This window comes from Nitrospira sp., from assembly GCA_015709715.1.
In the GTDB taxonomy this organism is placed as follows: Bacteria; Nitrospirota; Nitrospiria; order Nitrospirales; family Nitrospiraceae; genus Nitrospira_A.
Window position 1 is genome coordinate 2,119,656 of the sequence record CP054184.1, and the last position, 113,512, is coordinate 2,233,167.

Below are 113,512 nucleotides of genomic sequence, written 5' to 3' on the forward strand. Positions count from 1 at the left end.
TGACGCTCTTACAAGCCGCCCGGGACCGGGTACTCCAACAGCACGAGGAGGCACGGCACCATCGCAAGTCCCAGCAGGCCCTTACCACGAAACTCGTCGACAGCGAACGCGCGCGCGACGACGTCATGACTATCCTGCAGCAGCTGAACCTCGCCACCCTGCTGATCGACGGGGCTGGCGAGATTCGATTTGTCAGTGCGGCCGCGACACGTCTCCTCCGGTTGCCTGCAGCGGCCTTCCCTCGCCCCGGGCGCTCTTGGCAGCGCCTCCTGCCCGTGACCAAAAGCGATCGACTCGCCTTACAAAACATGCTGCACCGGCACTCGGAGCAACGCGAGCGCCTCTGCTGCCACCTCGATACATCGACCGGCCAGCGCATCTGGCTGGAGTTCGAAATCCATGATGACCCCCGGGACGCGCAGAGTCGTATCATCTTCCTCCATGATGTGACCGATCTGCATCATCTCCGTCGGTTGCTCGATCAGAAGGCCCACTATTACGATCTGATCGGGAAGAGTCGCTGCATGACGCGGGTGTATGAACAGATTCACGACCTCGCCCAAGTTGATACCACCGTGTTGATCGACGGAGAGACCGGCACGGGCAAGGAACTCGTCGCACGCGCCCTGCACCAGGCCAGCCCCCGCCAGAAGGGCCCCTTCATCGCAGCCAACTGTGCCGGACTGACGGATTCGTTGCTGGGCAGTCAATTGTTCGGACACAAGCGAGGGGCCTTTACCGGGGCGATCACCGATCACCAGGGATTTTTCGAGGCGGCGCACGGCGGCGTCGTGTTCCTCGACGAGATCGGGGATATCCCGCCCAACGTCCAAACCAGCCTCCTTCGGGTCTTGCAGGAAAAGGAGATCACGCGGCTGGGTGATTCTCGACCGCGGCAGGTGAATGTGCGCATCGTCGCGGCCACCCATCACGATCTCGGCCGAGACGTCGCGAACGGTGCGTTTCGCGCCGACTTGCTGTATCGAATTCGCGTGGCACGTATTCACCTCCCTGCGCTCAGGGAACGGAAAGAAGATATCCCGTTGCTGGTGGCCTCATTTCTCTCCGAAGGACGCGCCAGCATGGGAAAGGCCGTGAGCGAACTCACTCCGACCGCTTTGGCGGCACTGATGGAATATCACTGGCCGGGCAATGTGCGTGAACTGAAGAGCGCGATCGACTATGCCATCATTCATTGCAAGGATGAGACGATCGACAGCGACGACCTTCCTCCCGAACTCTTGGACACGCCGTCGCCACTATCTTCACGGTTGATAAGCTTTACGCCGACCGGCGACGAGCGCAGCCGGCTCACAACCGCGCTCGAACGCGCACGCGGAAATAGGACCCAGGCGGCGCGGCTGCTGGGAATCAGCCGCGCGACCCTCTACCGCCGGCTGACCGACCTGGGCCTTCTCAACAACTGACCGGTGCCCCCTCCTCTGCCTTCACACCATACGTCTCAACATGAGACGGCGTGAGACACCAATTCTGTCTCACGGGATTGATCCGACTGGGCGGCAGCTTCGCTTCCTCCTCGCTAAAACAGCGCAAACCTCAACAACAGTCAGGCTCGCCACGCTGTCGCAGAATAAGGCATAGGTCTTGATATGCCTCACCGGCAATAGGGTGTTTCCCCTGCTGATGTTTGACGAACCGGCGGCGGCCCACCCCACCAGGACTACAAGGAGAGCGATCATGCACGCGATGCCACAACCGTCATGCCCAGGAGCAGCACCCATGACTGACGAATAGATTGGCCGACGAAGCCGGCCCGATGAACCCACTGCGCGGGAGCGAGAAGTCTTGCATTGCCTGTGGGAGGGCTTGACGAACCACGAAATTTCAGTGCGGCTTAAGATCGCACAAAAAACCGTGGAGGCGCATCGTGCTAATCTGATGCGGAAGTTCCGTGCGGGGAACATTGCGCAGTTGCTGCGAGCCTCTCTGCGGGAAGGCATTCTTCAGGTGGAGTTCCCCCGGAAGGGGTCGCGGCCCTTCTCACCGCCACCCTCCTCGACAACGCGAACGGACGCACAGGAACGGGAAAACCAACCGCCAAGCCTCTGCCCCGACAACACTCCGAGACAGCCTTCATGACGAAAGGAGTCGCGGTGTGCGAATGGACCGGTCACGTAGGTACACGCCCGGTACGTTCTTCGCCTGATGAGTTGATCTCGTACGCACAATCATTTATACATCGTGCAATTTTTTACTCGACTACCGTACATGCACACGCTCGGAAATCATCCAGGAGGACTGCATGACGCGCCGACTCGCCTGTTTCTTCTCCGTTCTGTTCATCGCACTCGTCACGGCTTCACTCGTCGCGGCCGAACCGGCGACCACGCCGGATGCGTCGACGGGGCCGGCGGCCCTGGACAGCGTCACGCTCAAAGACGGCACCGTCATTTACGGGCAGGTACTCGGCATGATCGCGGACGAATTGCACATTAAGACGAACTTCGGCCCAACCGCCGGCTCCGACATCGTCAAGGTCATGTGGCCCAACGTGGCCAAACTGTCCGTCAATCGTCCCATCCCGTTCAGCCTGAAAGAGGGCACAACGGTCGTGGGAACGGCTCAGCCCGGCGAAGCCGGACAGATGATCTTAAGCGCGGCGCCGACCGGCGCACCGATGACGATTCCGCTCGATACCGTCGTAGGGTTGAACCAACCCGCCGTCGTATACACAGGTGCGCTCCAGGCCGGATTCTCCCAAACCACGGGTAATAGCCATTTGCGGAACGCGAGTCTCCTGGGCGAACTCTCCGCTCGAAGCGAGTCTCTGCGGCTCACGATTTTGGGACGGTATGTGTACGGCGACGACCGCAACAACATCATCGTCCGCAACAGCCGCGGCACCATCAAACTCGATTTCTTCCTCACGAAACGGCTGTATTGGTTCGCCTCCGCGTACTTCGAACAGGACACGTTTCAAGACCTGAAACTGCGGACCTCGCTGGCGACCGGCCCCGGCTATCAACTCCTCGACCGGGGTGATCTCAGAGGGATCTTCAAGGACATGACCCTCTGGGCGGAAGCCGGCGCCGCTTATTTCAACGAAGACTTCAAGACCGCCGACGACAAGGCCAGCACCCGTGGACGATGGGCCGTCAAATGGAATTGGCCCCTGTGGGGCGGCGACCAAGTCAACCTCTACCACTTTCAGGAAGGGTTCCAATCGTTGTCGAATGCGAGCGACCTCTACATGACCATGGACACCGGGCTACGATTCAAAGTGTGGGGAGGCTTGGTCAGCGGATTTCAATGGACCATGCGCTACAATAAGAACCCGCCGCGCGGCGTGTCCGATACGGACAATCTGTACCTGATCACCCTGGGCTACAGCTTCGACACGAGTCGGAAGCAGTAACACGAGAGCCGAGTACCGCACTTAATCGTTCGAGCTGGGAGGTGACGCGATGAGCATGCTGAGTGAATTCAAGGAATTTGCCGTGAAGGGCAATGTGCTCGACATGGCCGTCGGAGTCATTATCGGAGGGGCATTCGGAAAAATCGTGTCGTCCATGGTCAGCGACATTCTGATGCCGCCCATCGGGCTGCTGTTGGGGAAGGTGGACTTTTCCAGTCTCTTTATCCCCCTCACGGAAGAAGGCCAGGGTAAATCACTCGCCGCCGCCAAGGCCGCCGGCGCCGCGACCATCAATTACGGCGTATTTCTCCAGACCGTCCTCGATTTCACGATTCTCGCCTTCGTCATTTTTATGGTAATAAAGCAGATGAATCGCTTCAAAAAGGAAACTCCTCCCGGACCACCACCGGCACCGCCCAAGGAGGAAGTCTTGCTCACGGAAATCCGAGACCTCTTGAAAAAGGAGCGTCGCTGACCCGTAGGCGCCTCACCGCTCACACCGTCCGGAGGCCATCGCCGACTTATTTGGACTTGAAGGAGGATTGCATGAAACAGGTTCACATGGTTCCCCTGGCGCTTAGCGCGCTGTTGGTGACGGCTTGCACCACGGCCCCCGCGCCGAACGACACCGCGAGTCGAGCGCTCAACGAAATGAAGGCGGTGGCACGTCCGATCCCGCCGAAACCGGATCCCCGCGACCTGCGCATAGCCGAACTCGAGCGGCAGAAGGCAGAGTTGGAAGCGGAACTGGCGCGGGTTCGCGCCTCACTTGCAGGCGACGTCGATCAGGCCAACAGCCGGGCTCGCGACCTCGAATCGCAGCTGAGGCAACGAGAGGCCGAGCTGGCCTCTCTTCGCAGCGCCTCCGGCGAGCGGGACCGACTGGCTGGCCAGCTATCCGACACCGAGCGCCAATTGACGGCCAAGGACCAGGAAATTTCCTCTCTCCGAGCCGGTGTTGGGGAAAAGGATCGACTGGCCGCGGAATTGGCTACCCTGCAGGGGCAACTCTCGGCCAAGGACCAGGAATTGACCGCCCTCAAAGGTACAACCGGCGACAAGGACCGTCTCGCAACCGAACTGGCTGCATTGCAAGGACAACTCTCAGCCAGAGACCAGGAACTGGCCGCCCTCAAGGGCACAGCCGGCGACCGGGACCGTCTCTCCGCAGAATTGGCGCAGGCGAAACAACACGTAGCCGAGCTTGAACGGCAACTGGGTGCAAAAGATCACGAAATCACCGCCCTCAAGGGGGTTGTCAATGAGCGTGAACGGCTCATCGCAGAGTTGGCTTCGGCCAAACAGCGCACCGCCGATCTTGAAAACGAACTCGCACGCCGTGACCAGGAAATGGCCGGCTTGAAAGGCGCACTCGACCAACAGAAGACGAGCCTCGCTCAAGCGAAGGAAGACCTTTCCAAATTGCTGCAGGCCGAAGTGGCAAAAGGACAAGTCACCATGAAGCAGCTGGGGGACCAGCTCACCCTGGGATTGGCCACCACGCTGCTCTTCGATTCCGGCGAAGCCGCGCTCAAGCCGGGCGGCGCGGACGTGCTGCATCGCATCGGCGGCGTGCTGAAGCAGTACCCCGACCGGTCGATTCAAGTGTCCGGCCACACCGACAACGTGCCGATCAAGGGACGGCTGGCCCAAAAGTTTCCTACGAACCTGGAACTCTCGCAGGCGCGCGCCGAAAGTGCACGGCAAGCGCTGACCGACGGCGGGATGGCCGCCGAGAAGATCGAGACAATGGGACACGCCGACAGTCGGCCGATCGCCAGCAACTCCACTGCGGAGGGCAGGCAGAAGAACCGACGCGTTGAGATTGTCGTCAAACACTGACCGACCGGCGCCAAGGCCACCTTGCATCCACCCCGAGAACGCGTTAGAGTGCCGATGTGTTCTCGGGGCATGCACCATTTCACCGAAAGCCCGCAGGCTCGCGTCGTTCAGAGCGACCGGTCAACATCCGTCAGCGTGGCCCTCACCATCTCTCCCTGTTGACCATGGCGGCTCCTACCAGGCTACGGTCCTGTTCATCCAACCAACCCCCGGCTTTCAGGGAGGGACACCATGAGACGCGTTGCATGGACGATGGCCTTGCTCTGCAGCGTCATCACGGGATGTGAGACTACCGCCTCAGTCGCACCCGCCCCACCGCTTGCTGCTGCGCCGCCTGCCGATGCGAAATGGCTTACCCTTCAGCAGGAGCGGGAACAGCTCCTGACCACGTTGGGAGAATTTCACGACCGCATTCGCGACCTTGAGGCCAAACTGGCGGACCGCGACAACCAGCCGGCTGCGGCATCCTACGACCAGCTGCTGAGCGCCAAGGAAGCCGAACTCGCGGAGCTGCGCCGACTGGGCCCGGAACGGGAGAAATTGGCCGGCCAGTTGGCTTCCGCCACCAGTGAATTAGCGCAAGCCCACCAACGCATCGTAACGCTGGAGCAGCAACTTGCCGCCCGTGACAAAGACCTCGTAGCGCTGCAGACGCATGCCTCGGTCGTCGCCAACCTCGATCAAGCCCGCCACCGGATCCTCGAATTGGAAGGCCAGCTTACCCGACAGGATCATGACCTTCGTGCACTTCGGACCGGTACCGCGGAACGCGACAGTCTTGCGGCCCAGTTACAGACAGCCACCACCACAGTCGATTCGTTGAAGGCGCAGGTCTCCGCCCTCGACCACCAACTGAAGGAGCGGGAGCAGGCGTATGGAACGCTGCGCTCCCGGCTCATCGAGCGGGACAAACTGGTCCCGCAATTAAACGCGATGATTGCGGAAGTCTATCAATCTCGCCACCGCATTGCGGCCCTTGAGCACCAACTGAACGAGAGAAACCCGGGACAGTCTTCCAGACCACGAACCATTCAACCGCCGGCTGAAGCGCCTCGGGGTCAAGCTCCGCGAGAAGCCAAAGCGACCGCCCCCTCGACACAGGACCCCGCGACTGGATTCCCGCGCCGCTCGATTGATGTGGCCAGCCTGAAGGCTGAGCTCTTGAAGGTCATCCCGAGCGAGATGGTCCGGAGCGCACTGACCTTCGCACAGAACGGGGAACAGATCCTCATTTCCTTAGCTGCGAATCGACTCTTTATGAACAACGATGCCGCACTGACTCGTGAAGGGATTACTCTGCTTCAACGAATCGGGGGCGTGGTGGGGCAACTTGCCGGCCGGGTGATCTACGTGGCGGGGCACACCGATAATCAATCAATCGGCAAAGATCTTCAAAAGACCTTCCCCGACAATAAGGCATTTTCATGGGCCCGCGCCGAGAATGCCCGCCGCGTACTCGTCAATGCGGGGGTACCGGCGAATCGGACTAAAGCAGTGGGGTTGGCCGACACCCGCCCGATCGCCTCAAATACTACAGAACAGGGGCGTCAAAAAAATCGCCGGCTGGAATTGGTCATCGCCCCTGGACCGTCCATCGCTTCAGCGCCAGACGCCACGCCCTCTCCGGACTCTCACCTCGCTGCCCTTGACCCATCAAGACCCAAACCGGCCCGCTGACTCTATTCCCTGGGGCCCGCGCCCTCATCAGCCTCGTCGCATAGCCCTGGATCAGAAGCGGTAGGGCGAGGCAGCGGCCGTTGACGCGAACCTGTCTGCCGAAATAGTCGCGAGGATCTTGTAATGACCGAGTCCCAGCTCTTTTCCGTACGCTTCGCCCACGAGCACATCCTGCACATGCTGATGATCGGAAGCCCGAAAATAGGAACGCCCTTCTTTCAAACCGTCGAACTCGTGCCCCTCCAAGGCCTTGATGAGCGCCTGAGCCTCGGTACTGCCCGCTCGCTGAATGGCTTCGAGAATCTGCGTCATAGCCGCATATCCCAGGTAACAGCGGGATGTCGGCGTATGTTGGTACTTGTCAATCACGCCCTGGATGAACCGTCTTGAGCTTTCCGTGTTTACCTTGGGGTCCCAGATCAGGCCCCAGATCCCGGCGTTGTTGGCATACCCCAGCGGTCGCCCGATCTGTTCGCCGGAAACCATCCCCCCAACGCCGACTTTCTCTTCGGCCAACTCCAATCTCGCGTAGGCCTTCAACGCGTGAACAAGATCCCAGCCATAGAGATTCAATACCACCAGTGTCGGCTGCTTCGATTTGGCTCTCTCCAACGCATTCGTAAAGTCGGTCGCGCCGAACGGCACCAGCGTCTCACCCACAAATTCCACGCCCTGAGCCTGGCCGGCAGTCACCATCGCTTGGGCCATCGCTTTTCCGTCGAGAGAGGCGGTCGTCACCATGAACCAGCGGGTGCCATAAACCTTGACCAGATAGGGGGCGACTGCGTGCGCCATCATAGTTGCGTTCGGCATAAAGACAAACGTGTGCGAATCACAAGCGGCGCCGGTCAGTTCAGGTAGATGAGCCCCGGTCACCATAAACAGCTTGTCGTGCTTCTTGGCAAACTCTGACACGACCAGCGCACAGTCGGCGTTAAATGTGCCCATCAAGACATCGACACCGTCTTCCTGCACAAACTTTGTAGCGGCTTTGAGCGCTGTCTCGGGGTTGGATGCATCGTCTGCCTCTAGGATCACCACCTGGCGACCTAGCACCCCGCCTTGGCTATTGAACAAATCCACAGCAACGTTGGCGCCATGTACATCATGGATGGAAGACGTTTTGTAGGGGCTCGACAGGGGATCCAGAATCCCGATCTTGATCGGCCCCGCCGCGTAGGCGAGTCGACGACTCGGCGTGAGGGCAAGAATCTGATTCACGGCCTCTCCGGCCACTAATGCCCCGCCGGCCATCGCCGACAACTGCAAAAACTGTCTTCGCGAGATCCGCGTCATAGTTACCTCCTGATTGCCCTGTCCACTTCGCAGACACCTGGCACCTTTTGACAGCTGGTCTACAAACACTTACTCACTACGTGGCGTCTGGACGAGACTATCTTGGCGGAACACCGGTGAGCGCAACCGAGAAATGAAACGAGGCCAAGCCAGGACTGGAGGATCAGGGGGCGTTAACTGTACTGATCCTCCGTATAGACCTGCTTAATGGACCAAAACACCGCCTCCTTGAGACGTTTAATCTGCGGGTCCGGCGGGTCCTTCCGAATCTTCTGCAACTTCCTATCTAGAGCAAACAGCGGCTCCACCGAACGACGGTCCGGCACCCGCCCCAGCGCCCAAGCAATTTCCGTCTGAACCGTGATGTCGATACCCGGGGCATCGAGCATCTCCAGCAAGGGAGGAACCACGCTTGAATCACTGTGAATATTGCCGAGATCGCCTAGTCCCTTTGCAGCGGCCGCCTGCAACTCCGGCTGTTTCGAATTCTTCAGTATGTCGATGAGCAGGGGGATCCCATCGGTTCCCATGTTGCCCAATGCCACCGCGGCCTGCTTCGCAAGATCTTTGTCTTTCAACGCTTGCTTCAGGCGCGGTAGGGCTTCGTCGGCCACCATCTCGCCCAAGAGGGAGATGATCTGCAATTTTCGAAGCTGGTTGGTCTCGGGAGAGTCGAGGATCTTCAATAACCGATCCGGCTGCCCCCACTCAGCGGTAAGAAACAGAGGAAACTCGTGAGTCGCAAGCACCTCACGAAGCGCAGCCATAGCATAGGGGCCCGGAGCGCCGGCGTGAGCCACGAGGGCAGCCTGAGCGGCGTCCTCAAATCCCGTGCGAACCTCCTTCTGCCATTTAATCTTCATACCTCCCAACGCATAAGTCAGTTGACAGGCCGGCCCCTTCCACAGCCGGTTGGGAGCATCCGGCAAATCGTTATCACCGCCGGCCGATGCAGTGCCCTCCCACGTCTTATGCTGTTCGCACTTCACCTTCACAGACACATCATGGGGCTGAGCCGCATCAGTAACAACGGTATAACCCAACTCATTCATCCGCCGGAGCACCGTGTCTCTGATATCATCCGCACTTGTGGCACCATCATCCGTCAGCGCAATCGCCTCCAGCAACACCGTCTGAATCCGTGCCAACTGCGCTTTTTGATCCTGGGTGAAATAGTCCCGATAGGCCCAGGCGGGAGAGGTCAGAGCAAGCAACACAACCAGAACACCAGTTGAGACGGCGACCCCCTTCCTACTCATGGAATGATCCTCCTTGCTCTCAATGGAACACTCCGGGTGAGCACCTCAGCGAGAACAGTTGTCGTTGCCATTATACGCCTCCGCAAAAGACTCAAACCAGAGGAAGTCGGCAAGCACACTTCCAGAACTCGCCCCGCCTGCGTATGGGTTGACAGGTATGCTCTTCGGACGGTACAAAATGTCATTATTCAAGGGGCTTTCCGCACGCAGACGCATATTGTGCGCATCATCCATGGGTGAAGATGGTGCCCAGCGTCGGGCGAGAGTGGCGGAACTGGCAGACGCGCGAGACTTAGGATCTCGTGGGTAACCGTGGGGGTTCAAGTCCCCCCTCTCGCACCATTTCTAGAGGGCCCTTCATGACAGCAAGACTTTTCCCCACGCGGAGGATGCGAAGAGACCAATGAAAATGGAAATGACTGAGCTCGGCCCAATGAAGCGAGCCCTGAAGATCGAAGTGCCCGCCGAGGAAGTGAATTTGCGCTTTGTGCAGGCCTACACTGAATTGAACCGGCAAGTCCGCATCCCAGGCTTCCGCCCCGGGAAAGCCCCGCGCCACTTGTTGGAGCAGCGTTATGCAAAGACGGTTGAAGAAGATGTGATTCGGAGCCTGGTGCCCGACTATTACGATCGTGCTGTCCGCCAGGCCGGCATTGTCCCAGTTGTCGTGGAGATTCCCCCGCTGGAACGAGTGAAGGTCAAACGCGATACACCTTTCAGCTTCACGGCTACGGTGGAGATCAAACCGACCATCGAGCTGCGAGACTATAAAACCCCCAACCCCATTTCACTCAAGCAGGATCAGCGGACGGTGACGGACGAGCAAGTTCAGAAGGCGCTCGAGGTCTTGCGTGAACAGATGGCGCAGCTCCATCCAGCTCCTCAAGGAACAGCCTTGGCAGAGGGAGACTATGCGGTCATTGACATGGAGGGATCGCTGGATGGAACACCTCTGACCGGAGCTCGAAAAGAGGGGCACCTCTACAAGATGGGATCTCACGCCCCAATCCTCGGAGTGGATATTGAAGCGCATCTTGCGGGAAAGACGGAAGGCGAGACTATTGAAATCCCACAGTCCTATCCTGCGACACACCCTGACAGCCGCGTTGCAGGCAAAACCGTCACGTTCAGGTGCATAGTGAAATCGGTAAAACAAAAGCGGCTGCCGGTCTTGGACGATGAGTTTGCGAAGGATTGCGGCCCCTATCAATCCCTCCAGGAAATTCGAGAGAAGCTTCGCACCGAGATGGAACGTGCGCTCAAGAAAGACATCGAGGATTCCTACAAGGAGGCAATCATCAAGCGGCTGGCGGAAACTCACCACTTCGAATTGCCAGGAACACTGGTTGAACGAGAACTGTCAGCGATGATTCGGCAACAGCTGCAGTCTCGTCAGCGCAGGGCTGACGATAGTTCCGAGCCACCGACTGCGATACCACGAGCCGAAGAGGCCTCCAAACTTCAAGAGGAATTGCGTCCTGAAGCAGAGCGGCGCGTGAGAGTGGGGCTGATCCTCGAAGCCATTGCAGCAAAGGAAGGCCTGGCAGTGACCAACGAGGACCTTGCGCAGGAAGTCAACAGGCTTGCCGCAGAAGTCAAACTCTCCGTTGACGAAATCACTCGAATGATTCAGGCTGGTGGGCAAGACACCCTCAATGACTTGCGATCCAAGATTCTCGCGGACAAGGCGTTGGATTTTGTCTACCGCCACGCTGTGATCCAGGGCTAATCAGGCTGGTGGGTGTGTGGATGTCACCCAGCCATGTCGTGGTGAACGAACCGAATGGTTGGCAGAATGTGTCATCTTGTAAGACCTCTAATGGAAAGGATTGGGCTGAATGCTAGTTCCCATTGTTGTCGAACAAACCAACCGCGGTGAACGCGCTTATGACATCTACTCACGCTTGCTCAAGGACCGCATCATTTTCCTCGGAGCTCCGATCGATGACGTATTCGCAAATCTAATCATCGCCCAACTGTTGTTTCTGGAGGCGGAGGACCCCGAGAAAGATATTAATTTGTACATCAATTCCCCTGGAGGCAGCGTGACGGCGGGCCTCGGGATCTACGACACGATGCAATATGTTAAGCCCCCCATTACCACGATTTGTTTGGGGCAAGCCGCCAGCATGGGTGCGTTTCTGTTAGCGGCAGGAACGAAAGGCAAACGGTATGCGCTACCGAACGCACGGGTGATGATTCATCAACCGATGGGCGGATTTCAGGGCCAGGCGACCGAGATCGACATTCACGCCAGGGAAATCCTCAAAATCCGTGAGCGCCTGAATGAGATCATGGCCAAACATACCGGCCAACCTCTGGATAAAATCGCCCAAGATACGGAGCGAGACTACTTCATGTCCGGTGAGGAGGCAAAACGCTACGGACTGATCGATGAAGTTATCACTCGCCCATTAAAAGGACTCAAGCCCGTGGGGTCAGCAGAGCCTGGCAAGGACGGCGGCAAGAGCTAGTTGACCTTGGTTTACAGGAGGCAGCATGGCCAAGCAAGAAAAGATTGATCGGCACCTACGTTGTTCCTTCTGCGGGAAGAGCCGCGACGAAGTCCGCAAGCTCATTGCCGGTCCAACAGTGTACATTTGTGACGAATGTGTGAACCTCTGCAATGACATCATTGCCGAAGATTGGGAAGAGGCCAAGGAAGAGATCTCCTCCAAACTCAAAAAGCCTGCCGAAATCAAGCACCATCTCGATCAGTATGTCGTGGGCCAGGATCGCGCCAAACGAATCCTCTCCGTTGCCGTGCACAATCACTATAAACGCATCTCCGCGAAGGAGAAGGACGTCGATGACGTCGAACTCCAAAAGGGCAACATCCTCATGATCGGGCCAACCGGGACTGGCAAGACCCTACTAGCCCAGACACTGGCCAAGTTCTTGGATGTACCCTTCACCCTCGCGGATGCCACAACACTCACTGAAGCCGGATATGTGGGAGAAGACGTCGAAAACATCATCCTCAAACTCCTCCAGGCAGCCGATTACGATGTGGAGCGAGCCGAGCGAGGAATCGTGTACATCGACGAAATCGACAAGATCAGTAGAAAGAGCGACAGTCCCTCGATCACCAGAGATGTTTCCGGAGAAGGCGTCCAACAAGCACTCCTGAAACTCGTTGAGGGGACCGTTGCCAACGTTCCTCCGCAGGGAGGACGTAAGCACCCACATCAGGAATTCATTCAAGTCAATACGTCAAACATTCTGTTCATCTGCGGCGGGGCATTCGTAGGCCTTGAACACATCATCGAACAACGGCTCAACAGGAAATCCATGGGATTCGGAGCAGAGGTTCGTGGTCGCAACGATGTGCGCCTGGGAGAATTGCTGCCCCACGTTCAGCCCGAGGACTTGCTGAAGTATGGCCTCATTCCGGAATTCGTCGGACGACTCCCGGTCGTGGCGACGCTGGACGAACTCGACGAAAAGGCATTGGTCCGCATTCTCACCGAACCCAGGAATGCCCTCACGAAGCAATACGAAAAATTGCTGTCTTTTGAAAAAGTGAAATTGAGGTTCACGGAGGGCGCGCTGGGAGCCATTGCACGCAAGGCCTTTACCCAAAAGACCGGTGCGCGCGGCTTACGAGCTATTCTCGAGGAAGCTATGCTGGACGTGATGTATGATGCGCCTTCGCAAAAGCAAATCAAGGAAGTCGTCATCACGGAAGACGCCATCACCGGGAAACATGATCCGATTCGGATTTTTGAGCAGGACAAGGAAGTAAAAAGCGCTTAACTCTCCTCACGCTCTGCAGTTCAACCGTGAATCATCATGAGGGGGGCAGTCGCCCCCCTCACTCGTTTACCCGCTCGCATGCACTGCTCCTCACGGAACCGCTCTTACAAACTTACCTTTTTATCGACAGGACCATTTCGTACGGTATACTTGCACAAAGATGTGATATCGCCGGGGCGGATGTCTCAAAAAGGACAGCACCAGTGAAATTTCCGGTCGTGACCAGCACCAAACATAAGGGTAAAACGCTCGAAGTGGACACGACTCAGGAAGTCATCACTCTAGTCGACCTCAACGGCGAACCGATTGGGAGCGTGGGGTGGGATGCGTTGGTCGATCAAATTCTCATCCACCGAAAACCGCAAACGACACGAGAAGCTCGGGTTGAGCCCCGCATTTCTCTGTCCATCCGCGTCAGGTACAACACCCCGGAAGGAACTCAATTCGAGAGTCGTGCCGGTGGAATCGGTGGAGGAGGACTCTTCATTGAAAGCTTCGCCCCACTAGCGGTGGGCACCAAATTGACGATGGAATTCAGGTTGCCTGAAACGCAGGGCGAATGGCTCAGGGCTAAAGGAGTCGTCGCTTGGATTTGTCCGAGAGCCGATCAGTATACCTTTAGTCCGGGAATGGGCATCCGCTTCACGGACATCGCGCCGGAGACGAGAAACCTGGTACTAAGTCTGGTGCGCTCCGTGAAAGGCATCTCGCAGGACAACGTCGGCTGATACCCAGAACCGATTACCCGAATGAAATTTCCTGTGACAGCCACCCTTGAGCATCAAGGGAAAAGCCTGGATATCGATTGTGCCCAGGAGACGGTCTCGCTATTCGATCGCAAGGGGCATCGTCTAGGGGTAGTGGGTTGGGGTAGCCTTATCGACCATATCCTTTCGACCGATCAGGACACTCACTTCGCTCACTGCAGATCTCACCCACGCGCGTCGCTTGCAATCAAAGTGCATTGCATCACGGAAAACGGCAAACATTTCGACACCCTCACCAGCGGCATCGGGGGAGGTGGCATGTTCATTGAAAGCAGTGCCCCCCTGCCGCCAGGGACGAATCTGAAAGTCGAGTTCTCTCTGCCGGATAAACCCAACGAAAAGCTGGAAGCTGAGGCAACGGTGGCTTGGACGCGAACGAGACCCGAGCGCTACCTCCTATTTCCAGGAATGGGTATTCAATTTACCGGCATCAATCAGGACGCGCGAGAACGACTGATCGACTTGGTCACTTCGTTGAACCGGAACCGTGCGAGTGCCTGATCTGATCCGCTGCCCATCGTGCCCAATCCCGCACGGTTACATTCGAGTCAGATTCCGCTACCGCCGCCACATCGCCCACAACGCGTCCATCGCCTAGTTTCCCAAGCCTAAAAGCCGCCTCGGCACGTACCCCAGGAGCACTGTCCTTCTTCACGAGCGCTAACAACAGCTGTATAACCCGCTCATCCCCAGTCTCACCAAGGGCGGCAGCAACTCCTTGGCGAACGGCGGGTTCCGGACTGCGAAGACCCGCCACCAGATCCGGAGAAAAAGAAACCGTCTCCAGTCCTAACAACGCACGAGCGGCGGCTTCTCGACCAGATGGTGTCCCTTCCCGTAATACCGCAAGGATTTGGGCTTCACGAGTTGAAGAGGCCTCAATTTCACCGAGAGCCAGAGCAGCATTGGCCCGAACGGTCTCGGCAGGATCGGATAAGGCACGAGCGAGTGCGGTCCCGCTCCTGCTCTCACCGAGACGACCCAGCGCAAGAGAAGCTGCAGCTCGTACCCGAGCGTCACCATCGTTGAGCGCACCCAGCAGGCTGGAGCCTGCCTCCCGGTATCCGATCTTTCCCAGAGCCTCAGCCGCCGTTCGACGGACCTCCGGGTCAGGATCGGTCAGCAACCCATCCAACTGAGCCGATATCACATGCGGAGAGGCGGGAGGCGCATCGATGTAACAGCCTGCCGTGGCTGCCCCGATGAGCAAAGAGATCAAGACACCAAGACCAGGTCGCGTCGGCATACCCTTACAACCTAGGAGCGACAGGAAGGAGTCCGCTGCTTGCTATGCAGACTTGGCTGAAGGATCGTCCTCCGGCACAGGCAACTGGCGAGCCGCCTCAATCGACTGCTCCAGTTCCTTCTGTGCCGAATCCATTTCGGTCCGAATCGTGCGTATTTCCGGTTCAACCGAACCCCTGACGTCAGCAACTGCCCGTCTGAATGTTCGCACTGCATCCCCAAGCCCTTCCCCAAGACTCTGAAGGTCCTGAGGAGACATGCCGGACTGTTGAGACTGTGCGGCCTTCGCACGCATTGCAGCCTGCGCAGCCTGCACACGAGCTACAGCATCCTTATTGACAATTGCCGACGGCCGCTTCGCCGCAGGCTTACTTTGAGCCGTCGAGGGAAGCGGGGGGTACTGCGCACGCATGACGGGCGACGGCGAAGCCATACGGTCTTCCATCGTCGGAGGCTGATGCCCAGACGAGGAGGGAGTTGCGGCCGACGCTTGAGCGGTTTGATTCGGCGCCACGCGGGGCTTTACCGGCTGGGCAGCTTGCGGCCCTTGGGGTCCGGCGGAAGCCATCAAGGCTGCCGTGGTACCGGGGGTGAGTTCCGGCCCCGGTGTGTAGGGAGCCGTGGCTTGGGACGCAGCAGGGACGGATGGGGCAACCGCCGGTCGACTTACCTGCGCGACATCCGTCGCCGGCTGCACCGGAACCTGCGCCGGATCAGCCTGTTCCACTGTGGGAGGCGGGATGTCGTTGACCTCCTTCTTAAAACCTCTCAAGGCCTTCCCGACCCCTTCACCGATCTGTGGAAGCTTGCCCGCGCCGAAGATGATCAAGACGATCACCAGAATAATGATGAGCTCGGAAAACCCCATAGTCCCAAACATGTGCGCGTTCCTTCCCCTGAAGAAAAGAGGATGAATAGTGCCGGAAAAACTCCCATCAATTCAGAAGCTTCACGATAGCCCCCTGACGCAGAGAGTGTCAAGAAAGCATGGGTCGCGACTTAGGGAGTGGGAATGGCGATAGAAACGAGTTCCGTCTGCACTGGTTGTCCATACACGACGGCATCTTGCTGAGCGAGAGGAAGATAGACGTCCAGTTCACTACGAATACCGAACTCCTCGGGAAGATAAATGCCTGGCTCGATCGAGAAACAACTTCCCGGCAAGAGCCGACGGGCATCTTGCGTCTCTAGGTTGTCGATGTTGGCCCCATTCCCGTGGACTTCCTCTCCGATGGAATGGCCGGTTCGATGGACAAAAAACTCTCCATATCCGGCAGTGTTGATCACCTGCCTGCAGACATCATCCACTTCCCACCCATAGGGATTGCTCCCTGCCTGCACACGTCGTCGGACGAAGGCCACAGCCTCATCGCGAGCCTGACGTACGACCTGAAACACCTCTTGGTAGCGCGCCGGCACGGAACGCCCAATGAACCCGGTCCACGTAATATCGGCATAGACGGCTCGCGGGATCGGCTGTTTAGCCCACAGATCAATCAGCAGCAAATCGCCAGATCGAATAGGAGCAGATCCTTCAGCAGGAGGGCTATAGTGGGGATTCGCGCTATGACCATTGACGGCGGCAATGGGCGCACTGGACGTCACCAACCCGCGCGCGTCCATGCGTGACAGAATGTATTGCTGTACGCCGTATTCGGAAAGAACGTGACCGGCCGCCAATGAAGCCCCAACCCAGGAGAAGGTCTCATCCACAATCGCTCGCAATCCCTCCGCCGCCACCTTGTGGGATACCAACTGCGCCTCATCCCAGACTGCCTCGAACTGTTGAACCAAGTCGGCAGACGTCACGACTTCAACGCCGAAGCTGCGCACGAGGTCAATTGTCCCGGCATCCACGCGTGAAACATAGGGAATGACATTCATCGGAGAATATTGCATGGCAATGCGTCTGGCCTGGCGAAGGCAGGACGCCAAGGCCGCCTGCTGCTCTTGCCAGGAGACATAAAGGTATCCAGCCCCGGGCAATCCCTGCAACACATGGGGTTCGATCTTGTGTTGAAGTTTCACGGGTGCGCCCTCAGCCGGAATCCAATAATACCAACGGCGCGTCACATGCAGAGACGGGTCTCGCAACAACACGCGGTAGGCAATCGGGTCGAGGTGGCGAAAGTCGTAAAACAGCCAGCCGTCAAGCCCTGGCTGCTTCCGAATGGCTTGCTGAATACGGGCCACCCGCGAATCGAGATCCGATTGTGCGTGCATGGAATGCATCTTAGCGTCATTCGCCGACGGTTACCACTGGCAAGCCCTCTTGCCTTCCCACAGCACGATGATACAATGCAGGCCGATTCCATATGACCAACGCTCCACCATTCGATCCCACACAATACCGTGTGACGTTTTTCTTCGGGCCGGAACCGGTTGACGACTCGCCGGACGCTCTCCGTTGCGTCTTCAACGTCAAGAAACGCAGTTGGAAGGGGGGCTTTCAAGTGGCCGTCGACATGCGCCAAACCCACCTGGCGCGTATCCGTGGATGGATCGCTTTTCAATCGTGGCTCAACCGACTCCTGCAGATTGTCAGCCCCGATGAACGAGAGGATATCAGACAACGCGCCGATGATCTGTTCGTGCAGGCCGTCTGTACCTGTAAATTAACCCTGGCGCTGCAGGACGGACTGGAACAGGCCAACCAGACGATCTCCAGCGAGGCCTTCCAGCAAGAACTGGACGTGACCCTCCAGACACAACCGGAACAGATCCTTGATCCCATCCGACTCGAACTGGATCTGGAAAACGCTTCGCCTCCGAACACATAAGGGGCTCCAGGCAATGCGGGAAGGGGTTTGAAATCGGGGGGGAATTTGTTATAACGACCCACAGAGGTACAGACGCACTCCGAACTCATCGGTCACCATTTTTTCACGAACATCCGATTTTTTGCACGAAGGAGGCATCAACGTGAACGTCTCTGTCAACATGTCTCATCCAAGACGCCGCAGCCTCTGGTCACATGCCTGCATCCTGTCCCTCATCATGCTGTGCTCGGTAAGCCTGCTCCTGACTCCGGTGTTGGCGCAGGAATCCAACGTCCCCGTTTCGACATCCGATTCCACTGCCTCCGGCGTCGGCATGCAAGTAGGCTCCTTCCTCGCCTCCCTGATCTACTCTCCACTCAAGCTGGCCTTTGCCATCGGCGGCGGCGTCGTGGGCGGGTTGGCCTACGGATTTTCCGGCGGCAGCACGCAGACGGCGAAGAACATCTGGATCCCCAGCATGTACGGCACCTATATCATCACCCCCGATCACTTGAGAGGCGACAAGCCCATCCGATTCCTTGGTGTCCCTTCCGAGTCCGACCGGGAGACCACCGAATCCTCTTCTCAGGAGCCGGCACCCCTCCCATTGGAGCCGATCCGGTAATATGAAACCGGTCATCGGAGTCACACCTGACTTCAATGCCGGGGATCGCAAAGAATGGGGCGGGAAAGAACCGACCTACTTTCTCCGTGCGCGGTATATTCGCGCCATTGAAGAGCTCGGTGGCATCCCGGTCATCCTCCCCCTCGTGGCGAGCCGCCCGGCACGCCACCGCCTGCTGGAGGGGCTTGATGGCCTGCTGTTGACGGGGAGCGGCCCGGATTTGGACCCAACTTTATACGGCGAGCGGCAACGCTACAAATTCGCAACCGTCGCGAACCGCCGCGCGCACTTTGAACTGGATCTGGTGCACTCAGCGCTACAGACCGACATCCCGACCCTGGCCATCTGCGGGGGCATGCAAACCATGAATGTGGCCTGCGGAGGAACTCTCTATCAGGATATTCCCTCCCAGGTGGAGGGAGCCTTACCCCACCGCCAAACCACGCCGGCTGTGCGCCTCTCCCACAGCATCTCCATCGTGCCAGGTAGCCTACTGGACCGGATTGTTCGGCAACCGCGCATGCGGGTTAACAGTTCTCACCACCAATCGGTGAAAACCGTCGGACAGACATTGATGGCCAGCGCCACCGCCCCAGACGGCATTGTGGAAGCCATCGAACAACCTGCACATCGGTTTTTCTTGGGGCTGCAATGGCACCCCGAATTCCTGTTTGAGCGGCACCTCCTGCACCGGCGGCTGTTTCAAGCCTTTCTTCGGTCGGCGGCCCGCCGCCCCTAGCTCCATGGAACGCCTGCTACACTTGAACCGACATGCGGCTGCGCCCCTCATCCGGACATATCCATCGATCTGAGCCTGAGGCCTGAGAAAAAGGACCCTTCCGTGGCCAACCCCCTCCTGCGCACTAAATCCATTGAACGAATCCTCGCCGACTCCGATGCTCCGGAGCATCGTTTGAAACGGACATTGACCGCGTGGGACCTGACAGGTCTGGGCATCGGAGCGATCATCGGCACAGGTATCTTCGTGCTGATCGGGACCGCCATCGTCGGCGACGCACATCGTCCCGGCGCCGGGCCGGGGATCGTCCTATCCTTCATCCTGTCCGGCATCACCTGCGCCTTGGCCGCGCTCTGTTATGCGGAGTTCGCTGCCATGATTCCGGTCGCCGGCAGTGCCTACACCTACTCCTATGCCACGCTGGGAGAGTTCTTGGCGTGGCTCACGGGGTGGAATCTCATTCTGGAATACGGCGTGGCTTGTGTGGCGGTCGCCATCGGATGGTCTGGCTACTTCAATAACATCCTCAAGTTGTGCGGCATCGAGCTTCCCTATTGGGCCACCCACGCGCCGGGTTCGGACGGAGGCCTTGTCAATCTCCCAGCTGCGATCATCGTCATGCTGGTCACGGGAATCCTCATTGTAGGCGTGAAGGAAAGCGCCCGAGCGACCTGTACCATCGTTCTCGTCAAGCTGGCGGTCATCGTCTTCTTCATCACCGTCGGTATGTCCTCCGTGGACACGGCCAACTGGTCGCCCTTCATGCCGTTCGGATTCGCAGGCGTCGGTGCGGCAGCCGCGATCGTGTTCTTCGCCTATATCGGATTTGATGCCGTCTCGACCACTGCCGAAGAGGCCAAGAACCCGCAGCGAGACCTGCCGATCGGCATTTTCGCCTCCCTGGGCATCTGTACCCTGTTATACATTTCCGTCGCCGCCGTCCTCACCGGCTTAGTGCCCTATGCGAAGATCGATATTCACGCTCCGGTCGCCGAAGGACTACGGGTGGCAGGATTCCAGTGGGGCGCCGCCGTTGTCGCCACCGGGGCGGTCGCCGGTATCACCAGTGTGCTCGTCGTGATGATGATCGGTCAGATTCGGGTGTTTTTTGCGATGTCACGGGACGGTCTGCTCGGCCCCTGGCTGTCCGGCGTCCACCCAACCTTTCGAACCCCGCATCATGCCACGTACCTGACGGGCGTCGCCGTCGCCATCATGGCTGCACTGATACCGATCGGGGAGGCCGCCGATATGACTAACATCGGCACCCTCTTCGCGTTCGTCCTCGTCTGCATCGGAATCGTGGTGCTACGGTACACCAAACCCAACCACCCGCGTCCCTTCCGCATGCCTTTGATGCCGGTCGTGCCGATCCTGGGCGTACTCGCTTGCCTGGGGCTGATGTATTTCCTCCCCTGGATGACCTGGATTCGGTTCTTCGTGTGGACCGCCATCGGCGTGGCGGTTTATCTCGTGTATGGGATGCGCCACAGCAAACTCGCGGCACTCCCTACCATGAAAGAGAAGAGCATTTCCAAGCAGGCGGAAACGGTCCAGTAAGCAGAAGAGTGAGGGACCCGATGAGGTTAGGAGGATGACTCGGCCGGTGTGACGGGGTCCGCCTTCGCTGCAACCGCAGCCGGTGATGCGGTAGGAGCAGCAGCAGGCGAAGCCGCAGGGGACGAGGCCACCGGTGCGGCGGCTGGTTTCGGCGGCGCAGCGGGCTTGGGGGGTGCCGGCTTTTCCGGCTTGATGCCGCGTTCCCAGGAAGGCCCTGAATACATGTCAGCGGCCAACCCCTTCCCCTTCCACTTTTCTTCGAAATCCGCCGCCGCCTTATTCGGCGTCTCACCGGCCCCCACAACTTCATTCCACGGATACACGCGTGGACCGATCTGACAACCGGTTTCCGTGCGCCGCAAATAGAGGGCAATCGGGTTTCCCCGATAGGGCCCGAGATAGATGTGCACCGACCCGACATATTCGAGCAAAGCGGCCACTCGACCTCCAAAAGGAACTGCATGATGCCATAAGAGGTCGGAAGAGGGCAAGAACGACCTCGCGACCCTTCGCCGAACCGAGCACGATGGGTTAGACGTGGGCTGGAGCCTGCTGGGTAGGACGCTTTCGGAGGAGGTAGACAGCCATGATCAGGACGATAATGACCGTGACATTCAGGCCGACATCCATCAAATACTGCTGAAATAGCTCGTGCCTGGTCTCTTTGGCGACCGCCTCCAGCTGGTGCGACAATTCCGCACTAGCCGTCAGGACCCGGCGGGTACAGGCGATGATCCCGACTGCCAAGTAGGGCTCCAATTCCAAGACCTCTGTCTGTAGAAATCGGACGACCGTCCGGAACAGTTCCAGCAGAATGATGACCAATAGCAGGTCGTTCAAGAGCTTGAGACCAGCTGGAAGCAACGCGACCTGCGTGGGCCTGGCCAAAAAGACATACCAGGCGTGAAAAAAAATCAACATACCCAGGATGAGCAGACTAAACCCTGCCGCCACATACCCGAATCGATCGAGCTGGTCCATGAGTCTAATTAGAGACTGCATGGGTGTGCGGTGGGATTTCTCGAGTTCAGACGGAGGAACCGGTTGCATCACGCATGACCTGCCGGCCCCGTGGGAAGAGGGGCTTCGTCGCGCCGCCGGCCGAATCGGAGATCGTTGACAGCCTCAGCCGTGATGGTATGGCCGCAACAGTCAACCCCCTCGAGTCCGGCGCCTCCATCCAACACTATAAGCCGTAACCCGCAGGAGTTCGGGAACTGCCGTTTCTCCTCCAGCATGGCACCGGGCATGAAGGCCCCTTTCTTCCGTCCCCTGGAGGGAAGCACGTCGGGCACGACATCCTCTTCGGTCAAGATATGGCCGCAGCAGCGGACTTGCTGAAAGCCTTCTCCGCCGCCTGCAATCTTAATTACCAGCCCGCAGGAATCAGGGAAACGTTTCCGCTCGTCGAGAATATCGCCCTTTTTAATAGCCATGATGACTTTTTTCCTTCAGAAGCCAAATCGTCGGTTTGGTAGTGAAGCAGATCCTCCATCGAAAATCCAGCGGGAGCTGTCCTCCCTTGACCGATTCATCACCGATCACACATGGGCTACTGGCGAATCGTGGTCGATCGCAGGCTGATGCGCAGCGACTGCACGAGGCTTCGGGATACGACCATAGGCGTTGCGTATCGAATCAAGGAGGACCTGATGAGTACGACACCCGACGACCAACCGGGCGTCTGAAATCGTCACGGGCTTATAGGGCAGGAGGTACCGTCCCTTCAGGACCGCAATTCGGGCAAGGGATTGCTCCAGCCGCTCCTGCGTGATCCGACCGTCCTCCACTGCCCGTTCCACGGCCTGGATGGCCGTAACGACTCGTTCTTGATCTTTACAAATCAACAACACATCGCAGCCTGCCACAAACGCCCGCACGGCTGCCTCACCGATGCCATCGTGATCGATGATGGCGTGCATCTCCAAATCGTCGGTACACACCACCCCCCCGTAACGAAATTCTTCTCGCAGCAAGCCTTGGATCACGGTCGAGGACAAGGTAGCCGGGGATTCCGGGTCGAGTGACCGATACAAGACATGGGCGGTCATGAGGCTGGCCACCCCTTGTCGAATCGCTTGCAGAAACGGAGGAAACTCGATCTCTCGCAGCCGGTGGAGTCCTGCATCCACGACCGGGAGTTCCTTATGTGAATCCACGGCGGTGTCTCCATGGCCGGGAAAATGCTTGCCGCAGGCAATCACCCTGTTGTCTTGCAACCCGCCGATGGTGGCCAGCCCCATTTCTCCCACCACGCTAGGCCGCGAACCGAACGCCCGATCGCCAATCACCGGATTGTCAGGGTTGGAGTTCACGTCGAGTACCGGCGCCATGTTCATATTGATGCCCACCGCACGCAGTTCTTTGGCAATGGTGGCCGCCGCCGAATAGGCCAGCTCAGAAGAATTACAGCACCCTAGCTGCTCGGAGGGTGGGAAAATCGTAAACTCCGCCGGCAGGCGAGACACCCGCCCACCTTCCTGATCAATTGCGATCAGCAGGGGTGAGGCAGGCGAGAGTTTCTGCAAACCGTTGGTCAGATCGACGATCTGCCCGACCGACTCAAGATTCCGCTTGAACAGAATGACCCCGCCAGGGCGAACGGCTTTGAGAAAGGATGCCAGCTCCGTAGACAGGCTGGTCCCGATAAACCCCACCATGAACAGCTGACCGATCCGTTCGCGCAATGTCATGACATCCCTCTCCGGCACCGCTGAGCAACTGCTCGACCAGCGGCACTCCCGCTCAGGCAACGCATGTTCATCTGATCACGAGGCCGGCAGGGTGCGATTGATCAAGAACTGAATCAGCAAGCGGGTCCCGATCCCCGTGGGTCCCTTCGGGATATAGGCTCGCTCACGCTCGCTCCAGTCGGTGCTGGCGATATCCAGATGGATCCAGGGATAGTCGCCGACAAATTTGCTCAGGAACAGGGCCGCCGTAATCATGCCTCCCCCCCGGCCACCAATGTTCCGCATGTCCGCCACGTCACTGCGCAGCTGCTCGAAATAGTCTTCCCACAAGGGCATCTCCCACACCCGCTCACCGGCGTAAAGACCGGCTTGGCGAATATCGTCCTTGACCTGATCGTGCGTCCCGAACATCCCGATGGCAAATTGACCCAAGGCCACCACGCACGCTCCTGTGAGTGTGGCGATATCGATCAACACCGCCGGCTTGTACCGGGTGGCGTACGCCAGCGCATCGGAGAGAATCAAGCGACCCTCGGCGTCGGTATTCTGCACCTCCACTGTCTTCCCCGACAGTGTCGTGACAATGTCGCCCGGTTTCATGGCGCGGCCGCCCGGCATGTTTTCCGCTACCGGCAAGATACTGACAAGATGGACCGGCAGCTTCAGTCGCGCGGCGGCCCGCATCGTCGCCATGACTTCGGCGCCTCCGGTCATGTCGGCCTTCATGTGCTCCATGTTTTCGGCCGGCTTGAGCGAAATCCCGCCCGTATCGAAAGTAATCGTTTTGCCCACCAAGACTACGGGCTGCTCGCCCCGTTTGGCCTTCGGATTCTTATATTCGAGAATGATGAACTTCGGCGGTTCATGGCTGCCTCGCGCCACGCCGAGCAGGGCTCCCATGCCCAACCGTTCCATATCGCGTTGTTCCAGCACCTTCAGCGTCACACCTGGTTCTTTTGCCACCACCTTCGCCTCATGGACGATTCGGGTGGGCGTCATGACGTTGGAAGGATGGTTGCAGAGGTCGCGCACCAACACAGTGGCTTCCGCTGCGGCGACTCCGCGCCGAACCCCCTCGGTGACCATCGCCAGCCGAGCCTGCTGCGCGGTGTAGATCGTTACGCGTTCGACGGCGACCGACTTGGGCCCGTTATCGCTGCGATATTCCGTAAACTGATAGTTGCCGAGAATGGCTCCCTCCACCATGGCTTGCGCCACCTGAAGGGGAGAGCAATGGTTCGGCAGCACCTCGGGCATGGCGACCGCAAAGGCGCGCACTTTGGCTTGTCGCACACGTTTCACTGCGGCCCCCAAGGCTTGGCGGAACGAGTCGAGCCGCAGATCTTTTTCCTTTCCGAGGCCGACCAGTACGACACGAGTCGCTTTGGCTCTGCCCTGCCCATGAACGAGCAGGGTTTCGCCCAACTTACCGTCGAACTCCGCACTTCGAACCAATGTGGAGAGATGCCCCTCTAACTGCCGATCGACTCCGGCAGCCTCCGGCGCGAGCGCGCGCGCTCCCTCGCACTGAAGCAGGACGAGCGCCTCGAGTGTTTCCTGTTCCACGTGCCCGGTCCGACCATCAACCTTGATCGTCTTCATCAATCCTCCGCATGACGTGCATCTTAAGACTTCCCTCTCGGCCCGATCTCTCGCGCAAGCGATGGACCATCGACCTCGCCTGGTTATACCCCACGCATGTCCGGTGCCCAAATGTATTTGTGCATTTGCAGTTGGAACCGCACCCGCAGCCGATCCCCCAACACCCATTCCGCCAGGCTGCGAGGTTCGAGTTCGCCGAACACCGGACTGAACAAGACGGGACAGGTGGCGGATAGATCCCGCTGACGCACCATCTCACGCGCCCATTCGTAGTCGGCTCGATCCCTGATCACGAACTTCACCTCATCTTGAGACGAGAGCCTGTCGAGGTTAGGCCAATGCATTCGGTCACTCATTCCGCTGCCTGGGCACTTGACGTCGAGGATCACGCGGACCCGCCGATCGACTACGGCCGTGTTGATCGCCCCGCTGGTTTCCAGCAGCACCTCGAATCTCTCATCGCAGAGTCGGGCCAGCAGTAGAGGCGCATCAGCCTGACTGAGCGGCTCCCCCCCGGTGAGTTCAACGAGGTCACACCCGAAGGTCCGAGTCTGAGCCACAATGTCCTCAATGCTCATCTCACGGCCTCCATAAAAGGCATAGGCCGTATCGCACCAGGTGCAGCGCAAAGGACAGCCCGTCAAGCGGATGAACACACAGGGATGCCCCGCATGGGTCGATTCTCCCTGGATACTGTGGAAAATTTCAGTAACGCGCATACCGGACTGTCATCCGAGATGTTGTAACGTCCCGGAGCAATGGGGGACTACCTCCACCGCTGCACCGGCCAGCCATGGCGCCGCGCAATAGACGCCATGCCGCGAATCGGATTCACCACCAGTGGATGCCCGACCATTTGCAAGAGCTCGACATCCCCTGGGCTATCGCCATAGGCAAAGGACCTTGCCAAATCCAGGCGACACTCGCGCGTCAAGCGGGCAATCAGCTCGCGTTTTCCCGGACCGTATGGCAGCGGCGCGCGCACGTGCCCGGTAAACCGCTCTTGGTCCTGTTCCAGCTTGGTTGCCAAGACAGTCGAGACATCGAGCAATGCGGCCAAAGGTGCGACGAGAAAATCAAGAGACCCCGTAACCAGCACGAGATGATGCCCAGCCCGGCGATGCTCGTCCATTCGGGTCAGCCCCTGCCTCGCAAGACGCGGAAAGATTTCGCCTTTGCAGAACTCTTCCGCCAAAGATTCCACATCGCCTGCGTCCTTTCCGGCCAGATAGAGTTTTCGTTCGCGCAAGGGCTGCAGGGATAGCGGAGGCATCCGACGGAGCGCCCATCCCGCACTCTCACGAATTTCCCGCCACCCAACCAACCCGCGCTTCCAGAGAAAGCGAAAAAACCGAACTTCGCTGGCTTGCCCCGGCAAGAGCGTGTTGTCGACATCGAAGATCGCCGCAATGTCGGTCTGTTGCCCGGTGTGGGACATCTGTGGCACTGAAAGGGAAGTCATCGAGATCGGTCGGCCTCGGCGTGAAGGCGGAGCGGCGCGGGCGCATAACTCTTCAACACGCGCTGGATTTTACCGGACAACTAGTTGATTGACAAGCGTTTTGGACCACTTCTATAATGCGTTTCCTCTGGAGGCCATCGTTTGCCCCGGGCGTGAACTCGCGCACGGTCGCCGACAAGACGAAGGGTGCTCCATTTCGCAGTGATGGCCAGACCGACGGTTGCCGAAGTGGTGGAATGGCAGACACGCACGTTTGAGGGGCGTGTGGCGCAAGCCGTGCGGGTTCAAGTCCCGCCTTCGGCACCAACATAACCGTCGGGCTCCGTCAGATGTTTTCGAAACCTCCGCTCTCCAAATTCCCAATGTGCAGCTGGTCCCTGCTCCCTCGCCGGTACATGGGGCGCACTCATCCATGCGCTGCAGCCGCTGTTCTCGGGCTTGCCGGACCGTCCCGACGTGCTCCCTCTCGCTCTGTTGCCGGAAAATCCCCGCCGGCCAGGCATGAACGACGCACAAAGCCTTAGGTGCGCAAGACGCAAGAGACGAACGGACCTACGACACTAGGACCAAATTACCTCTATGAAAAATTCATCGATTCCCCCGCCGCGACATCGCTTAATGGTATGATGACGACCTTAGGTGTTTATTCACTGCATGGCGGTGCGAGAAATGACTCGTCCTCCTCTGCCGGTCGACAACTCATCGACGGGAGCGCAGCCCGCTGACGATCGCTATCGGGAAGCCGTCCATCGGTTACCGTACGCGGTATTCGTCCATTCCGAGGGCGCGATCCGCATTGCGAACGACGCCTGCGCCCAATTATTCGGCCTGCCTGCTAAAGATCGCATTGTGGGACGACGCTTGTCTGAACTTTTCTCACAGGACACTGTGCAAGCTCTGTTAGCCCAGGAGATATCACCATCAGGACCTCCGCTCTCCATCGATACATACCTTCAGCGCCGCGACGGAGTCAGCCCGATACCCATCCAACTCGTCGGCACCTCGGTCGTGCTCGGCGGCCGACCCGTCGTCCAGGTGATGATGAGTACGCTGACCGCGCAAAGGGACCCTGCCATCGCATTGCAACAGGCCAAGAGAATGGAAGCCGTCGCGACACTGGCCGGCGGCATTGCCCATGAATTGAACAATTGCCTCACCGCCATCCTCGGCTTTTCCGATTTGGCCCTCCCTTCCCTAGAACCGGAGAGCCGCGCCCACGGCCATATCCAGCAAGTCCTCCTGGCGTCGAGGCGGGCGCGTGACCTCATCACTCAGCTGTTGATGTTTGGCCGTCAGACGGACCAGGCCACACAACCTTTTTCTCTCGATATCCTCCTGAAGGAAACGCTTCGCCTCATGAGGAGAAAATGGCCCGAGCACATCCGCTTGCGTGAGTGGATCCCGGGTGCCATGACGCCTGTAATGGCCGACCCCTCCCTCATGCACCAGATCTGCCTAACGCTCTTGGAGCACCTACGCAAAACGTCGGACACGATGGGCGGGCCCCTGGAGGTGCGCTTAGACAGTCTCCACTTCGACAACCCAGGATCCGACACGGCCCCGCCCCTTGCCTCCGGCCAGTATGTGCGGCTCACGATGTCGAATGCCGTCGAAGGAGCGCCGGCTTCAGCCCCGCCCTTCACCGGTAATTGCCTCTCGACGGAGCGAGGGGAAATCGCGGACATCGAGACCATCGGTAAGGTGATTCAGGCGCAGGGAGGCGCACTTCGGGTAATCGGCTCAGCTCGCGAGGGCTACACCTTCGACCTGTATCTTCCAGCGGTGAATCGCCCCCCTTCGATTGTGGCGGACCAGTGATATACACCGCCTCTCAAGGGAGTAACGAATCCCTTGCCGAGATGAAAAGAGACCGGTAAAGTCTGTGACACAAGTGGCGGTCTCTTTCTGCATCGGAGAACCCGAACCGGCTTTCTCGAAACGCAGTAGGTGGAGCGGCAAAACATGACCATACACTCGCCTGCGAGGTCCCTATGGCATCGGTGTTGATCGTTGACGATGAAGAGGCGATACGTCGCTTGATGCGTGATGCTCTGGAACAGGCGGGCTATCAGGTACAGGAAGCGGCAGACGGCAAACAAGGACTCGCCTGTTATCGACAATCTCCGGCCGACTTGGTGATCATGGACATCCTCATGCCTGATCAAGACGGTTTGGAAAGCATCCTGACGCTCCGCAGAGAATTTCCCAATGCCAGGATCATGGCCATTACCGGTGGCAGCGACATGATCGGCATCCTCAACTTCCTGGATGTAGCCCGCATGTTGGGCGCCCGCCGCACCCTGCAGAAACCCTTCGACATGAAACAGCTCTTGGAGGCCGTGCGGACTGAAATCACCGGCTGAGTCGGCGTAGGCCTCGGATTAGATCCTGGACATCCGCCGGCACCACATTGACTTCCGACCGATTGATCCGCACACTGAGCAGGTTTTCTTCAAAATGGTAGGGCGATCATGCTGTGGTCCACGATCCCGTTCCACGCCGGACTCGGCGGCACGGTGCTCGCAGTCGGGGCGTTCGTCATGTGGGAGGGAGCTCCGCTCGTCGGAACGCTCACCTTCGCGATGGCGGCCGTCGCATTCCTCTGGTGGCAGGGACGAAGCGTTGCAGCAATCTGGGCTTGGACCGCCTTAGGGTTGGGCATAGAAAGCATGGCGTGGCCCATTGCCACCATGGTGCAAATTCGATTGGCCGGGAACGAACCCAGTGACGAGCAAATGGAAACCATCTTGAACGCCGTCCTCTTCGGGCTGTTCACATCGGTATTTTGGGTCACCTTTGCGTTCGGCCTCTTCAAGCGCATCCGTGAGGCCGACAGTCCGCCCGCTCCCATTTCGGCGAGAGCGTCCGCACCAATCCGAGAGAAGACAAAGCGGTCTCGCAGCTGAACTCGCCTACACCATCGTCACGGGATCGACATCGATACCGAACCGCAGTCCGCCTCGCCTTGATTCTCGCTCCAGTCGCTCCAAGGTCCGCAGGATCTTCTCCGTTCCCGCCCCAGCCTGCCGGGATTTGACCAGAATCTGCCAGCAGTACCGGCCCCTGGTCCGGACATGCGGCGCCGGCGAAGGCCCGAGGACCGTCACGTCATCAACGGAAGCCTGAAGATCTGCTCCGACTGGTCTCGGCGCCGACTGAATCACCTCCGCGCGAAGGAGTCCGGCCCACCGTTCGGCAGCACGGATCACAGCCCACTCCAGCGTACCCGAGATATTCAACCGCACCAACTGTGTAAACGGCGGGTACTCAAGCATTTCCCGGAAACCCAGTTCTTGCTCTAGAAACCGGCTCTCGTCGCCGGAGGCGAGGGCGGCCATAACGTGGTGATCCGGGAAACGAGTTTGTACGACGACTCGGCCACCGGCATCGAGCGGTTCGGCCAAGTTGATCGCATCCACCAACCCGCGATACGTTCGTTCAGCGGCACGAAAATCCGAGACGTGCAGGCCCGCATCTGCATCAGGGATCGCGACAAACGCAGCCCGTCCCTGGAGATCCAGTCCAAACAGCATCTGCGTGCCGATCACGACGTCAAATTCTCGCGCGGCCAGAGCGCGTCTGAATGCGAGCGCCTCGGGAGGCCGCCGGATCGTATCACCATCCGCGCGCCCCACGCGTACTTGCGGGAACAGGCGCCGGACGTCTTCTTCGATCCGCTCAGTCCCGGCCCCGACGGGCTCCAGCTTCAGCGATTGGCACTGTAGGCAATGATCGGGTACCGACCTGGCTCGTCCACAATAGTGACAGCGCATCTGCTGACTGTTTTTGGAGAACGTGAGGGCGATGCTGCAGGTTTCACACTGCGGCATCGCTCCACAGTCACGACAGTGCAGCACACTGGCAAAGCCCCGACGATTCATGTAGAGAACGGCCAGACCATTCCGAAGCAAGGCGGCTTCCAGCCCCTCACAGACCAGAGCCGACAACAGCCCCTGTGAACGGTCCTTCAGCAGGACATGTATGTCGACGACCTCCACCCGTGGCAGGACTGCGTCATCTCGATACAGGCAAGCAGTCATTACTCCGCGACGTGCCATTGACCAACTTTCCAGCGAGGGATGACTGGAAGACAGGACCAGTAGCGCCCCCTCATTGAGGGCACGATGCTGTGCAACCTCCCGCGCATGGTATCGCGGGACTTGCTCCTCTTTGAGTGCCTCCTCATCCTCCCCTTCGACCCAGATCAACCCCAGCCGTTCAAGTGGGGCGAAAACGGCTGAGCGAGTCCCGATCACCACATTCGTGGATGGCGCCTGCACCTCCCGCCAGACGGCCGCTTGCGCTTTGGCCGAGGTTGTACGGTGCATAAGCAACGCGGGAACTCCCGCAGACGCCAGAGCGTCCACCAAATATTTAGCGTGTTCGACATCTCCCGTCACCACCAAGACGCGCCGGCCTCGGCGGATGGTTTCCTGGGCGGCTTGAACCAGACACCAGCGCCTGCTCTCCTGGGTGGACTGCAGCAAGATAGGCATCCCTGCGGCATGCGAGAGCGCCTCCCCCACAGCCGCCGGCCAAGATTCGACCGCCTCGCGGGCAACTGACACCGGGCCCATAGCTGAATTTATAAGACCAGCCTGACCGACTTGGGTGCTTGCCTCATTACGCGGTCGAGAGGCCGGCAGAGCACCGTCGACCGCGCGGCGAAAGACGCATCCTTTCCCGATCAATCCCTGCAATGCTTTCGTGATGCTGGAATCCTTACCACGCTCCAGGGTTGTCGCTTCAAGGCCGTCGCGGCGGCAGAGCCTCTTTAGCAATTGCCATTCAGCCGCGGCGAGGCCATTACCGTGAGAGACGCATCTCAACCCCTCGTCGGTCGGCTGATACCGCACGCGGCCCTTTGTCGTCGGCACCATCGGAGGGGCAACGAGTTTGATGCATTGCCCCCAGGGAGCAGCGTACCGCTGTGCCAACCAACGGCTCAGATTCAGCTGTTGCGCGCTTAAGGTAGCCTCGGACACATCCGAGGCCAGGGCGCGAACGGCCTTGAGACTCTCCACCGGCACTCCTGAGGGAAGGTGCCCATACAGTGCGGTGACCAACCCTTGAATCTCCCGAGTCCCGAAGGGAACAATGACCGATTGACCAATGTCCACCTTCCCTCGGAGATTGTCGGGAATGAGATAGGTGAAAGGCCGATGCAGGCGGCGAGGCAAGATGACATCCGCAAAGGCAGTGGCACAGGCCGGATCGGCCGGGCGGCACAACAATTCAGGAGAATCGGGCATTGCGTCATTCTAACAACACCCAATTGAAGCAACAATGCAGGGGATGATTCGAAAGGCTGGAGGTAGGTTTGAGGGAGACAGGGGGCCAGGGGAGGAGGCAGCCTCGCTGGAGGCGGGCTATGTTCCAGCTGGACTTGGCATTGGTTCTGCTCCGGGAGAACCATTCGAGTCCGATCCATCCGCCGCTGCAGGAACGTGGTGGCTCACTTCATCCGAAGCGGCTGAGTCCCCTGGAACAACTCGATCATCTGAGCCCACCACTGCATCCACAGAACCCGAGAGGACTTCGGGCACCTTGCTGCTAACGGGCTGGCTGACAGGCTCTGCATCGGGTGAATACAACACAACTTCGATCCGTCTATTCTTGCGCCGGTCGGTTTCTGATGCATTGCTGGCGAGGGGCCTGGTCGCCCCATAACCCACGGCAGTGAGTTTTGCCGAATCCAGTCCACCCTGCTCCACCAAATACTGCACAATTCCCGCCGCCCGCGCCTTGGACAAATCCCAATTCGTAGGGAATTGTCCCTTGAGCGACGGCCCGATCTCCATGTTGTCTGAGTGCCCCTCGATTCGGACGAGCCGGTGACCAGCCAAGTCCTTGAGCTGGGTTGCCAACTGCCGGAGGACTGCCTCGCCTTCCGCTGTTACCTTCGCTTGCCCTGATTCGAATTCCAGCTTGCCGGCCAATTCGTCGAGGTCGAGCGTGGCACCGCTCCGCGGATGCCGGCTGGACTCTCCATCGGGCAATCTGAGGTCCTTAGAGGTGGGCGTCGAAGCGACAGCCGTCACAACCTGGGGCACCGCATCGTCTCCTGGCAATACCTCCACGGAGGACACCTGATTCGACCGAACCCGATCACCGACTAATACTCGAGCCCAGGCTTTGTGCAAGACCGCCGTCGCCGTACGAGCCTCTGTGGAAAGGATCTTCACGACGCCGATTTTCCTCTCCGGCAATCCGGCACCGGTCCGAAGCACTTCAAGCAGATCGCCTGCACGCACTCCATCCTCATGCCCCCTATCCAGATACACTACGTTGCCCTGAGCAACCAGCGACATGTTCTTATCGGACTGGAGATCCACCACCATTCCTTCAAGACCGCTCACCGGGGACGGCGTTTCACCTACTTCGTCAGTGGTTGGAGGAGTGAAGCGCACCACAGGATCCCCGGGCGAGAAGGGCCCATAGGACCTGACCACCTGGGCCAACACCAGCGCAGGATCGACCTGAATGATTTTCACCACTCCCAGCCGAGTGATGACATACCCCAGATACTCCTTTGTCCTGGGGTGAAAAACCTTCCGGGAACGCCTATATATGGTGTACAGGTCCCCGAGCGCTGCCTCCCCCGGGTTCTTCAACTTGAGGTATAGTGTGTCCGTCCCCGACCAACCAATCATCATCCGATTCCCGGTGATTTGATTATCCCCGGTGATGACATTGACGACACCGTCAACCGGCATATCTTGGCGTATGGATCCGGCGGCATAGGTCAGAGCGGCCTCCCCCAGACGAACGCTTTGGGCGTTTTGCGCATACAGAGGAACCGCCGTCAGGGTCGTCAGCCCGCAGGACAGCACCAGCACGCCGGCATGTAAAGGTACGGTTTTCATATTGATCACACCTAGGATAGTTGCCTGTAGCAACCTTAGCAAACAGCCACACCCTGTCAAGAAACGGCACGCCTCTCCAGGGTTTGAATCATAGGCACACGAATGGTATGGTGACAGCCATCGACATCTATGGATGCAGGTGAACCGCCATCATTCGTGACACCATCTGGAGCGGCAGCCTCATGACACGAGAACGAATCAACACCCAGCTGCCCCGACGGACAAAGGTTCGCAGCACAACGCCTCTGACCTCAGAATGGGAAGTGACGGACGGCGCACCACCTCGAGCGCTGAAAACGCCTGCCGACAAAATGGTTCATCACAGCACGAATCCATTCACTTCGCCCGAAGATATCGGCTCCAGCCTCACCGCTTCGAAAAAGCCCACTCAACAATAGTCGAACAAGGCTACTCACCTAACTGCTGGACAGTATTCAGTTTCTAGTCCTATCGGGACTGAAGGCCTAGGTCCTTTGTGCGCTTGCTATTAAAAATCGGCAAGGGCTAAGATTCCGACCTCTTAGAAGCCCTCAAACCTGTTGAGGTCAGAGGCCCATGGCCGGTTCCGAGCTCCTTTTAGAATACCTGAGCCGTTATTTCCCTATTTTGGTATTCGTGTTCGTTGCGCTCGCCTTCGGCGTGGGCACGTTGCTCATCAGCTATTTCGTACAGCCGAAATATCCGGAGCCGGAAAAGCTCTCAACCTACGAATGCGGGTCCGAGCCCTTCTCCGATGCTCGCATGCCCTTTCCGGTTCGTTATTACATCTTCGCCATGTTGTTCGTGATTTTTGACGTCGAGGTCATCTTCCTCTATCCGTGGGCCGTTGTATTCAACAAGATCGGCCTCGTCGGACTGGTCGAGATGTTGCTCTTCATCGGGCTCTTCCTCGTCGCCTATGTCTACGCCTGGCGTAAAGGAGCGTTGGAATGGGATTGATTCAGCTGGGAAGCCGGGAGAAAGACGGCAACCCCGATGTCATTACGACGACGGTTGAAAAAGCGGTGAACTGGGCCCGCAAGGGCTCATTGTGGCCGATGACCTTCGGACTGGCCTGCTGCGCGATCGAAATGATCGCCGCCGTCTCCTCCCGATACGACATGGACCGGTATGGAGCGGGGGTGTTTCGCGCGTCTCCCCGCCAGTCCGATTTGATGATCGTCGCAGGAACCGTATGCCGCCGCATGGCTCCGGTCATCCGCAAAATCTATGACCAGATGCCGGAACCCAAATACGTGATTGCGATGGGGTCCTGCGCCACTTCCGGCAACATCTACGACAGCTACAGCGTCGTGCAGGGCGTGGACCGATTCGTTCCGGTCGATATTTACGTGCCGGGTTGTCCACCGACACCCGAGGCCCTATTCGACGGCATCCTAAAATTGCAAGAGCGCATCATGCAGAAGCGTGTGTTCCTAAGCCAACCGAAGGAAGTGAGGGACGCGCTGAAGGTCTAAGGCGCAATCGCCACATGAGCTTACTCGCAACGCGCATCGAACAAACTTTTCCCGGAGTCGTGCTCAAGACCGTGGAATGGCGGGGAGACCTTGCCGTGACGGTCAAACGAGAGGCCTTGCACGACGTCGCTCATTTCTTACGACACGACCCATTGATGACGTTCGATTACATCGTGCATGTCAGTTCCGTTGACTGGCCGGATGACGAAGAACGATTCGAAGTGGTCTACGAGGTCTACTCGATTCGAGCCCGGCAACGAATCCGTTTGAAGGCGCGCGTTCCCGAATCTGATTGCATTGTCGACTCCCTCACCGACATCTGGAAGGGAGCCGACTTTATGGAGCGCGAAGTCTACGACATGATGGGAATCCGTTTTCGAAACCACCCGGACCTCCGTCGGATCTTGATGCCGGACGAGTATGACGAAGGGTATCCTTTGCGCAAAGATTTCCCGCTCCGCGGGAAAGGGTGGCGCGACACATTTGATTTTTTGGATGAAGCGGTCCGATAGCCCGACCTCACCCCACGAACAGGCGAGCGCCTATGGCACAGTTCGAAGATCAACGTACTACCATCTATAAAGTCGATCCGGACCATCCGGAAGACGCAACGTTGCCGACGCTCCGTACCGAGGAGTTGCTCCTCAACATGGGCCCCCAGCACCCTAGCACCCATGGCGTGCTGAAAGTCATCCTGGAGTTGGAGGGCGAACGCCTGGTCAAGTCGACCCCGGTCATGGGATTTCTCCATCGTGGCGTCGAGAAGCTGGCCGAGGAAGGGACGTATCATCAGTTCATCCCGCACACGGACCGGCTGGACTATGTGTGCGCGATGTACAACAACTTCGCCTACTGTCGCGCTGTCGAAAAACTCATGAACGTTACGGTGCCGGAACGGGCAGAGTATCTTCGCACGATCGTCGCCGAGGTGCAGCGCATCATCGGGCACCAGTTTTGGCTCGGCACCCAGGCGCTGGATATCGGTGCGATGACGGTGTTCTTCTATTGCTTCCGAGACCGCGAGATCTTGCTCGATTGGTTCGATGAACTGTGCGGCGCTCGTTTGACGACGAGCTGGTATCGCATCGGCGGCGTCGAACGTGACTTTACGCCGTCTCTCTTCGCAAAGCTCAAGCAATTTTTGGACTACTTTCCCCCGAAGATCGATGAATATGTGATCTTCCTGGAGAAAAATCGCATTTGGCTCGCTCGCACAAAAGGCGTCGCGGTGATTTCGGCGGAAGACGCCTTGAGTTTTGGCCTCAGCGGCCCCACACTCCGCGGGTCTGGCGTGGATTACGACCTCCGAAAATACGAACCCTATTCGGCCTATCCGAAATGCGAATTCAGCGTCCCGGTTGGAAAGAACGGCGATACGTACGACCGGTACTGGATCCGCATTCAGGAAATGTACGAGAGCGTCAAGATCATCCGCCAGTGCCTGGAGCAGATCCAGGATGGTCCGATCATGGCGGACGTACCGAGCGTGACGTTTCCCCCGAAAGAACGCGTCTTCACCAATTTGGAATCGATGATTCAGCAGTTCAAGTTGTTCTCTCAAGGGTTCAACGCCCCTCCGGGCGAGATCTACTGCGGCACGGAGGCCCACAAAGGCGAGTTGGGGTTTTATATCGTCAGCACGGGCGGAGGGAAACCTTACCGTCTCAAGATACGTGCACCGTCATTCATTCACATGGGCGCATTCGATCACATGTCTCGTGGCTACATGATCGCCGACGCGATCACGATCTTCGGTACCTACGACATCGTGATGGGAGAGTGTGACCGGTGAGGATTACGATTACGCCTGAGTTGAGGTAACGCGATGGGTCTGAAACCAGCGACAAATCCTGACGTTGAAGCCGCCACGATCGAATTGTCGATCGATGGGCGGACTGTTACGGCCAAGGACGGGGTGTCGCTCTACGACGTGATCGCCAACACCGGCAAGATCATCCCTGCCATGTGCTACCACTATACCTTTGATCCCTTCGGCTCGTGCGGCATGTGCCTGGTCATGCAGGAAGGCAAAAAGGCGCCGGTGCGATCCTGCACCGCCAAGGCGACCGCCGGCATGATTATCCGTACCGAAGGCGACGACCTCTTCGCCGCGCGGAAAAAAGCGGTCGAGAAGCATCTGTCGGTGCACCCGCTGGACTGCCCCGTTTGCGATGCAGACGGTCACTGCGAACTGCAGGACATGGCCTTCCAGCACGGCGTGACCAACCTCGCCAACGCGAAGCAAAAGTTCATTCCCGAAGACACCCGTAGCCTGGTCCTCGACTTCAACATGAACCGATGCATCGCCTGCGCCGAGTGCATCAACGTCTGTAAAGACGTGCTGATGATCGATGCCCTTCAGTTCATGAAAAAGGGTGGCTTCAACCAGGTCGTAGCCAAGGGGGACCAACCCCTGGTCTGCGAATTCTGCGGCGACTGCTTGGCCGTGTGTCCCGTCGGGGCCATTACAAACAAGTATTCGAAATATCTCTACAAACCCTGGCAGATGAAAAAGACGACGACCACCTGCAATTATTGCGGGGACGGCTGCCAGATGTATCTGGAAACGAAAGACACGGAAGTGGTCCGCGTCACCTCGCCGCTATCGTGGAAGAATAAGTGGGGCGACCGGGCAGAAACGGCCAAAGGCCACGGCGGGCTCTGTGTGCGCGGCCGATTCGGCTTCCAATACATCGACAGCGAGCAGCGGCTTCGACAGCCATTAGTCCGCAAGGGTGACCGCCTGACCGAAACGCCGTGGCTGGAAACCATGTACACCGTGGTCGATCGGCTATCCGAAATTCTCCGCAAGCATGGTCCCGAATCAATCGCCGGGCTCATCACGGCCCGCTGCACCAACGAAGAACTCTACCTCTTCCAAAAGCTGATGCGGGCCGGCTTCCGCACCAATCAGCTCGACAGCAGCGCCCGTTATGGGCACCTGAACTACGTGCACGCCGTCCGCCACGCCGTCGGGGTCGGTCGGCCGCTGAATGACTGGGAGGACCTCACGAAAGCCAAGGCCATCCTGGTGATCGGATCGAATATCACCGAAACCAATCCATTGACCTCCGTCCGCATCAAGGAGGCCATCCGGGTCTACAGCGCTCAGGTCATCGTCGCGGATTCGGCCAACACCAATATCGCGCAACTTGCCTCTCACCCTCTGTTGATCAAGCCGGATACGGAGTCGCTGCTGATCGACGGCTTGTTGAAGGCGGTCATCGAACAGGATCTTGTCGATGAAGGCAGCGCCGCGAAACATCCCGAAGCCTTTGCGGCCTTGAAGCAGGCCGCGACCAAGATCTCCATGGAACAGGTCGCGGCTCAGACCGGTATTTCTGGCGAGCAGATTCGTGAAGTGGCCACGATTTTTGCCGAAGCACCACGGGCCATCGCGCTGTGCGCAGAGGGCATCGTCCGTCGTCCGCACGGCTACCGGAACGTACTCAAACTCCTGGACCTAGCCTGGGTCACCGGAAAATTGGGGCAGCCAGGCAGTGGCGTCACCACCGTGACCGAGGAGATCAATGAACAGGGTGCGGTGGACATGGGTGTCGCGCCGGAGTTCCTCCCGGGACAAGCCCGATTCGATGATCCCGGTGCCCGCGAACGATTCGGAAAAGCCTGGGATATCACTCTCCCCACCAACGTCCACAGCGCCAACCTCCTGGAAATCTTGGCGCGGATCAGAAGCGGACAGATCAAGGCGTTGTATGTGATCGGAGAAAATCCGCTGGCGACCCTTCCCGCTTCTTTGAACGTGCGGGCCGCGCTCGAACAGTTGCAACTCCTGATTGTTCAAGATCCTTTCCTCACGGAAACCGGCCAGCTGGCGCACGTCGTGCTGCCTGCCGCCACCTATGCGGAAAAGGATGGCACCTTTACCAATTTCGAAGGCAAGGTCTTACGCATCCGCCAGGCGCTCGACCCCATCGGAGAGAGTTTGCCCGACTGGCACATCATGACGTCCTTGGCCAACGGATTGGGGTACGAATGGGCCTATGAATCCCCGCAGGACGTGCAGAACGAAATCATGCGCTTGCTGCCTGGGTATTATAATTTGGGCCAGCCCCGGCGCATCGCACCATCGCCCGATGCCTATCTGTCGAATGGATATGCAGTCGAAGTCGCCGGCCGATATGCCGCCGGCTCCCAATCAGCGGATTCAGCCAGACCGTTCACTCTGCTGATGGGACAACTCCTGTACCATTCCGGCAAGATGTCGACTCGCGCCTCAGGCCTCATCAACATCGAACCGAATCACGGCAAACTCCGTATGAACCCGGCGGACCTTGAGCAACTCGGGCTCACTGAGGCCTCGACGGTACGGGTCAGTTCCCAACAGGGCTCCGTCCAGCTGGGCGTGAAGGCGGACCCTGACGTGATGCGAGGCACTTGCTTCTTCCCAGAACATTTTAACGAGCCGCCCGTCAAGGATGTGATGGCCGTCGACGTCGATTCCACGACGGGAGTTCCGTCCTTCAAGTCAACGCGCGTGAATATTGAAAAGGTCGGCGCGTAGGAGTAAGCTCGTCCGTCTTTTTGAGGTCGTCAGAGGTGAAGGGCATGAATGTCGGAGACTTGGCCAAGAAGGTGCTGCAGGCGGCCCTGTTTTATGAAATTTGGGACGCTATGAAAGTGACCTTCAAGCACATGTTCCATAAGCCGATCACGTTCCAGTACCCGCGAGAACAGCGGACGATTCCCGACGGCCACCGCGGGGCACTGGGCCTGCTTCGCTACGACGACGGCCGCGAGCGTTGTGTGGGCTGTGACCTCTGTGAAGCCGCCTGCCCGTCCCGCTGCATCAAAGTCATCAGCAACGAAGATGCCGACCGGCCCCTGCAACGGTACGCCACGGAATTCTATATCGACATCACCAAGTGCGTGTTCTGCGGCTATTGTGTCGAAGCCTGCCCGGTGAACGCACTGGCGATGACGAAAATGTATGAATATTCGACGCACGACAAGCGCACCCTCCTATTCGACAAGAAACGCCTCTACGAGATCGGTGAACGCCATCTCGCGGACGCGAAAAAATATCTGTATACCCATAATCAAGAAAAAAATTCGGACGAGAGCCGGGAGTATCGCTACTACTTTCCCCAGTCGGTGCTCAAGCCCACACAGTCACAACCCAAACATCTAAGCTGACCGAACCGTTATGGCCTTTGTGTTTTTCGGGTATTTCGCAGTGGTAAGTATTGTCGCGGGCATCCTGACCGTGACGCTGAAGAATCCGGTCCAATGCGGCCTGGCCCTCCTCGCGCTGTTGCTGCACGTATCCGGCCTCTTTGTCATGTTGAATGCTGAGTTCTTGTGGGCCGTGCAAGTCATCGTATACGCCGGCGCCATTCTCGTGCTCTATCTATTCGTCCTGATGCTGTTGAACCTCAAAACCGACGACCGGTATTTCCACGCCAAGGCGCCGTACATGCTGGCACCGGCGGTCATCGGCCTGCTGTATCTCGTCTTCCTTCTGCTGCAGTCTCCGCTCAGCGGAGCCAAGGGTGACACTACGGCAGCGGCCATCCTGCAGGACGGGGACGCCCATGCGGTCGGCATCAAGATGTTCAGCGAATACCTCCTCCAATTCGAAATCATCGGAGTATTCCTCACAGCGGCCATCATCGGCGCCATCGTGCTGGCCAAAACTCCCAAGCCCATCGAAACGAGGCGTGACGGATGATTCCACTATCCGCATACGTCGTGGTCAGCACCGTGCTGTTCGCCACCGGCCTGCTCGGAGTGCTCATCCGCCGCAACTTCATCATTGTGTTGATGTCGGTCGAGATCATGCTGAACGCCGCCAACATTAACCTGGTCGCCTTTTCCCATTATCTGGAGTCCATGCAGGGCCAAATTGTCGCGCTGTTCATCATCGCCATCGCGGCGGGCGAAGCGGCCATCGGTCTGGCCATCATCATCGTGGTCTTCCGCGGGAAGATCTCGACCAATGTCGACGAAATGAATTTACTGAAGTGGTAACGTGTCGGACTCTATCGATCTCATCGTCAAACTGATCCCCGTGTTCCCATTGATGGCCGTTCTCGTGAACGGCCTCTTCGGACATCGTTATTCCCACGACTTGGCGCATCGCTTCGCCTGGGGCTCCGTGCTGATGTCCTTCCTCTGCGTCCTGGCGGTTTTTACCGACGTCCTGAAGACCGGGGCCGCACGGGAGGTGGTGGCCTACAAGTGGATCTTCGGCGGGGACCTGACGATCAACCTGGCTTTTTTGATTGATCCGCTGACCTGCATCATGTTGCTGGTCATCACAGGAGTGGGCTTCCTCATCCATGTCTATTCCGTGGGCTATATGCACGGGGAGTCGGGCTTCACTCGATTCTTCGTCTACATGAACCTCTTCATGGTCTCAATGTTGTTGCTGGTCATGGGCAACAACTACGTCGTCCTGTTCATCGGCTGGGAGGGCGTCGGCCTCTGTTCGTACCTGCTCATCGGCTACTACTACGACAAGGTGTCAGCCGCCAAGGCGGCCACGAAGGCCTTCGTGGTCAACCGTATCGGTGACGCGGGATTTCTCCTGGCAATCTTCCTCGTGTTCATGAATTTCCGCACGCTCGACTATACGCAGGTCATGCAGAACGCCTCACAGCTTTCTCCTGGTATGGCTACGGCCATCGCCCTTTGCCTGTTGGTCGGCGCCGTCGGAAAATCGGCCCAGCTGCCCCTCTACACCTGGTTGCCCGACGCCATGGAGGGCCCCACACCGGTCAGCGCGCTCATCCATGCCGCCACCATGGTCACGGCCGGCGTCTACATGATCGTCCGTAACCACGTCATTTTCGACATGTCCCCCGTCGCCATGACGACCGTCGCATGGATCGGAGGCCTCACCGCCCTGTTCGCCGCCACCATCGGCTTGGTCCAGACCGACATCAAGCGGGTACTGGCCTATTCCACCGTCAGTCAGCTCGGATACATGTTCCTTGGCTGCGGCATCGGGGCCTATACGGCGGCTGTCTTCCACCTCATGACGCATGCCTTTTTCAAGGCGCTCCTGTTCCTCTCGGCCGGTTCCGTGATCCATGCCCTCTCCGGCGAGCAGGACATTCGGAAAATGGGGGCCTTGAAATCGAAGATTCCTTGGACTCACACCCTGTTCCTCATCGGCACGATCGCCATTGCCGGGATCCCGCCCTTGGCAGGCTTCTGGAGCAAGGACGAAATCATGGGCCATGCCTTCGTCCACCATCACTATGTCCTCTATGGGATGGCCGCCGTCGGCGCGTTCCTGACATCCTTCTATATGTTCCGGCTGACGTACCTCACGTTTTACGGCACATCCCGCTTGGACCACCACACCGCTCACCACGTGCATGAATCTCCGATGGTGATGATCGGCCCCTTGGTCGTCCTCGGCACCCTATCCGTCATCGGCGGATTCCCCGGTGTCCCGCCTGAAAACGGATGGTTCCACCACTTCCTGCATCCGGTGGCGGGGGTGGCAGGAGAAGAACATGGGGTCGCGCCGGCCCTGCTCTTTGGATTGATGGGAACGGCTACGGCCATCGCCCTGTTGGGTTGGGGATTGGCGCATTACTTCTACAGCGGACACTCCACCGCAGCCGACGCTTTGGCCCAGAAGATGCCGGGTCTCTACACGACATTGCTGAACAAATACTATGTGGATGAGCTGTACGACGCCGTCTTCGTGGAGCCGATCAAGCGTCTGGGACAACTCTGGGATTGGTTCGACCGGACCGTCATCGACGGTGTCGTTCGCGCCGTGGACCGAGGCGCGGATCTCAGTTCCGCCGCCATTACCTGGACCGAAAAATACGTCATCTATGGCGGCCTCAATGTAATCGGGTACGCAAACCACCTGTTGGCACGATCCTGGCGCCGCCTGCAAACCGGCATGGTGCACCATTACGCGGCCATCATCGTTGCCGGACTGTTCATTCTTGTTCATGTGATTTTGTTGATTTGGACCGGCACCGGATCATCCGGGCATACCGCGCGCTGAGCTGGCGCGTTCGCTGGACACACGATGCTTGAAGAATTCAGCTTTGGATTTCCGATCCTCTCCTATCTGATTTTCCTCCCATTGGTCGGCGCCGCCGTCCTGTGGTTGATCGAAGACGAGGATTTGATCAAGGCGACGGCGTTGGGCATTTCGTTGCTCGAGATGGCCCTCGCCATTCTCGTGCTCTTACGCTTCGTGCCCGATTCCGCCGCCATGCAGTTTGCAGAACATGCGCGCTGGCTCCCGGCCATCGGCATCGGCTACCACTTGGCCGTCGACGGCATCAGTGTCCTCTTTGTGGGCCTTACGGCGTTCCTCACGGTCTTGATCGTCATCTATTCATGGGACACGATCCGCACCCAAGTCCGCCTCTATTTCATGGCCCTCTTGGCCCTGGAGACGACGACAATCGGCATTTTCGCCTCCATCGACTTGGTCTTGTTCTTCGTGTTTTGGGAATTGATGCTCATCCCCAGCTATTTTCTCATCAAGCTCTGGGGCGGCGGGGCAGACCGGCATTACGCGGCGCTCAAGTACGTGCTCTATACCCTGCTCGGCAGCGTGTTCATGCTGGTCGGCATCGCGCTTCTGGATATCAACTACCACCAGTGGGCCGTCGCCCATCACCTCGACCACGTCTATTCCTTCGACCTGCTGGAACTGTTGTCCGTGCCCATTCCGCTCTCTCAACAGATCCTGATCTTCTGGCTCATGTTCCTCGGGTTTGCATTCAAGGCGCCGGTCTTCCCCTTCCACACCTGGTTACCGGACGCCCTCATCGAAGGGCCGATCGGGATGGCCGTCATGCTCGCCGGGATGAAGTTGGGCACCTATGGGTTCCTTCGCTTCGTGTTTCCCCTGGTTCCAGACGCCTCCAAAAGCGAAGGTGTGATCTCGATCGTCATGTTCCTGGCCCTGGCCGCCATCATCTACGGCGCTATCGTGGCGCTCGTGCAGCCGGATTTCAAACGACTGCTCGCGTTCAGCAGCATCAGCCACCTGGGGTTCGTGGTGGCAGGCCTGTTCGCCCTCAATTTTCAAGGCCTCCAGGGCAGCCTCCTCACGATGATCAACCTCGGCTTCAGTACGGCCGGGCTGTTCTTCATGGCCGGCTTCCTCACGACGAGACAGCAAAGTTCGCACCTCTCCGCGTTCGGAGGATTTGCCAAACAGGTCCCGCTTCTAGCCACCTTCCTACTGCTGATCGGGATGGCCTCCATCGGTCTTCCAGGCACCAATGGGTTCGTCGGCGAATTTTTGATCCTGCTCGGCGTCTTCAAGGCCCAATGGTGGTACGGGGCGGTCGCCGTGCTCGGCGTGATCTTCGGGGCCGCCTATTTCCTGTGGTATTACGAACGGTCCATGTTGGGCCCGCTCGGCAAGCACGTCTCAGCGTCGATCAAAGACCTGCACATGCGCGAGATCACCATTGCTCTGTCGCTCTCCATCATGATCTTGTGGATCGGCCTGTTCCCGTCACCTTTTCTGCGCATGATGAACGGGTCGATTCAGGCATTGGTCGACCGGCTTGATCGGGCGAAAGTAGCCTCCGTAGACACCACCATCCGCGTGCCCACGGAGTAAGACGTATGGCTGATTACACACTCCTCATTATTCTTTTCGCTCCCTTCGCAGGGGCCCTCGCGCTGATCTTTGTCCCGAACCGACAGGTCTCAGCGGTCCGCAGTGTCGCCGCAGGGTCAGCGTTCATCGCGTTGATCACGTCGATCTACCTATTCTATGCGTACGATCCCCTCAGGGGCGGATACCAGTTCATTCAGAAAATCGAATGGTCGCGCCAGCTTGGGATCTCACTTCATCTCGGCGTCGACGGCATCGGAACACCGCTCGTCCTCGCGTCCGGCATCCTCTTGTTCGCCGGCATTTTCGTCTCCTGGCACATCAAGGATCGCCTCAAAGAGTTCTACATCTGGATTTTAATTCTCGCAGCCGCCACCATCGGCGTCTTCATGTCCCTCGATCTGTTCTTCCTCTATTTCTTCTATGAAATGTCCGTGATCCCCATGTATCTCCTGCTGGGCATGTGGGGGAGCCACACGAAGAAGTATTTGGAAATGACGGATCCCGAAGGCCTAAAGCTGCGGGATTCCGTCGGGTTCATCTTCAACTTCGGCGCGAACAGCAAAGAATATGCGGCCATGAAGTTGGTATTGTTCCTCTCGGCGTTTGCCGTCGCGGCCCTGATGGGGATCCTGCTCATCTACAAGTTCTCCGGGCTCAACACCTTCGATATTCTAGTGCTGCGCGAGAAGGCCCACTTCTCAGGCCCGTTGGCCACGCTGATCTGGATCCTGATCTTCTTCGGCTTTGCCTCCATCGCGCCGATCTGGCCGCTGCATTCCTGGTCCCCTGTCGGCCATGCCGCCGCGCCGGCCGCCACCAGCATGTTGCACGCCGGCGTGCTCATGAAGCTGGGCCATTTTTCGATCATCCGCGTCGCATTTGAGATCCTGCCCGAAACCACCCGTGAACTCATGCCGATCGCGGCTGTCCTGTGCATTTTCAGCATCATCTACGGCGGGCTCGTCGCCTATTACGCCAAAGACACCAAGTATGTCATCGGTTATTCCAGTTCCAGCCATATGGGCTACGTGTTTCTCGGAATGGCCGCACTCGACTACATCAGCTTGAGCGGAGCCGTGATTTATATGTTCGCCCACGCCATGGCCACCGGAATGCTGTTCGCCATGGCCGGCTGGGTGTACGACCAAACCCACACCCGCGATATCCCATCCTTGGGCGGCCTCTCCAATCGAATGCCGTTCATCTCCGCCGCCTTTGTCATCGGCTGCATGGCTTCGATCGGTATGCCGGGCACCGTCAACTTCATTGCCGAAGTCATGATCATCGTGGGCAGCTGGAACAAATACCCGTTCCAAGTCATCGTGGCCGTGCTGGGCATCGTGTTGACCATGGCATACCTCTTCAAGATGATGCGCGGCCTCTTCTACGGATCGATGGCCGAAAAATACAGTCATTCCCACGACGCCGTGGCGGTCATCGACCGGATGCCCCTCTTGCTGATGATCACCGTCAGCATCGGGTTCGGCATTTTTCCCGGCCATCTCTATTCAGTGGTCCGTTCCGGCGTCGATCCCCTGATCGCCCGTATCACCAAGGTCGTCCCCGTGGCGGAACAGCTCCACAACAGTCCACAGGCCGCCGCACCGATGCTACCGGCTGACGGTGAGGCGCTTGCGAAGGTGACCCCACGATGACGTTTGCTCTGACCTTCTCGGCATCGGATCTTCTCTATCTTCTGCCGGAACTATTCTTGACCCTGTGGCTCTGCGTGGTCTTGGCCGTCGACTTTTCCTTGAAACGCATTGTCCAAGAGCAGTTGGCCTACCTGTCCGTGCTCGGGCTGGCCGTCGCGCTGGGAATTCTGGCCTGGTTCGACGCCTCGGGCATCACCGGCACCCTGTTCGGCAAGATGTTCGTGTTGGATCGTCTCGCCATCTTCTTCAAGATGATGATCCTGCTCGCGACCATCCTGGTGATCCTGCTCTCGGTCGACTATGTGCATCGCTTCTCGTTCTTCCGCGGTGAATACTACGTGCTCGTCACGATGTCCGCGCTAGGGATGATGTTCATGTCCTCCGCGAACGATTTGTTATCGCTGTTCGTGACGCTCGAATTCTCCACCTTCGGCTTCTACGTCTTGGTCGCCTATCTCCGCGACGACATGGCCTCCAACGAGGCCGGTCTCAAGTTTTTCATCCTCGGCGTCTTTGCCGCCGGCCTCCTCGCTTACGGCATCAGCTTGGTGTTCGGCGAAACAGGCAAACTGGTCTTCTCCGACATGACCGGTGCCGCCCCGACCACCGGTCTGGTGATCGGCTTCCTGCTCATTTTTGCCGCCCTGGGTTTCAAGATCGGCGCCGTGCCCTTCCATTCCTGGATTCCGGATACCTACCACGGCTCGCCCACGCCCGTGACGGCCTTCCTGTCGATCGCACCCAAAGTGGCGGCCTTCGCCATCTTGCTACGGCTGTTCCTGGTCGCACTCCCGACCTTCAAACCAGCCTGGGCTCTCCTGCTCGTCGCCGCTTCGATTCTGTCGATGACGTACGGCAACATCGTCGCCATTGCACAACGCAACATCAAACGGCTGCTGGCCTATTCCGGTATCGCCCAAGTCGGCAATGTTCTGATCGGGTTGGCGGCCGGCACCAAGATGGGCACCGATTCGATCCTGTTTTACCTACTGACCTACCTCTTCGCAAACCTCGGAGCATTCGCGGTCATCATGGCCATCAGCAATGCGGTAGGGAGCGAGGAAATCGAAGACTACAGCGGGCTCAACCGACGTTCGCCGTTCTTGGCATTCGCGATGCTGATTTTCCTGCTGTCACTGGCCGGCGTTCCGCCGCTCGCCGGTTTCATCGGGAAACTCTACATCTTCGTCGCTGCGATCAAAGAGGGGCTCTACACGCTGATCACCGTCGGGCTCATCAACATCGTCATTTCGATGTACTACTACCTGATCGTCGTAAAGAAGATGTACATCAGCGAGCCACTCGATGCATCCCCCATCAAAACTACCGGGCCGCTCCGGGCCGTGGTGTACATCGGTCTGGCCGGAACCCTGGTGATCGGCATCTATCCGCAGCCGTTCATCGACTGGGTCGTTGCAGCCACGCTCATGTTTTCCAATCTTGTCGGGTCTTCCGCGGCGCTCCCTCCCTCGGGTCTTCCCTTCGGAGGGTAAGGCCCGCTCACGCGCTCTCTGCTGCGAATTGCGTCAATTCGCTCCGTACTGCACAGCCTTTTGTTACAATGCGCGTTGACTTGATTCGACGCGAAACGTTCTCGAACGTGGCCTGATGGACACCACGTTCCGTTCCTATTCCATGAGCATGGACGAACAACTACCCCAGGCTCCCGCCCTAGACGGAGACGCTGCGCCGCTCGTGTCCGATTCTGCGGAACAGGCTGCGGCCCACCCGTTACCGACGCCGGTCGCCGCCCCGCCGCGTCGAAGGTGGTCCATTGAAGGACGGGTGCTGGCAGGATTCGGACTCGTGTTTGCAGGGATTCTGGTCATTTCCGCCATTTCCTATCGCAACATGACAGTGCTGATTCGAAACGGCTTGCAAGACCAACGCAGTCACGAGTTCATCCAGATTCTGGATGCCACTCACGAAGCCATGCACGATGCGGAGAGCAGCCATCGCCGCTTCTTGGTCACGGGGGACGAGAGCTACCTGGCCCCGTTCCACAGTTTGCAAGACCGGGCGCCGGATTACGTCCGGTATCTCCGCGACCGCACCGAGCCGGACAGTCCTCAACGGACGCGGGTCGAAACACTCGCCCGGTTGATCAATCAGCAACTGCAGGCGGAGCGGGCGACCATGGAGTTACGCAAGCAGACAGGATTCGAGTCGGTGCGGGCCATGGCCCTGTCAGGCGTTGCCAAACAGGAACTCGACACCGCCCAGCGTCTCCAGGCGGAGATGGAGCAGGACGAGACCAAGGCGCTGGCGCGGCGCGTCCTTGAATCCACCGCGACCACCCGGTCCAGCATCATCCTGCTGATCATCGGCGCACTGCTGCTCTTCGTTCTCCTGGCCGCCGTGTACTATCTGATACGGCACGACGTCACCGAGCGTCGGCGCGTCGCAGCGGAGCTGAAGCGTCGCGGTGAATTGCTTGAGGCAGCCAATAAGGAATTGGAGGCCTTCAGTTACTCGGTGTCGCACGATTTGCGAGCGCCTTTGCGGCACATCCATGGTTATGCCTCCTTGCTCTCGAACGCGGTGGCTGCGTCGTTGGACGACAAGGGCAAACGTTATCTGCAGACGATTTCCGACTCGGCTACGCAGATGGGACAGCTCATCGACGACCTGCTCGTGTTTTCGCGCATGGGGCGGCAAGAGATGCTGCAGGGAACCGTCAACTTGAACCAACTCATCGCCTCGGTACAGCATGAGCTTCGGCATGACCTGCAAGGCCGCGCCATCTCATGGACCATCGCTCCACTTCCTGAAGTCACCGGGGATGCCGCCATGTTGCGGCAAGTCTTTCTCAACCTCATCGCCAATGCCGTCAAGTTCACCGGCACCAGACCGCAGGCCTCGATCGAAATCGGCAGCCACAGCAGTTCACAGGATGAAGTGGTGTTATTCGTGCGGGATAATGGTGTAGGATTCGATATGCGCTACGCCAGCAAGTTATTCGGCGTCTTCCAACGGCTCCATCGCGCCGATGAATTCGAGGGCACCGGCATCGGGTTGGCCAACGTCCGCCGCATCATCCATCGACATGGCGGAAGGACCTGGGCGGAGGGAGTAGTCGGGGGAGGCGCGACCTTCTATCTCACGCTTCCCATTGCGAGGACTGCATCATGACCGCAACCAAACCGATCCTGCTTGCCGAAGACAACCCCCGTGATGCCGAACTGGCCTTGGCCGCCATGGAAGAGCACCACTTGGCCGACAAGGTCATCCTCTGTCACGACGGCGCCGAGGTGCTCGACTATCTCTATTGCCGGGGCCCCTTCAAAACGCGACTACAAGGCAATCCCGCCGTCGTCTTCTTGGATCTGAAGATGCCGAAAGTGGATGGACTCGAGGTCTTGCGGACCATTAAGAGCGACAATGCCTTGAAGCCGATCCCGGTCGTTATGCTCACGTCCTCGCGGGAAGAACGGGACTTGGTCGAAAGTTATGCCTTGGGGGCCAACGCCTACGTGGTCAAACCCGTCGAGTTTCCCCAATTCCTCAAGGCCGTGAAGGAACTCGGCGTGTTCTGGGGCATGATCAACGAACCCCCGCCTGAAGGGGCCGGACGAACGGGCAGCGCGTCCTCGTAAGTCGACAACACACAGAGGATGTTGATGTTCGGCGTCAACCCGGTATCAACCACATCCGTCACTCCCCGGCGAAGATGGGTGGGGCGGTGTTTGGCGGCATGCGGAATCCTGTTTCTCGCGGGAGGAACGACTGATGCCGCCGAGGCGCCGTGGGAACGTCTGACGTCCGGTATCCAGGTCTCCTGGTGGAATCCCGGCGATGCCTGCCCCCAGGTTCCCCCGCTGCTCATGCTCCAGATCGACCCGGAGCGATTTCGCTTTTCGATCTATCACTTTCGCGACGAAGGCCTTCCGACCCCCCTCTCCATTCCTGAGTGGCAGCAACGCACCGACGCCTATGTGCTGTTCAACGCGGGGTTGTTTCGCGAGGACTACTCGTACCTCGGGTGGCTCTTCAAGGAAGGCCGCTCCCTCGGCGGCAAGAAACATCACTCCTGGCAGGGACTGTTCGCAGCGGAACCGACCGATGGCAGCCTGAAGAAAGCCCGGGTGCTGGATCTTGCCTTCGACATGGTTGGGGAAGGGCTACCGCCCTATCGGGAGGCGGCGCAGTCGTTGATGCTCCTCGACCGTACCGGCAAGCTTCGAGTGCGCGACAGCGGGAAACGCGCATACCAAACCGTCGTGGCCGAAGACCGCCAGGGAACCATTCTGCTGATCAAGACGGCGGAGATCGTTACCCTGCACCAACTGGCCGACTGTCTCCACCGCACCATGCCGTCGATTCACCAAGCCATGGCGATGGACGGCGGTTCGTCCTCCGATGTCATCGCAAGCCCCGACCTGCTCCATGCCGTGACACCTGCCGGAAACCAGGCTCCATGGCGCTCCCTGCTCGCCGGAACCTCGAGCCTGCACATTCCGTTGCCCGCAGTCATCGGTGTCAGCCCCCGCACGGGGCCCCATCACATGACCGCGCCGACGACCGTCGCCCCTCGGCACAACCCCTAATCCCAAGGTTATCGCGCAGGCTCGACGGGATAACCGGCCTCGGTCCAGGCGTTCATGCTGCCGACCACGTTGTAGACATGCTTATAGCCCAGGTCGGCCAGGGCCTCGGCGGCAATGTTGCTGCGGCGGCCGGACTGGCAGTACAGGACGATATGGTCGTCCAGCTTGGCTCCCAATTCGCGATGCCGCTCCTTGATCTCCCGAAAGTCGATATTCCCGTCGGTGCCGGGAATGACACCGGAGGCATGCTCTTCCGGAGAGCGCACGTCGAACAGGATGAATCCTTTATTGGCCGGTGAGGACGCCTTCGAGAGACCGGCCCGCAATTCCTGGACAGTCAACACGTAGGAATGGTAGGCAAAGGTGACCTGCGGGACCTGCAGGAGGAGACCGCAGAGAAGGGCGCCGCACAAGGTAAGAATGACAGCTCGCATAGTCCATACTCCTTTGCTCGGACTGACAGAAACAGTGGCGACGTTTCGCCTATGATAGGAGGCCCATGAAAAGCCGGTCAAGAGTCGTCCTGTTCGCCCTGTGGCCGCTCCTAACCGCCTGCGGGGAAGGCGCCATGCTGGTCAAAGAAACTCAAGACGGCGGGGTGGTGGTCTATCCCTACCGAGCAGAACAGGGGCGGTTGCTCTCCTCGTTTCGGAAAGAGGCGATACACCTGATGGAGCAAAAATGCCCGAGCGGATACACGACGGTTCGTGAAGGAGAAACAAAGGGCCGGCTCCGACAAGCCAGCCCCATTGCGGGATCCAGCGACGTGGTGGAGGAGCGGCGCTGGGGGATCCAGTTCCAGTGTAAATGATTGGCGCGCCTGCGACCTCCCCGGCCCCTCACGTCGTGGGGCGTCGGCCCTGCATCAAATCGTCGATGGTCAGGAGACTCCTGACCCGTACCCGTTCCTGTTCGATACGGGCCAGCCCATCCTGCTCCTTGCGATCGACGATGACCAACACATCCTGTACCTGAAGCCCTGCCGCACGAGCTGCCACGATCGCTTTCAGCACGGAGCCTCCGCTCGTCAAGACGTCATCCACAATCAGCGCGCGGTCGCCGGATGTGACGACACCTTCGAGCAGCCGACCCAGGCCATGGTCCTTGGGCTGCTTGCGCACAAAAAACGTCCGCCATTCGCGGCGCGGGACCGCGGCATAGGCAAAGTCAGAAATGGAGGTGGCGATCGAAATGGCCCCGATCTCCAATCCCCCCAGACAGTCAATACGCAACTCCTTCGTCGCCTCATAGGCCAAGTGAGCCACGAGGTGGCGCGCATGCGGAAACGCCATCAGGGTACGGCAGTCGACATAAAAGGGGCTCATCAAGCCCGAAGCCAGCTTGAACCCCTTGTCGGGATCCCATTTGAACGCCTGCGTGGCGTGAAAGGCGGCAATCAGTTCATCTCGCACCGTCATGGTTCACCTTACTCCCTGGAAAAAGTCCTCCGCCCCCCGCTGGGCCCTCCAGCTCGATTCGGGAAGGGCCGATTGTACACCGATCGGGAGGTCGATCACAGTACACCTCAGCGGAGACGGCCAGCTGCCGCGGAGCCGTGGATACGCGCGGCCGTCTGCACGAAGAGCGGCAGAAGCCCAGCCCACAGCAAAGCCAGCAGTAGAAGTGCCAAGGCGTCGGTGGGCCCCAGCGTCAGCGCCCCAAAGGCCTGTCCGGCCCCATAACTGACCGGCCCAGCCATCCCGCCGAGGAGGGCGGCCAGCCAGCTCCGCCCCTCCAGCCAGCGGAGCGAATGGTGCAACGTCGTGGCAAAGAGGTACCAGAGGGCACAGAGCCACGGTGGGCACAGCCAAGGCGCAAAGGGGTGATCACCGAACCGGAGCAGGCCCAACGCTGTCAGCCCGCTATCCAACAACAACCCGGCAGATCCAATCACCAGGACCACCAGGGTCATGGCGCGAGGCTGGGACGCATTCCAGATATTCACTGCGAGGAGCCCCCCCAGGACCGGGGGAGCCAACCAGGGCTGCCCCCGGCCGGCGCTCAGGATAGCGATCCACCATCCGAGCTGAAAGAAGACTGCATTGCCTAGGGTCTTGATCATCCTGCCATGGGGTCCTGTCGCCAGCCGGAGCGGGCGAACAGCAAATGCGCCGTCGAAATCGATCGTTCCAGGAATCCGCCTTCGCAATACGACAGATAGAAATCCCAGAGGCGGAGAAAGTCATGGCCAAAGCCGAGTTGATGGATCCGCCTCAGGTTCTGCCGAATGTTCGCGCGCCAGCCGCGCAGGGTCGGCGGGTAATGGGCGCCGATATCCTGGACATGCAGCAAGCTGAAATCCGATGCGCGGGTCATGGCGTGGCAGAGGCTTATCACCGAAGGGATACAACTTCCCGGGAAAATGACGCGCTGGATGAAATCAACCGACCGTTTGGCCCGTTCGAAATACCGCTCGTCGATCGTGATGGCCTGCATGAGCATCAAACCATCCGGTTTCAGCAGCCGCCAACAGGCGTCGAAAAACGCGCCATAATACTGCCACCCGATCGCTTCGATCATTTCGACCGACACCAACTTGTCGAATTGCATATCGAGAGAGGGCAGGTCGCGATAGTCACACAGCAGCACTTGCACGCGGTCGGACAGGCCCTCGTCACGAACACGCCGGAGCGCCCAGTCGTATTGGGCCTGAGAGATCGTGGTCGTCGTGACGCGACAGCCAAAGGTCTGAGCCGCGTGACACGCGAGCCCACCCCAGCCGGTCCCGATTTCAAGCAGGTGGTCATCAGGCGACAGATGCAGCTTGCGGCAAATGAGATCGATCTTGGCGCGAGAGGCGTCTTCGAGCGTACTGTCAGGACGAACGAAGTACCCGCAGGAATACATCATCGTCGGATCCAGCATCAGCGCGAAAAACTCATTGCTGAGGTCGTAATGCGCCGCGATGTTCCGCCGACTGCCCGCCTTCGTGTTGCGCCTCAGACCATGCATGAGCTTCAGGAATGGAGCCGACAAGCGGGCGGCTCCCTGCTCCATTCCATCGAGCATGGCGCGGTTCAGGACGAACAGCCGTACGAGCGAGGTGAGATCGTCGCAGCTCCATGCGCCACGGCCGTAACTTTCTCCGGCACCGACGGTCCCACCCCAGGCAATGTCCCGATAGCAGGCGGGGTCGTCGATGATGACCACCGGCCGGAGGGGACAAGGCGACGTCGGGCTGCCGAAGGTCGTCCGTTGCCCGCCCTCCACGATGGTGAGGGCCCCCTGCGTGATCAACTGGAGCCGAGCGAAAACCATGCGCCGCGCCAGCCGGATAGAGAAGCCGTCGCGAGCGCCGGATTCCCTTCGCGGGACGAGGCTCCGTTCCGTCGGTCCCGATGCACAGTCGGTCTTCATAAGACCGTTCATCCGGAAGACCTCCCTGTCTGCGCCAGCGAGGCGCGTGTCTTGGGGTGTGGGTAAAAGGGACAGTGTTTCATCCACAGCCGCAAGGCCTGCCAATGAATCGCGCCGATGACCCTGGCGGTCATGAACGGGTATTGCACCAGGGTCCGCGCGAGGGACGCGGCCGTAAGTTCACGGCGTGTCAGAACCATGGTCGCGTCGAAGAAGCGGCGCCCATCACGCAGATTCACCATATGCACCATCAGACGCTCGCCCGGAGCGCCAAAACGCCAATCGTAGTCCACGTCCATCGGCATAAAGGGCGACACGTGGAATTGCTTTCCGAATCGATACCGGTGGTGAAGGCCGTGGCCCTCGTCCAAAGTCCGATCCAACACATAACAATGCCGTTCGCCCCAGGGCGTGTTCGTCACCTCGGCCACAATGGTTTCCAAGAACCCATCCGCGTGGTCGAAGCAGTAGTAAAAACTGACGGGATTGAAGACATACCCAAAGTACCGCAGGTGGGTCAGCAGGCAGATCGGTCCCGCAGGCCTCCGCCCTGTAGCGGTTTCGACGAGGTCGCGAACGCTTTGATCCAGCGGCACGCCTGCATCGCCCACATGGTCCGCTCGGCGAAACCAGGCCAGATTCGGATGCGAGGCCGACCAGAACCAGCGCCCGTCGAACAGACTCGGCAACTCGTCCAAATCCAGGTAGAGCATGAACAGGGCATACCGAAACACATGGCTCACCGGGGCCATTCGCCGATGCCGCACCGTTCCCTCATAGACGCCGCTCCTCATTGCGCCCAGGCCTCCAGCGCTCGACAGGCCGCCATGGCACTCTTCACGCCATCCTCGTGAAAGCCGAATCCCCAATAGGCTCCACAATAGAACGTGCGCTGCTGCCCGTTGATGGACCCGTACCGCTCCTGTACCGCGACCGCCTGGGGCGAATACACCGGGTGGTGATAGACAATGCGCTTTAGAACCTTCGCCGGGTCGATCGCCTCGCCATGGTTCAAGGTCACGCAAAACTCACAGGGGGCATCGAGACGCTGCAGCCGGTTCATGTGGTAGGTCAGGACGACCCGCTCCGGCGGTGTGGGCAGCAGATGATAGTTCCACGCCGCCCAGGCCAGTCGCCGCTTCGGCAACAGGGACCGATCGGTATGCAACACCGCTTCGTTTCGCTGGTAGCGGATCGCACCCAACACGTCCTGTTCCAAGGGCGAGGGGTTCGCTAGGAGCGCCAAGGCCTGATCGCTATGGCAGGCCAGCAGGGCCGCCTCGAAGCGCTCGGCTTGCCCTCGTCCCTGCCGGTCTCGCCACCGCACTTCCACGCCTTGCGGGAAGCGTGCAATGGATTCCACTGGAGATTGCAGTCTTATCCGGTCGCGGAAGGGTCGTACCAACGGATCAACATACCGCTGCGATCCGCCTGTAATGACGCGCCAGGTCGGCCGGTTGTTCACCGACAACATTCCATGGTGCTTGAAAAATCGGACCAGATATTGGGCCGGAAAGTCCCAGATCGTCGCCTGGCCGGCCGACCAGATGGCCCCCGCCATGGGCAGCAGATAATTCCGAATGAAAGGCTCCGAGTAGCGCTCGTGTTCGAGGTAGGCCCCGAGCGACGGTCCGGGCCCCGGCTGCTCCAGCAACGCGACCGATTCACGATTGAATCGAAGGATGTCGCGAACCATCCGGTAAAAGGACGGCCGCAGAAGATTACGTCGTTGCGCAAAGAGGCTGTTCAGGGTGGTCCCGTTGTATTCCAGGCCGGTGCGCTCGCAACGCACGCTGAAGCTCATGTCGCTTGGCTGATGCGCAACGCCCAGCTGGTCGAGCAGGGCGATGAAGTTGGGATAGGTCCAATCGTTGAAGACGATGAAGCCCGTATCCACGGCATAGGTCTTTCCTTCGCAAGGGACCTCGACGGTGTTCGTATGCCCACCGATGTAGTCCCCCGCCTCGAACAGGGTGAGATCGTGCCGGCCGTGGAGGAGGTGGCCCGCCGTCATGCCCGCGATGCCGCTACCGATAATGGCGATTTTCATGGCTCTCTCACTAGCCGGGCGCACAAGCGCAGGTAGAGTCGAGTCGGCAGCAGAGTCAACAGCTTGAACGCCAGACTGAAGCGTTTCGGAAAGTGAATCTCCGCCTTGCCCGCTTCGATGCCATCCACGATTCGGCGAGCTGCATCCTCCGCCTCGATGCGAAAGGGCATGGGAAAATCGTTCCGGTCCGTGAGGGGCGTCCGCACGAAGCCGGGACAGACGACGGACACCGTGATGCCAAGTCGGTACAGGTCGATTCGCAGGGACTCCAACAGGTACCTGATGGCTGCCTTCGATGCCCCGTAGGCCTCGGCGCGCGGAAGCCCCGCGTAGGCCACTGTGCTGCTCATGCCGACGAGGTGAGGAGCCGGTGATTGTCGCAGGAGCGGCAACACTGCCTCGATGCCATAGACCATGCTGAGAAAGTTGCTACGCATCGTCCGCTCGAACACTGCGCTGTCGAAGCGATCGACCTCGACATATTCACAGGTGCCAGCATTGAGAACCGCCACATCAAGGCCGCCGAACTGACCGACGATCTCGGAGGCCGCCCGGCGATTAGCGACAGGATCGGACACATCGCAAGGGACTGCCGCCAGGCGGTCGCCGCCGCACTGCTCTACGAGGTGATGGAGCGGGGACTCGTTCCGCGCCGACGCGATGACGGTGGCGCCGCGACGCACCAATTCGACGGCCACCGCTCGACCGATGCCGCTCGATGCGCCGGTGACCCAAACCCGTCGCCCGTTGACCGGATGCCGCCTCATCTCACACCCGCTCCTTGATGAGTCGAATGACCATGCCGATTACGGGGATCTGTTCGTACAGCATCGCACCTGCGTCGAAATAATCCCGGTGGTAGTGAATCTTCTGCCGGAAGTGCAGGTGCGTGGAGCCTGGCACCACCACCGGCTGCCCGCCATTGAGCTTCGGGTGCCTCAGTGCCATCGTCCACATCAGCACGGCCCGCTGGTCCTGCAGCACTTCCTCGTCAAAGGTGAAAGAACAGGCTTCCACGTGGGCATACAATTCCGCAAAATACCGCATGACGGCTCCAAGCCCATCGAGTTTCCGGAAGGGATCCTGAAACACCACATCATCCGCGTAGAGATCCGGCAAGCGTCCCACCGTCTGGGCGTTCAGCCGTCGGTAGGTCTCCTTGAACCGCTCCACGATCGGCTGCATGGACATTGTTCCTCTCATCGCCGAATGCTCATCGGTTCAACAGCCGGGCCTTCAAGGCCTGGTTGATGGGGTCCGGCCCCAGCCAAATGGCGAAGTAGGCCGCCGCAAAGTCCGCACCCTCGACGGTCCCCTTCACGACTCCGTTGAGGGCCAGCTCGGTACCCACTCCCGGGAGATAGGTCAATCCGTACCGATCACCCGGCTTCACATCTTCATAGAGGCGATGCATCTGTTCGATTCGCGGCGCCAGGATCGAGAGCGTCTCCGGCGGAACATTGTCTGCCAAGACCTTGGTGGCGGCTCGCCCAAACTCTGCCCTCCGGATGCTGCGGAAATAGGACAACTCCAGGCGCTTCGGCACGTCGTCCAACACTCGGTCGGGCTCCAAAGCCGATGGGAGATAAAGGGCGGCCACATAGAGAGAAATCGTCCGCATGAACTTCGCGAGACCGACTCCCCGTAGTGGCAGAGTCACGGAACCGGCATGGATCGAATCGGGGAAGGTCACGCCCTCGAGGGAAGCCGCCATGCCTGGGCTCGGCATCGCGACCAGCAGAAAGCCCAACAGCCCGCAGGGTACCGTCCGGTTCCACCATTTCTGCCATCGCTGTTGTAGCCCCCTCCCCATAACCCACCCCCATTCCTCGTGCGAACCCCACTCGGTCAGGCGAAGCGACGGATCTGGTCCGCGAGGGTGTTCGCCACCCTCGTCAGATCAAACGGCCAGGCATAGCGCAATGACACGTTTGGATACTGGCTGCGCAAATGGTCTAAGATTTCCGGTATCTCCACCTCAGAATGCGAACCGCCTGGTGTAAACATGGTCGTCGTCACAGTGATTTCGGTGGCACCTTGCTTGATCAGAGACTCCACCGATTCCTCTAGGGTCGGGCCGCAAAATTCATTGTAGGCCACGGCGAACAGCGCGCCGTCCAATTGGGTACGTAGCCGCGCCGCCACGGCTTCCAGCCCTGCTTGGTAAGGATCGCTCTGCGCCGTGCGCGGCCAGCTTCGGATCGTGCGGTCCAACTCCAGTTCCTCTTGCGACGGAGGCAACTTCGCGGCCCGGCGCTGAGCCTCCAGCCGCTTCAATTTCGTGACGAGATCCTGCGGACAATCCTTCGGAATTCCGCCGTGCCCCACCAAAATCACCCCTCGTGTCGTCCCCGCCATGCTGCCATTCTCCTTCCTGACGAGTGTGGTCGATCGTGTCACACCGCTCTTTGATGGAGTTTCGCCGTCACACGTGGTTGCGTAACATGAGCTCTTTCGGATGTGGGTTGAGATACACCTGGTCATGGACGTACTCGACATCGAAAACCTGGACGTAATGTTTGATCAGCGTGAGGGGTACGATCAGCGGCGTAAGGCCCTGATGGTAATCCGCAATGACGCCCAACAGTTCCTGCTTTTCCTGCACGGTCAACCGGTCTTTGAAGTGCCCCAGAATATGTTGCAGAACGTTCACGTGTTTGCGCACCGTCGCCTTCACGGCCAAGGCTTGCATGAACAACTCGCCGTATCGGGAGGCCAGTTCGTGCGGGCGGTGTTGATTGGCCTGCGCCACCAGGCGTCCAAGCGTCTGGTAGTGCCGGACGCTGTGCGCGAGCAGGAGATACTTGTGAATCGTGTGGAACCGCACTACGGCCTGCCTGGTCGCCCCCCCCTGCACGAGATCGCGCCAGCGCCGATAACAAAACACCCGCTCGATGAAGTTCTCGCGCAGAATGGGATCACACAGCCGACCTTCCTCTTCCACTGGGGTCAGGGGAAAGCGTTTCATGAAGGCCATGGCAAACAGACCCACCCCCTTGCGGTTCGGCATTCCATGTTTGTTATAGAGGCGCACCCGCTCGATTCCGCAGCTCGGCGAGTCCTTCTTGAAGACGTAACCGGACAGGTCCAGCCGGTCGAGTTCAAGGAGGCGGCTCTTCGCCATCGCCTCGATCGCGGGCGTATGGTCCTGCCCGCTCTTGATGGTCATGAGGCGGGGACCATCAGGGTCGCCGACCAACCGCATCGCTTCGCGCGGGGTCCCCAACCCGGCTTCCACTTCGGGACAGACCGGCACCCATTCGACATACCGCCCCAACAGGTCGGTGAGAAAGGCATCCCGCTTGTGCCCTCCATCGAATCGCACACCCTCTCCGAGCAGGCAACGGCTGATCCCCAGGCGAAGCGGCGCGATGGTCATGTCGTCCCCTTCTGTTTGGCCAAGGTGAGATATTCTTCCCGCGCAGTCTTGTGGTCCACCATCGGCGCAGGATAGTCGACCCCGATCCGGCACCCGGCCCGCTCCTGTTCATCGGGTGGCATGAGATGCGGCTCATGGAGCCACTTCACAGGCACCTCCGCCAGTTCCGGCACATAGTGCCGAATGTAGTCCCCGTCGCGGTCGAATTTTTCGCTTTGGATGCGCGGGTTGAAGATTCGATACCCCTGCATGGCGTCTGTGCCCGTGGATGCGCACCATTGCCAGTTTCCGTTGTTGGCCGCCAGATCACCGTCCACCAGGTGCTGCATGAAGTACCGCTCGCCGCTCTGCCAATCGATCCGAAGGTCCTTCACGAGGAAAGAGGCCGTGACCATGCGCACCCGATTGTGCATCCAACCAGTCTGATTGAGTTGTCGCATCCCCGCATCCACGATGGGATAACCGGTGCGGCCCTCGCACCAGGCCGCAAACAAGCAATCACGATCGGGGCCCTCTGGGCGCGGTGCCGGCAATCCGTCCTTCGCCTTGAACGGTCCCTTGGTCACCTGGGGAAAGGCCATGAGCACCTGTTGAAAAAATTCTCGCCAGACCAATTCGTCGAGCCAGGTGAAAACATCGGCCCTGGAAACGGCCCCCCCTGCCGTGAGGGCGGCCAAGGCCGCATGCACGGCTGTTCGGGAGGACAGGGTGCCAAATCGGAAGTGTGGAGACAGTTTGGACGTCCCATCGAGCGCAGGCAGGTTGCGCCCATTCACGTAATCATGGATCGGCCCGCGCAGGAACCATTGCAACCTGGACTGGGCCGCCCGTTCTCCCGGTTCGATCCACAGCGGAACCTGCTCGTAGCCCAAGTCCTGCGCCGACGGCCAGTCCCGCGGCATCGATGTCTCGTTGCCGTCCGCTCTCCGCTTGGGCGCCGGAATCATCGGCGGAGTCGCTGCGCGCCACTGGTTCCACCAGCGATCCCGGTAGGCGCTGTACCTTTGGAAGGGGTCACCGGTCAACCCACGAACTTCCTCCGCCTCGAACACGACATGGTCCTTGAATGTCTTCACGGTTCTGCCCTGCTGGGAGAGGCAGTCCTGGACCCTGCGATCGCGATCCCGCGCGGCCGGCTCGTAATCCCGATTCCAGTAGACCGCGTCGATCCCGAGATCCCTCACCGCCTGGAGGACTGCCTCGGTCTGCTCACCGATGCGGTACTGGAGCATTAGCCCCAGTTGGCCAAGCGAGGCTCTCAATTCATTCAAGCAGCCCAGCATGAACCCGACGCAGGCAGATCCGAACAGGTGGGAGCGCAGGAGCGGCTCGTCGAACACGAACAGCGGCACGACCTCTCGGCAGTCCCGGCAGGCGGCAAACAAAGCGGGATTATCGCGGACACGGAGGTCACGGCGAAACCACACCAACCCCTTCATGACGGAACCTCCGGAGTAGACGCCAGCCGACGGGCCGGTGGCAAGGGATCGGCGAACAGTGCCCGCCGCCAGGCCAGGTAACAGAGAAACAAGACCGTGGAAACCATGAATCCCGTTCTCAATCGATGGAATCCAAATGCCAGTTGATTCAACAACTCACTTACGATCCCGAACCCGCCATACGCCATGGCGAGCCCCCAAGCCCAGGGGCGAAGGAACAAGAAGCCGTAGCCAATGACGAAGTGGGCGGCCGGAGAATGGAGCTTCACGATATAGGCCAGCGGACCGGCGATCGTGACGCCGAACAACTTCAGGGCATAAGCCGGGAAGAACTCGATGATGAGCAGATCGATCAGGCCGACGAGGACGAAGAGAGCCCCGAACAGTTTGATGTCCCGCCCGTGCTCACTGCTATGGCCGGCCATGGTCAGGTCCTCCTTCCATTGCGGCGGCGATATCGGATTGTTGCCGCACACTCGATTGGATCATTTCCTTCGCCATGCGAGCCAGGCCACCAGGCGGATCCACCAAGTCTTCCGTATGCCGATGCGCCAGGTTCAAGTAGAGCTGCTCCACCGCCATCCAGCTTTCATCCGGGGACAGCCGTAGAGAGTTTGACTGGATACTCGGGCAACCGTGATGTCCCGAACCTCGCCGTCTCGCTTCACGCCCAGCTTGACCACCGATCCGGCCTCGCCGCGTATCATCGACGCCACTTGTTCGTAGGTCTTGCCGGTGACGGCTTGCCCGTCCACAGTCACGAGTTCATCTCCTTGCTTCAACCCTGGTTGCTGCGCCGGCCCATCGGGATAGATCTGCGCGATGTACAAGACCGCCGGATCGCCCACACGCTCGGCGCCGACGTGGAGCGCCACCCCGATCACCCCATCCGGGCCCGACGTCTCCGCGCCGTGGCCGGACGTCGCCGTTCCCGGAGGCGATTCTGAGTGGGCCAGGGCCAAGCCAGAAGGGGGCCACGCCAGGGTCGTGATCAGCCCCACTAGCACGGTCATCTTGATTACGGATCTCGTCTCCATCGTTCGGTTCCTCCCTGTTAAAGGTGCAGGCTCATCAACAACAATCCCAGGCCCCCGAACAACACCAGTGCATTCAGATACAGTGACCGCTGATGCAAGCGGGTCCAGGCTGCCGACAACTGCGCATCCACGGCACCCTGACGCTCTTGCTCCTTGAGCCGATCCCGCATCTCATTACTCCGAGGGGTGAGGGGCGAAAGGCAATAGTCTTCAGCGGCCAGGAGACACAGCCAGGTGAGACCGACCGCCCAGTAGAGCGGGCTCACTCCAGTCACCAGGCCGATGATGACCCACGAGAGCAGCCCCATCCCCGTCGCCAGCATGCCCAGCAAGTAATAGGCCGGGAACAGCTTCCGTACGACCTTGCCGAACGATTCCGGCTCCAAGGTCCTGGCCAGCACCGGAGCCACGACGAACGAAAGGCAGACCACCTTCCCTATGAGGGTGCCGATTGCCAGCGTATGAAGATATGTGAGCAGTCCTTCCATCCGAGTCACCTCTCCCGATTCCAGGCCAACCGGCCCTTACGCCGCTTCCGTTCGGCTTGGCCCATGCACGATAGCCTGCAAGGCCGCTTCGAGCGTCGGATAGACGAATTGGTACCCACCCGCTTGAGCCTTGGTCGGTTCCACCCGTTGCCCGGTCGTTAACAAGGTTCCCAGCTCGCCCAGCGCCACCTTGAGGGCAAGTTCCGGCACCGGCAGCCACGACGGCCGATGGAGCACGCGTCCGAGCACCTCACAGAACGTTTTCATCGTCACGGCCTCGGGCGCGACGGCATTGACCGGCCCGGCGACGCTCGGAGTGGCGAGGGCCCACAGGATCAAGCCGATCAGGTCTTGGCGGTGAATCCACGAAACCCACTGCGTGCCGGGCAGCACCGGACCTCCGGCGTAGAGACGAAACGGCAGCAGCATTTTCGCCAATGCCCCGCCGTCTCGTTCGAGCACCATGCCGATTCTGAGGAGGACCACGCGGGCTCCGGCTTGGGCTGCACGTTGCGCTTCGGCCTCCCAGCGCGCGGAGAGATCGGCCAGGAACCCTTGACCCAACGGAGCCTCTTCACCCAGTGCCCGCGCACCACCGACCCCGTAATACCCGATGCCCGAGGCGCTGATGAGCACTGGAGGCCTTGTGGCCTCTGCCATGAGACCATCGACCAGACAGCGCGTGGCGGATAGGCGGCTGTCGAGTAGTTGCCGCTTCCGCGCACTCGTCCACCGCTTGTCGGCGATGGGCTCTCCCGCTAGGTTCACTACGGCCTGGGCGTCACGAAGGTCCTTCCACCAGGGCCCCGCCGACCTGGCGTTCCACTCCACCCGCTGCTCATTCGGGAAGGAGGGCTGTCCCGGCTTGCGCGTCAGCACGACGACCTGATGGCCAGCGCCACACAACTCGGCCACGAGCGCCCGGCCGATAAATCCCGTTCCGCCCGAGACAACGATCTTCATGGTGCCGCCTCCTTTCCCTTCCGTAGAGCCGACCATGTCAGGGGTCTTCGTCCAGGTCCGCCTCATCGTCACCATCCGATCCCGCGACCTCATCAGCCTTCTCATCGACCTGTCCAACCGTGCCGCCCTCGCTCGACCGTTTCGTCACCCGCTGACTGAACTTGCGTTCCTTGGTCCCGTACAGCAAGTTCGGCGGCGGACTGCGGCGATTTCTGAGAATGACGGGATCGATGACCTCGCCACAGAGGGTACAGTGCCAGGCGGTGATATCAATCTGACCCGTATCATCAAGCAAGTCGACATAGTGCTGTATGAGTAAGAGCCCTCCACATCGGGCACAGGCATGACCCCGCGCAGGCGTGAGGGAGGGTCTCCTTCGTCCCGGTGTCCCATTTGTTTCCATTGGAACCCCCGCATTAAGACAGGGTAGAACCTCATACTCAGGAGCCGCACGCATTCCTCCGCGCAGCTCCATTCACCGAACCGAAACCCGAACTGGGCCCGAACACCGACGGACCGGCATTGGCACCGGCCGACGAGCCTTGGCCGCCCAGGCAACAAGGCTTAGAGCGATGACTGCCATACCACCGAGCATCACGCCGACCATAACCACCTCCTTGGATTGAGCGATTGGACCCACCGAGGAGACAGGTCCCTCCGAGGGAGAGACCCGTCTGCCTCAGGGAGCACCGCGTGCGGAGTCGCGGTACCTCTCATGAGAACCAGCGTCCGCTGCTGGAACCGTCGGTTCATGTCCGACTCACTTCGCGCCGACCTCCTGACTCGCATGGCCCTGCTGAGCCGCCTCGAGGCTGCGCGCGCACCGGAAGCCCGTACCGTGGGTCTGCAGCGCGAATCCACCGCGCCCCCTCGCCGCCGCACCGATGTCCGAGACCGGGCTGTGCCACGACCCTCCTCTAATCACCCGAACGACGCCCTTGTCGGGGCCCACTGGGTTCCGGGTCGGCGCACTGGCGTAGTAGTCGGGGTCGTACCAATCCTGGACCCACTCCCGAGCGTTACCGGCCATATCCTTGACGCCGTAGGGGGAGTCGCCCTCCGGCTTTGTACCCACTGGATGCATGGTCTTCTCCCCATCCCATTCGCGATCGTAATTGGCCCGCAGCAGGCTCGGCTGGTCGTTTCCCCAGGGGAACTGACGCCCATCCGTACCGCGCGCCGCCTTTTCCCATTCCGCCTCCGTCGGCAAACGTTTTTTTGCCCAAGTGCAGTAAGCCTTCGCGTCGTACCAAGTCACTTGTACGACAGGCAGTTGTTCGATTCCCTTCGGCGAGGTCAACGAACCGGTGCCATAGGGGTTCGGCGGGTTGCGGTGCCCGGTCATGGTCACAAACGCCATGTAGCGCTCGTTGGTCACCTCCACCTGATCGATTGTGAAGGCGTCGACGTGTACCATGCGTTGTGGCCATTCATCGGCCCGGCCCTGGGGGTTGTCATTGCCCATCAGGAAGGACCCCGCTTTAATGGTGACCATGGGAACGGGGTCCAGCTCCTTGACCGGGGCCGCTGCGAAGACCGGCGACAGGGCGACCGCGCAGGCCACCGCAGCGAATAGGCCGATCGACGAATGGCTCGGTCTCCTCCTTATGAAAACATGTGTCATTTCTTCTGCTCCTTGCTCCCTTCGATGGCCCGGGCCGTATGCATTTTGATTTCCCCGACCAGGCGACCTACCTGCTGGACTTCTCCCCGGTCGGCGGCTTCTTGTGCCTGGGGCACGAGGGTTCTCGCTTCGTGGAGATGTTGCTCGATTTGCGCTTGTAGCGCGGGCGAGGCAATCGTCCCGCCCAACGCCGCACGGTGATACACCTCCCATGCATGGTCCACGCTATGCTCGGCTTCGTGGACCATCTGGAGCGCGTCCGGATGGGGATGGCGGGAGCTATCGATGGGACCCGCCTGCGTCACTGCCGTACTCAACACGAGTGCGATACCACCGATCAGAGAACCCATTCGTGAGCCCCTCATAACTCTGCCTCCCTCATGTCGGCGAGCGGGCGACCGGCCGCCGTCGCCTTCATCGCTGTTTCAACGACTGTTCGATGAGCGCCTTCAACTCCAGCAGCTCGACACTCTTCGGATCCAGGGCCAAGCCCCGGTTCACCGATTGCTGGGCTTCGGCAAACCGCTCACGGCCCATCTCGACCAGCGCAACGATGTATGTGTCCCTGATGAGCTGTTCAAGCTCGGGCGGTGCCACCTTCGCGCAGCGGAACCCCAACCCCACGCCGTAACTGTTGTTGAGCGGGTGGTTCCAGAACCGATGTGTCGAACGGACCGTGCCCTCAGGAGCGATCCACGACCCTCCCCGGATGACGCGCTTCTCGCCGACCGTGAGGCGATCGACGTAGGTCCCGGTGCCGCCGATCCAGAGCGGTTTCTCCGGACCGGTCGGGTTCACCATGGTCTGCAACTTTCCGTAGTATTGCGGGTCGTACCAATCGTTCACCCACTCGAAGACGTTCCCTGCCATATTGTAGGCGCCGTAATAACTGGCTCCCTCCGGCAAGGCATCCACAGGCAGCGTCGCTTCCCGCTGGCGGTTGTAATTGGCCTTGGCGGCATTGAACTCGTTGCCCCATGGATACAGGTTGGCATTAGGGCCCCGCGCGGCCTTTTCCCACTCGGCTTCCGTCGGCAGCCGCTTGCCACGATATTCGCAATAGGCCTTCGCGTCATACCAATTCACCCCCACCACCGGCTGGTGCGGTGTATTAAGACGAGGGTCATCCCAGTAGGCCGGAGCCGGGTGGCTTGTAGACATGATGAACTCGCCGTAGTCCTTGTTCGAGACCTCGTACTTGTCGATGAGATAGGAATCCAAGAAGACCATGTGAGCCGGCCCTTCGTCATGAAACGCCTCGGCCGACCAGGGAGTCTTCATGCGCTTGTCATAGGCGGTGAGCCGTTTGCTCGACTCGGTCTGCTGTTCATGATCGAGACCCATCACTGACGGCCCATGACCTACATAGACCATGTCCTTGGGTACGAGCGGGTCCTCTGCCTGCGCCGCCGCGCTGAACAGCGAGAGCGTCGTGATCACTCCAACCTGTAAGATGCGTTCGATTGTCTTCATAGACGCCTCCTCTGCGTCATCCTGAGCAGGGAGCGGCTGCGCCGCTCCCTCCCGACAGGAGACTACTTTTTTGTGCTCTTCTTGATCAGCTCTCGGGTTGCCTGGTATTCCGCATTGTTCGGATCCAGGGAGAGGGCTTTCTCGATTGAGGCCATAGCATCGGCTTGTTTCTCTGCCCCCATGGCGACCAGTGCTTGGATGAACGCCTCACGAGCGGCCTGGATCGACTCTTCGGACACGGCGGTGACCGACTTCGCGCAGCGGAAGCCCAGCCCAACGCCGTAGGAATTGTTCTCCGGCTGATTCCAGAATCGATGGCTCGTATGCAGTGAGGTCTCCGGCGCCAGCCAAGATCCGCCGCGCAGCACCTTGACCGGGCCCTGGTTGGCGAAGTTGTATCCCTTCTCGGCGCCGCGAGGATTCAGCGCGAGGCTGCTCTTGTAGTACTTCGGGTCGTACCAGTCTTCGACCCACTCGAAGACATTGCCCGCCATGTTGAAGACGCCAAACCCGCTCACGCCCTCGGGATAGGAATCCACCGGCATGGTGCGGCCGACGTTCTGTCCGTAATTGGCCTTTTTGGGGTCTAGGTGGTGGCCCCAAGGATAATGATTGTCTCCCTCCGGGCCCTTAGCGGCCCGTTCCCATTCCGCCTCAGTCGGCAGCCGTTTCCCCTCCCACTTGCAGAATGCGTTCGCATCCGTCCAACTCACGCCGACCACCGGCTGAGTCGGACCGTTGAGCCGCGGATCGTCCCAGTAGGCTGGGGCAGGGTGACCAGTCGCCCGCATGAACTCCTTGTAGCGGGCGTTCGACGCTTCATACTTGTCGATCAAATAGGCATCGAGAACGACCTGGTGCTTCGTTTCATCCGAATGTTCATTACTGCCCATGGCGAATTCCCCCCTGGGAATCTTCACCATATCCTTCTCGGCTACCGTCTCGGCGGCATTCGCCAACGAGAGTGAGCCTGCAACCAGCACTGTCCCGAGTCCCACTTGCAACAATGTGTGTCTCCGCATGACCCCCTCCTTGATAGTGACCAGGGCATTCCCTGGCGAGTTAAGGACCTGTTAGACCGGAACCTGCCCTTGGATGGCTACTGCCGGCTGGGAGATCAACCGTTCCGCAGTCGAGATAACACGGAAATGCCGCTTGCGCCGAATGACTGCATCGACGACGTCCCCGCATTGCACGCAACGCATGGTTTCAGAGTCCAGTTCGCCGATCGTGGCCAGCACATCCATGTGGCAATCCCGCACAAGCAACCCTTCGCAGCGGGTGCAAGCGGTTTCACACCCTCGATGATCTACCGTTCTGAGAGCCTCTCTGTTGCCGCCTCGCCCCGCCATCGCCATGTTGACCTCCTTCTTAATGTTCAATCTTTGTAACGAGTATGTCTAATGTATAACCTCTAATGTCCAATGTGTCAAGTGTTTATATATTAAATATTTGACAAACATTAGACATGTGAATATAATTCCAATGAACGATGAATGCTCATAGAATTCATAGAGTTGCGAAGCTTACCGGGCTGTCGAAGGATGTGATCCGGGTTTGGGAGCGCCGATTTGGACTTCTCAAGCCAACGCGAGGAGCCAATCGGTACCGCAATTATTCGGATGAGGATGTGGCACTGCTGCGTTATCTGAAGGAACAGCTCGATGCCGGTACGTCGATCGGCGATTTGGCAAAACTGGGGCGGGAAGAATTACTGCATCGTGCACGGGTCGCAACGCCGCGCACGGCGATCGTAGACAATACGTTTGATCGGCTGCTGCGGGAGCTGCTCGCGGCGTTGACCCCGCTCGACCGGATCACGTTCGAAAAGCGCTTGAACGGGGCGGTCGCGGTCGTGCCGTTCGAAGAAGCGCTCCACGGCATCCTCGTGCCGCTGCAGGAGCAGGTGGGACAGCTCTGGCACGACGGGCGCATCCATATCGCTACCGAACATTACGTGACCAATCAGATCCAGCAGAAGATGTTCGCGGCGCTGAATCAGCTCCCCGTCGCCGAGTTCGGCGCGAAGGTCATCGTCGCCTGCCCGCCCGGGGAAGAACACAACCTCGCCGCCCTGGCTCTAGCCTATCGGTGCCGCGTGCGCGGCTGCCGAGTCTACTACCTAGGATCCAACGTTCCGGTCGCTTCGCTGAGTGCGCTCTGCCGCGAAGTGAAGCCGAACCTGACGATCTTGTCCTTTCCTCTTGCCTTCCCGGATGCGCGCGCCGCCGACGTGGTGCAGGCGCTGGCGTACGAGGTCTGTCCGTTTTCCACCGTCGTGGCCGGCGGCAACGGCGCATTGGCCATGCGGGACCATTTCAATCGGGCTCACATCGAAGTACTGGAAGGGTTCGGAGAGTTGGATGCCAAGTTGGAACAGCTCACGAGACGTTCAACTATTCCAAGTTAAGGGACTTCGGTCTCCCTGGGACGAAATCCCTGAGAAGCCGCCCGTTGCGCCAACGCATCACAGGCTTCGTTCTCAGGATGGCCATTGTGTCCGCGAACCCATTGCCAGCTGATCTGATGCCGTCCCGCCAACTGGTCCAGGACCGCCCAGAGGTCATGATTCTTGTTGCGTTTCCAACCCAGCGTCATGGTCTTGATCAACAGTTGCGAATCCGAGTGCAGCACGATCGATTGCGACGGCGGCAACACCCTCAACGCTTCGATCGCAGCCGTCATTTCCATGCGATTGTTGGTGGTGTCGGGACAGTGCCCCCATCCCTCCCGCCGCTGCTCTCCATCATGGATGATGTAGGCCCAGCCCCCTGGCCCGGGATTCCCCAGACAACTGCCGTCGGTATAAATCTGCACGCAACCTCCGTTCATCGCCTCACCATGATCGACACCAGCGTGATAGGCACCGCCAGGCCGCTTTAAGACTTCGGCCTTCTCCCAAGCCTAGCGCCAGCCCTTCGAGCAACGCGGCTCGGCCTTCGCGGGCCTGTCCTCCCTTGACCAGATGTTTGCCCCGGTCCGCCAGGTAGAACGCTCGTTCGCGTTGAAGATACCGGCGTTTCTCGGGATCTGTCCCGAACCGTGTCATCAAGCGTTCGATCAGGAGGGGCCGGTGGCCGAGGGCAATGTCGGGCGGCTTGATCTCACGATTGCGGTGATAGGTCAAGGGCTCGGGAATCCCGACGATGGTGGTCGCGGCGGCAATCCTGGTCCATAATTCATGGTCGTCCATGCCGGCGGAATTGAACTGTTCGTCGAATCCGCCCACGCTCTCGAGCACGGCCTTGCGAATGAGCGTGGCCGACGGTGTCGGGACAAAGCCCTGCACGAAGAGTCGCGCGAATTCATGCTGTGGCTGAGAGGCCGGCCCGATTTCATGCATCGGGCGTCCGGCTCGATCCAGATGGGCCACGTCCGTCACCACCATGCCGACCGTCGGCTGGGCGTCCAGAATCGCAACTTGTCTGGCGAGTTTCTCGGGATCCCACAGGTCGTCGTGATCCAGTAGAGCGACGTATCGCCCACGTGCGGCGGCGATGCCGCGATTTCTCGCTTGGGCCACCCCGCCGTTGGACTGCCGGAGATAACGAACCTGGTCCCCGAATGCGACCACAAGCTCGCCCGAGCCATCCGTCGAGCCGTCATTGATGACGACGATTTCGAAATCCCGATAGGTCTGCGCCAAGGCGCTCCGGATCGTCTCTTGAATGACATCCCGCGCGTTGTACAGAGGGATCACGATGCTCACGACCGGCTCAACCATCCGCTACGGTTTGACCGCCTCCAAGATGACCGTCATCTCCTCACACACATTCCACAGATATCGCCGGGCGCGTTTTTGAACATAGGCCGGCAGATACGCGAACGGCTTTCGCATGCCGAACTCGATCGCGACCGTCCGAAAGTTCGTCGGCAATCCGTAATAATTGGGCGACTTAAAATATTCGAAACTCTCCTCCGTCATGAACCGCACATGCGTCGGGTCGAGGAAGGCTTTGCGGGACGTGTAATAGGGGGTCTTGATATAAACCCGCGCCCCGGGCGCGCAGACGCGATAGAGGTCCACCATGAAGGTGATCAAATCACGCATATGTTCCACGGAATGGATCGAGTAGGCCGCCCTTACACTGTCGGTCTTGAAGGGGAGCCCCCGCTCGAAATCGCAGACGACATCGACGCCCGGCACGGCTCGTTGATCAACGCCGACCGTACCCAGCTGCTTGAGGGAACCGCAGCCGATGTCCAGGACAAGGCCCGTGCGAAGCGCCTCCGTCACCTCGGAGGGGACAGGTCGATCAAGCCAGAATCGTTCAGAACCGCCGCCAGTCATCTACGGCATAATCCGCGGAAGGAGGCGAGGAAAGCTATCGCAGCCATGGTTTCTCTTTGTCTCCCGGATGGTCCGCTTGCTCTGGGCTGCCCATGCAGAGTGACACCTATATACCACTTGGTCGGCCAGGCTCAAGCGTAGGCATCCCCTTTGAGAAGGACGGGCCCTCAGGGGATCGACCATCGTCTTCTGGACGACCGATCCCCCAGACACCTTACTCCGTCTTGCGCAGATCGATCACCGTTCCGTTCTCATCCAGCTCCACGGTGACCAGAGCTCCCTCCGCGATCGGTTTCGTTTTCACCTCCATCCGATCCAACGGGAACACCTTATCGCCTTCAGGCGTCCAAAGTTTGATTTCCTTCTTGGTCAAGCCCGCATAGATCAACTTGCCGGTGATCAGACGATGCGCGCCCGCCTTGTTCTTGTGTTTGCCGTGGTGGTCGATAACCATGTTCTCCTCGTTCAACCACAGGGTCACCTCATCCCCAACCGCCGCGTCAGACGGCGCCGTCTTCGCGTTGATGGTGTACTGCCCCACGGGTGTCTTCACATACACCAACCCCGACTGGATTTTCGTCACCTCTCCGTTCAAGGTCAGGTGATAGCCGGACTTGGTGTGCGGTTGCTCGTCGATCTCGAGTTCGACGGTCATGCGATGGATATCGATGACCTTACCGGCCTCATTCAGTTCCACCGTGATCTGGGTGCCCTCTTCGATGCCGGACAATTGCGAGCGACCCGTTTGCACGGCGAAGGCCTGTTCGCCTTCCAGCGTCCAGAGCTTGATCTCCTTGCGGTCGACGGAGGCATAGGCCAACTTGCCGGATACGAACCGATGAGCATGAGCGGCTTCTCCCTTGCGATGCACATCGACCACCACGTTATTCTCGTTCACCTGCATTTCCACTTCCTCGCCGACCGCCAGACTCTTCGGAGCGGTGCCGGAGGAGAAGCGCACCTTGCCCCAGGGCGTCTTCACCGTGATGAGATCGCCTTGGACCTGTGACACCACGCCGCTGACCTTCATATGTGTCCCCGGCCGATGCGAATGCGTGCCGCCTTGATCGGCCAACGCGGGTGAGGCAGCCACGAGCAGGCCCAGCAGCATAGCCCCCGACACCGAAAGGCCGTGAGGGGTGTGGCGGTGAGTTGAGGGTTCAATGGGATGATGGTTGGTCATGATGCGTCCTCCTTGTGAATGATGTGTAGGTCCCGTTCGCGCATGTCCTGTGTCGCCATGCGCGACTACCCACGACACATCGCAAGCCCCGTTCCCGGCGGCACAGTTGCGCAAACTCGTTGATGAAACGAAGAACGCGGCCAGAAGGCGGCTCGAACCACGTCCAGGTGACGAAACCAAACGACGCCTCATCGTCAAGTGACGAATCCGTCGTCAGATGCGATCCATCACCGCACGGCTTCCGTGTCGCAGTCGGAAGGTTGGATCCATGCTCGGCTCAGCATGGCGCCATTCTCCTCGGCGACAGCAGCGGGTGCCGTTGCACCGTTCGCCAAGAGAAAGGCCGTGAGAGAGAGGAAAGCATGAATGCGCATGGGCGTCCCTTGAAGTGCGCGTAATGTGTCGCGCCACGAGTTGTGGCCTTACATCGCGCGCCCACTATACGGATCGCGTGAACCGGTCCGGCTAGGGAATTCCCCCGTGCCCTGCCAAACGCCCCCCTTGATAGAACCGAAAAAGACCCTGGCCCGCACAAAAGCCTCCGTGACACCGATGCGAAGGCGCGTTCCGCATGGTAGATACGTACAGATACCGTGGGGAGTCGAAACATTCCCCAATGCAGCGCGTGATCGCGCGCGCCGTTCACACTTCGCAGATCACGCGCAACCACCATGTTCGGAGGGAGGGTAAAAATGAAAACCATCATTCATGCAGCAGCGGTGGCGGCTTTGTTCATCGGATGCGCGGGCTTGCCGCAAACGTCGAGAACGGCGGTCATCCACGAGGTCAAATTTGAGGACAAAATGATGCCCGCCGACCTGACGGTGAACGTCGGCGACGAGATTCGGTGGGTGAATCACCGCACACTTCCAGTCAGGATCGACATCCCCGGCCTGAAGAACGGCTTGTTGTCCTGCGATCGTGGCTTCTCGAACGCCTTCGGCAGCACACGCGAGGTGACCGAACTGGATCCCGGCAAGAGTGCCAGCCTCTGTTTTGCCCAACCGGTGGTCCTCGGCTACAACGCACGGATGAAATCCGCCGTTCCCGGTGGCATGGCCATCGAGCCGGGCACTCTTCGGGCAGTCGCACCGACAAGGTAACTGCTCTGGCTGCCCCATCCTGCTCCCCCTCACCCTGGAGCTGAATCAGTTCCAGGGTGAACACACCGGATCACGACTAGGCGCTCACCGCGCAGACGGGTGCCATCACCGGACGAGGCACTACACACTTCACAAGTTCTCGAGGTCGATAGGGGCTAGGAAGAGGAAGGGATGGTGACGAAGCCGGGATACAGCAAGCAATACTGCTTTAATTTCGACTATTACGCAAAGGCTCTATCCATACGGGTTTTCAGTTCTTGCTCTTTCGGCTATCATAGTGGAGCACCTAGGTTTTCGGCTATTACGGTTTAGCATCTCCGTTTGTAAGCAGGCATGAACGAACCAACCTTCGATGACCTACCAGACCCAGCCAAGACCAGCCTGGAAGATTTCCTGAAGGCCGCTTCAAGGCGTGCTCGGGCGATCTGGAAGCAACATCACCCTGGCCGGCCTATACATATGGGCCGGCCATCCCAACGTTTGATAATTATCGAGGCCTGCGAACGTTTAGCTAAGCAAAAGCAGAACGATTTTAGCCATCTGACGCTTGGGAAAATTGTACAAATACTTTCTGACCGCTTGTCGGCGACAACCAAGAATATTAGCGGAACCACTCTTTCGAAACATGCGAGGGAGTGGTTAGTCGAGGGACTAATTTCCGAAAGATTTTCGCTCGATCAGTTGCCGCTGGGATTAACCCCCTATCTATTTAAAAGCCAGAACTCTTTTGCGATGTTGCGCTGGATTGTTTGCTGGGGTGCCATTTGTCGAGAGCAACCGGAGGTGCAGAAATGGGTGAAGGAAAAAATGGGCATGTTGCCACCGGAGTTACCGCATGAGGTGTTACCCGAAAAATTTACAAAGCGCTATAAGAATTGGGAGTCACAGTATGATCAGTGGGTGCTAGGCGGGCTGCTTAAAGCCCAGAATGAGCGCCGATCGTTTCCCCGCTAGAAGCTTCTCAAAACAGTCTATCTTTCGATAAAACCCCCAGAAAAGTACCTTTTTAAATTTCTTGCCCCCCTGACCTCTCGTCTGTCGTGCGGTACTGTTCCAAGCGAAAGCAACGGAACACCACGCAGAAAGGGAGGTCCTATGCACAAAAGCAATTCAGCCCGCACCAGAAACCGTCGGCATCTCGGTCCCCCACTGACATTTGGTGACTTGCCTGATTGGGTCTCGCCGTTACAGGCAGCCAGATATCTCCAGTCCGGACTTGTCACCGTTTATGACCTCTGCAAACGTGGCTCCCTTCCATGCAGGCGATTTGGACGTTTGGTCAGAATCCCCAAAGAATCCCTAAGACCTGCTGATACCACTGGGCCAGGCTGCTAGTCCATGCGTGAATACGGAAAGGTCGCGCCAACGTTTTGGACCGGCGAGACAGGCAAGAAGATCAGGAAGGCTGGCCTGAATGCTCAGGTCGTCGCGCTCTATCTGCAGACGGCTCCGGGGTCGAACATGTTGGGTCTTTATTACCTTCCCATTCCTGTCCTAGCTCATGAAACGGGGATGACCTTAGAAGGGGCTTCGAAGGCCCTTCAATGTCTCTCTGAAGTGGGCTTCGCAGAATATGACCATGAGTCTGAGTATGTGTTCGTGGCTCGCATGGCGCATTACCAGATCGGAAGCAGTCTGACCATGGGTAAGGATGGGCCGGATAAGAGAGTTGTGGGTATCAAAAAGCAGCTCGAACCCCTCAGAAAGAATCCGTTTTTCAATCGATTCCTAGAACTCTACCGCGAGGCATATCACCTTCAGGATGTAAGCCCCTCCGAAGCCCCACAGAAGCCCCTTCGAAGCCAGGAGCAGGATCAGGAGCATCTTCAGGAGCAGGATCAAGAACAGGAACAGAAGCAATATGCCGCTGCGCCTAAATCCGGCGCGCGGCCACTGGTGAAGGTTGTCGAAGGTAAGACCGTAGGAACTTGGGATGCCTATTCAGCAGCCTACCGGTTTCGGTATGGGGTCGATCCACACCGAGATAAAAAGGTCAATGGAGTGTTAGCCAAATTGGTTGATCGATTGGGCCCAGAGGTGGCCCCTCATGTTGCCGCATTTTACGTGGATCACAACAAGCCCTCCTACGTTTCAGAGAGGCACCCCGTCGAGTTGTTGTTGAAGGATTGTACTGGTCTGAAGACGCAGTGGCAGACGGGTGTGAAGGCTACGACCGGAGAAGCCAAAAATGCCGAAAGAAGGGACGATGTGATGGAACAGGTCAAACGCGTCACGGCCATGATGAAAACTCAAGGAGGTGCGTAGTGGAGTTGGCAAAAGCAGTAGCCGCAACCTTTGCCGTTGTTGGGCAAGAAATGCCGGATATCGGTCTTGCGACCATCGTCAGTGAACTCCTGGACTATCCGCTAGGAGATGTCCTCAAGGCCCTTGCGCGCTGCCGAAAAGAGCTTCGAAAAATTACGCTGGCTGACATCATCGATCGCATCCCGAGTGGACATCCCGGAATTGAAGAGGCTTGGGCCATGATCGCGGGATTGCTGAGCGATGAAGACCGTTCAGTGGTCTGGACTGGCGAAATGGCAGAAGCCTTCGGAGTGGCAAGGCATCTAGCTCATGACAAGGTTGCGGCTCGTCTTGCGTTCAAAGAGGCCTATTCAAAAGCCCTTGCTGAGGCGCGAGATCAGAAGCGTAGTCCAAAATGGCGGGTGTCGCTGGGACATGATCCGCATGGCCGGCAGGGAGCGCTTGAGGAAGCAGTACGCCTTGGACGGATACCAGCGGAGCACGCTCAGAAACTAATTCCCGATTATTCAATTCCTGAAGGCGTCACTTTGCCAAAGCTTCGAATCATTGCCTAACAACCAGGAGGCTCTATGCAAGTGGTCACTTATGAACCAACGCCGGAGCGGTAAGGGGAAAGAGCATGGCAAGAGAGGCCTTAGTGCCAGCTAAGAATATGAAACGTAAAGAGAAAACTATACGGGGTATACCCCAGGAATGGCGAGATCTGGCAAACGTCGGTGATGTGTTTCGCATGCTTCGCTACTGCCTGCTGCAAGTCGACAAGGGCAGGATGACCATTCGCAAGGCTAACTGCATGGGCTTTTTGGGCGGAAAGATGATTGACGCAGCTGAGAAGGTCGAGTTTGAGCGCCGACTAGCAGAACTGGAAGGACGCCAAGGAAATCATGACGGTGGAGTCATCCAAATTTCGGTGAGCAAATGAAGCGATCAGCACTGACACGACTTGAACGATTGGAGAAGGGAAAGAGTGGGCGCAGTGGAGCCCTCGCTGTTCCGAATCCCTGCACGCTGGAGGAGTGGCTTGCCCGTTGGCAGAACTACAACCATGAAGAGAGAAAGCCGTCCATTTTTATCGATGATCGGAGACCCTTATGAAATTTATTCAGATCGAAGACATGCACGTTGACCTTGAAAAGATCCAGTTCATCAAGGAAGAACCGCAGCACTTCGACACACCGCGGATTGATGTCTACTACGCGTCCCGCAAATTTGAGATCCGCTCTGACTCTCCCAAATGGACAGAGCTGCAGGCCCTTTTCCCTACCTCGTTTTGCTTCGTCCAAGGCGCCCACATCGACGTGGCACAGATCGACTTTGTACGCGAGGAAGCGCAGAGCCAAGGCCAACCGATATGCGTGGTCATGTACCACAACCGAGAGTTGCGCGTGCTCAAAGGTTCGACCGAATGGAACGCACTTCACGCGAAGATGTACGGAGAGGCCTAGAGATGAATCGCTCGCTGCGCAGCCGGCTGGACCGTTTAGCAGGTCAGAAACCTGGCGCTCCTCAGGTTGCTTACATCCAATTCGATTCCTTGGAGATGACCTCCGAAGAAGCCATCGAAAAGGCGTTTGAAGCGGGATACATCCAGCCCGGATGCGCGTTGATGGTGCTTCCTAAAACGGTGACGCCTGCACAGTGGGAATCCATGATTCCGATTTGGCAGGAGTGCATCCGTACCGGATCGAAATGGGATGAGCTGCCCTATTGGGCCGGGGGCGGGGCCCTGTTGCCGAAGGTGAAGTTCGGCACCGCGTTTTTGAGGCGCGTCAATCGTGCGGCTTACAGATCGTGATAACCATTTGCTAATGCTGAAATGTGTTCCCTGTCACACACGTTAGACAATTACGCCTTTTTTTTAGAGGTCGCGTACTTCTTCAAAAGATCCTTCAAGGCTTCCTCTATGAGCTCGTTGAACCTTCGGCGCTGTCGAAGCCCCAAGATTCTGACTTCCGTCAAAAGCTCGTGATCAACCCTCGCTCCTATCTGTTGTTTTGTTTTTTCTGCTTCTTCTTCGCCTGGCATGGGAGCGGACGATACTGAAGCATGTCGCATGAGTCAAGTGACATGATTTGACACCATTCAGTGTAACGTGGTAACACTATCACATCTGCACAGGAGACCATTATGAAAATGACACGTCTTAACATCCAGATCCCTTCATTGCTCAAGGCGAAACTTGATGCTTTGCGCGCAGAGGGAATCACGGCAGCCGGCCTGATCCGGCACCTATTAACCCAACATTTCAACCAGGCTCAGAAGAGCCAGAAAGGCAGGTGAAGAACATGGACGATGTAGGCCAAGAGACAGCATTAGGAAGAGCTGAAGGGAGAGCTTGCGACCTGTCAGACGAGGTGAATGGGTTAGCCAGTTTATGCCGGATGGTTGCTTATCTCGGAGATGGCACCGACAGAAGTATCAACGAACGCGATTTTGTGAGTGCCATGAACCTTATCAGCACAAACATGGATCGATTCAGGAATGAGGTCGAGCAGATGGTGAGTCTTCTCGGCGATGCCAATGATCAAATCAAACGACTAGAGAAAACGATTGCTGAAACTCGGACGACTAATATTTGAAAGGGCGGTGACTCATGGCGAAACCACATGTGAATTATGAGGTTGTTCGTGATGTGCCAGGCTATCCATTCGACCCGTGCGGCTATCAGTCGAGCAGCCTCAGGGACGCACAAAAAGAACTTAGGCAAGCACGCCGGCACTACCCGGAAGCCTACTTAGCACGAGTGGAATACACCCGTTACCAGAAGAGCAGATCTAAGAAGGGACGGTGATTCATGGCGAAGAAGAAGCCTGGTCGTTTCCTGCACATCGAATTCCCCTCAGAAGGCATCAGCTCGTCTGCTGACATAGCGTTTCGGTTGTCCATGCTTCATGCGACAGCTTTGGAGCTTAACGCGCATAACCGAGTCAAAGTCTCATACACCGGAATGCCTCGAACCAGTGAAGAAAAAGACCCACAAAAGGATAACGGCCTCCGGCTCGTGAAATAACCACAAGAAAGGACAATTATGCCAAGCAAAGACTTCCGGATGAATCCAGACAGAATGAATGAAATCATGACAGCGACAAGCCATGTCGCAGAAGCGGCTGAGCGATTGGCGAAGTCCTGTCGAGAATTCACGACGAAGGATGCCAGTTACATTACATTCGAACAATTTCAGAATGCAGGTATCCCCATTCATGCCGCCGCCAATGATCTCGGCGCCTGCTTTGCCAGCTTGGCAACTTTGCAGGCGAAATTCGAAGCAGAAAACGAAAAATAAATCTCACAAGTTCCTTTCAAGAGGTACCTATGCGCGGCCACATCTTTCAACGATCGGAAGGCAGTTGGACCATCGTCCTAGACGTCGGCCGGAAAGTGGACCCGGCCACGGGAAAATTGAAACGCATCCAGAAGTGGAAGACGGTTAGAGGGACCAAGAAAGAGGCTCAGGCCGAACTGACTAACATGTTACACAACCTAAGCCGGGGCCAAGTGATCAGCCCTTCACGCATGACCCTCGGTGAATGGCTGGAGGAATGGCTGAAATCGGCCATCCAGCCGCACAAACGGCTCAGGACCTATGAAACCTATCGATCCGTCATAGAGCGTCACCTGAAGCCCGTTTTGGGTCAATATCGGCTCTGTGATCTCAGGGCGAGCCATCTCCAAGCGTATTACCAGTCGGAGAAGGTGGCGCCGGCCACTCTGCAACAGCATCACACGATTCTGCATAGTGCCTTGAAAGCGGCCACCATGCAGGATCTGATACCCCGAAACGCGGCATCGCTGGTGATAGGCAAGCCTCGGCGCAGGGATGGACACGAAAACATCCTTCAGAACTGCTGGGAGCCTGAAGAGGCGAGAAAGTTCCTCGATACGGCTAAGGCGCATAGCACGCATGCGGCCGCCTTGTACTCTGTGGCCCTTGATAGCGGAGCCAGAAAAGCAGAGCTCTGCGGGCTCAAATGGTCGGAGGTTGATATTGAACGACGGTCTATCTCGATCGTGCGCCAGCTGGTGAAGGTCCGGGAAGAGCCATTATTTGGCCCACCGAAGAACGGGAAATCCCGGACCGTTCAGCTAGACGAAAAGACAATCGAGGTCTTAAGGAAGCAGAAAGCTGCGCAGGCCGCTCAAAAACTGCTTCTTGGAACGTCCTATAGAGACCATGGCCTAGTTTTTTCGCGCGACTTCGGGCAACCCCTCACCTTGAATAATATCGGGCAACGCGAGTTTGCCAGGCTTATTAAAGCGGCCGGCGTGAAGCCGATCACCTTTCACGGGCTTCGCCACACGTGCGCGACCTTGGCACTCAAGGAAGGGGTTCCGGTGAAGGTGGTATCAGAACGACTAGGACACAAGCGGATCGAGATTACATTGAACGTGTACGCGCATGCCCTCCCCTCCATGCAGCAGGAAGCAGCGGCAAAGTTGGGGCGATTGCTGCACGGTTAGCGGATTGTTTGCAATCGAACAGCTTGAACGGTCTAAACCACTGACAAGTTTACAGTCTAGGGGGTATGGTGCCGAAGCCGGGACTTGAACCCGGACAGGCTTTCGCCCACATGGTCCTGAGCCATGCGCGTATGCCAATTCCGCCACTTCGGCCAGAGGAATGGAGGCGAATTATCGCTGATCGGTCGGAACCCGTCAAGGTGAGCGGGAGGAAAATCTAGGGGCGGAGCCGACCGCTGATGTTCCACCGCCCCTTCTCGCTCAACTCGGCGAGGTCGCCGGTTAGGACGATTCGTTCTCGCACCAAGCCGGCCGCGGCCAACAGGTAGGGACTGCCGATCCTGAAAGCGTCGTCCGCAATCAGGACGTCGAAGCGCACGCGGCGAAAGAGGGGATCTACCGCCACCCGTGAGGCGGTGGTCACAATCACTCGCCGGTTCTGCACGAAGGCTTGTCGATTGGTGTTCTCCTGCGCCGCCAACAGCTCTCGAATCTTCTTGGTGCCGCCCAACTTCAACACGTCCTCTTTGAGTTCGGCGAATTCCGGCTTCAGGTCCTTGGGCACCGTCGCCTCCGGAATCAACTCGGCGATGCGCGCCTTGGCAATGTCGATTTCCTGGCGCAAGCCCGCGCTCTGCCGGTCATAGATGGCCTTATACTCCCGCAAGGATTCGACATTCTTCCCCACGGCCTGCATCGAGAGGCGCTTCCAGATCGGCAGTTGCTCGTACGCGGCCAGCGTCTGATCGATTTCCGTGATCTTGGCCTGCAGCTCGCTCAGATGCGTCATCAAGCGCCATTCCAACAGCCGGACTTCATCCAGATCCTTTTGCTTCTGCGCCTTATAGGCGAGCAGCGGAGTCAGTTCGCGAAACCGCTCGTACTTTTTGCGTAGCGCCGCCTTTTCGGATCGAGCCTTGGCATAAAACTGGTGCATTTGGGCTTCGAAGCCGAGGTCGGAAAGGGGAATGCCGCCGCTGTCCTGGCTGATGGCAAGCTCGTACCGGCTGACCCAGCTCTTAAAGGTCAGCCCGGCCGCCTTCATGACCCGCGCGATCTGGAGGGTGATGCGGTCGGCATCGTGGTGATCCGGCGTGACCAAAAGCAGGCGCTTGTTGGCCCGGATCAACTCAATGACGAGGGAGGCCACCTTCTGCTGCCGAGCAGCCACATCGCCATGCCACAAGGGCATCAGGACCGAGGTGGCGGTCAAGCCTTCCAGTGCAGCCCGATCCCCCACCTGACCGGCCGCCAACAGCGGCAATAGACGTTCCGCGGGCCCCAACGTATAGGAGCCGCCGGCCTTGCTCATCTCATGCAAGCGATGGGCGGCCGTCTGCGCAAATCCCGCCGCATCGGGCAGCAGGGTGGCTCTGGGGACGACGTCACCGACCGCGTCGAAGGTTTGCACCACCAGGCGCTCTCCTTCCTGGGCAAGGATGAGCCCCTCCGTCGGTTCATCCTCCTCACCCAACAACACGGTCACCGGAACATCCAGCCCCACAGACAGATTAGGGGGCAGGACAAACTCGTAGAGATGGAGCGTGCCGACCGTCTGGATCCGGCGACCACCGGTCACGACCACCGTCTGATCCGGTTCGGATGTCGCGGAGGCAGCGGCTTCCCGCTCCAATTGAAGGGCCAGCTGCTCCAACAAATCAGGCAAGGTCTCAGGAATCGTCGTCATGCGGCAGGTCCCGGGTGGTTCGGCGCCGTATCTTAATGACTCGGGAAAGAGCCTGTCCACTGGGGCGGCAGTGCGGCGAGTCAATTGACTTTTGCACAGCCCCTCAGTATGCTTTTTCCCTTTCCAACAGAAGGAGTTGCAGTATGAAGGTGATTCTCCAAGAAACCCTCGAAGGCGTAGGCGACCTCGGCGACCTCCTGGATGTCTCCGACGGCTTCGCCCGAAACTACCTCTTGCCTCGCCGCAAGGCGGTGGAAGCCAACAGCCGCAACATCAAGGAATTCGAACATGCCAAGCGGGCCGCCGCCGAAAAGGCCAAGAAGGAAAAGCTGGAAATCGAGGCCCATGGCAAGAAGATCAGCGCCGTCTCGCTCACGATCTCGGTCCAGGTCGGAAAAGACGACAAGCTGTTCGGCTCCGTCACCGCCAAGGACATCGCGGAAGCCTTAGCCGCACAGGGCCACACCGTCGACCGTCGCAAGATTCAGCTCGCCCAGCCCATCAAGGAACTGGGGACCTTCACGATCCCCATCAAGCTCCCGCGCGAGGTCACCGCCAGCATCGCGGTGCACGTGGTGAAGCAACAGGAAGAGCCGGAAGCGGCCGCGACGGCCTAAGCCCTTGTGCCAAATCATGCGCGGCGTTCGGCCTCGTCCGCCGTGCTCGGAGGACCCATGCAGGATCTGATCGGTTCGTTGGACGCGCTGAAAGCAACCGACCCTGAGACCTATGCGGCCATCACGGCCGAGGAGGAGCGTCAGCGGGACAAACTCCTGTTGATTGCTTCCGAGAATTTCGCGAGCCCGGCCGTGTTGGCCGCCCAAGGCAGCTTGATGACCAACAAGTATGCCGAGGGCTATCCCGGCAAACGCTATTACGGCGGCTGCCAACACGTCGATACCGTCGAAACCTTGGCCATCGAGCGGGCCAAGCAGATCTTCGGCGCCGAACACGTCAATGTGCAGCCACACTCCGGCTCTCAAGCCAACATGGCCGCGTACCTCGCCGTGCTCAAGCCCGGCGACACGATCCTGGGCTTGGACCTGGCGCAGGGCGGACACCTGACCCACGGCAGCAAGGTGAATTTCTCCGGGACCATCTTCCGCGCGTTCTCCTACGGCGTGGATCGCCAAACCGAAACCATCGACTATGCCGCGGTGCAAAAGATCGCCGAGGAATGTCGACCGCGCATGCTGGTGGTCGGGGCCAGCGCCTATGCCCGCACGCTCGACTTTCCCAAATTCCAGGAAATCGCCAAATCGGTCGGCGCCTACCTACTGGTCGACATTGCGCATATCGCAGGGCTCATCGCGGCAGGGCTGCACCCCAACCCGGTGCCCTATGCCGATTTCGTCACCACCACGACCCACAAGACCCTCCGGGGACCGCGGGGCGGCGTGACGATGTGTAAGGCCGAACATGCCAAGGCCGTCGACAAGATCATTTTCCCCGGCCTGCAGGGCGGACCGCTGATGCACGTGATCGCCGCCAAGGCCGTCGCCTTCAAGGAAGCGCTGTCTCCCGCCTTCAAGCGTTACCAGCAGCAGGTGCTGGCCAACGCGCGCACCCTGGCCCAAGGCCTGATCGATCGAGGATACAAGATCGTGTCCGGGGGCACCGATACGCATCTGATGCTCGTGAACCTGACCAATAAGGGTCTGACCGGCAAGGAGGCCGACGCCGCGTTGGATGCCGCCGGCATCATCGTCAACAAAAACGCCGTCCCCTACGACGAAAAACCGCCGGCGGTCGCGAGCGGCATCCGCATCGGCAGCCCTATCGTTTCCACCCGCGGCATGCGGGAGGCCGACATGCGGGAGATCGTGGCCCTCATCGACCGCGTCTTGCAATATCCGCAAGACCAGCAGGTGCAGGCTGACGTACGGGCGCAAGCGAAGGCGCTGTGCAACCGCTTCCCCATCTTTCATGCCTACGATGCGTCTCCCTCATAGGCAGGACGTGCGCCGGTGAAGTGTCCCTTCTGCGACGATGTCGAAGACAAAGTCGTCGATTCACGGATGGCCAAGGAAGGCGAGGTCATTCGACGGCGGCGCGAGTGCCTGTCGTGTAAACGCCGGTACACGACCTACGAGCGGGTCGAAGAAACCATGCCGGTCGTGGTGAAGAAGGACGGACGCCGGGAACCCTTCGACCGCGGCAAGATCGTCTCCGGCCTCAAGAAGGCCTGCGAAAAACGCCCGATCAGTACGGCCACCATCGAGGCGGTCACCGATCGCATCGAAAAGCGGATCCAAGAGATGGGGGAAACGGAAATCGTCAGCACCTCCATCGGCGAAGAGGTCATGAAGGAGCTGTCGCAACTCGATCAGGTGGCCTACGTGCGGTTCGCCTCCGTGTATCGGGATTTCAAAGACATCGACCAGTTCATGGACGAAATCAAAGCCCTGGCCCAGCAGCGCCGAGAGCGTTAAGGGCTGCCCCTTCCACCGCCGGGACGGCCCTCGCAGCCCCGGCATCAGCGAACCCATGGCCACGACCAAGACTTTACGCGAACGACGAAAAACGCTGCGACGCCGCCGGGCCTCGGGTGCCACCCATGTGGCCATCATCGGCGCCGGCCGCGGCGGCACCGCCTTGATGGAGATTTTCGCCAACGATCCGCTGGTCCGGATCGTGGGCGTCGCGGACATCAGCCCCCAAGCTCCGGGCATCGGCCTGGCCAGACGCCTGAACATCCGCGTCACGCGGAGCTACCGTCAACTGCTGAAAATGGGACCGGTCGACTTGGTCATCGACGTCTCCGGCAATCCGGAAGTCGGCGAATTTCTCCAAGACATCCGCCGTATGGGCGTGGCCGTCATCGGCGGCGCCAGCGCCAAGTTCATGTGGCAGTTGATCGAGGCCCGCATTCGAGCCACCGCGGAAATCGAGAAGACCCTGAACAAATACCAGTCGCTCTACCGCCTCTACGTCAAAGAAACCGGCGCCGCGGTGACGGAAGAACGTACCCGCATCGCCTGCGAAATCCACGACGGTCTGGTGCAAAGCCTCGCCGGCGTCAACTTCAAGTTGGAACTGTCGCAGGAGCTGATCCGGAAGAATCCCAAGGCCAGCCTCGCGACCCTGCGCGAGTCGAAAGCTCAGCTGAAGATGGCGATTCAGGAGGCACGACAGGTGATCTTCAATCTGCGCCCGCTCCATTACGACAAGATGGAGTTGATCCCCGCCCTCACCAACTATCTCAAGTCCTACGAAACGCAATACCACATCAAAACCGCGTTTTCCGTCACCGGAGACGAAACGGTCCTGTTCCCGCGCACGAAAATCTTCCTCTTCCGGATCGTGCAGGAGGCGCTCAGCAACGTCCAGAAACACGCCAAAGCGGACCGGGTGTCCGTGCAGCTCGACATTCGCGAGAACCTGCTGCAAGTCACCATTATCGACGATGGGATCGGATTCGACATGGACACGGTCCTCCGCGATCCCGAAAAATGGGACCACTTCGGCATTCGCGGCATTCTGGAACGGGCGCGGCTCGTGGGCGGAGAGGCAACCATCGACTCGAAGAAGGGACGCGGCACAAAGATCGTCTTGCGTGTGCCGCTAGCCGACAAGGAGACCATTCGCAATGGAAAAAATTAAGGTCCTGATCGCCGATGATCATCGCGTCGTTCGCGAAGGTCTGGCCGCCATCCTCAAGACCAAGGAGGACATCAACGTCGTCGGAGAAGCGCAAGACGGCGTGGAAGCGGTGGAAAAAACCAGGACGTTGCTGCCCGACGTCGTGCTAATGGACGTGAGTATGCCCCGCATGGGCGGCGTCGAAGCGACCAGGCAGATCAAGCGTGAATTTCCGCACATCGGCATCGTGGCCCTTACCATGTACGAAGAGCAGCAGTACATCTTCGATCTGGTACGGGCCGGGGCCACGGGTTATCTCCTCAAGGATTCCGAGTCATCCCAAATCGTGGCGGCCATCCGGGCCATTTACCGCGGCGAATCCCTCATCCATCCCTCCGTAGCGAGCAAGATCCTCGCGGAGTTCTCCCTCATGGCGCAAAAGAAGGGGAAAAAGCCCGCCTGGGTCGAACATGATCTGACCGAACGGGAAATCACGGTGCTCCGGTTGGTCGCCGATGGAAAAACCAACAAGGAAATCGCCAACAGCTTGGACTTGAGCGAGAAGACCGTGAAGAACCATGTGCGTAACATCTTCCATAAGCTTCAGGTGTATGACCGGACCCAGGCGGCCATCTTGGCCATTCGAAAGGGATTGATCGAGCTGGAACCCAGGCCGTAATCCGCGTCGGGATTGCGTGCGCGGGCACACGCCAGTGCGCATGCGCACTGTGAGGTGGTTGGTATCAGCCCGCTCGGCGTGAGCAGTTCGACCGCTGCTCACATCAATTCTTCAAATCAGAGGGTTTTGTTGCTCCCCGGTACGTGGCCTCCTTTTTGCTCAACGACTGAACCATGGACGTGCTCTTCCCCCTTCTTACGATTCTGGCGCCGCTGCTGAGCGCGTTGCTGATCCGAACCTTCCAAGCGGATCTGGGAGAACGATGCGCCCGCATCGGGATTGCCGCGTTGGCCTGCTCGGCTGTCGGCGCGATCGCGACCCTGTGGCTCGTCGTCTACGGCGAGCCGATAGTCCTGACCCTGTTGACCCTAGGTGCCGGCGCCTTCGACCTGACCCTCCTGGTGGATCGATTGGCCGGCATCATGATGGTGCTGATCAGCCTGGTCAGCCTCGTCATCCACCTCTACTCGAACCGATACATGGTGGGCGATGCGGGCTATACGCGCTTCTTCGCCCGCCTGGGCCTGCTGACCTTCGTGTTGCTGAGTTTGGTGACGAGCGGCAACCTCTTGTGGTTGTTCGCCTGCTGGCACCTCGTGACCTGGCTGCTCGGGACACTCTTGGCCTTCAATCAGGATAGTCTTCCTGCCCAGCGGGCTTGCCGAAGCACCGTCACCATCCACAGCATCGGGGATGCGGCCTTCCTCCTGGCCATGGGGCTCCTCTACCACGTGTACGGCACATTGGACCTGCGTACCCTGTTCGATCGGCTCGCAGAGGGCGCGTCACAGCCGGTCGGCTTCATGGGCCTGGAGGTCCCGACGTTCGCTACCCTGCTGCTACTGGTTTCCGTGATGACGAAATCCGCCCAGTTTCCCTTTCACATCTGGTTGCCGGGTACGATCGAGGCACCCACTCCGGTCTCGGCGCTGCTGCATGCCGGAATCGTGAATGCGGGCGGATTCTTGGTCAATCGACTGGCGCCGCTGTACGGCCTCGCGCCGACGACGCTGCATCTCATGTTCCTCATCGGCGCCCTGACGGCCTTGATCGGCGCGACCACGATGCTGACCCAATCCAGCATCAAGCGCACTCTGGTCTATTCGACTATGGGACAGATGGGCTACATGGTGATGGAATGCGGTCTGGGTGCGTTTGCGCTCGCGGTATTCCACCTCTGTGCCCATGGACTCTTCAAGGCCACCCTGTTTCTCAATTCCGGCGCGAACATTCACGCTTCGCGCACCGACCTCAAGCTCCCCGATCACCGCACGGTGGGAGCGCCGGCGCAGTTCTCCTTCATCACCTGGGCCACTGGCTTGGTCATGACCCTCATGCTGCCGCTGATGATCCTCCTGATGGCACATGGGCTCGTGAACATTCCGCTGTTCGAGGCGCAGGGGACCGTGATCTTCCTGTTCTTCGCCTGGGTCACCTCCGCCCAAGCCATCTTCAGCCTCTATCGACTCCATAGCGTGGCGTCATGGAAAGTCTCCGCTACGATGCTCGCGACGCTGGCCTTCATCGGCCTCACCTATTTGTGGGCGGGAGAAACCTTTACCCACTTCCTCTATCCGACCCCAGGGCAAGCGGCCGCCTACTTCCAGGTCGCCGGATGGAACCAAGGCCTGTTCGATACGTTCATGGCCCTCTCGGCCTGCATGGTTATCGGAGTCTGGATGATCCTCTACGGGAAGGCGCATGGTGTCAGAATCCTCGTGCCCGAATGGCTGCGTACTCTCCAAGCGGCCGCTTACGTGGCGTTTCTCAACGGGCTCTACGTGGAAGACGGGCTGAGGGCCCTCCGCGGCGGCCAGCACCGCAAGACCAGCTGACGGGACGTATGACGACTCGCCCGCCACAGGCCTTTACCGATGCCCAACGCATGGAACTCCGCTCATACGTGGAGTTGGCCGGCGAGGCCATTGCGCAGTTTTGGCCCATGCGAACCTTCATTCACCATAACCCCCTGCATGGGTTGGAGACCCTGTCGTTCGAACAGGCGGTGGCCCGAGGGACGGAACTCTTCGGCGCGTGCGGGTACTTGAGCAACGACACCTACCGCCGCTACTTTCGACAAGGCCGAATCCGGGAAGAGGATGTGCGAACGGCGCTCCATCCGATGGCAGGCGACAAGCGAGTGACCTTCGGTTCGCTAGAAGTCTCGCATCAAGATGTCCTCGCTGCCTCCTTGATCCATGGCATCTCGGACCCAACAACCAGCAAGCCGAGCCACACGCCGGATGGTGATCCCGAAGCCCCCTCGCGCATTGAGGCCTGGCTGGCCTCCGCCTTGGGCAACCAGGTCGTCGGTACCCCTCCCGCACTGGCCCCCTGGCCCTCGTCCGACTTGCCGCGTCGGGAAACCCTGGGCGCCTGGTGTGACCGCACCCTGGGGACTTCCATCGTCGAGACCCTGAATCGCGAGCTGGTGAAATGGGCCAGCGCCTTCCTGGATGAAGGCGAGGTCAGCTGGTCTATGCCCGAACGCGAGCAAACCTTTTACCGCGCCTGGAAGACGCTGGCGCGTCACGACCTCACGCTGCGCCTTCTCGGCATCTCGGAGGCGCCCGCCAAGATCCAGGCGCTTCCCCACCGGCCGGAAGAGGCCTTACTCCAAAGCCTCATGCAGCTCGGCATCCCCAAATCGGCCTGGGAGGAATACCTCGCACGGCACCTGAGCGCCATGCCGGGCTGGAGCGGCTACATCAAATGGCGAGCACACCAAAGCGACCATCCTTGGCAGGAACAGTTCCCCATCGACTTGGTCAAGTACCTGGCGGTCCGCCTGTTTTACGAACGGGAACTCGTCGACCAGGCCTGCCGCTCCCAACTGGGCCTCGCCGGAAACACCGGGGACATCGCGGCCTATATAGACCACCACCCGCATGCCTATTGGTTCAGGCGGGAATGGATCGCCGGCCGGCTGTCTTCCGACGCCGCCGCCATCGGGAAGAATCTAGCCGCGTCCGATCGACGGCACGATCACACGCAGTGGGAAGAGGCGGGACGCCGACAGTATGAAGCGGTCTTGAACGAGCACCAGGCCCGGGCCATCCGGCGCGGCGCCGACCGGCTGCTGCGCTTGGCGCAAGCCCTGTCGGTCCCTCTTGAGTCGGTTGTGACTACCGCGCCGTCGGATGCCCGCACCATCCTCCAATGGCTGGAGGACTTTCCTCCGTCACACCATGGAGCCGTCTGGCTCGAAGCCTTCGAGGGCAGTCATCGCCATCAGTTGCTCAGCGAGCTGCAAACCGCCGCCCAGCAGCCTCCCTCCACTCCCTCGTTGGGTGAGGGGGACAGCGGATCTCGCCCGCTGGCCCAAGTGGTGTTCTGCATCGACGTCCGGTCGGAAGTGTTTCGCCGCCACCTGGAAGACCGCGGCGGGTATGAAACCTTGGGCCTCGCCGGATTTTTCGGCGTCCCCCTGTACTACCAGCCGTTCAACGCGCACCATACGGTCACCCATTGTCCGGTGCTGCTGAAACCGAAGAACCACGTTCGCGAGCTGCCCCGCAGTTACCACGGTGTGCTCGCCGAACGGCACAAGACCGCCGCGCAACTCGCGGAAGCCGCGCACACGCTGCTCCATGACCTGAAGGAAAACGTGGTCACACCCTATGTCATGGTGGAGGCGCTCGGCTGGTTTTTCAGCCTGCCCTTTTTCGGAAAGACACTGCTCCCCCGCTGGTACCATGCGATCGGTCGATGGCTCCGCGAGATGTTGACGCCGGCTATGGCCACCACCCTGACGGTCGACAAACTTTCCCGGGAAGAGGCGGAGGAAATGGTGGCGGCCGAGCAGCGGGGCCAGATTCGGGAAATCCTCCGGGCGCGCTTCGGCCTCAGCGGACCGACGCTCTCTCCGACATTGCTGGAGTCAATCCGCAGGAACGCCTTAGGCCAGGCAGACCCGACCGGAAGCGAAGTGGCCGCCCTGCTCTCGCTCACGACGGAGAACGAGCAAGCGCTCTACCGCGACCTGCGCGAACACCAACGGATCAGCCCGCGCGGGGTCTCGGAGCGTCTCGACCGCATTACCCAAACGGGATTCTCCGTCTCCGAGCAAACGTACTTCGTGGAAGCCGCTCTCCGCCTGATGGGACTCACGTCGAATTTTTCGCGGATGGTGATTTTCTGCGCCCATGGCAGTACGTCGCAGAACAATCCCTACGAGTCGGCGCTCGATTGCGGCGCCTGCGGCGGCAATCAAGGCCTGCCCAACGCGCGAGCCATCGCCGCCATGGCGAACCATCCGGCCGTGCGGGCCCAATTGCTCGCCCGTGGCATTACCATTCCCGGAGATACCCATTTTCTGGCCGCGCAACATGACACCACCACCGACCGCGTTCGCATCGTCGACTTGGAAGATGTGCCCGCCACGCACCGGAAGGATCTCCAACGCTTGCTCACAGACCTGGACGAAGCCGGCACGCAGGCGTCGCTGGAGCGGAACCGCGCCCTCGGTCAGGTGGCTGCACCGTCGGACAGCCGCCGGTCTCGGCTTTTAGCTCAGCGAAGAAGCGAGGATTGGTCCGAGGTCCGTCCGGAATGGGGCCTGTCGCGGAACAGCGCGATGATCATCGGACGACGCGCCTTGACGCAGCCGGTGGACTTACGGGGCCGCGCCTTCCTCCATTCGTACGACCACCGGCAGGACGCCTCCGGCAAACTGCTCGAGGCCATCATGACCGCTCCGCTGGTGGTCGCCCAGTGGATCAACATGGAGCATTACTTTTCCACCGTCGACAACGAGGTGTACGGCAGCAGCAGCAAGGTCTATCACAACGTCGTCGGCCGGATCGGGGTGATGACGGGTGTGTGGAGCGATCTCCGGATCGGGCTTCCCGCCCAAACCGTCCTGAACGGTGGAGAGCCATACCACGAGCCCATGCGGTTGTTGGCGATCATCGAAGCTCCCCCGGCGCGCATCCGCGCAATCGTGGATCGGCACCCGCTGTTGGAACAATTATTCCGTTTGCGATGGGTCACGCTCGTGGCGTTGGACCCGCAGGACAACCGCTTTTATCACTACGACCCTTCCGGCGAATGGAGAGGAGGAGACACGAACGATGCTCGGGTTCACACTGCATCCCATGAAGGAAATTAAGATCGTCGTGCAGGGCGATCAACTGAAGTTTGTCACGGAGGTGCTGGATCGGGTGGGAGCCACCGGCTACACGATCATCAACAACGTGTCCGGAAAGGGCCACCACGGATTCCATGAAGGCCACCTGCTGTTCAATGACACCAGCAGCCAGGTGATCGTCTTCACGGTCGTCCCGGAAGACAAGGTGGAACCGATCCTGGCCGCACTGGGACCGCTCTTCAGCAAGCACTCCGGCGCCATGTTCGTGAGCGATGTGGCCGTCAGTCGGCGGGAACACTTCCTCGCCAAGTAACGGCAAGGGTGTGGCCGGCGCCGGATACCGGAAGCCTGCGGGATTGATTGCGCCTTGGACCACTACCGGCACTGCCTTGTCCGGCCACGAGGCCTCGGCTCGGCCCGAATCCGGACCTCATCTCCATGTCTTCACCCAAACGTCCACGCCATAGCGCCTCGCCCCCCGTCCTGCAGGAAGCGGCCGCGGCAGAGGTCTTGGCCTGGGTCAGCACCTGCATTGAGGACGGCCTCTGTCTTATCTCCCAGGGTATCCTGATCTTTGAGAGCCACCGCTTCACGGACCTCCTCAGAGCCGTCAGCGTTCCCGAGGCCGCCCACGGAGAAGTGGTAGCCCCAGACCACCGACCCCTTCGAGGCCGGCTGTTTGCGGAGGCTCGCGCCTGGAACCAGGAACCCCTTGGAGCACAAGGCTCCAGGGAGTATCGGTTCACGGATACGCAGGGCCGTCCATTGCAGTATGAATGCCGCTACACGCTCGTGCCCTATCACGGCGAGACCGGCGTCTTGCTGGCATTGCGGGACGTCACCGGACAAGCCCTGCCGGTCCAGGAGGAGTCGCAGGCGGTGCGGTTTCAATCGGTGCTCGCCCGCATCGGCGCGCTGGCGGTGAGTGATGCCCCGGCGCAGGAGCTGATGAACCAGGCCGTCCGATTGACCGCGGAGGCGCTCCGCGTTGAACTGTGCAAATTGCTCATCCCGCGCGAGCCCGATGACCACTTGGCCGTCATGGCCGGGGTCGGCCTCAAGGAGGAGCTGATCGGGAAACTCACCATCGAAGGCGGGACCCATTCGCAGGCTGGTTACGCCATCGGCAAGCGCCTCCCGGTCGTCGTGCGCGACCTGCGCAAAGAAACCCGCTTCACTCCCTCGAAACTCCTGACAGAACATGGAGCTATCGCGGGGATGTGCGTGCCGATGCTGATTGAAGACCGGGTGTACGGCGTCATGACCGCCCACACGCGACAGGTCCGGGACTTCTCCGACTCGGAATTGGAGTTTCTCTGCTCCGTCGCGAACACGGTCGCGACCGTACTGGAGCGGCGGCGGCGCGCGGATACGCAGATGGACCTCTATCACCGGCTATTCATGTCTGCACGAGACGGCATTATGCTGACCGACACCGAAGGGCGGATCCTCGAATGGAACCCGGCCCTGGAGCGCATGACGGGGTGGACGCGCGAGGAGACGCTGGGGCAACGACCGGCCATCCTCAAATCCGGCAAACATGCGCCGGACTTCTACAATCGCCTCTGGCAGGCTATCCGCTCCGGCCGTCCATTCGTCGACCGGTTCATCAATCGCCGCAAAGATGGATCGGAGTTTCTCGTCTGGGAAAGCGTCAGCCCCGTGAACGATCGTGACGGCACCACCCAGTATTACATGGCCATCCTGACGGACCTGAGCGAGCGCGAACAGATGCTGGAGGCGCTCCGACATACCGAGCAGGTGAAACTGGTCGGACAACTGGCGGGTGGGATCCTCCACGAGATCCGCAATCCCTTGATCGGATTGGGCAGCCTGGCCACGCACCTCGCCGCTCAGGACACGCTGCCCCAGTCTGCGCGAGACCGATGCAGACTGATCGCGAGAGAAGCGGCGCGGATCGACGAACTCCTGGAGTCCCACCTAGGACAATTACGGCCTCGCCCTTTTGATATGCGCCCTTGCGACCTCACCTCTTTGCTAGACGATGCGTTGACCCTCTTGAGACCGAATCTGGTCAAACACGGGATCGTCGTACAGAAGATCGTCGCGCCCGACCTGCCGACCGTGGAGCTATCGCTTGCCCACATCCATCAGGTCTGTCTCAACATCATGCTGAACGCCATCGACGCCATGCCGAACGGCGGACAACTCATGGTCGGGGTGCGGCTCGACAACAGGCAACGCCCCGGCCTGCTGCTGTCCTTTGCGGATTCCGGCAAGGGCATCCCACCGGACGACCTGAAGCGCATTTACGAGCCCTTTTTCACGAGCGGCAAGGCCAAGGGGGTCGGCCTCGGCCTGACCATTACGCAGGACATCGTCGAGCGGCATGGGGGCCAGTTGGCCATCAACAGTCCGCCCAGCGGCGGCGCGGTGGTCGACATTTGGCTTCCGTTGCATCACGAGGCCTAACATGGCATGGCAATTACTGTTGGTCGAAGATGAAGAATCGGTCCGCGAGGCCTTCGTCCTGCGCTTAAGCGACCACGGCTACGTCGTCAAAACAGCCGCCTCAGGTGAGGAAGCCTTGGCCATCCTGCACTCCTTCGAGCCCGATATTCTCGTGCTGGATCTCGTGATGCCCAACCTCTCCGGCCTCGACGTGTTGGCACGTGCCAAACAATCGTATCCTTCGCTTCCAGCCCTGGTCCTGACCGCGAGAGGAACCGTCAAGGATGCGGTGGAGGCCATGCGGCTCGGCGCGTTCGACTTCGTCGCCAAGACGATCGACATGGAAGACCTGCTCCACGCGCTCCGACGGGTGACGACGTACCTGACGTTACAGCGACAGGTTCGCTTGCAGAGCGGCCGAGACGCAGCCCGCTATGCGATGGATCGTGTCATCGCCCACAGCCCTGTGACCCAGGCGTTCCTCGCCCAAATACGCGAATTGGCCAAGAACGATCGTGTCACCGTCCTGCTCCAAGGCGAAACCGGAACGGGCAAGCAGTACATGGGGCGCGTGATCCATTTCAACAGCCCGCGAACGGACAAGCCTTGTCTGGAGGTCGACTGCCCTTCCATTCCTCGCGACCTCTTCGAAAGCGAGTTATTCGGGCACGAGAAGGGATCGTTCACCGGAGCCGCCGGTCGCAAATGCGGCCTGATTGAGATGGCCGATGGGGGCACGGTGCTGTTCGACGAGATCGCCGATTTACCGCTCCCGCTGCAAGCCAAATTGCTGCGCGTGCTCGAAGAGCGGACGCTCCGCCGGGTCGGTGGCTCGACGTCGATTCCCGTCGACGTCCGATTCATGGCGGCGACGAACCGGGATCTCAAAGCCGCCGTGGCGCAGGGAGACTTTCGGGAAGACCTCTATTTTCGGCTGAACGTGGTGACGGTCACCGTTCCGCCGCTACGGAGTCGAGGCGACGATATCATTCCGTTGGCAGAACAGTTCTTGTTGCGGTCGGCGGTGGAGCTGAATAAACCGGTGCGCGCCCTTGGACCAAGCGCGCAGTCGTTGCTTCGCCGCTATCCCTTTCCCGGAAACGTCCGGGAATTGAGCAACGTGATCGAACGGGCCGTCCTCTTCAGTTCGGACACAACCTTGGAGGCCACCCATTTCCCGCCCGACATTCAAGACCACCCGGTCTCGACCGGCAAACACCAGGACACACCGTCGTCGGTCACGGGACGGGCGGATTCGGAGACCGTGCGGATCGACTTTCGGGTCGGCGAACAGACACTCACCGATCTGGAGGACCGCATCATCACCGAAGTGTTAAAGCGTTGTGAGGGCAACAAGACCCTCGCCGCAAAGCATTTGGGCATTACCCGGTGGAAGCTGGATCGGCGCCGAAAAACCTAAGCCGCTTGGGGGGTATGGCACGACAACCTTGCGCCTCATCTGCCGATTAACCAATTGAAAAACAATTATTTTTTAGACCACTGCCATCCCCACAAAAGATACAATTGTGTTTTTTTAGCAACATGCGCCTAAAAGGAAATGTTTCCACAACTCATTAATTTTTAATACATTTTATCCATATTCATAAATGGCACAAGCATTGCTAAACTCTGGATCCGCAATATTGAGGAGGCCCCAGTGCGGTTTCAGCAAACCATCGGATCGTCTATTTCTTGTTCAGGTGTTGGTCTTCATTCCGGGCAGCCGGTCACGATGACGTTGCGGCCGGCCCCCCCTAACACGGGCATTGTCTTCGTGTGCAAGACCGGCTCAGACGAGGTCCTGCTTCCCGCTTCGGTGACGAATAAAGTCCCGACCGAACTCTGCACGGCCATCAGCTCGAACGGTCGTCAAGTGAAGACCATCGAACATGTGCTGGCCGCACTTGCCGGCATGGAAATCGATAACGTTTACGTAGAGGTCGACGCCGGGGAAGTCCCCGTCCTCGACGGGAGCGCCAGCCCGTTCGTGCACCTCATTCGGACGGTCGGCGCCATTCCGCAGAGTCGGCGGCAATCCTTCGTGAAGATCACACAACCTATCGAAGTCGTGGATGGAGCCAAGCGGGTCCGGATCGAACCTTCGTCGACCCCCAAGATTACCTACTCAATCCATTACGACCATCCGATGATCCAAACTCAGTCCTATACCTACGCGCACTCCGTTGCGGCATTCGAACGTGAAATCTCAGCCGCTCGGACATTCGGGTTTTTGCATGAGGTCGAAGCCCTGTGGTCCCGAGGCCTCGGCAAGGGCGGAAACCTGGACAATACGGTCGTGCTCTCCCAAGAGGGAGTCGTCAATCAGTCCGGGTTGCGCTTTCCAAATGAGTTCGTCCGCCACAAGGTGCTGGACCTCATCGGGGATGTGGCGCTGCTCGGCTTCCCGTTCATCGGACACATCGTGGCCGAGCGGTCCGGCCATGCGATGCACACAAAACTCGTCGAACAGATCCTGGCACAACGCGACAAATGGGTCTTGATCACCGCAGAGTCCGCCCCGGTCGCGCAGGAATCTCGCCCGTCGCTCGGCCTGCTTCGCCCAGCCCCGTCGCTCGCAATCTAAACACGCCTGCGCGTCGGTTCATCCTCGCACCGGCTGGAAAGCGCCTCCTGCCGCCGGCGACCTCTTTTCGACACAAAAAAACGCCGGAGGCAAGTGGCCTTACCTCCGGCGCGTAAATCCTGGTGGGACTTACTTCTTCTTAGCGGTCTTCTTCGCTGGCTTCTTCGCTGCCTTCTTCGTTGCCAAGACTCCTCACCTCCCTTCACACATTAAATGTTCATGCCCTGTTCGCCCACTGCTACTCACACTGCGGCCGTCAGCTCCTGAGCCATGACGGCAAAGGTATTCGGCCCGACCTTTTGGAACCGCTTATCCCGTTTCAATGATGTCGCCACCGAGGTCAGCGGTGTTTTGCCCTTGATCTGCAACCCGCCCTCGAGCAGACGTTGCAGCAACTCTTTAGCATGCATGGGGCGGCTCGCCTCCCGCAGAATCTGATAGGCAGCTTCGGGCACACTTTTGCCGACGTACTTGCTCTTGCCCAGCAAAATCTCGCGGGATTGGTCCGTCACATCCGTGACAGGAAGAGGACGGATTCCCTTCTCGTCCGTGATGATCTGACTCGACAAACTCGCCAACTTCGCCTTGTCGGCCTCCACTCGATACAAAGTTTCGGCCAGCTCCAGATATTTCTTGATGGTCGCAATTTCGTCGTCGAGCCGTCGCCGCTTCTTCTCGAGCTCCTGATAGCGGTTGCGGTAGGCACTGATCCGCTGTTCGAGGCCGACCAAAATGTCTGTTAATTCTTCCACAAGCAATCCTTAAAGAAGCATACTTGCTTATTAGCAAATCTTTTAAATTGTGTCAAGCTAGCTGTAATTATAATTTGATCGCATACTCCGCATACTGAACAAGAGTGCAATCAATGCCTTTTCAAGCCTTGTCATACAAGAACAAGCTATTGTAACATCTTTTATTATCAATATGTTACAATGCTACTCCGAATAAACGAGATCGATGGAACTAGCTTCCCCACGTGCACCAAGGAGACTGTCACGGAGATGCAGACCACAGAGAGGATGCTTCCCCCGGATTATCCGGACCTGATGGCCACTGCGGTTCAGGCGGCCCAACGGGCAGGGGAGACCCTGCGCGACTATGCGAAGTCCGGCTTCCGCATCCATTACAAAGCCGCCATCAACCTCGTCACCGATGCCGATCGCCAGGCCGAGGAATGCATCGTTCAGACCATTCGCCACACCTATCCCTCCCACCGCATTCTTGCGGAAGAGCGCGGCCAGGACGGGACCGCACCTTCGCCCTATCAGTGGATTGTCGACCCGTTGGACGGCACCACCAACTTTGCCCACGGCTTCCCCTTCTATTCCGTGTCGATCGGGTTGGAATACCGAGGCCAGTGCGTGTTGGGCGTCGTGCTGGACCCTGTGCGCGGCGAACTCTTTACAGCCGGGGTCGGGCAGGGAGCCTTCCTCGACGCAGAACCCCTGTCTGTCTCCGCCATCGATACACTCGACAAGTCCCTCCTGGTCACGGGTTTCGCCTACAACATTCGCGAAACGGCGAACAATAACCTCGATCACTTTTCACATATGTCGCTCCGGGCGCAGGCGATACGGCGTACCGGTTCCGCGGCACTCGACCTCTGTTATGTCGCGGCAGGACGATTCGAGGGGTACTGGGAAGTGACTCTGAGCCCATGGGATATGGCCGCGGGCATCGTCATTGTGCGGGAAGCAGGAGGGAGAGTCTCCGGGTTTGCTCATGAACCCTTTTCACTGTACGGCCGAGAACTCGTCGCTACCAACGGCCGTATCCACGAGCAACTCCTGGCGGCACTGCGCCGGCAAGACGCTCGTTAACTGAAGCGCCCGCCCGGTCATGGGCGGTGCAACCGCGCCATATACAGCGTCACGACCGATGGAGTATCATGCCCCATCCACAGCGCTCTCCAAGGAGTACAGCGACATGGCCAGTCAAGCGCCTCCACCGAAACCCGGCGCCGCTCCGCCGCCTAAAACGCAAGATGTGTGGGACGTTGAGTTGCTCCATGTGCTCGTGTCGCGCAAGGGGCAGTCGGTGAATGCCGAATGGGCGATCCATCCGCAGATCAAGGCGGATCTCAACGCCGACGAGTGGAAGGAACTCGGGGATTTGATGCGAAAGGTCACGACGATCGTCGGAAATCGATTTTCTCAAGTGCTGAGCAAGGCCGAACCACCTCCCCCGGGCAACGCCTGACAGCCACCGCACTCAGCGTCGACAGCCGGTCTCCGCGCAAGGCTTCCCTTGCACGCACCATCTACTGACCCTGCGAGGTAATCCATGGAGCATTATTACCACTCGAAAGATCTCGGCAAATTCTCGGAGATGGGCAAGGGCAACCCGGCGCTCTGGGACAAATTCATGGCGTACTACAATGCCGTGTTTGCGGAAGGTGCGCTCACCGAGCGCGAAAAGGCCTTGATCGCCCTAGGCGTCGCCCATGCCGTGCAGTGTCCTTACTGTATCGATGCCTACACCCAGACTTGCCTGGAGAAGGGATCCAATACCGAGGAGATGACCGAGGCCGTCCATGTGGCCTGCGCCATCCGAGGCGGCGCCTCACTGGTGCATGGTGTGCAAATGCGGAACGTCGCCGAGAAACTCTCGATGTAAGGCGTTGCCGGCCACGTTACCAGTGGGGATGCTCAGGAATCGCGAGGGCGAAATATTTCCCCCGCTCCTCGTAGAGGATGCGCTTGGCGGTCAAGTGCGCCAATGACTCCACCAGGGCGCTGTCCGACAGGGCATCGCCGTCACCTTGCTCTCGAATGGCCTGCTTCAACTGCTCCAGAGACTTGGGCGCCTCATTGCAGGCGTCGATGACGAAGGCTCCGGGCCAATCGAACCGCTCGCGGGTCGGCGCTGACGGCGTCCGGCCGTCATATACCGTCACATAGTCGAAGGCCTTCGAGTAGTAGAGAAAGGGCTTGTCCGGTGACGCGGCGCGGCGCTGCCATTCCTGCACGATCTCTACCAGCTCCTGGTAGACATCAGGATCGACCGCCCACCGGTCCAATTCATATTCGAAATCGTAGGCGATTTTCATCAGATCGACCTGGCGCCCGTCATACACATAGGGGTAGGCCAGACCTGGGCCGGTGATGCGCACCCCGTGCTCCCGTGGACGTGTGTAATAGGGACTGAACCGTTCCAGCCAGAATTTCCCAGCACCCTCAGGAGGCTGCAGATGGAAGAGCGAGGGAATGATTTCGATTTGTCGACGGTAGTCCTCGTTGGTCTCCCCGGGAAACCCGAGCAGAATATTCCAGGACACGGCGACACGGTAGTAATAACACCACTTCAAGCACACCAGGTTCTGCATGGGCGTCACGCCCTTATCCATGGCGCGCAACTGCGCCAGACTCAGACTCTCTAATCCCGGCTGCATACACTTCACGCCGCCGGCGGCGAGCAGCTTGATCTGACTCTTCTGCAGGTTGCTCTTGGTCTCGATGAACACATCGAGGTCGCGTCGGTCCTGTGCGAACCGGCCAAACAAATTCTCGACGTACTTCATGTCGATGATGTTATCGACCAGCCGAAACCGCGTCGTGTCGTAGCGGCTCGAAAGGTATGCCATTTCCCGCGCGACCTGTTCCGACGACTTGGCGCGAAACTTCATGCTTTGGGCGTTGAGCCCGCAGAACGTGCAATGGTGTTTCTCGCCCCACCAGCAGCCGCGCGACCCCTCGTACAACAAGACCCGATCCAGCCCACGCGCCGTTTCGGTCCCCAGTTCGGCCAGCAAATGGTAATAATCATCGTAGTCCGGCGGGCCGGTCTGAGCAAACTCCGTGAACAGGTGCGGGTTCGGCTCGAACCGGACCTCGCCGCCCTGTCGATACGTCACGCCCTTGGGATAGGGATCGCTCGAATCGGTCAACACATGCGTGACGAGGGCGGGGAACGCCACCTCGCCCTCGCCGACCACCACGTGGTCGATGAAGGGAAACGCGCGGAAATACTCGAGCCCCATCTCGCCGTCGAAATTCGCGCCGCCGAAGACGATTCGGACATCGGGGTAGAGGTCCTTGATGAGTTTGGCCATCGTGAGGCTGGCCACATTCTGATCGAAGGTGGAGGTAAAGCCCACAACTCGGTACTGCCCCCAATCGACCGACGTCATGGCGGCCGTCAAGAACTGCGGCGCCGTGCGCGCCGCCATCTCTTCGAAAAAGGAAATAGGTCGGCCGCTCGCCCGGGCCATTTGCTCCAACACCGGCTTGAACACGCGCGGATATTCCGCACGTTTCGGATTGTCCCGGAAGAGCAGGTAGGAAAACAGCCATTCCCCGAAGAGCGCCCGCTTCTCGCAGATCGCCTCGTACAACTCCACGCCGATATGATGCGCGAACCGCACGTTCAGGTGGTGACAATCGACGTCGATGCCCTTCGACTTCAGCAAGGCCGAGAGGGTGCCCAGCTGAATGGAGGGGTACTTCGAGAAACTAAAGGGCATGTTGACGAGCGCCACGCGGGCTTGGTCACTCATGATCGACCTTGGTGACAGCAACCGCCTGCAGAAACGACCTCATTGAGGCGTTGCGCGAAACGGTTCAAACGCCCGATCCGCCTTGGCGGCGAGATAAAAATCGCTCTCCGTGAGCCCATTGATTTTGTGCGTCCAAATTTCCACACCGCACTTCCCCCAGGCCACATGCAAGTCGGGATGATGCCCTTCCTGCTCCGCCACCGCGCCGACCTGGTTGGCAAAGGCAAGCGCTTGGGCAAAGTCTTTGAAGGTATAGAGCCGCTCAAGATGCCCCGCTCCATTCAACCCCCATCCTCGTCCCAATTGACTCAAGAGACCCTGCACACGGTCCGCCGGCAGGGGAGGGACGCCGCCGCGGCAAGGCACACATCGTTCATCAGCCAGACTCATAGAACCTCCTTAGCAGACACGGGACAGACTCGCCTCTGCCAGCGAGAATCGTGCCATTGTACGGGGCTGCCGCTCGGTCTCGCAACCGGGTTACGGTCTCGAGAATGACGCCACGTCCTGCCGGCTCGTCGCCACCGGTCCCCGCTCGAAGAACAGGCCGCGATTGATATCCCCGACGCTGACCATCCCGACCAAACGACCGCCCTCGACGACAGGGATACGGCGAAAATTTTTCAGGCCCATGTAAGAGGCCGCTTCCAGCACCGGCGCGTGGGGGGAGACGGTCAGGGGATTCAGACTCATGACGTCCTCCACGCGCTGCCGGAGCACATCTGCGTAGCCTTCTTCCATTTCCACGAAGTCGCGGCTGTGCACATTGTCATGGATGTACTCGCCGTAATTGGGATACAGCGGGAGCAATACGTCGCGCAACGTCACCATCCCGATCAACCGGTCACCGTCCTCCACCACTGGGACCGCGCCGCAATGACGACTCAACATTTTGATCACGACCGAACGAACGGTGTCATTCCGTCTGGCCGTCACCACGCCGGTCGACATGACATCTTGGACAACCATGGCAACCTCCTTTCCCGCAAGGTGGGCGAGCAGCACCGGAAAAGTCTGAACCTTTTCTTCGGACAGAACAAGAGCGCCGGTCGGCTTTGCAGATCGACCGATTTTGTGATAGGGAGAGACGTATGCCCTAGGGACCTTCCCGGCGGCGTCTCGTGACGTGCCGGGGGATGCAGCGAGCCATCTCACACGAGGTCGCCATCACCTCCCTCCTGCGCATCAGCCATCGGGGGGCCGCCGGCCATGCCCCCGAAAACACCCTCGCCGGCATTTGGAAGGCCCGCGCGTTCCTCGCAGACTTCGTTGAATTGGATGTCCGGGCGACCAACGACGGGCATCTCGTCCTTTTGCACGACGACACCGTCGACCGCACCACGAACAAGACGGGCTCGATCGCCGAGTTATCGCTCGACCAGGTACAACGGCTGGATGCCGGTCACTCGCAGCGGATTCCGACCCTGGAAGAGGCCTTGGAGATTGCCTCCGGCAGTATCGGAGTCATTCTCGAACTCAAGGTCGAGGGCATCGGCGCCGAGGCTTGCGCGATCGTCAAGCGGTCCGGCTTTTCAGGAGCGGTCATCTACGCGTCGTTTCTGGGGCCGGAGCTGCGGCGCGTCCGCCAGGCCGATCCGAACGCCACGCTTCTGGTCCTCCTCCCTCGGCAGCTCCCGCGCGACCCGATCGCCGAGGCCCTCGCGCTGAACGCCTCACTGGTCGGCCTCCACTTTTCCACCCTCACGCCGCCGCTGCTCCAGACCTACCACAACCTCGACCGCCGCGTGTTCGTCTACACGGTCAACGATCCAGCCGACATCGCACGGATGCGCGACTTTGGCGTAGACGGGATCGTGTCGGATTTTCCGGATCGCCTGTAAATAAAATGGAGCAAGAACGGCGGAGCTGAAAATGTCACGGGCGACCCTACACTGCGGTGGGAGGTCGCCCGTGATGGCGCTTAGGACGCCGATGCGTCGTTTAAATTATAGAACCGTGCGAGACCCGTTCAAGATGCGAGAGCGCTCAGTCTTCGTCGGGGGATAGATCAATCCCAGGAAGCCAGTGTACCTCGCATTCGGTCAAGATTCTTCGTGCTTGTGTGAGGTGGCTGTGATCCTGTCGATCGGACAGTGCCGTGAGGCACAGCCAGCTGAGAATCCACCGAACACGACCGACGAAAACCTGCCGTCACCTCGGCGGGCCGCTGTGGTCCGGTGGCGTAAGTTCTTCCATGATGAACCTCCCCGTTTGAGGTTGGCGAGGTGTCCCGAACAGGCGCGCACTGCTGGTCGCCTCGTCACGGTTAACACGGCATCACGAAGTTTACAGTTCCCCTCTTACGCTTGTTAGAAAATCCTGTCAATACAAAAAATCAACCTTAGGTAATTTTCTCAAACAGCGCGGGCCCTCCCGTGAAGGAGGGCCCGCGGATGGCGCTTGGGACGCCGTGGAAATCGTGGATCATGTTGCGGCCCGCATGGGACCCGTCGAGTCAGTCACAGGGGAGGGTGCCTCGTCAGGGGATCGCATCGCCGCCCTCTTTCTCCGGCCTGGAGTTCATGCAACAGCCAGCCGCACGCCTTTCACGTCCATGAGGACGCAACCCCGTGGAGAATCCGGCGATAGGCCCGACGAGAAACCCGCCTTCACCTCGGCGGGCCGTACGGGCCAGGTGGCGTGGTATCATTCATCGTCCACCCTCCTCTCTGCGGTATAGATGCACGGGAGATCTAGACGGCAGCCGCGCGGTCTGTCCGGTCCCCCGCATAACGCAAGGCGGTACATACGAGCCGCAGGACCTATCTACGCTTCTCGAAAAAATCTGTCAACAGGGCTGCCGAGCGCTCGCACAACGGGGTTGCAGGAAGCGGCGTGAGTCACTCTCTTTCGCCTGACGGAGGCCGGGGCGGCGCGTCTTCGCCCGGCGATTGCATCACGGCGTCCAAGTCGATTCGCGTGAATCCGGGCAGTGGGGTAAACAGGCCGTCGTCCAACGGCTGCGCCTCGACCTTCGTCGCCTCCGATCGAGATTCCTCCCGCCCGGCGCTGTCCCGATCAATGGTTCGCAACGGAAACCCACCATCCTTGACCAACTCGCGCAACCAGACCGGAGCCTCCGCCCTCGTGGAGGCATCGCCGGCGATGAGGGCAAAGAGAGCCGCATTGCCCAGGCCCTTCCCGATGCAGAGTTCGCTGCTGCCCTCTTCGTCCTTCTCTTTGGCGAGGTAGATGTCGCACGGGTAGCCGGCGACCCGGTCGGTCCGCCCGGTCCTTGAGGTAGGTCTTTTGAACGGACACCTCGGTCCCTGCCACCTCCTTCATGGTAATCACACCTTCAAACGCTCCAGTCTGCGCCGAGAGGGGATCGTAGGCCCATAGAAACAGGCCGCCCGCAAGCCACAGCTTCCACATGATGCGACCTCCTCTCAGATGACCTGGAGTTGATCGAAATCAATGCCCTCAGGAGGCGGCGGGGGCGACAGCTTCATCGCGCTGAGCACTTGGACGATCAAGTCGGCGACGACCAGGTTGCGATACCACTTGCGGTTGGCCGGCACCACATGCCAGGGCGCCCGCTCGGTGCTCGTGGCGGACAACATCGCCTCGAACGCACACATATAGTCCTCCCACAGTTTCCGTTCTTCGAGATCGCCCTCGTTGAACTTCCAGCGTTTCTCCGGATCGTTGATCCGTTCCAGCAGTCGTTCCTTCTGTTCGGCCTTGGAGATATGCAAATACACTTTGAGAATCGAGGTCCCGCTTTCGGTCAGCAATTCCTCGAACTCGTTGATCTGATCGAACCGTTGTCGCACGACCTTATCCGAAATCAATCCGTGCACGCGGGTGATCAACACGTCTTCATAGTGCGAACGGTTGAAGATCCCGATGTGGCCCTTGGGCGGCACCTCCTGATGGACGCGCCAGAGAAAGTCACGCCGCAGCTCTTTCTCGCTCGGGGTTTTAAACGAGACCACCCGGCAGCCTTGGGGATTCACGCCGGACATGACATGCTTGATCGTGCCGTCCTTCCCGCTGGTGTCCATGCCCTGCAAGACGAGCAGGAGCGCCTTCGTGCCGTTGGCATAGAGGCGTTCCTGTAACTGATCGAGTTGCGCGATCAGCTTCTCCGTGACCGCCTTCGCCTTGGTCTTTCCACCGTCGTTCTTCTTGTAGGAGCCGGTATCCTCGGGATCGACAGCGCTCATCGCAAAACGGCGGCCCGGTCGAATTCGGTAGTCCTTCATCCCTGTCTCCTTCCCAGGACCAAGCGGCGCGTCCGATCATGCCCGCAAGCCCCACAGTGATTGACCGACAGAAGGCGTTGTATGGTATGAGGTTCTCTCACTCTTACTTACTCAGGGAGGCGTCAGTCATGCTCAAGGAAGTGACCGGAGACATCCTCTTATCCACCGCAAGCGCCATCGCCCACGGCGTGGCTCCCCACGACAATTTCAAGCAGGGGCTCGCCTTAGCGCTGCGCGAACAGTGGCCCGGGATGTACAAGGATTTTCGCCACTATTGCCAGACCTACAACCCCAAACCGGGCGGGGCCTGGTCCTGGAAGGGGCCCAATTCCCCGGTCATCATCAATCTGTTCACGCAGGAACCGCCCACGACCGATCAGGACCGTCCGGGCAAGGCCTCTTTGCCCAACGTCAACCATGCGCTCCAAGCCCTGAAGAAGGAATTGCAGGAACATGGCGTCAAAAGCCTCGCCCTGCCGCGATTGGCCACAGGCGTCGGCGGGTTGGAATGGGAGAAGGTATATCCCTTGCTGCAGCAAGCCTTGAAGGACCTGAACATTCCCGTATACATCTATGCCCTCTACAAGAAGGGCATGGCCGCACAGGAAGCCTAGCCCAGACGCCCCCTCGCCTGAGCCAGATACCGGAGCAACGAGCCCATCTGCGACTGCCGCTCAAGATACAATTGGGCGGCAGACATCAGCTTCTTTCCCACCCGCACCGACAGAATGCGCTCATCCGGCAGCGAAAACACGTCTTCGTCCGTATCGTCGTCGCCGACGTACAAGGCGGCGGCCGTGCCCTGTTGATGCATCAATTCCAACATGGCGGTCCCCTTGTGCAGGTTCCCGGACGGAATGACATTAACCACGGATTTTCCCAATACCAGACGCGGGGCAGGGGAGAGAGCGGCTACCGTATGGAAGATCGCTTCGCGCGCCGCGGGCGGAGAGCAGGCCTGACGATAGTGGAAGGTGAGCGAGTAGTCCTTATCCTCCACCACCACGCCGACCTTGGCCAATGCGGACTCGTCCCGCGCGACCGCTTTGAGCCAGCCCCGGCAACAGTCCCGGGCCTGCTGCATCACCCGTTCCGACGCGTGCAGGCCTTCCAGTCCATGGTTGCCGATCAGATGGACGGGAATCCCATCCAGGCGAGGACGCAAATCTGCGAGGGATCGTCCGGAGATGACGGCGGTAGGCGCCGCTTCCGCCACCGCCCGCAACGCATCGCGCAGGGGGTGGGTGAGCCCCGCCGCGTGGCGATCCTGAACGATCCGGGCCAGGGTCCCGTCGAAATCAAAGGCGAAGAGAACAGCCTGTTCCGCGGCTACGCGATCCAGCAGTCGCTTCCCCGGAGCTGTGAGCGCACGCAGCATGGGCATGTTTAACGCACACGCCCCGGAGCCTGCCCCACCTGCTTCATGACGCGGATCCGCCGACGCATCCGCGCCGCATCCATCAACATACGTCCCGCCCAGCGGTAGACATTGAACTCCTGGATCAGCCCACGCATGCTCCGCATGCGGGCGCGCTGCTCCTTCGGCGACATCGAGAGCGCCATGTGCAGAGCCGCCGCACATTGATCGATGTCGTAGGGATTGACCACCAATGCCTCGGGCAACTCCTGGGCCGCTCCGGTGAACTGACTCAGGATCAAGACACCCTGCTCGTCGTCGCGCGCCGCGATGAACTCCTTGGCCACGAGATTCATCCCGTCATGCAGGCTGGTGACGAAGCACAGCTCCGCCGCGCGGTAGTATTCGTAGACGTCCGGAGGCTCATGGTGTTTGACCTTCAGCACGATGGGCTCATAGCCCTCGCGGCCGTACCGTTTGTTGATCCGTTCCGCCAGAGCGTAGACCTGATCATGAAAATGTTGATACTGGTCGATGATCGTGCGGCTCGGGGCGGCGATCTGGATGAATGAAAACTTCCCCACCCATTCCGGTTGCAGCTCGAAGAGGCGCTCAACCGCCAGGAATCGCTCCATGATGCCCTTGGTGTAATCCAAGCGATCCACGCCGATCCCCACCAAGCGATCCGGTCCCATCGCGTGCCGCTCGCGGATGTGCAAGCGGCAGTCAGGCACGGGCCGCTGATTCTCAAGCCAGCGCGACGGCCACTCGATGGAGATCGGGTAGGGATTCACCGCCGTGAGCCGGCCGCCGTATGAGACCGTGGATGTGTCGCGATCGATGCGCGCCTCCAGGATGCGATCGATGCAGGCCAGGAAATGGTTTCCGTGTTCGCGCGTATGGAACCCGACGATGCTGCTGCCGAGCAGTCCCTCCAAAATCTCCTGCCGCCAGGGACAGATGCCGTAACTTTCGGAGTTGGGCCAGGGAATGTGCCAGAACATGATGATGGTCGCATTGGGCAACTTCTCCCGCACCATCTTGGGAAGCAGCGCAAAGTGATAGTCCTGGACCAGCACGACCGGGTCGTCCGTCTTGGCCTCTTCCACGACAGCCTGTGCGAACCGCGCGTTCACCGCGACGTACTGCTCCCAGTCCGAGGTGCGGAACGTCGGCCGCACGTGGGCGTTGTGACAGAGGGGCCAGAGACCCTCATTGGAAAATCCGTAGTAGAAGCCTGATTCCTCATCGGGCGACAACCAGATGCGGCGGATGTCGTACGAAGGATGGTCCGGCGGCACCCGCACGTGGTCCCGGCTGTCCACCACCTCACGGTCGGCCGAGCCGTTGCCATGAGCAATCCACACGCCCGAACAGGCCCGCATGACCGGCTCAAGCGCCGACACCAGGCCGCTGGCCGGCAGTTGCACCTCGATCTTTTGCCCGCGCCGGTTGTGGATGTAGGGTTGCCGGTTCGAGACAATGAGGATCTCATCCCCTGAGAGGTGTTCGTGGAGAATCGTCTTGAGGCTGGCCGGACTCCAGGTGATTTGGCTTTCATCGCGCATGCGGCGGTCCGCTTCCAGCTCGCGGATCAACGCCTGCAGGTCCTGGGCGACCGGATGCAGTTCCGGCGACGGCGCATCATCCTGCTTCGTCGGCAGTCCCGTATTGGTCAACATCGCGCGGACCCCCGCGACCCACCCCCGCCAACTGAGGTGCGCCACCAGCACCGTCACCCCGGAAATCACCGTCGCGAGTCCGGCAAAGAGGTAAAAGACGTACCACTTCGTATCGGTGCTGCGCTGGTGCACGAAACTCATGTCATGGACGAGCATCAGCCGACCATGCACCTTGCCGCCCGATTGAATGTTCGCGACCACGACATGCAGCGGTCCTTGCGCGAAGGTCACCACCTCCGACGAGCCGGGCGCCAAGTGAGCCAAGCTTTCACAGGACAATTGATCGGGGTAGGTGAGCGTCTGGTACAGCAGGCGTTGTTGCGTGTCGCAGAACCCCAGCGCGTAGAGTCGTTCGTCCTGAATGACCTTGTGGAAGTAGGCGAAGATCTTCGTCCGCGAGCGCGACGAGACCAGATCCGCCAGCGGCACCTCCATGGTGCTGGCCAGCAATTTCGAGCGACTTTCAAGGTCCCGCGTAAACCATTTCAGCGTGAGCGAATCGACGAGCGGCACGACGGCGTAGGCCACGAGACCGAGCACCACCAAGAGCGGCAGGATGAAGCGGAGAGACAGACGCATGTTAGTTTCGGCAGTTTACTTCGCCCTGAAAATCTTTTATGGTCTGAGCCATGTACCCGTACGGACTCATCGGCAACTGCCACGTTTCGGCCCACATCCACGAAAGCGGCTCGGTCGACTGGCTGTGCCTGCCCAGGCCCGACAGTGACCCCGTCTTCGGTCGGATGCTGGACCCGGAGGGGGGCCATTTCTCCATATCAAGCCCTACGTCCTCCAACCAAGTCAAGACGACGCAGCGCTACCTTCCCAATACAAATATTCTGGTGACGGAGGTGTCTACGTCCAAAGGGGACACCTTCAAGATCACGGACTTTTGTCCGCGTTTCGAACAGTACGGTCGGATCTATCGGCCCGCCGCCCTCTTTCGCATCGTGGAGCCCCTGGCCGGCACCCCGTCGATCCGCGTGAGCTGCCGTCCCGTCACCGGATGGGAGAAGGACTACGCCCGCGGCATGCGCGGCAACAGCCATGTGCGGTACGACATCCGGGGAGAGTACCTCCGGCTGCTGACCAACATGCCCTTGACCTACCTATACGAAGAACGCCCCTTCGCCCTCACCGAGAAGACCTACTTCGCCCTCACCTGGGGCCTGGGCATCGAGGATGATCTAGCCAAGGTCAGCCAAGAGTTTCTCGACCAGACGACGCGCTATTGGCGCATGTGGGTGAAACATTGTTCGATTCCCGTCCTGTACCAGGAAGAAGTCATCCGCTCCGCCCTCGCCCTCAAACTCCATTGCTACGAAGACACCGGCGCCATCCTGGCAGCCTTGACTACCAGTCTCCCGGAGGAGCCGGGTGGTCCCCGCAATTGGGACTATCGCTACTGCTGGCTGCGCGACGCCTATTTTTCCCTCACGGCCTTTCAAAACCTCGGCCACTTCGAGGAGATGGAAGGCTTTCTGAAGTTCTTGCTCAATATCGCCTATACTCACGAACATTCCCGTGAGCGCCTCGCCCCCGTCTATACCTTGAGCCAAGACCTGCCGCTGCCCGAGACGGAACATGCGAACTGGGCGGGCTTCCAGGGAAGCGCCCCGGTGCGCAGCCAGAACCAAGCCGCCGAACATATCCAAAACGACGTGTACGGCGAACTCGTCCTCGCTTTGGCTCCGATCTTCTGCGACAACCGCTTTTACGATCTCCGCACCAGAGACCAGGAGCAGCTCGTCGCGAACCTCGCTCGGCTCTGCGAGCGCACCATCGCGCAGCCGGACGCGGGCTTGTGGGAAATTCGCAACGGGTGGCAGGAACATTCCTTCTCCAACCTGATGTGTTGGGCCGGGCTCGACCGCGCCCACCGCATGCAGCAGGCGGGATTCCTGCCGTCGGTCACGTTCGACATCGGCACGGCCCGCGCGCGGGCGGCGCAAGCCCTGCTCAATGCCGCCAAAAACGGGGCACTGCGGAACGGGCCCAACGACGACACCTACGATGCCTCCTTGGCCCAGGCCCCCATCCTGGGGTTCCCCAATCGGGAGGTCTGCGAAGCGACGATGAAGCACATCGCCCAGGAACTGGCCGTTCAAACGAACGGCAAGGACACGGGCTTCTACTTCCGCTACCTACGGACCGATGATTTCGGGCGACCGCAGTCCAGCTTCGTCATCTGTTCATTTTGGGTGGTGCAGGCCTTGGCGAGACTGGGGCGCATGGAAGAAGCTCAGCGGATCATGGCGCAAGTCCTCACCGGCGCCAACTACCTCGGGCTCTTCTCCGAACACTTCGTGCCCGAGACCCGCATGCAACTCGGCAACTTTCCTCAGGCCTATTCCCACGTCGGCCTCATCAACGCCGCCTTCGCCGTCAGCCCATCCTGGGCCACAGTGCTGTAACCGGCATACCTGCCCGCAAGCCACTCCCACGAGCCGAACAGGATTCATCTCAACGAGGGGAACCGATCAGGAGAACGAGAGACCCCGTCACCCCGGAACCACGTCGGCTCCAGGATGACGAGCAAGGAACGAGAGGACGTTGGATGGTTGTACCGGCTACTGCGGCGGGGCCACCACCCGGATGGTGCCCGGCTCGATCTTCATCCCGCCTGGGTCAGCCGACCGCATGCGCGCGTTATAGCTGATGACGATGGGCTTGCTGAAACACAAGCTCACGCTTTTGCTCGGGTCCAATTCCGTCAACTCGCGCGCGGTCCCGAACATGTTCGAAAAGCCGCGATCGCAGGACAGCATCTCCGCGTTCAGGCCCGGAATGTCGATCAGCACCGGCAACGTCCGGTGGTTCACCCAACGGATTTCATCACCCACGCGCACGGTCAAGTCCGCAGGCACTAAATTCGCCTCGAACTTGATCTCATGGATGGCCGCCGTTCTCGATGTCTGCGGCAACCCCGCGCACCCGGCTAACAACGCCACGGCGGCCGACGCCCACAACAATTTCTTCATCCTTGCCCTCCTTCCGCAAAATGGTGGTCGCCCGTGATCAGGGCGCAGGGCCTGCGCAATTACCGGGCCCGATCACAGGCTCATTCTGAGCCCACTCTCTATATACCAGGTACAGGGGGCCCGCCGCCATGCCGCATGGACCTATCCAACCCTGGTCACCCGATTGGCATCGGTGTGGTGGAACAGCTCGGCCCGGCCCTTCATCTTCAGTTGCGTATCTTCCCGATAGCTGAAGCTGTCGGGCCCGTGCATCGTGATCGTGAGGGTGTACCGCACGGTCTTGAATTCCTCATCGAGAAACTTGTTGGAGCAGATGCCGTACGTGTCCGACCCGACTTCCGCCGACAGGTCGAACGACACCGCGTCGGGCTCGGCCGTCCCGCCCGCCAAGACCGTCACGCCGCGCGGCACGATAAAGCAGCGCAGCACCTGCTTCGCCGCCGCGTCCCAGAGCCAGTACCCCGTTTCCTCGTGGAAGGGCGATTCTTCCCCCAGGCGCCAGGCGATGGTGGAATAGCGCAGGCCGTACAGGCGTTGCTCATGATTGATAACGGGGCCGAAGGGGATGAACGTCAGCCGTTCGCGGTAAGCATTGTGTTCGGTGCCCCGGTCGTCGGACGGAGCCACATCCTCACCCTTGTCTCCCTCCCACACCCCGGCCAAAGCGGCCAACGGACCCAGATGCGCAAGCAACTCGTCACCCATAATCACCTTTCCTCCTGGTTAGGACACGATGCGCGCGGTCGAACGACCGGGCCCAGCCGGCTGCTCTTGTACCAGAAGGGAACGGCGAGACTCAAATTGGTCACAGCCCCACGCTGTAGCAGGCCGCCGCGCGAATGACCTTGCCGCTGCCGTTGAAGAAAAAGGTCTCCGCCACCGGCCCACGATGACCGCGGTAATGCAACGTCAGGCAGTCGGCACCGGTGAGCACATCCAGGAGTTCGAAGCGAAGGTCCGGGAGCTTTTGAAGAGCCGCAGCCCAATAGGCGCGGATGGCCAGCTTGCCCGTGAGACGGCCGGAGGGTTCGTTCGCGATGTTGATGATGAGGGGTGACCGGAACTCGCAGTCATCGGCGTAATGGGCCAGTACGCGATCGATGTTGTGAGCGTTCCAGGCGTTCACCACTCCTGCCCGAAACGACGGGCGAACGCTTCTGTAATCTGCGGCATGGATGGTCTCCTTGGTCAAATGGGGCTCCTTCCGTTACTCCTGCGTCACCAGCACGTCGGCCGCCAGCAGCGCGCGCAGTCGGTCGAGTGCCTGCGCGACAACCCGGCCCTGCGTCTCAATGTTCGTAATGATCTCGGCCGGGGTGCGCTGATCCATCGTAGTGACGGCATGTGGATTGACCGCCTTGAGATCGAACAGGGCGGCATCGATGGCGGCAGCTTGTAACTCCAGGTCGCGGGCTGATTTATCCTTCTCGCGGATCTGGGCGTCAAGCGCCTCACATACTTTCTTGGCGGCCTTCTCCTTCTTAAGGCCCTTCAACTGTTCTTTCAGGTCAACCACCTCAGCCCTAAGCTTGGCCGCTTGGTCCAGCAAGGGCTGCATCTCCTCGCGCGCCTTGGCGCGGCGAGCCGAGAAGTCCACCGTCCAGGAGTAGCGGCTGTTGGCTTCGGCGGTGCTGCGCCGGGCCAATAGCCGGGCGTAGCTCGGAAAAGGCTTGCCTGCGTTCGCTTCATCAGTCTGCCAATCAGCCACCAGCGCGGGTATCCGCCTCATTCATGCTCATGCGGCCCCTCCCGGAACCTCGACCGTTGGCTTTTCTGATGCGTCTATCGACCATGCTCCAACGACTGCGGCCGATAGAACGCTTTGATTCATGAGGCCTGTACCGGCATATCGCCCAGCCACTATCACCCAGTTCTCGTCGATAAGGCGCTTGTTGTCCGATAACCTGCTCATGACACCGCCCAGTAACGCCGCCAACGTTTGTCACCATCGTAGCGGACCGCGCCTCGATCAATCAGCTGATCCAACGCGCGCTTGATCTGTTTAGGGTGGATCTCGGCGCCCACGCGCCGATGGATCTCGCTGACGGCGGATCGCGGGTACCGCTGCAGGTCTTCGAGCACTAGCGCGGCCAATCGGTGGGGCTCGATGCGCTTGAGCGTGGTCGACCCGACGAATTCCAGGCCTCGCAGCAAGCCCGGATCGACGAAGTAGCGTGTGGCCTGGGTGCGCCCCGGGCTTTGCACGAGTTGCCAATCCAGCAGGCGTTTGAGCCAGGGTTGCAGCACTTCGACCGAAGGCAGCTCCAACTTGCTAGCCAACTCGCGGGCAGTAAGCGCATCGTGCTGGGCCAACAATACAGCCTCCCCAGGTCCGGTTCATTTTCTTAGGCCTGACTCGAATCGGCGCCAGTCTACCAGAGCGAGGGCTCCGCAACTAGGGTCAGGAGAGGCGAGTTTCCGGAGGCTATCGACGGAAGGAGAATGCGTGGCCGTACGTGGACTCTGGCGGGGAGTGCCGGGCGAAGAAATGGCCAAGGAGTACATCCGGACCCGAGAAATTTGATGGAGCGTGATTGACCGTGAGACCACTGTCCCCCAAAGTTATGAGCATCTTGGGCGGGTGTTCCGTATCAAGCGCCGAGCAAACGGCGAGCCAGCAGGGACTGCATGTCCCGACGCCCATCGATGATGAGGTAGATGACGACTTGCCTGCCGATGACGCGGTAGATCACGCGGTAGGGCTTGAGCGCAGTCTGGCGGTACTCCTTGATGCCCAGTGCCATAAGTTCTTTTGGGTAGCTGCCACGTTCGGGGAACTGAGCCAGCCCCTCCACGACCACCATCAACCGGTCAAGCACGTCGTTGGCGTTGGCCACGCAGTCGAATTCAGCGATGTAATCGCAGATGGACTCCAGGTCCTGC

The 113,512-nt window shown here is 59.5% G+C and carries 118 protein-coding genes, 3 tRNA genes and 3 pseudogenes (2 of these 124 only partly in view); 66 read left to right on the forward strand and 58 right to left on the reverse strand.

Annotated features, from left to right (window positions below; all coding sequences use genetic code 11):
* The 6 genes from HRU82_10060 to HRU82_10085 all read left to right on the forward strand — a co-directional run.
* Window positions 1–1,427, forward strand: the 3' portion of a protein-coding gene (locus HRU82_10060; protein ID QOJ35270.1) for a sigma 54-interacting transcriptional regulator. The gene continues 382 nt to the left of window position 1, outside the view; the window shows 1,427 of its 1,809 coding nt (coding positions 383–1,809); its start codon lies beyond the left edge, outside the window; it ends in the stop codon at window positions 1,425–1,427.
* A gap of 379 nt (window positions 1,428–1,806) precedes the next feature.
* Window positions 1,807–2,100, forward strand: coding sequence for a hypothetical protein (locus tag HRU82_10065; protein ID QOJ35271.1), 294 nt, complete (start codon window positions 1,807–1,809; stop codon window positions 2,098–2,100).
* A gap of 163 nt (window positions 2,101–2,263) precedes the next feature.
* Complete coding sequence (locus tag HRU82_10070) at window positions 2,264–3,376, forward strand: DUF481 domain-containing protein (GenBank protein ID QOJ35272.1); 1,113 nt, start codon at window positions 2,264–2,266, stop codon at window positions 3,374–3,376.
* A 55-nt stretch (window positions 3,377–3,431) separates the two neighbouring features.
* Entirely contained in the window at window positions 3,432–3,851 is a 420-nt protein-coding gene (gene mscL / locus HRU82_10075) for a large conductance mechanosensitive channel protein MscL (protein ID QOJ37169.1), read from the forward strand.
* Window positions 3,852–3,922: 71 nt separating this feature from the next.
* Window positions 3,923–5,218 carry an OmpA family protein gene (locus HRU82_10080; protein QOJ35273.1) on the forward strand — a complete coding sequence of 432 codons (1,296 nt, stop codon included), beginning with the start codon at window positions 3,923–3,925 and terminating at the stop codon, window positions 5,216–5,218.
* 231 nt (window positions 5,219–5,449) lie between these two features.
* Window positions 5,450–6,895 (forward strand): OmpA family protein, encoded by a 1,446-nt coding sequence (locus HRU82_10085; protein ID QOJ35274.1) that lies wholly within the window; start codon window positions 5,450–5,452, stop codon window positions 6,893–6,895.
* Window positions 6,896–6,946: 51 nt separating this feature from the next.
* Here HRU82_10085 and HRU82_10090 read toward each other — a convergent pair whose 3' ends face one another.
* Both HRU82_10090 and HRU82_10095 read right to left on the reverse strand, forming a co-directional pair.
* Window positions 6,947–8,191, reverse strand: a complete 1,245-nt coding sequence (locus HRU82_10090) for an ABC transporter substrate-binding protein (GenBank protein ID QOJ37170.1) — start codon at window positions 8,189–8,191, stop codon at window positions 6,947–6,949.
* Between the two features lie 173 nt (window positions 8,192–8,364).
* On the reverse strand, window positions 8,365–9,450 hold the full coding sequence (locus tag HRU82_10095; protein QOJ35275.1) for a HEAT repeat domain-containing protein: 1,086 nt from the start codon (window positions 9,448–9,450) through the stop codon (window positions 8,365–8,367).
* Between the two features lie 259 nt (window positions 9,451–9,709).
* On the opposite strand from HRU82_10095, the gene HRU82_10100 reads away from it, so the two are divergent.
* From HRU82_10100 to HRU82_10125, 6 genes are all read left to right on the forward strand, one after another.
* Window positions 9,710–9,792: transfer RNA gene (locus HRU82_10100), tRNA-Leu, on the forward strand.
* Window positions 9,793–9,883: 91 nt separating this feature from the next.
* A complete protein-coding gene (tig, locus tag HRU82_10105; GenBank protein QOJ35276.1) occupies window positions 9,884–11,179 on the forward strand; it encodes a trigger factor in 1,296 nt (431 codons plus the stop codon).
* Between the two features lie 109 nt (window positions 11,180–11,288).
* Window positions 11,289–11,924, forward strand: a complete 636-nt coding sequence (gene clpP / locus HRU82_10110) for an ATP-dependent Clp endopeptidase proteolytic subunit ClpP (GenBank protein QOJ35277.1) — start codon at window positions 11,289–11,291, stop codon at window positions 11,922–11,924.
* Between the two features lie 25 nt (window positions 11,925–11,949).
* Entirely contained in the window at window positions 11,950–13,206 is a 1,257-nt protein-coding gene (clpX, locus tag HRU82_10115; protein ID QOJ35278.1) for an ATP-dependent Clp protease ATP-binding subunit ClpX, read from the forward strand.
* 203 nt (window positions 13,207–13,409) lie between these two features.
* Window positions 13,410–13,934 (forward strand): PilZ domain-containing protein, encoded by a 525-nt coding sequence (locus HRU82_10120; GenBank protein QOJ35279.1) that lies wholly within the window; start codon window positions 13,410–13,412, stop codon window positions 13,932–13,934.
* 33 nt (window positions 13,935–13,967) lie between these two features.
* A complete protein-coding gene (locus HRU82_10125) occupies window positions 13,968–14,474 on the forward strand; it encodes a PilZ domain-containing protein (protein QOJ35280.1) in 507 nt (168 codons plus the stop codon).
* On the opposite strand, the gene HRU82_10130 is transcribed toward HRU82_10125, so the two are convergent.
* The 3 genes from HRU82_10130 to HRU82_10140 all read right to left on the reverse strand — a co-directional run bounded on the left by HRU82_10130 (window position 14,440) and on the right by HRU82_10140 (window position 17,441).
* Window positions 14,440–15,219, reverse strand: a complete 780-nt coding sequence (locus tag HRU82_10130) for a HEAT repeat domain-containing protein (protein QOJ35281.1) — start codon at window positions 15,217–15,219, stop codon at window positions 14,440–14,442. The genes HRU82_10125 and HRU82_10130 overlap by 35 nt on opposite strands.
* 42 nt (window positions 15,220–15,261) lie before the next feature.
* The gene (gene tatA / locus HRU82_10135; protein ID QOJ35282.1) at window positions 15,262–16,098 is read right to left on the reverse strand and encodes a twin-arginine translocase TatA/TatE family subunit; all 837 of its coding nucleotides are present in this window, start codon (window positions 16,096–16,098) and stop codon (window positions 15,262–15,264) included.
* Between the two features lie 119 nt (window positions 16,099–16,217).
* The gene (locus tag HRU82_10140; protein QOJ35283.1) at window positions 16,218–17,441 is read right to left on the reverse strand and encodes a M24 family metallopeptidase; all 1,224 of its coding nucleotides are present in this window, start codon (window positions 17,439–17,441) and stop codon (window positions 16,218–16,220) included.
* 92 nt (window positions 17,442–17,533) lie between these two features.
* Here HRU82_10140 and HRU82_10145 point away from each other — a divergent pair, with 92 nt between their 5' ends.
* From HRU82_10145 to HRU82_10160, 4 genes are all read left to right on the forward strand, one after another.
* On the forward strand, window positions 17,534–17,998 hold the full coding sequence (locus HRU82_10145) for a hypothetical protein (GenBank protein ID QOJ35284.1): 465 nt from the start codon (window positions 17,534–17,536) through the stop codon (window positions 17,996–17,998).
* Window positions 17,999–18,140: 142 nt separating this feature from the next.
* Entirely contained in the window at window positions 18,141–18,602 is a 462-nt protein-coding gene (locus tag HRU82_10150) for a hypothetical protein (GenBank protein ID QOJ35285.1), read from the forward strand.
* 1 nt (window position 18,603) lies between these two features.
* A complete protein-coding gene (locus HRU82_10155) occupies window positions 18,604–19,341 on the forward strand; it encodes a gamma-glutamyl-gamma-aminobutyrate hydrolase family protein (protein QOJ35286.1) in 738 nt (245 codons plus the stop codon).
* A 102-nt stretch (window positions 19,342–19,443) separates the two neighbouring features.
* The gene (locus HRU82_10160; GenBank protein QOJ35287.1) at window positions 19,444–20,901 is read left to right on the forward strand and encodes an amino acid permease; all 1,458 of its coding nucleotides are present in this window, start codon (window positions 19,444–19,446) and stop codon (window positions 20,899–20,901) included.
* 59 nt (window positions 20,902–20,960) lie between these two features.
* On the opposite strand, the pseudogene HRU82_10165 reads toward HRU82_10160, so the two are convergent.
* From HRU82_10165 to HRU82_10195, 7 genes and pseudogenes are all read right to left on the reverse strand, one after another.
* Window positions 20,961–21,092: pseudogene (locus tag HRU82_10165) on the reverse strand (DNA-binding protein).
* Window positions 21,093–21,432: 340 nt separating this feature from the next.
* Window positions 21,433–21,882: a phosphate-starvation-inducible PsiE family protein gene (locus HRU82_10170; GenBank protein QOJ35288.1), complete on the reverse strand. Its 450-nt coding sequence runs from the start codon at window positions 21,880–21,882 to the stop codon at window positions 21,433–21,435.
* A 68-nt stretch (window positions 21,883–21,950) separates the two neighbouring features.
* Complete coding sequence (locus tag HRU82_10175) at window positions 21,951–22,337, reverse strand: hypothetical protein (protein QOJ35289.1); 387 nt, start codon at window positions 22,335–22,337, stop codon at window positions 21,951–21,953.
* A 105-nt stretch (window positions 22,338–22,442) separates the two neighbouring features.
* Complete coding sequence (gene nagZ, locus HRU82_10180; protein ID QOJ35290.1) at window positions 22,443–23,594, reverse strand: beta-N-acetylhexosaminidase; 1,152 nt, start codon at window positions 23,592–23,594, stop codon at window positions 22,443–22,445.
* A gap of 75 nt (window positions 23,595–23,669) precedes the next feature.
* Window positions 23,670–25,196: a leucyl aminopeptidase gene (locus HRU82_10185; protein QOJ35291.1), complete on the reverse strand. Its 1,527-nt coding sequence runs from the start codon at window positions 25,194–25,196 to the stop codon at window positions 23,670–23,672.
* Window positions 25,197–25,279: 83 nt separating this feature from the next.
* Window positions 25,280–25,915: a 7-carboxy-7-deazaguanine synthase QueE gene (gene queE / locus HRU82_10190; protein QOJ35292.1), complete on the reverse strand. Its 636-nt coding sequence runs from the start codon at window positions 25,913–25,915 to the stop codon at window positions 25,280–25,282.
* A 47-nt stretch (window positions 25,916–25,962) separates the two neighbouring features.
* A complete protein-coding gene (locus tag HRU82_10195; protein QOJ35293.1) occupies window positions 25,963–26,658 on the reverse strand; it encodes an HAD family hydrolase in 696 nt (231 codons plus the stop codon).
* Window positions 26,659–26,880: 222 nt separating this feature from the next.
* Here HRU82_10195 and HRU82_10200 point away from each other — a divergent pair.
* The 4 genes from HRU82_10200 to HRU82_10215 all read left to right on the forward strand — a co-directional run bounded on the left by HRU82_10200 (window position 26,881) and on the right by HRU82_10215 (window position 29,564).
* Window positions 26,881–26,964 (forward strand) — tRNA-Leu (locus tag HRU82_10200).
* A gap of 348 nt (window positions 26,965–27,312) precedes the next feature.
* Window positions 27,313–28,476, forward strand: a complete 1,164-nt coding sequence (locus tag HRU82_10205; protein QOJ35294.1) for a PAS domain-containing protein — start codon at window positions 27,313–27,315, stop codon at window positions 28,474–28,476.
* 173 nt (window positions 28,477–28,649) lie between these two features.
* Window positions 28,650–29,021: a response regulator gene (locus HRU82_10210; GenBank protein ID QOJ35295.1), complete on the forward strand. Its 372-nt coding sequence runs from the start codon at window positions 28,650–28,652 to the stop codon at window positions 29,019–29,021.
* Window positions 29,022–29,129: 108 nt separating this feature from the next.
* Window positions 29,130–29,564: a hypothetical protein gene (locus HRU82_10215; GenBank protein ID QOJ35296.1), complete on the forward strand. Its 435-nt coding sequence runs from the start codon at window positions 29,130–29,132 to the stop codon at window positions 29,562–29,564.
* Between the two features lie 6 nt (window positions 29,565–29,570).
* Here the strand turns inward: HRU82_10215 and priA are convergent, their stop codons facing one another.
* Window positions 29,571–31,910: a primosomal protein N' gene (gene priA, locus HRU82_10220; protein QOJ35297.1), complete on the reverse strand. Its 2,340-nt coding sequence runs from the start codon at window positions 31,908–31,910 to the stop codon at window positions 29,571–29,573.
* Window positions 31,911–32,027: 117 nt separating this feature from the next.
* On the reverse strand, window positions 32,028–33,524 hold the full coding sequence (locus tag HRU82_10225) for an OmpA family protein (GenBank protein QOJ35298.1): 1,497 nt from the start codon (window positions 33,522–33,524) through the stop codon (window positions 32,028–32,030).
* 555 nt (window positions 33,525–34,079) lie between these two features.
* Here HRU82_10225 and HRU82_10230 point away from each other — a divergent pair.
* The 15 genes from HRU82_10230 (at window position 34,080) to HRU82_10300 (ending at window position 50,763) form a co-directional block, all read left to right on the forward strand.
* Complete coding sequence (locus HRU82_10230) at window positions 34,080–34,463, forward strand: NADH-quinone oxidoreductase subunit A (GenBank protein QOJ35299.1); 384 nt, start codon at window positions 34,080–34,082, stop codon at window positions 34,461–34,463.
* Window positions 34,454–34,981, forward strand: coding sequence for an NADH-quinone oxidoreductase subunit B (locus HRU82_10235; GenBank protein ID QOJ35300.1), 528 nt, complete (start codon window positions 34,454–34,456; stop codon window positions 34,979–34,981). Before HRU82_10230 ends, HRU82_10235 begins: the two co-directional genes overlap by 10 nt.
* A gap of 14 nt (window positions 34,982–34,995) precedes the next feature.
* Window positions 34,996–35,493, forward strand: coding sequence for an NADH-quinone oxidoreductase subunit C (locus tag HRU82_10240; protein ID QOJ35301.1), 498 nt, complete (start codon window positions 34,996–34,998; stop codon window positions 35,491–35,493).
* 32 nt (window positions 35,494–35,525) lie between these two features.
* On the forward strand, window positions 35,526–36,773 hold the full coding sequence (nuoD, locus tag HRU82_10245; protein QOJ35302.1) for an NADH dehydrogenase (quinone) subunit D: 1,248 nt from the start codon (window positions 35,526–35,528) through the stop codon (window positions 36,771–36,773).
* Between the two features lie 33 nt (window positions 36,774–36,806).
* Window positions 36,807–39,506: a molybdopterin-dependent oxidoreductase gene (locus HRU82_10250; protein QOJ35303.1), complete on the forward strand. Its 2,700-nt coding sequence runs from the start codon at window positions 36,807–36,809 to the stop codon at window positions 39,504–39,506.
* 44 nt (window positions 39,507–39,550) lie between these two features.
* Window positions 39,551–40,138, forward strand: coding sequence for an NADH-quinone oxidoreductase subunit NuoI (nuoI, locus tag HRU82_10255; protein QOJ35304.1), 588 nt, complete (start codon window positions 39,551–39,553; stop codon window positions 40,136–40,138).
* A 10-nt stretch (window positions 40,139–40,148) separates the two neighbouring features.
* Complete coding sequence (locus HRU82_10260) at window positions 40,149–40,673, forward strand: NADH-quinone oxidoreductase subunit J (protein QOJ35305.1); 525 nt, start codon at window positions 40,149–40,151, stop codon at window positions 40,671–40,673.
* Complete coding sequence (gene nuoK / locus HRU82_10265; protein ID QOJ35306.1) at window positions 40,670–40,972, forward strand: NADH-quinone oxidoreductase subunit NuoK; 303 nt, start codon at window positions 40,670–40,672, stop codon at window positions 40,970–40,972. Before HRU82_10260 ends, nuoK begins: the two co-directional genes overlap by 4 nt.
* A gap of 1 nt (window position 40,973) precedes the next feature.
* Entirely contained in the window at window positions 40,974–42,977 is a 2,004-nt protein-coding gene (gene nuoL, locus HRU82_10270) for an NADH-quinone oxidoreductase subunit L (protein ID QOJ35307.1), read from the forward strand.
* Between the two features lie 24 nt (window positions 42,978–43,001).
* Complete coding sequence (locus HRU82_10275; protein QOJ35308.1) at window positions 43,002–44,561, forward strand: NADH-quinone oxidoreductase subunit M; 1,560 nt, start codon at window positions 43,002–43,004, stop codon at window positions 44,559–44,561.
* 5 nt (window positions 44,562–44,566) lie between these two features.
* Window positions 44,567–46,216 carry an NADH-quinone oxidoreductase subunit M gene (locus HRU82_10280; GenBank protein QOJ35309.1) on the forward strand — a complete coding sequence of 550 codons (1,650 nt, stop codon included), beginning with the start codon at window positions 44,567–44,569 and terminating at the stop codon, window positions 46,214–46,216.
* Window positions 46,213–47,709, forward strand: a complete 1,497-nt coding sequence (locus tag HRU82_10285; protein ID QOJ35310.1) for an NADH-quinone oxidoreductase subunit N — start codon at window positions 46,213–46,215, stop codon at window positions 47,707–47,709. The genes HRU82_10280 and HRU82_10285 overlap by 4 nt, the downstream gene beginning before the upstream one ends.
* A 685-nt stretch (window positions 47,710–48,394) precedes the next feature.
* Entirely contained in the window at window positions 48,395–49,348 is a 954-nt protein-coding gene (locus HRU82_10290; GenBank protein QOJ37171.1) for a hypothetical protein, read from the forward strand.
* Complete coding sequence (locus tag HRU82_10295) at window positions 49,345–49,812, forward strand: response regulator (GenBank protein ID QOJ35311.1); 468 nt, start codon at window positions 49,345–49,347, stop codon at window positions 49,810–49,812. Before HRU82_10290 ends, HRU82_10295 begins: the two co-directional genes overlap by 4 nt.
* Window positions 49,813–49,902: 90 nt before the next feature.
* The gene (locus HRU82_10300) at window positions 49,903–50,763 is read left to right on the forward strand and encodes a phosphodiester glycosidase family protein (protein QOJ35312.1); all 861 of its coding nucleotides are present in this window, start codon (window positions 49,903–49,905) and stop codon (window positions 50,761–50,763) included.
* An 8-nt stretch (window positions 50,764–50,771) separates the two neighbouring features.
* Here the strand turns inward: HRU82_10300 and HRU82_10305 are convergent, their stop codons facing one another.
* Complete coding sequence (locus HRU82_10305) at window positions 50,772–51,197, reverse strand: rhodanese-like domain-containing protein (GenBank protein ID QOJ35313.1); 426 nt, start codon at window positions 51,195–51,197, stop codon at window positions 50,772–50,774.
* A gap of 65 nt (window positions 51,198–51,262) precedes the next feature.
* On the opposite strand from HRU82_10305, the gene HRU82_10310 reads away from it, so the two are divergent.
* Window positions 51,263–51,574 (forward strand): hypothetical protein, encoded by a 312-nt coding sequence (locus HRU82_10310; GenBank protein QOJ35314.1) that lies wholly within the window; start codon window positions 51,263–51,265, stop codon window positions 51,572–51,574.
* Window positions 51,575–51,602: 28 nt separating this feature from the next.
* Here HRU82_10310 and pyrE read toward each other — a convergent pair whose 3' ends face one another.
* The 22 genes from pyrE to HRU82_10420 all read right to left on the reverse strand — a co-directional run bounded on the left by pyrE (window position 51,603) and on the right by HRU82_10420 (window position 67,931).
* Window positions 51,603–52,181: an orotate phosphoribosyltransferase gene (gene pyrE, locus HRU82_10315; protein ID QOJ35315.1), complete on the reverse strand. Its 579-nt coding sequence runs from the start codon at window positions 52,179–52,181 to the stop codon at window positions 51,603–51,605.
* Between the two features lie 107 nt (window positions 52,182–52,288).
* Entirely contained in the window at window positions 52,289–52,825 is a 537-nt protein-coding gene (locus tag HRU82_10320; protein QOJ35316.1) for a DUF2878 domain-containing protein, read from the reverse strand.
* On the reverse strand, window positions 52,822–54,120 hold the full coding sequence (locus HRU82_10325) for a class I SAM-dependent methyltransferase (GenBank protein ID QOJ37172.1): 1,299 nt from the start codon (window positions 54,118–54,120) through the stop codon (window positions 52,822–52,824). Before HRU82_10325 ends, HRU82_10320 begins: the two co-directional genes overlap by 4 nt.
* 8 nt (window positions 54,121–54,128) lie before the next feature.
* A complete protein-coding gene (locus HRU82_10330) occupies window positions 54,129–54,914 on the reverse strand; it encodes a DUF1365 domain-containing protein (protein ID QOJ35317.1) in 786 nt (261 codons plus the stop codon).
* Complete coding sequence (locus HRU82_10335; GenBank protein QOJ35318.1) at window positions 54,911–56,170, reverse strand: FAD-dependent oxidoreductase; 1,260 nt, start codon at window positions 56,168–56,170, stop codon at window positions 54,911–54,913. The genes HRU82_10330 and HRU82_10335 overlap by 4 nt, the downstream gene beginning before the upstream one ends.
* Window positions 56,167–56,937, reverse strand: a complete 771-nt coding sequence (locus tag HRU82_10340; GenBank protein ID QOJ35319.1) for an SDR family NAD(P)-dependent oxidoreductase — start codon at window positions 56,935–56,937, stop codon at window positions 56,167–56,169. The genes HRU82_10335 and HRU82_10340 overlap by 4 nt, the downstream gene beginning before the upstream one ends.
* A 1-nt stretch (window position 56,938) precedes the next feature.
* Window positions 56,939–57,355: a nuclear transport factor 2 family protein gene (locus HRU82_10345; protein QOJ35320.1), complete on the reverse strand. Its 417-nt coding sequence runs from the start codon at window positions 57,353–57,355 to the stop codon at window positions 56,939–56,941.
* 28 nt (window positions 57,356–57,383) lie between these two features.
* A complete protein-coding gene (locus tag HRU82_10350) occupies window positions 57,384–57,983 on the reverse strand; it encodes a chalcone isomerase family protein (protein QOJ35321.1) in 600 nt (199 codons plus the stop codon).
* A gap of 35 nt (window positions 57,984–58,018) precedes the next feature.
* Window positions 58,019–58,528 (reverse strand): CbiX/SirB N-terminal domain-containing protein, encoded by a 510-nt coding sequence (locus HRU82_10355; protein ID QOJ35322.1) that lies wholly within the window; start codon window positions 58,526–58,528, stop codon window positions 58,019–58,021.
* 67 nt (window positions 58,529–58,595) lie between these two features.
* Window positions 58,596–59,549, reverse strand: a complete 954-nt coding sequence (locus HRU82_10360; protein ID QOJ35323.1) for a DUF523 and DUF1722 domain-containing protein — start codon at window positions 59,547–59,549, stop codon at window positions 58,596–58,598.
* Window positions 59,546–60,988, reverse strand: coding sequence for a deoxyribodipyrimidine photo-lyase (locus HRU82_10365; GenBank protein QOJ35324.1), 1,443 nt, complete (start codon window positions 60,986–60,988; stop codon window positions 59,546–59,548). The genes HRU82_10360 and HRU82_10365 overlap by 4 nt, the downstream gene beginning before the upstream one ends.
* Window positions 60,985–61,413 (reverse strand): hypothetical protein, encoded by a 429-nt coding sequence (locus HRU82_10370; protein QOJ35325.1) that lies wholly within the window; start codon window positions 61,411–61,413, stop codon window positions 60,985–60,987. Before HRU82_10370 ends, HRU82_10365 begins: the two co-directional genes overlap by 4 nt.
* Window positions 61,400–61,570 carry a hypothetical protein gene (locus HRU82_10375; GenBank protein QOJ35326.1) on the reverse strand — a complete coding sequence of 57 codons (171 nt, stop codon included), beginning with the start codon at window positions 61,568–61,570 and terminating at the stop codon, window positions 61,400–61,402. Before HRU82_10375 ends, HRU82_10370 begins: the two co-directional genes overlap by 14 nt.
* Window positions 61,546–62,025, reverse strand: a complete 480-nt coding sequence (locus tag HRU82_10380) for a PDZ domain-containing protein (GenBank protein ID QOJ35327.1) — start codon at window positions 62,023–62,025, stop codon at window positions 61,546–61,548. The genes HRU82_10375 and HRU82_10380 overlap by 25 nt, the downstream gene beginning before the upstream one ends.
* A gap of 17 nt (window positions 62,026–62,042) precedes the next feature.
* Entirely contained in the window at window positions 62,043–62,513 is a 471-nt protein-coding gene (locus HRU82_10385; protein QOJ35328.1) for a DUF4149 domain-containing protein, read from the reverse strand.
* Between the two features lie 36 nt (window positions 62,514–62,549).
* Window positions 62,550–63,476 (reverse strand): TIGR01777 family protein, encoded by a 927-nt coding sequence (locus HRU82_10390; protein QOJ35329.1) that lies wholly within the window; start codon window positions 63,474–63,476, stop codon window positions 62,550–62,552.
* 37 nt (window positions 63,477–63,513) lie between these two features.
* Entirely contained in the window at window positions 63,514–63,771 is a 258-nt protein-coding gene (locus HRU82_10395) for a hypothetical protein (GenBank protein QOJ35330.1), read from the reverse strand.
* A gap of 465 nt (window positions 63,772–64,236) precedes the next feature.
* Window positions 64,237–65,100: an SUMF1/EgtB/PvdO family nonheme iron enzyme gene (locus tag HRU82_10400; protein QOJ35331.1), complete on the reverse strand. Its 864-nt coding sequence runs from the start codon at window positions 65,098–65,100 to the stop codon at window positions 64,237–64,239.
* Entirely contained in the window at window positions 65,097–65,450 is a 354-nt protein-coding gene (locus HRU82_10405) for a hypothetical protein (GenBank protein ID QOJ35332.1), read from the reverse strand. Before HRU82_10405 ends, HRU82_10400 begins: the two co-directional genes overlap by 4 nt.
* A 64-nt stretch (window positions 65,451–65,514) precedes the next feature.
* On the reverse strand, window positions 65,515–66,573 hold the full coding sequence (locus HRU82_10410; protein QOJ35333.1) for an SUMF1/EgtB/PvdO family nonheme iron enzyme: 1,059 nt from the start codon (window positions 66,571–66,573) through the stop codon (window positions 65,515–65,517).
* A 62-nt stretch (window positions 66,574–66,635) separates the two neighbouring features.
* Entirely contained in the window at window positions 66,636–67,595 is a 960-nt protein-coding gene (locus HRU82_10415) for an SUMF1/EgtB/PvdO family nonheme iron enzyme (protein QOJ35334.1), read from the reverse strand.
* A 51-nt stretch (window positions 67,596–67,646) separates the two neighbouring features.
* Window positions 67,647–67,931, reverse strand: coding sequence for a hypothetical protein (locus HRU82_10420; GenBank protein QOJ35335.1), 285 nt, complete (start codon window positions 67,929–67,931; stop codon window positions 67,647–67,649).
* A 134-nt stretch (window positions 67,932–68,065) separates the two neighbouring features.
* Between HRU82_10420 and HRU82_10425 the strand changes: the two genes are divergently transcribed.
* Complete coding sequence (locus HRU82_10425) at window positions 68,066–68,983, forward strand: MerR family transcriptional regulator (protein QOJ35336.1); 918 nt, start codon at window positions 68,066–68,068, stop codon at window positions 68,981–68,983.
* Here HRU82_10425 and HRU82_10430 read toward each other — a convergent pair.
* From HRU82_10430 to HRU82_10445, 4 genes are all read right to left on the reverse strand, one after another.
* Window positions 68,980–69,405: a ribonuclease HI gene (locus HRU82_10430; protein QOJ35337.1), complete on the reverse strand. Its 426-nt coding sequence runs from the start codon at window positions 69,403–69,405 to the stop codon at window positions 68,980–68,982. The genes HRU82_10425 and HRU82_10430 overlap by 4 nt on opposite strands.
* 4 nt (window positions 69,406–69,409) lie before the next feature.
* Window positions 69,410–70,282 (reverse strand): glycosyltransferase, encoded by an 873-nt coding sequence (locus HRU82_10435; protein ID QOJ35338.1) that lies wholly within the window; start codon window positions 70,280–70,282, stop codon window positions 69,410–69,412.
* Window positions 70,283–70,300: 18 nt separating this feature from the next.
* Window positions 70,301–70,864, reverse strand: coding sequence for a hypothetical protein (locus HRU82_10440; GenBank protein ID QOJ35339.1), 564 nt, complete (start codon window positions 70,862–70,864; stop codon window positions 70,301–70,303).
* 214 nt (window positions 70,865–71,078) lie between these two features.
* Window positions 71,079–72,047, reverse strand: coding sequence for a hypothetical protein (locus HRU82_10445; protein QOJ35340.1), 969 nt, complete (start codon window positions 72,045–72,047; stop codon window positions 71,079–71,081).
* Between the two features lie 692 nt (window positions 72,048–72,739).
* On the opposite strand from HRU82_10445, the gene HRU82_10450 reads away from it, so the two are divergent.
* The 8 genes from HRU82_10450 (at window position 72,740) to HRU82_10485 (ending at window position 77,210) form a co-directional block, all read left to right on the forward strand.
* Window positions 72,740–73,150 carry a hypothetical protein gene (locus tag HRU82_10450; GenBank protein ID QOJ35341.1) on the forward strand — a complete coding sequence of 137 codons (411 nt, stop codon included), beginning with the start codon at window positions 72,740–72,742 and terminating at the stop codon, window positions 73,148–73,150.
* A 333-nt stretch (window positions 73,151–73,483) separates the two neighbouring features.
* Window positions 73,484–74,104, forward strand: a complete 621-nt coding sequence (locus tag HRU82_10455) for a hypothetical protein (GenBank protein QOJ35342.1) — start codon at window positions 73,484–73,486, stop codon at window positions 74,102–74,104.
* 141 nt (window positions 74,105–74,245) lie between these two features.
* On the forward strand, window positions 74,246–74,485 hold the full coding sequence (locus HRU82_10460; GenBank protein QOJ35343.1) for a helix-turn-helix domain-containing protein: 240 nt from the start codon (window positions 74,246–74,248) through the stop codon (window positions 74,483–74,485).
* 3 nt (window positions 74,486–74,488) lie between these two features.
* A complete protein-coding gene (locus HRU82_10465) occupies window positions 74,489–75,415 on the forward strand; it encodes a hypothetical protein (protein ID QOJ35344.1) in 927 nt (308 codons plus the stop codon).
* Window positions 75,415–75,969, forward strand: coding sequence for a hypothetical protein (locus HRU82_10470; protein QOJ35345.1), 555 nt, complete (start codon window positions 75,415–75,417; stop codon window positions 75,967–75,969). Before HRU82_10465 ends, HRU82_10470 begins: the two co-directional genes overlap by 1 nt.
* A gap of 65 nt (window positions 75,970–76,034) precedes the next feature.
* Window positions 76,035–76,337, forward strand: a complete 303-nt coding sequence (locus HRU82_10475) for a hypothetical protein (GenBank protein QOJ35346.1) — start codon at window positions 76,035–76,037, stop codon at window positions 76,335–76,337.
* A gap of 169 nt (window positions 76,338–76,506) precedes the next feature.
* Window positions 76,507–76,860, forward strand: coding sequence for a hypothetical protein (locus HRU82_10480; GenBank protein ID QOJ35347.1), 354 nt, complete (start codon window positions 76,507–76,509; stop codon window positions 76,858–76,860).
* A gap of 2 nt (window positions 76,861–76,862) precedes the next feature.
* On the forward strand, window positions 76,863–77,210 hold the full coding sequence (locus HRU82_10485) for a hypothetical protein (GenBank protein ID QOJ35348.1): 348 nt from the start codon (window positions 76,863–76,865) through the stop codon (window positions 77,208–77,210).
* 50 nt (window positions 77,211–77,260) lie between these two features.
* On the opposite strand, the gene HRU82_10490 is transcribed toward HRU82_10485, so the two are convergent.
* Window positions 77,261–77,440 (reverse strand): hypothetical protein, encoded by a 180-nt coding sequence (locus HRU82_10490; GenBank protein QOJ35349.1) that lies wholly within the window; start codon window positions 77,438–77,440, stop codon window positions 77,261–77,263.
* 102 nt (window positions 77,441–77,542) lie between these two features.
* Here HRU82_10490 and HRU82_10495 point away from each other — a divergent pair, with 102 nt between their 5' ends.
* The 4 genes from HRU82_10495 (at window position 77,543) to HRU82_10510 (ending at window position 79,873) form a co-directional block, all read left to right on the forward strand.
* Entirely contained in the window at window positions 77,543–77,695 is a 153-nt protein-coding gene (locus tag HRU82_10495; protein QOJ35350.1) for a hypothetical protein, read from the forward strand.
* 5 nt (window positions 77,696–77,700) lie between these two features.
* Window positions 77,701–77,994, forward strand: a complete 294-nt coding sequence (locus HRU82_10500; GenBank protein QOJ35351.1) for a hypothetical protein — start codon at window positions 77,701–77,703, stop codon at window positions 77,992–77,994.
* 449 nt (window positions 77,995–78,443) lie between these two features.
* Window positions 78,444–78,698 carry a hypothetical protein gene (locus HRU82_10505; GenBank protein ID QOJ35352.1) on the forward strand — a complete coding sequence of 85 codons (255 nt, stop codon included), beginning with the start codon at window positions 78,444–78,446 and terminating at the stop codon, window positions 78,696–78,698.
* 29 nt (window positions 78,699–78,727) lie between these two features.
* On the forward strand, window positions 78,728–79,873 hold the full coding sequence (locus tag HRU82_10510) for a site-specific integrase (GenBank protein QOJ35353.1): 1,146 nt from the start codon (window positions 78,728–78,730) through the stop codon (window positions 79,871–79,873).
* A 66-nt stretch (window positions 79,874–79,939) separates the two neighbouring features.
* Here the strand turns inward: HRU82_10510 and HRU82_10515 are convergent.
* Window positions 79,940–80,026 (reverse strand) — tRNA-Leu (locus HRU82_10515).
* A 64-nt stretch (window positions 80,027–80,090) separates the two neighbouring features.
* Complete coding sequence (locus HRU82_10520; protein ID QOJ35354.1) at window positions 80,091–81,560, reverse strand: hypothetical protein; 1,470 nt, start codon at window positions 81,558–81,560, stop codon at window positions 80,091–80,093.
* Between the two features lie 143 nt (window positions 81,561–81,703).
* On the opposite strand from HRU82_10520, the gene HRU82_10525 reads away from it, so the two are divergent.
* The 11 genes from HRU82_10525 (at window position 81,704) to HRU82_10575 (ending at window position 95,906) form a co-directional block, all read left to right on the forward strand.
* Complete coding sequence (locus HRU82_10525; GenBank protein ID QOJ35355.1) at window positions 81,704–82,177, forward strand: 50S ribosomal protein L9; 474 nt, start codon at window positions 81,704–81,706, stop codon at window positions 82,175–82,177.
* 57 nt (window positions 82,178–82,234) lie between these two features.
* Window positions 82,235–83,512: a serine hydroxymethyltransferase gene (locus HRU82_10530; protein ID QOJ35356.1), complete on the forward strand. Its 1,278-nt coding sequence runs from the start codon at window positions 82,235–82,237 to the stop codon at window positions 83,510–83,512.
* Window positions 83,513–83,527: 15 nt separating this feature from the next.
* On the forward strand, window positions 83,528–83,992 hold the full coding sequence (nrdR, locus tag HRU82_10535) for a transcriptional repressor NrdR (GenBank protein ID QOJ35357.1): 465 nt from the start codon (window positions 83,528–83,530) through the stop codon (window positions 83,990–83,992).
* Window positions 83,993–84,047: 55 nt separating this feature from the next.
* The gene (locus HRU82_10540; GenBank protein QOJ35358.1) at window positions 84,048–85,163 is read left to right on the forward strand and encodes a hypothetical protein; all 1,116 of its coding nucleotides are present in this window, start codon (window positions 84,048–84,050) and stop codon (window positions 85,161–85,163) included.
* Window positions 85,150–85,821 carry a response regulator transcription factor gene (locus tag HRU82_10545; GenBank protein ID QOJ35359.1) on the forward strand — a complete coding sequence of 224 codons (672 nt, stop codon included), beginning with the start codon at window positions 85,150–85,152 and terminating at the stop codon, window positions 85,819–85,821. Before HRU82_10540 ends, HRU82_10545 begins: the two co-directional genes overlap by 14 nt.
* Window positions 85,822–85,994: 173 nt before the next feature.
* A complete protein-coding gene (locus HRU82_10550) occupies window positions 85,995–87,656 on the forward strand; it encodes an NADH-quinone oxidoreductase subunit L (protein QOJ35360.1) in 1,662 nt (553 codons plus the stop codon).
* A gap of 8 nt (window positions 87,657–87,664) precedes the next feature.
* Complete coding sequence (locus HRU82_10555) at window positions 87,665–90,931, forward strand: DUF2309 domain-containing protein (protein ID QOJ35361.1); 3,267 nt, start codon at window positions 87,665–87,667, stop codon at window positions 90,929–90,931.
* Entirely contained in the window at window positions 90,894–91,223 is a 330-nt protein-coding gene (locus HRU82_10560; GenBank protein ID QOJ35362.1) for a P-II family nitrogen regulator, read from the forward strand. Before HRU82_10555 ends, HRU82_10560 begins: the two co-directional genes overlap by 38 nt.
* Before the next feature lie 125 nt (window positions 91,224–91,348).
* The gene (locus HRU82_10565; GenBank protein ID QOJ35363.1) at window positions 91,349–93,343 is read left to right on the forward strand and encodes a PAS domain S-box protein; all 1,995 of its coding nucleotides are present in this window, start codon (window positions 91,349–91,351) and stop codon (window positions 93,341–93,343) included.
* A gap of 1 nt (window position 93,344) precedes the next feature.
* On the forward strand, window positions 93,345–94,742 hold the full coding sequence (locus HRU82_10570) for a sigma-54-dependent Fis family transcriptional regulator (GenBank protein ID QOJ35364.1): 1,398 nt from the start codon (window positions 93,345–93,347) through the stop codon (window positions 94,740–94,742).
* Window positions 94,743–94,979: 237 nt separating this feature from the next.
* Entirely contained in the window at window positions 94,980–95,906 is a 927-nt protein-coding gene (locus HRU82_10575; GenBank protein ID QOJ35365.1) for a UDP-3-O-acyl-N-acetylglucosamine deacetylase, read from the forward strand.
* 242 nt (window positions 95,907–96,148) lie between these two features.
* On the opposite strand, the gene HRU82_10580 is transcribed toward HRU82_10575, so the two are convergent.
* Window positions 96,149–96,658 carry a hypothetical protein gene (locus HRU82_10580; GenBank protein QOJ35366.1) on the reverse strand — a complete coding sequence of 170 codons (510 nt, stop codon included), beginning with the start codon at window positions 96,656–96,658 and terminating at the stop codon, window positions 96,149–96,151.
* A gap of 249 nt (window positions 96,659–96,907) precedes the next feature.
* Between HRU82_10580 and HRU82_10585 the strand changes: the two genes are divergently transcribed.
* The 3 genes from HRU82_10585 (at window position 96,908) to HRU82_10595 (ending at window position 98,522) form a co-directional block, all read left to right on the forward strand.
* Window positions 96,908–97,726 (forward strand): inositol monophosphatase, encoded by an 819-nt coding sequence (locus tag HRU82_10585; protein ID QOJ35367.1) that lies wholly within the window; start codon window positions 96,908–96,910, stop codon window positions 97,724–97,726.
* A gap of 106 nt (window positions 97,727–97,832) precedes the next feature.
* Window positions 97,833–98,105, forward strand: coding sequence for a hypothetical protein (locus HRU82_10590; protein ID QOJ35368.1), 273 nt, complete (start codon window positions 97,833–97,835; stop codon window positions 98,103–98,105).
* 84 nt (window positions 98,106–98,189) lie between these two features.
* Complete coding sequence (locus tag HRU82_10595) at window positions 98,190–98,522, forward strand: carboxymuconolactone decarboxylase family protein (protein QOJ35369.1); 333 nt, start codon at window positions 98,190–98,192, stop codon at window positions 98,520–98,522.
* Window positions 98,523–98,538: 16 nt separating this feature from the next.
* On the opposite strand, the gene HRU82_10600 is transcribed toward HRU82_10595, so the two are convergent.
* From HRU82_10600 to HRU82_10610, 3 genes are all read right to left on the reverse strand, one after another.
* Complete coding sequence (locus HRU82_10600; protein QOJ37173.1) at window positions 98,539–100,404, reverse strand: RiPP maturation radical SAM protein 1; 1,866 nt, start codon at window positions 100,402–100,404, stop codon at window positions 98,539–98,541.
* A 36-nt stretch (window positions 100,405–100,440) separates the two neighbouring features.
* Window positions 100,441–100,791: a 4a-hydroxytetrahydrobiopterin dehydratase gene (locus HRU82_10605; protein ID QOJ35370.1), complete on the reverse strand. Its 351-nt coding sequence runs from the start codon at window positions 100,789–100,791 to the stop codon at window positions 100,441–100,443.
* Window positions 100,792–100,881: 90 nt separating this feature from the next.
* On the reverse strand, window positions 100,882–101,370 hold the full coding sequence (locus HRU82_10610) for a CBS domain-containing protein (protein QOJ35371.1): 489 nt from the start codon (window positions 101,368–101,370) through the stop codon (window positions 100,882–100,884).
* 167 nt (window positions 101,371–101,537) lie between these two features.
* On the opposite strand from HRU82_10610, the gene HRU82_10615 reads away from it, so the two are divergent.
* Window positions 101,538–102,242: a glycerophosphoryl diester phosphodiesterase gene (locus tag HRU82_10615; GenBank protein QOJ35372.1), complete on the forward strand. Its 705-nt coding sequence runs from the start codon at window positions 101,538–101,540 to the stop codon at window positions 102,240–102,242.
* Window positions 102,243–103,241: 999 nt separating this feature from the next.
* On the opposite strand, the gene HRU82_10620 is transcribed toward HRU82_10615, so the two are convergent.
* Both HRU82_10620 and HRU82_10625 read right to left on the reverse strand, forming a co-directional pair.
* Complete coding sequence (locus tag HRU82_10620) at window positions 103,242–103,595, reverse strand: DUF4412 domain-containing protein (protein QOJ37174.1); 354 nt, start codon at window positions 103,593–103,595, stop codon at window positions 103,242–103,244.
* A gap of 195 nt (window positions 103,596–103,790) precedes the next feature.
* On the reverse strand, window positions 103,791–104,609 hold the full coding sequence (locus HRU82_10625) for a polyphosphate kinase 2 family protein (protein ID QOJ35373.1): 819 nt from the start codon (window positions 104,607–104,609) through the stop codon (window positions 103,791–103,793).
* A 128-nt stretch (window positions 104,610–104,737) separates the two neighbouring features.
* Between HRU82_10625 and HRU82_10630 the strand changes: the two genes are divergently transcribed.
* The gene (locus HRU82_10630; GenBank protein ID QOJ35374.1) at window positions 104,738–105,223 is read left to right on the forward strand and encodes a macro domain-containing protein; all 486 of its coding nucleotides are present in this window, start codon (window positions 104,738–104,740) and stop codon (window positions 105,221–105,223) included.
* Here HRU82_10630 and otsB read toward each other — a convergent pair.
* Together otsB and HRU82_10640 are read right to left on the reverse strand one after the other, a co-directional pair.
* Window positions 105,220–105,987 carry a trehalose-phosphatase gene (gene otsB / locus HRU82_10635; GenBank protein QOJ35375.1) on the reverse strand — a complete coding sequence of 256 codons (768 nt, stop codon included), beginning with the start codon at window positions 105,985–105,987 and terminating at the stop codon, window positions 105,220–105,222. The two genes, HRU82_10630 and otsB, sit on opposite strands and share 4 nt — an antisense overlap.
* 8 nt (window positions 105,988–105,995) lie before the next feature.
* The gene (locus HRU82_10640) at window positions 105,996–108,227 is read right to left on the reverse strand and encodes a trehalose-6-phosphate synthase (GenBank protein QOJ35376.1); all 2,232 of its coding nucleotides are present in this window, start codon (window positions 108,225–108,227) and stop codon (window positions 105,996–105,998) included.
* 50 nt (window positions 108,228–108,277) lie between these two features.
* Between HRU82_10640 and HRU82_10645 the strand changes: the two genes are divergently transcribed.
* Window positions 108,278–110,062, forward strand: coding sequence for a glycoside hydrolase family 15 protein (locus tag HRU82_10645; GenBank protein ID QOJ35377.1), 1,785 nt, complete (start codon window positions 108,278–108,280; stop codon window positions 110,060–110,062).
* Between the two features lie 156 nt (window positions 110,063–110,218).
* Here HRU82_10645 and HRU82_10650 read toward each other — a convergent pair whose 3' ends face one another.
* The 6 genes and pseudogenes from HRU82_10650 to HRU82_10675 form a co-directional block, all read right to left on the reverse strand.
* On the reverse strand, window positions 110,219–110,629 hold the full coding sequence (locus tag HRU82_10650) for a hypothetical protein (protein QOJ35378.1): 411 nt from the start codon (window positions 110,627–110,629) through the stop codon (window positions 110,219–110,221).
* Window positions 110,630–110,770: 141 nt separating this feature from the next.
* The gene (locus HRU82_10655) at window positions 110,771–111,334 is read right to left on the reverse strand and encodes an FABP family protein (protein ID QOJ35379.1); all 564 of its coding nucleotides are present in this window, start codon (window positions 111,332–111,334) and stop codon (window positions 110,771–110,773) included.
* A 100-nt stretch (window positions 111,335–111,434) separates the two neighbouring features.
* Window positions 111,435–111,802, reverse strand: a pseudogene (locus HRU82_10660) (nuclear transport factor 2 family protein).
* A 34-nt stretch (window positions 111,803–111,836) separates the two neighbouring features.
* Window positions 111,837–112,358 (reverse strand): hypothetical protein, encoded by a 522-nt coding sequence (locus HRU82_10665; GenBank protein QOJ35380.1) that lies wholly within the window; start codon window positions 112,356–112,358, stop codon window positions 111,837–111,839.
* 179 nt (window positions 112,359–112,537) lie between these two features.
* Window positions 112,538–112,945: pseudogene (locus tag HRU82_10670) on the reverse strand (ATP-dependent DNA helicase).
* Between the two features lie 275 nt (window positions 112,946–113,220).
* On the reverse strand, window positions 113,221–113,512 hold the 3' portion of the coding sequence (locus HRU82_10675) for a type II toxin-antitoxin system RelE/ParE family toxin (protein ID QOJ35381.1). Its footprint extends 50 nt past the window's final position; 292 of the gene's 342 nt are visible here — the last part of the coding sequence; its start codon lies off the right edge, out of view; it ends in the stop codon at window positions 113,221–113,223.

Bases quoted from the DNA above. Each gene is read 5' to 3' on its own strand.
- HRU82_10400 (QOJ35331.1), bottom strand. From the start codon at position 65,100: ATGACACATGTTTTCATAAGGAGGAGACCGAGCCATTCGTCGATCGGC.
- HRU82_10070 (QOJ35272.1), top strand. From the start codon at position 2,264: ATGACGCGCCGACTCGCCTGTTTCTTCTCCGTTCTGTTCATCGCACTC.
- HRU82_10350 (QOJ35321.1), bottom strand. From the start codon at position 57,983: ATGGGGAGGGGGCTACAACAGCGATGGCAGAAATGGTGGAACCGGACG.
- HRU82_10325 (QOJ37172.1), bottom strand. From the start codon at position 54,120: ATGAAGACCGACTGTGCATCGGGACCGACGGAACGGAGCCTCGTCCCG.
- HRU82_10405 (QOJ35332.1), bottom strand. From the start codon at position 65,450: ATGGGTTCTCTGATCGGTGGTATCGCACTCGTGTTGAGTACGGCAGTG.
- HRU82_10305 (QOJ35313.1), bottom strand. From the start codon at position 51,197: ATGCGAGCTGTCATTCTTACCTTGTGCGGCGCCCTTCTCTGCGGTCTC.
- HRU82_10140 (QOJ35283.1), bottom strand. From the start codon at position 17,441: ATGCACGCACAATCGGATCTCGATTCGCGGGTGGCCCGTATTCAGCAA.
- queE (QOJ35292.1), bottom strand. From the start codon at position 25,915: ATGCGCGTTACTGAAATTTTCCACAGTATCCAGGGAGAATCGACCCAT.
- HRU82_10240 (QOJ35301.1), top strand. From the start codon at position 34,996: ATGAGCTTACTCGCAACGCGCATCGAACAAACTTTTCCCGGAGTCGTG.
- HRU82_10455 (QOJ35342.1), top strand. From the start codon at position 73,484: ATGAACGAACCAACCTTCGATGACCTACCAGACCCAGCCAAGACCAGC.
- HRU82_10170 (QOJ35288.1), bottom strand. From the start codon at position 21,882: ATGGACCAGCTCGATCGATTCGGGTATGTGGCGGCAGGGTTTAGTCTG.
- nuoD (QOJ35302.1), top strand. From the start codon at position 35,526: ATGGCACAGTTCGAAGATCAACGTACTACCATCTATAAAGTCGATCCG.
- clpX (QOJ35278.1), top strand. From the start codon at position 11,950: ATGGCCAAGCAAGAAAAGATTGATCGGCACCTACGTTGTTCCTTCTGC.
- otsB (QOJ35375.1), bottom strand. From the start codon at position 105,987: ATGCTGCGTGCGCTCACAGCTCCGGGGAAGCGACTGCTGGATCGCGTA.
- HRU82_10185 (QOJ35291.1), bottom strand. From the start codon at position 25,196: ATGAAGACGATCAAGGTTGATGGTCGGACCGGGCACGTGGAACAGGAA.
- HRU82_10310 (QOJ35314.1), top strand. From the start codon at position 51,263: ATGAAAAGCCGGTCAAGAGTCGTCCTGTTCGCCCTGTGGCCGCTCCTA.
- HRU82_10385 (QOJ35328.1), bottom strand. From the start codon at position 62,513: ATGGAAGGACTGCTCACATATCTTCATACGCTGGCAATCGGCACCCTC.
- HRU82_10665 (QOJ35380.1), bottom strand. From the start codon at position 112,358: ATGAGGCGGATACCCGCGCTGGTGGCTGATTGGCAGACTGATGAAGCG.
- HRU82_10510 (QOJ35353.1), top strand. From the start codon at position 78,728: ATGCGCGGCCACATCTTTCAACGATCGGAAGGCAGTTGGACCATCGTC.
- HRU82_10355 (QOJ35322.1), bottom strand. From the start codon at position 58,528: ATGGCGGGGACGACACGAGGGGTGATTTTGGTGGGGCACGGCGGAATT.
- tatA (QOJ35282.1), bottom strand. From the start codon at position 16,098: ATGTTTGGGACTATGGGGTTTTCCGAGCTCATCATTATTCTGGTGATC.
- HRU82_10335 (QOJ35318.1), bottom strand. From the start codon at position 56,170: ATGAAAATCGCCATTATCGGTAGCGGCATCGCGGGCATGACGGCGGGC.
- HRU82_10520 (QOJ35354.1), bottom strand. From the start codon at position 81,560: ATGACGACGATTCCTGAGACCTTGCCTGATTTGTTGGAGCAGCTGGCC.
- HRU82_10450 (QOJ35341.1), top strand. From the start codon at position 72,740: ATGAAAACCATCATTCATGCAGCAGCGGTGGCGGCTTTGTTCATCGGA.
- HRU82_10485 (QOJ35348.1), top strand. From the start codon at position 76,863: ATGAATCGCTCGCTGCGCAGCCGGCTGGACCGTTTAGCAGGTCAGAAA.
- HRU82_10445 (QOJ35340.1), bottom strand. From the start codon at position 72,047: ATGACCAACCATCATCCCATTGAACCCTCAACTCACCGCCACACCCCT.
- HRU82_10275 (QOJ35308.1), top strand. From the start codon at position 43,002: ATGCTTGAAGAATTCAGCTTTGGATTTCCGATCCTCTCCTATCTGATT.
- HRU82_10230 (QOJ35299.1), top strand. From the start codon at position 34,080: ATGGCCGGTTCCGAGCTCCTTTTAGAATACCTGAGCCGTTATTTCCCT.
- HRU82_10210 (QOJ35295.1), top strand. From the start codon at position 28,650: ATGGCATCGGTGTTGATCGTTGACGATGAAGAGGCGATACGTCGCTTG.
- HRU82_10250 (QOJ35303.1), top strand. From the start codon at position 36,807: ATGGGTCTGAAACCAGCGACAAATCCTGACGTTGAAGCCGCCACGATC.
- HRU82_10290 (QOJ37171.1), top strand. From the start codon at position 48,395: ATGGCCCTGTCAGGCGTTGCCAAACAGGAACTCGACACCGCCCAGCGT.
- HRU82_10585 (QOJ35367.1), top strand. From the start codon at position 96,908: ATGCAGACCACAGAGAGGATGCTTCCCCCGGATTATCCGGACCTGATG.
- HRU82_10130 (QOJ35281.1), bottom strand. From the start codon at position 15,219: ATGCCGACGCGACCTGGTCTTGGTGTCTTGATCTCTTTGCTCATCGGG.
- HRU82_10420 (QOJ35335.1), bottom strand. From the start codon at position 67,931: ATGGCGATGGCGGGGCGAGGCGGCAACAGAGAGGCTCTCAGAACGGTA.
- HRU82_10505 (QOJ35352.1), top strand. From the start codon at position 78,444: ATGCCAAGCAAAGACTTCCGGATGAATCCAGACAGAATGAATGAAATC.
- HRU82_10155 (QOJ35286.1), top strand. From the start codon at position 18,604: ATGAAACCGGTCATCGGAGTCACACCTGACTTCAATGCCGGGGATCGC.
- HRU82_10280 (QOJ35309.1), top strand. From the start codon at position 44,567: ATGGCTGATTACACACTCCTCATTATTCTTTTCGCTCCCTTCGCAGGG.
- HRU82_10295 (QOJ35311.1), top strand. From the start codon at position 49,345: ATGACCGCAACCAAACCGATCCTGCTTGCCGAAGACAACCCCCGTGAT.
- HRU82_10495 (QOJ35350.1), top strand. From the start codon at position 77,543: ATGAAAATGACACGTCTTAACATCCAGATCCCTTCATTGCTCAAGGCG.
- nuoK (QOJ35306.1), top strand. From the start codon at position 40,670: ATGATTCCACTATCCGCATACGTCGTGGTCAGCACCGTGCTGTTCGCC.
- HRU82_10430 (QOJ35337.1), bottom strand. From the start codon at position 69,405: ATGAACGGAGGTTGCGTGCAGATTTATACCGACGGCAGTTGTCTGGGG.
- HRU82_10095 (QOJ35275.1), bottom strand. From the start codon at position 9,450: ATGAGTAGGAAGGGGGTCGCCGTCTCAACTGGTGTTCTGGTTGTGTTG.
- HRU82_10330 (QOJ35317.1), bottom strand. From the start codon at position 54,914: ATGAGGAGCGGCGTCTATGAGGGAACGGTGCGGCATCGGCGAATGGCC.
- HRU82_10320 (QOJ35316.1), bottom strand. From the start codon at position 52,825: ATGATCAAGACCCTAGGCAATGCAGTCTTCTTTCAGCTCGGATGGTGG.
- HRU82_10650 (QOJ35378.1), bottom strand. From the start codon at position 110,629: ATGAAGAAATTGTTGTGGGCGTCGGCCGCCGTGGCGTTGTTAGCCGGG.
- nuoI (QOJ35304.1), top strand. From the start codon at position 39,551: ATGAATGTCGGAGACTTGGCCAAGAAGGTGCTGCAGGCGGCCCTGTTT.
- HRU82_10570 (QOJ35364.1), top strand. From the start codon at position 93,345: ATGGCATGGCAATTACTGTTGGTCGAAGATGAAGAATCGGTCCGCGAG.
- HRU82_10465 (QOJ35344.1), top strand. From the start codon at position 74,489: ATGCGTGAATACGGAAAGGTCGCGCCAACGTTTTGGACCGGCGAGACA.
- HRU82_10565 (QOJ35363.1), top strand. From the start codon at position 91,349: ATGTCTTCACCCAAACGTCCACGCCATAGCGCCTCGCCCCCCGTCCTG.
- HRU82_10545 (QOJ35359.1), top strand. From the start codon at position 85,150: ATGGAAAAAATTAAGGTCCTGATCGCCGATGATCATCGCGTCGTTCGC.
- HRU82_10345 (QOJ35320.1), bottom strand. From the start codon at position 57,355: ATGCAGCCGATCGTGGAGCGGTTCAAGGAGACCTACCGACGGCTGAAC.
- HRU82_10425 (QOJ35336.1), top strand. From the start codon at position 68,066: ATGAATGCTCATAGAATTCATAGAGTTGCGAAGCTTACCGGGCTGTCG.
- HRU82_10475 (QOJ35346.1), top strand. From the start codon at position 76,035: ATGGCAAGAGAGGCCTTAGTGCCAGCTAAGAATATGAAACGTAAAGAG.
- HRU82_10365 (QOJ35324.1), bottom strand. From the start codon at position 60,988: ATGAAGGGGTTGGTGTGGTTTCGCCGTGACCTCCGTGTCCGCGATAAT.
- HRU82_10540 (QOJ35358.1), top strand. From the start codon at position 84,048: ATGGCCACGACCAAGACTTTACGCGAACGACGAAAAACGCTGCGACGC.
- HRU82_10630 (QOJ35374.1), top strand. From the start codon at position 104,738: ATGCTCAAGGAAGTGACCGGAGACATCCTCTTATCCACCGCAAGCGCC.
- HRU82_10500 (QOJ35351.1), top strand. From the start codon at position 77,701: ATGGACGATGTAGGCCAAGAGACAGCATTAGGAAGAGCTGAAGGGAGA.
- HRU82_10605 (QOJ35370.1), bottom strand. From the start codon at position 100,791: ATGAGTCTGGCTGATGAACGATGTGTGCCTTGCCGCGGCGGCGTCCCT.
- HRU82_10610 (QOJ35371.1), bottom strand. From the start codon at position 101,370: ATGGTTGTCCAAGATGTCATGTCGACCGGCGTGGTGACGGCCAGACGG.
- HRU82_10550 (QOJ35360.1), top strand. From the start codon at position 85,995: ATGGACGTGCTCTTCCCCCTTCTTACGATTCTGGCGCCGCTGCTGAGC.
- HRU82_10215 (QOJ35296.1), top strand. From the start codon at position 29,130: ATGCTGTGGTCCACGATCCCGTTCCACGCCGGACTCGGCGGCACGGTG.
- HRU82_10595 (QOJ35369.1), top strand. From the start codon at position 98,190: ATGGAGCATTATTACCACTCGAAAGATCTCGGCAAATTCTCGGAGATG.
- HRU82_10145 (QOJ35284.1), top strand. From the start codon at position 17,534: ATGACCAACGCTCCACCATTCGATCCCACACAATACCGTGTGACGTTT.
- HRU82_10480 (QOJ35347.1), top strand. From the start codon at position 76,507: ATGAAATTTATTCAGATCGAAGACATGCACGTTGACCTTGAAAAGATC.
- HRU82_10285 (QOJ35310.1), top strand. From the start codon at position 46,213: ATGACGTTTGCTCTGACCTTCTCGGCATCGGATCTTCTCTATCTTCTG.
- HRU82_10655 (QOJ35379.1), bottom strand. From the start codon at position 111,334: ATGGGTGACGAGTTGCTTGCGCATCTGGGTCCGTTGGCCGCTTTGGCC.
- nagZ (QOJ35290.1), bottom strand. From the start codon at position 23,594: ATGACATTGCGCGAACGGATCGGTCAGCTGTTCATGGTGGGGTTTATC.
- HRU82_10415 (QOJ35334.1), bottom strand. From the start codon at position 67,595: ATGCGGAGACACACATTGTTGCAAGTGGGACTCGGGACAGTGCTGGTT.
- HRU82_10410 (QOJ35333.1), bottom strand. From the start codon at position 66,573: ATGAAGACAATCGAACGCATCTTACAGGTTGGAGTGATCACGACGCTC.
- HRU82_10640 (QOJ35376.1), bottom strand. From the start codon at position 108,227: ATGCGTCTGTCTCTCCGCTTCATCCTGCCGCTCTTGGTGGTGCTCGGT.
- HRU82_10340 (QOJ35319.1), bottom strand. From the start codon at position 56,937: ATGAGGCGGCATCCGGTCAACGGGCGACGGGTTTGGGTCACCGGCGCA.
- HRU82_10260 (QOJ35305.1), top strand. From the start codon at position 40,149: ATGGCCTTTGTGTTTTTCGGGTATTTCGCAGTGGTAAGTATTGTCGCG.
- HRU82_10460 (QOJ35343.1), top strand. From the start codon at position 74,246: ATGCACAAAAGCAATTCAGCCCGCACCAGAAACCGTCGGCATCTCGGT.
- HRU82_10090 (QOJ37170.1), bottom strand. From the start codon at position 8,191: ATGACGCGGATCTCGCGAAGACAGTTTTTGCAGTTGTCGGCGATGGCC.
- HRU82_10560 (QOJ35362.1), top strand. From the start codon at position 90,894: ATGCTCGGGTTCACACTGCATCCCATGAAGGAAATTAAGATCGTCGTG.
- HRU82_10590 (QOJ35368.1), top strand. From the start codon at position 97,833: ATGGCCAGTCAAGCGCCTCCACCGAAACCCGGCGCCGCTCCGCCGCCT.
- HRU82_10615 (QOJ35372.1), top strand. From the start codon at position 101,538: ATGCAGCGAGCCATCTCACACGAGGTCGCCATCACCTCCCTCCTGCGC.
- priA (QOJ35297.1), bottom strand. From the start codon at position 31,910: ATGCCCGATTCTCCTGAATTGTTGTGCCGCCCGGCCGATCCGGCCTGT.
- HRU82_10440 (QOJ35339.1), bottom strand. From the start codon at position 70,864: ATGACTGGCGGCGGTTCTGAACGATTCTGGCTTGATCGACCTGTCCCC.
- HRU82_10085 (QOJ35274.1), top strand. From the start codon at position 5,450: ATGAGACGCGTTGCATGGACGATGGCCTTGCTCTGCAGCGTCATCACG.
- pyrE (QOJ35315.1), bottom strand. From the start codon at position 52,181: ATGACGGTGCGAGATGAACTGATTGCCGCCTTTCACGCCACGCAGGCG.
- HRU82_10390 (QOJ35329.1), bottom strand. From the start codon at position 63,476: ATGAAGATCGTTGTCTCGGGCGGAACGGGATTTATCGGCCGGGCGCTC.
- HRU82_10205 (QOJ35294.1), top strand. From the start codon at position 27,313: ATGGCGGTGCGAGAAATGACTCGTCCTCCTCTGCCGGTCGACAACTCA.
- HRU82_10225 (QOJ35298.1), bottom strand. From the start codon at position 33,524: ATGAAAACCGTACCTTTACATGCCGGCGTGCTGGTGCTGTCCTGCGGG.
- HRU82_10080 (QOJ35273.1), top strand. From the start codon at position 3,923: ATGAAACAGGTTCACATGGTTCCCCTGGCGCTTAGCGCGCTGTTGGTG.
- HRU82_10370 (QOJ35325.1), bottom strand. From the start codon at position 61,413: ATGGCCGGCCATAGCAGTGAGCACGGGCGGGACATCAAACTGTTCGGG.
- HRU82_10380 (QOJ35327.1), bottom strand. From the start codon at position 62,025: ATGGAGACGAGATCCGTAATCAAGATGACCGTGCTAGTGGGGCTGATC.
- HRU82_10235 (QOJ35300.1), top strand. From the start codon at position 34,454: ATGGGATTGATTCAGCTGGGAAGCCGGGAGAAAGACGGCAACCCCGAT.
- mscL (QOJ37169.1), top strand. From the start codon at position 3,432: ATGCTGAGTGAATTCAAGGAATTTGCCGTGAAGGGCAATGTGCTCGAC.
- HRU82_10360 (QOJ35323.1), bottom strand. From the start codon at position 59,549: ATGACCATCGCGCCGCTTCGCCTGGGGATCAGCCGTTGCCTGCTCGGA.
- HRU82_10490 (QOJ35349.1), bottom strand. From the start codon at position 77,440: ATGCCAGGCGAAGAAGAAGCAGAAAAAACAAAACAACAGATAGGAGCG.
- HRU82_10525 (QOJ35355.1), top strand. From the start codon at position 81,704: ATGAAGGTGATTCTCCAAGAAACCCTCGAAGGCGTAGGCGACCTCGGC.
- HRU82_10645 (QOJ35377.1), top strand. From the start codon at position 108,278: ATGTACCCGTACGGACTCATCGGCAACTGCCACGTTTCGGCCCACATC.
- HRU82_10625 (QOJ35373.1), bottom strand. From the start codon at position 104,609: ATGAAGGACTACCGAATTCGACCGGGCCGCCGTTTTGCGATGAGCGCT.
- tig (QOJ35276.1), top strand. From the start codon at position 9,884: ATGAAGCGAGCCCTGAAGATCGAAGTGCCCGCCGAGGAAGTGAATTTG.
- HRU82_10195 (QOJ35293.1), bottom strand. From the start codon at position 26,658: ATGACTTCCCTTTCAGTGCCACAGATGTCCCACACCGGGCAACAGACC.
- HRU82_10530 (QOJ35356.1), top strand. From the start codon at position 82,235: ATGCAGGATCTGATCGGTTCGTTGGACGCGCTGAAAGCAACCGACCCT.
- clpP (QOJ35277.1), top strand. From the start codon at position 11,289: ATGCTAGTTCCCATTGTTGTCGAACAAACCAACCGCGGTGAACGCGCT.
- HRU82_10555 (QOJ35361.1), top strand. From the start codon at position 87,665: ATGACGACTCGCCCGCCACAGGCCTTTACCGATGCCCAACGCATGGAA.
- HRU82_10175 (QOJ35289.1), bottom strand. From the start codon at position 22,337: ATGGCTATTAAAAAGGGCGATATTCTCGACGAGCGGAAACGTTTCCCT.
- HRU82_10375 (QOJ35326.1), bottom strand. From the start codon at position 61,570: ATGGCGGTGGAGCAGCTCTACTTGAACCTGGCGCATCGGCATACGGAA.